This window comes from Streptomyces sp. NPDC057302 (assembly GCF_042667685.1).
In the GTDB taxonomy this organism is placed as follows: Bacteria; Actinomycetota; Actinomycetes; order Streptomycetales; family Streptomycetaceae; genus Streptomyces.
The window spans coordinates 111,837-222,570 of the sequence record NZ_JBHUZJ010000003.1; the positions used below are offsets into that span (position 1 = coordinate 111,837).

Annotated in this window: 115 protein-coding genes, 1 tRNA gene and 1 pseudogene; 35 read left to right on the forward strand and 82 right to left on the reverse strand. The window is 70.1% G+C overall.

The window, feature by feature from the left end; translation table 11 throughout:
- Positions 1 to 303 precede the first annotated feature (303 nt).
- From ACFUPX_RS03535 to ACFUPX_RS03545, 3 genes are read left to right on the forward strand one after another with little or no spacing between them, the layout of a single operon-like run.
- Complete coding sequence (locus ACFUPX_RS03535) at positions 304 to 1,131, forward strand: 3-hydroxybutyrate dehydrogenase (protein WP_383315186.1); 828 nt, start codon at positions 304 to 306, stop codon at positions 1,129 to 1,131.
- Between the two features lie 52 nt (positions 1,132 to 1,183).
- Positions 1,184 to 2,587: an MFS transporter gene (locus ACFUPX_RS03540; RefSeq protein ID WP_383315191.1), complete on the forward strand. Its 1,404-nt coding sequence runs from the start codon at positions 1,184 to 1,186 to the stop codon at positions 2,585 to 2,587.
- A gap of 57 nt (positions 2,588 to 2,644) precedes the next feature.
- Positions 2,645 to 4,600 (forward strand): helix-turn-helix domain-containing protein, encoded by a 1,956-nt coding sequence (locus ACFUPX_RS03545; RefSeq protein WP_383315194.1) that lies wholly within the window; start codon positions 2,645 to 2,647, stop codon positions 4,598 to 4,600.
- Here the strand turns inward: ACFUPX_RS03545 and ACFUPX_RS03550 are convergent.
- On the reverse strand, positions 4,573 to 6,240 hold the full coding sequence (locus tag ACFUPX_RS03550; protein ID WP_383315198.1) for a DHA2 family efflux MFS transporter permease subunit: 1,668 nt from the start codon (positions 6,238 to 6,240) through the stop codon (positions 4,573 to 4,575). The two genes, ACFUPX_RS03545 and ACFUPX_RS03550, sit on opposite strands and share 28 nt — an antisense overlap.
- Before the next feature lie 193 nt (positions 6,241 to 6,433).
- Here ACFUPX_RS03550 and ACFUPX_RS03555 point away from each other — a divergent pair, with 193 nt between their 5' ends.
- The 4 genes from ACFUPX_RS03555 (at position 6,434) to ACFUPX_RS03570 (ending at position 10,078) form a co-directional block, all read left to right on the forward strand.
- Entirely contained in the window at positions 6,434 to 6,883 is a 450-nt protein-coding gene (locus ACFUPX_RS03555) for a MarR family winged helix-turn-helix transcriptional regulator (protein WP_383315724.1), read from the forward strand.
- Positions 6,884 to 7,020: 137 nt separating this feature from the next.
- A complete protein-coding gene (locus tag ACFUPX_RS03560) occupies positions 7,021 to 9,144 on the forward strand; it encodes a pectinesterase family protein (protein ID WP_383315201.1) in 2,124 nt (707 codons plus the stop codon).
- A gap of 92 nt (positions 9,145 to 9,236) precedes the next feature.
- Positions 9,237 to 9,309 (forward strand) — tRNA-Arg (locus tag ACFUPX_RS03565).
- A 529-nt stretch (positions 9,310 to 9,838) separates the two neighbouring features.
- On the forward strand, positions 9,839 to 10,078 hold the full coding sequence (locus ACFUPX_RS03570; protein ID WP_383315204.1) for a helix-turn-helix domain-containing protein: 240 nt from the start codon (positions 9,839 to 9,841) through the stop codon (positions 10,076 to 10,078).
- 196 nt (positions 10,079 to 10,274) lie between these two features.
- Here the strand turns inward: ACFUPX_RS03570 and ACFUPX_RS03575 are convergent, their stop codons facing one another.
- From ACFUPX_RS03575 to ACFUPX_RS03850, 56 genes are all read right to left on the reverse strand, one after another.
- Positions 10,275 to 10,436, reverse strand: a complete 162-nt coding sequence (locus tag ACFUPX_RS03575) for a hypothetical protein (RefSeq protein WP_383315207.1) — start codon at positions 10,434 to 10,436, stop codon at positions 10,275 to 10,277.
- Positions 10,433 to 10,747 (reverse strand): hypothetical protein, encoded by a 315-nt coding sequence (locus ACFUPX_RS03580; protein ID WP_383315210.1) that lies wholly within the window; start codon positions 10,745 to 10,747, stop codon positions 10,433 to 10,435. Before ACFUPX_RS03580 ends, ACFUPX_RS03575 begins: the two co-directional genes overlap by 4 nt.
- Positions 10,744 to 11,208, reverse strand: coding sequence for a hypothetical protein (locus ACFUPX_RS03585; RefSeq protein ID WP_383315213.1), 465 nt, complete (start codon positions 11,206 to 11,208; stop codon positions 10,744 to 10,746). Before ACFUPX_RS03585 ends, ACFUPX_RS03580 begins: the two co-directional genes overlap by 4 nt.
- A gap of 87 nt (positions 11,209 to 11,295) precedes the next feature.
- Complete coding sequence (locus ACFUPX_RS03590) at positions 11,296 to 12,132, reverse strand: helix-turn-helix domain-containing protein (RefSeq protein WP_383315216.1); 837 nt, start codon at positions 12,130 to 12,132, stop codon at positions 11,296 to 11,298.
- Positions 12,133 to 12,148: 16 nt separating this feature from the next.
- Complete coding sequence (locus tag ACFUPX_RS03595) at positions 12,149 to 12,877, reverse strand: DUF6879 family protein (RefSeq protein ID WP_383315219.1); 729 nt, start codon at positions 12,875 to 12,877, stop codon at positions 12,149 to 12,151.
- A 123-nt stretch (positions 12,878 to 13,000) separates the two neighbouring features.
- On the reverse strand, positions 13,001 to 13,273 hold the full coding sequence (locus tag ACFUPX_RS03600) for a hypothetical protein (protein WP_383315222.1): 273 nt from the start codon (positions 13,271 to 13,273) through the stop codon (positions 13,001 to 13,003).
- Positions 13,273 to 13,692 (reverse strand): hypothetical protein, encoded by a 420-nt coding sequence (locus ACFUPX_RS03605; protein ID WP_383315225.1) that lies wholly within the window; start codon positions 13,690 to 13,692, stop codon positions 13,273 to 13,275. The genes ACFUPX_RS03600 and ACFUPX_RS03605 overlap by 1 nt, the downstream gene beginning before the upstream one ends.
- Before the next feature lie 8 nt (positions 13,693 to 13,700).
- Positions 13,701 to 13,955, reverse strand: coding sequence for a holin (locus ACFUPX_RS03610; RefSeq protein ID WP_383315228.1), 255 nt, complete (start codon positions 13,953 to 13,955; stop codon positions 13,701 to 13,703).
- A gap of 9 nt (positions 13,956 to 13,964) precedes the next feature.
- A complete protein-coding gene (locus ACFUPX_RS03615) occupies positions 13,965 to 14,729 on the reverse strand; it encodes an N-acetylmuramoyl-L-alanine amidase (RefSeq protein ID WP_383315231.1) in 765 nt (254 codons plus the stop codon).
- A complete protein-coding gene (locus ACFUPX_RS03620; protein ID WP_383315235.1) occupies positions 14,729 to 14,944 on the reverse strand; it encodes a hypothetical protein in 216 nt (71 codons plus the stop codon). The genes ACFUPX_RS03615 and ACFUPX_RS03620 overlap by 1 nt, the downstream gene beginning before the upstream one ends.
- Before the next feature lie 63 nt (positions 14,945 to 15,007).
- Positions 15,008 to 16,624: a right-handed parallel beta-helix repeat-containing protein gene (locus ACFUPX_RS03625; RefSeq protein WP_383315239.1), complete on the reverse strand. Its 1,617-nt coding sequence runs from the start codon at positions 16,622 to 16,624 to the stop codon at positions 15,008 to 15,010.
- A 12-nt stretch (positions 16,625 to 16,636) separates the two neighbouring features.
- The gene (locus ACFUPX_RS03630; protein ID WP_383315242.1) at positions 16,637 to 19,957 is read right to left on the reverse strand and encodes a hypothetical protein; all 3,321 of its coding nucleotides are present in this window, start codon (positions 19,955 to 19,957) and stop codon (positions 16,637 to 16,639) included.
- 10 nt (positions 19,958 to 19,967) lie between these two features.
- The gene (locus ACFUPX_RS03635; protein ID WP_383315245.1) at positions 19,968 to 22,085 is read right to left on the reverse strand and encodes a hypothetical protein; all 2,118 of its coding nucleotides are present in this window, start codon (positions 22,083 to 22,085) and stop codon (positions 19,968 to 19,970) included.
- Positions 22,086 to 22,126: 41 nt separating this feature from the next.
- A complete protein-coding gene (locus tag ACFUPX_RS03640; protein ID WP_383315248.1) occupies positions 22,127 to 22,414 on the reverse strand; it encodes a DUF4035 domain-containing protein in 288 nt (95 codons plus the stop codon).
- 59 nt (positions 22,415 to 22,473) lie between these two features.
- A complete protein-coding gene (locus ACFUPX_RS03645) occupies positions 22,474 to 22,839 on the reverse strand; it encodes a hypothetical protein (RefSeq protein ID WP_383315251.1) in 366 nt (121 codons plus the stop codon).
- Positions 22,839 to 23,147 carry a hypothetical protein gene (locus ACFUPX_RS03650; protein WP_383315254.1) on the reverse strand — a complete coding sequence of 103 codons (309 nt, stop codon included), beginning with the start codon at positions 23,145 to 23,147 and terminating at the stop codon, positions 22,839 to 22,841. The genes ACFUPX_RS03645 and ACFUPX_RS03650 overlap by 1 nt, the downstream gene beginning before the upstream one ends.
- Positions 23,147 to 23,569, reverse strand: coding sequence for a phage tail tube protein (locus tag ACFUPX_RS03655; protein ID WP_383315257.1), 423 nt, complete (start codon positions 23,567 to 23,569; stop codon positions 23,147 to 23,149). The genes ACFUPX_RS03650 and ACFUPX_RS03655 overlap by 1 nt, the downstream gene beginning before the upstream one ends.
- A gap of 12 nt (positions 23,570 to 23,581) precedes the next feature.
- Entirely contained in the window at positions 23,582 to 23,983 is a 402-nt protein-coding gene (locus ACFUPX_RS03660) for a DUF3168 domain-containing protein (protein ID WP_383315262.1), read from the reverse strand.
- Positions 23,980 to 24,192: a hypothetical protein gene (locus tag ACFUPX_RS03665; RefSeq protein ID WP_383315266.1), complete on the reverse strand. Its 213-nt coding sequence runs from the start codon at positions 24,190 to 24,192 to the stop codon at positions 23,980 to 23,982. Before ACFUPX_RS03665 ends, ACFUPX_RS03660 begins: the two co-directional genes overlap by 4 nt.
- Positions 24,193 to 24,197: 5 nt before the next feature.
- A complete protein-coding gene (locus ACFUPX_RS03670) occupies positions 24,198 to 24,572 on the reverse strand; it encodes an HK97-gp10 family putative phage morphogenesis protein (RefSeq protein WP_383315270.1) in 375 nt (124 codons plus the stop codon).
- A 2-nt stretch (positions 24,573 to 24,574) separates the two neighbouring features.
- Positions 24,575 to 24,904: a hypothetical protein gene (locus ACFUPX_RS03675; RefSeq protein ID WP_383315273.1), complete on the reverse strand. Its 330-nt coding sequence runs from the start codon at positions 24,902 to 24,904 to the stop codon at positions 24,575 to 24,577.
- Positions 24,905 to 24,910: 6 nt separating this feature from the next.
- Positions 24,911 to 25,249 (reverse strand): phage head closure protein, encoded by a 339-nt coding sequence (locus tag ACFUPX_RS03680; protein WP_383315276.1) that lies wholly within the window; start codon positions 25,247 to 25,249, stop codon positions 24,911 to 24,913.
- Entirely contained in the window at positions 25,246 to 25,839 is a 594-nt protein-coding gene (locus ACFUPX_RS03685) for a hypothetical protein (protein WP_383315279.1), read from the reverse strand. The genes ACFUPX_RS03680 and ACFUPX_RS03685 overlap by 4 nt, the downstream gene beginning before the upstream one ends.
- A 13-nt stretch (positions 25,840 to 25,852) precedes the next feature.
- Positions 25,853 to 26,326, reverse strand: coding sequence for a hypothetical protein (locus ACFUPX_RS03690; RefSeq protein WP_383315282.1), 474 nt, complete (start codon positions 26,324 to 26,326; stop codon positions 25,853 to 25,855).
- 1 nt (position 26,327) lies between these two features.
- Complete coding sequence (locus tag ACFUPX_RS03695) at positions 26,328 to 26,696, reverse strand: hypothetical protein (RefSeq protein WP_383315285.1); 369 nt, start codon at positions 26,694 to 26,696, stop codon at positions 26,328 to 26,330.
- Positions 26,697 to 26,711: 15 nt separating this feature from the next.
- Positions 26,712 to 27,578: a P22 coat protein - protein 5 domain protein gene (locus ACFUPX_RS03700; protein WP_383315288.1), complete on the reverse strand. Its 867-nt coding sequence runs from the start codon at positions 27,576 to 27,578 to the stop codon at positions 26,712 to 26,714.
- 16 nt (positions 27,579 to 27,594) lie between these two features.
- Positions 27,595 to 28,353, reverse strand: a complete 759-nt coding sequence (locus tag ACFUPX_RS03705; RefSeq protein ID WP_383315291.1) for a hypothetical protein — start codon at positions 28,351 to 28,353, stop codon at positions 27,595 to 27,597.
- A 47-nt stretch (positions 28,354 to 28,400) separates the two neighbouring features.
- Positions 28,401 to 29,366, reverse strand: coding sequence for a hypothetical protein (locus ACFUPX_RS03710; protein ID WP_383315294.1), 966 nt, complete (start codon positions 29,364 to 29,366; stop codon positions 28,401 to 28,403).
- The gene (locus ACFUPX_RS03715; RefSeq protein WP_383315298.1) at positions 29,363 to 30,877 is read right to left on the reverse strand and encodes a phage portal protein; all 1,515 of its coding nucleotides are present in this window, start codon (positions 30,875 to 30,877) and stop codon (positions 29,363 to 29,365) included. The genes ACFUPX_RS03710 and ACFUPX_RS03715 overlap by 4 nt, the downstream gene beginning before the upstream one ends.
- A gap of 9 nt (positions 30,878 to 30,886) precedes the next feature.
- Complete coding sequence (locus ACFUPX_RS03720) at positions 30,887 to 32,527, reverse strand: hypothetical protein (protein WP_383315301.1); 1,641 nt, start codon at positions 32,525 to 32,527, stop codon at positions 30,887 to 30,889.
- Positions 32,511 to 32,987, reverse strand: coding sequence for a hypothetical protein (locus ACFUPX_RS03725; protein WP_383315304.1), 477 nt, complete (start codon positions 32,985 to 32,987; stop codon positions 32,511 to 32,513). The genes ACFUPX_RS03720 and ACFUPX_RS03725 overlap by 17 nt, the downstream gene beginning before the upstream one ends.
- Before the next feature lie 785 nt (positions 32,988 to 33,772).
- The gene (locus tag ACFUPX_RS03730) at positions 33,773 to 34,174 is read right to left on the reverse strand and encodes a PASTA domain-containing protein (protein WP_383315307.1); all 402 of its coding nucleotides are present in this window, start codon (positions 34,172 to 34,174) and stop codon (positions 33,773 to 33,775) included.
- Between the two features lie 166 nt (positions 34,175 to 34,340).
- Positions 34,341 to 34,517: a hypothetical protein gene (locus ACFUPX_RS03735; protein ID WP_383315310.1), complete on the reverse strand. Its 177-nt coding sequence runs from the start codon at positions 34,515 to 34,517 to the stop codon at positions 34,341 to 34,343.
- Between the two features lie 301 nt (positions 34,518 to 34,818).
- Positions 34,819 to 35,157: a DUF6233 domain-containing protein gene (locus ACFUPX_RS03740; protein WP_383315314.1), complete on the reverse strand. Its 339-nt coding sequence runs from the start codon at positions 35,155 to 35,157 to the stop codon at positions 34,819 to 34,821.
- 69 nt (positions 35,158 to 35,226) lie between these two features.
- On the reverse strand, positions 35,227 to 35,349 hold the full coding sequence (locus ACFUPX_RS03745; RefSeq protein WP_383315317.1) for a hypothetical protein: 123 nt from the start codon (positions 35,347 to 35,349) through the stop codon (positions 35,227 to 35,229).
- A gap of 79 nt (positions 35,350 to 35,428) precedes the next feature.
- Positions 35,429 to 35,860 (reverse strand): hypothetical protein, encoded by a 432-nt coding sequence (locus ACFUPX_RS03750; RefSeq protein ID WP_383315320.1) that lies wholly within the window; start codon positions 35,858 to 35,860, stop codon positions 35,429 to 35,431.
- Positions 35,857 to 36,378, reverse strand: a complete 522-nt coding sequence (locus ACFUPX_RS03755) for a hypothetical protein (RefSeq protein WP_383315323.1) — start codon at positions 36,376 to 36,378, stop codon at positions 35,857 to 35,859. Before ACFUPX_RS03755 ends, ACFUPX_RS03750 begins: the two co-directional genes overlap by 4 nt.
- Positions 36,379 to 36,386: 8 nt before the next feature.
- The gene (locus tag ACFUPX_RS03760) at positions 36,387 to 36,530 is read right to left on the reverse strand and encodes a hypothetical protein (protein ID WP_383315327.1); all 144 of its coding nucleotides are present in this window, start codon (positions 36,528 to 36,530) and stop codon (positions 36,387 to 36,389) included.
- 5 nt (positions 36,531 to 36,535) lie between these two features.
- Positions 36,536 to 36,739 (reverse strand): hypothetical protein, encoded by a 204-nt coding sequence (locus ACFUPX_RS03765; RefSeq protein WP_383315331.1) that lies wholly within the window; start codon positions 36,737 to 36,739, stop codon positions 36,536 to 36,538.
- Positions 36,736 to 37,578 (reverse strand): helix-turn-helix domain-containing protein, encoded by an 843-nt coding sequence (locus tag ACFUPX_RS03770; RefSeq protein WP_383315335.1) that lies wholly within the window; start codon positions 37,576 to 37,578, stop codon positions 36,736 to 36,738. Before ACFUPX_RS03770 ends, ACFUPX_RS03765 begins: the two co-directional genes overlap by 4 nt.
- Positions 37,579 to 37,725: 147 nt before the next feature.
- Positions 37,726 to 38,379: a hypothetical protein gene (locus tag ACFUPX_RS03775; RefSeq protein WP_383315338.1), complete on the reverse strand. Its 654-nt coding sequence runs from the start codon at positions 38,377 to 38,379 to the stop codon at positions 37,726 to 37,728.
- A gap of 2 nt (positions 38,380 to 38,381) precedes the next feature.
- Positions 38,382 to 38,696, reverse strand: a complete 315-nt coding sequence (locus tag ACFUPX_RS03780) for a hypothetical protein (RefSeq protein ID WP_383315343.1) — start codon at positions 38,694 to 38,696, stop codon at positions 38,382 to 38,384.
- Positions 38,693 to 39,493, reverse strand: a complete 801-nt coding sequence (locus tag ACFUPX_RS03785) for a hypothetical protein (RefSeq protein WP_383315346.1) — start codon at positions 39,491 to 39,493, stop codon at positions 38,693 to 38,695. The genes ACFUPX_RS03780 and ACFUPX_RS03785 overlap by 4 nt, the downstream gene beginning before the upstream one ends.
- Positions 39,490 to 39,831: a hypothetical protein gene (locus ACFUPX_RS03790; RefSeq protein WP_383315349.1), complete on the reverse strand. Its 342-nt coding sequence runs from the start codon at positions 39,829 to 39,831 to the stop codon at positions 39,490 to 39,492. The genes ACFUPX_RS03785 and ACFUPX_RS03790 overlap by 4 nt, the downstream gene beginning before the upstream one ends.
- Positions 39,828 to 40,016 (reverse strand): hypothetical protein, encoded by a 189-nt coding sequence (locus ACFUPX_RS03795; protein WP_383315352.1) that lies wholly within the window; start codon positions 40,014 to 40,016, stop codon positions 39,828 to 39,830. The genes ACFUPX_RS03790 and ACFUPX_RS03795 overlap by 4 nt, the downstream gene beginning before the upstream one ends.
- Positions 40,013 to 40,378: a hypothetical protein gene (locus ACFUPX_RS03800; RefSeq protein WP_383315355.1), complete on the reverse strand. Its 366-nt coding sequence runs from the start codon at positions 40,376 to 40,378 to the stop codon at positions 40,013 to 40,015. The genes ACFUPX_RS03795 and ACFUPX_RS03800 overlap by 4 nt, the downstream gene beginning before the upstream one ends.
- Complete coding sequence (locus tag ACFUPX_RS03805; RefSeq protein WP_383315358.1) at positions 40,375 to 41,091, reverse strand: hypothetical protein; 717 nt, start codon at positions 41,089 to 41,091, stop codon at positions 40,375 to 40,377. Before ACFUPX_RS03805 ends, ACFUPX_RS03800 begins: the two co-directional genes overlap by 4 nt.
- Positions 41,092 to 41,150: 59 nt before the next feature.
- A complete protein-coding gene (locus ACFUPX_RS03810) occupies positions 41,151 to 42,782 on the reverse strand; it encodes a DEAD/DEAH box helicase (RefSeq protein ID WP_383315361.1) in 1,632 nt (543 codons plus the stop codon).
- A 358-nt stretch (positions 42,783 to 43,140) separates the two neighbouring features.
- Entirely contained in the window at positions 43,141 to 45,786 is a 2,646-nt protein-coding gene (locus ACFUPX_RS03815) for a bifunctional DNA primase/polymerase (protein ID WP_383315364.1), read from the reverse strand.
- Entirely contained in the window at positions 45,783 to 46,076 is a 294-nt protein-coding gene (locus ACFUPX_RS03820; protein WP_383315367.1) for a hypothetical protein, read from the reverse strand. The genes ACFUPX_RS03815 and ACFUPX_RS03820 overlap by 4 nt, the downstream gene beginning before the upstream one ends.
- A gap of 83 nt (positions 46,077 to 46,159) precedes the next feature.
- Complete coding sequence (locus tag ACFUPX_RS03825) at positions 46,160 to 46,528, reverse strand: hypothetical protein (protein ID WP_383315370.1); 369 nt, start codon at positions 46,526 to 46,528, stop codon at positions 46,160 to 46,162.
- Positions 46,528 to 46,659, reverse strand: coding sequence for a hypothetical protein (locus ACFUPX_RS03830; protein ID WP_383315373.1), 132 nt, complete (start codon positions 46,657 to 46,659; stop codon positions 46,528 to 46,530). Before ACFUPX_RS03830 ends, ACFUPX_RS03825 begins: the two co-directional genes overlap by 1 nt.
- Before the next feature lie 97 nt (positions 46,660 to 46,756).
- Positions 46,757 to 47,227: a hypothetical protein gene (locus ACFUPX_RS03835; RefSeq protein WP_383315376.1), complete on the reverse strand. Its 471-nt coding sequence runs from the start codon at positions 47,225 to 47,227 to the stop codon at positions 46,757 to 46,759.
- Positions 47,224 to 47,832: a hypothetical protein gene (locus tag ACFUPX_RS03840; RefSeq protein ID WP_383315379.1), complete on the reverse strand. Its 609-nt coding sequence runs from the start codon at positions 47,830 to 47,832 to the stop codon at positions 47,224 to 47,226. Before ACFUPX_RS03840 ends, ACFUPX_RS03835 begins: the two co-directional genes overlap by 4 nt.
- Positions 47,829 to 48,209: a hypothetical protein gene (locus tag ACFUPX_RS03845; RefSeq protein ID WP_383315382.1), complete on the reverse strand. Its 381-nt coding sequence runs from the start codon at positions 48,207 to 48,209 to the stop codon at positions 47,829 to 47,831. The genes ACFUPX_RS03840 and ACFUPX_RS03845 overlap by 4 nt, the downstream gene beginning before the upstream one ends.
- A gap of 91 nt (positions 48,210 to 48,300) precedes the next feature.
- On the reverse strand, positions 48,301 to 48,738 hold the full coding sequence (locus ACFUPX_RS03850; protein WP_383315385.1) for a helix-turn-helix domain-containing protein: 438 nt from the start codon (positions 48,736 to 48,738) through the stop codon (positions 48,301 to 48,303).
- Between the two features lie 214 nt (positions 48,739 to 48,952).
- On the opposite strand from ACFUPX_RS03850, the gene ACFUPX_RS03855 reads away from it, so the two are divergent.
- The 3 genes from ACFUPX_RS03855 (at position 48,953) to ACFUPX_RS03865 (ending at position 51,170) form a co-directional block, all read left to right on the forward strand.
- A complete protein-coding gene (locus tag ACFUPX_RS03855) occupies positions 48,953 to 49,486 on the forward strand; it encodes a helix-turn-helix domain-containing protein (RefSeq protein ID WP_383315388.1) in 534 nt (177 codons plus the stop codon).
- A 148-nt stretch (positions 49,487 to 49,634) separates the two neighbouring features.
- A complete protein-coding gene (locus ACFUPX_RS03860; RefSeq protein WP_383315391.1) occupies positions 49,635 to 49,835 on the forward strand; it encodes a hypothetical protein in 201 nt (66 codons plus the stop codon).
- A gap of 39 nt (positions 49,836 to 49,874) precedes the next feature.
- Positions 49,875 to 51,170 (forward strand): hypothetical protein, encoded by a 1,296-nt coding sequence (locus ACFUPX_RS03865; protein ID WP_383315394.1) that lies wholly within the window; start codon positions 49,875 to 49,877, stop codon positions 51,168 to 51,170.
- Positions 51,171 to 51,248: 78 nt separating this feature from the next.
- Here the strand turns inward: ACFUPX_RS03865 and ACFUPX_RS03870 are convergent, their stop codons facing one another.
- Positions 51,249 to 51,617 (reverse strand): hypothetical protein, encoded by a 369-nt coding sequence (locus ACFUPX_RS03870; protein WP_383315398.1) that lies wholly within the window; start codon positions 51,615 to 51,617, stop codon positions 51,249 to 51,251.
- Positions 51,614 to 52,762, reverse strand: coding sequence for a hypothetical protein (locus ACFUPX_RS03875; protein WP_383315401.1), 1,149 nt, complete (start codon positions 52,760 to 52,762; stop codon positions 51,614 to 51,616). Before ACFUPX_RS03875 ends, ACFUPX_RS03870 begins: the two co-directional genes overlap by 4 nt.
- 538 nt (positions 52,763 to 53,300) lie before the next feature.
- On the opposite strand from ACFUPX_RS03875, the gene ACFUPX_RS03880 reads away from it, so the two are divergent.
- Together ACFUPX_RS03880 and ACFUPX_RS03885 are read left to right on the forward strand one after the other, a co-directional pair.
- Positions 53,301 to 55,292 (forward strand): transglycosylase domain-containing protein, encoded by a 1,992-nt coding sequence (locus tag ACFUPX_RS03880; RefSeq protein WP_383315403.1) that lies wholly within the window; start codon positions 53,301 to 53,303, stop codon positions 55,290 to 55,292.
- A gap of 109 nt (positions 55,293 to 55,401) precedes the next feature.
- Positions 55,402 to 56,061, forward strand: a complete 660-nt coding sequence (locus tag ACFUPX_RS03885) for a hypothetical protein (RefSeq protein ID WP_383315406.1) — start codon at positions 55,402 to 55,404, stop codon at positions 56,059 to 56,061.
- On the opposite strand, the gene ACFUPX_RS03890 is transcribed toward ACFUPX_RS03885, so the two are convergent.
- Both ACFUPX_RS03890 and ACFUPX_RS03895 read right to left on the reverse strand, forming a co-directional pair.
- On the reverse strand, positions 56,058 to 57,920 hold the full coding sequence (locus tag ACFUPX_RS03890) for an MFS transporter (protein WP_383315409.1): 1,863 nt from the start codon (positions 57,918 to 57,920) through the stop codon (positions 56,058 to 56,060). The genes ACFUPX_RS03885 and ACFUPX_RS03890 overlap by 4 nt on opposite strands.
- A gap of 205 nt (positions 57,921 to 58,125) precedes the next feature.
- Positions 58,126 to 60,912 (reverse strand): D-alanyl-D-alanine carboxypeptidase, encoded by a 2,787-nt coding sequence (locus tag ACFUPX_RS03895; protein ID WP_383315412.1) that lies wholly within the window; start codon positions 60,910 to 60,912, stop codon positions 58,126 to 58,128.
- Positions 60,913 to 61,056: 144 nt separating this feature from the next.
- On the opposite strand from ACFUPX_RS03895, the gene ACFUPX_RS03900 reads away from it, so the two are divergent.
- From ACFUPX_RS03900 to ACFUPX_RS03910, 3 genes are all read left to right on the forward strand, one after another.
- Positions 61,057 to 61,839, forward strand: a complete 783-nt coding sequence (locus ACFUPX_RS03900) for a GPP34 family phosphoprotein (RefSeq protein ID WP_383315415.1) — start codon at positions 61,057 to 61,059, stop codon at positions 61,837 to 61,839.
- 401 nt (positions 61,840 to 62,240) lie between these two features.
- Positions 62,241 to 63,098, forward strand: coding sequence for a helix-turn-helix transcriptional regulator (locus tag ACFUPX_RS03905; RefSeq protein ID WP_249589348.1), 858 nt, complete (start codon positions 62,241 to 62,243; stop codon positions 63,096 to 63,098).
- 228 nt (positions 63,099 to 63,326) lie between these two features.
- On the forward strand, positions 63,327 to 63,536 hold the full coding sequence (locus tag ACFUPX_RS03910; protein WP_383315419.1) for a DUF397 domain-containing protein: 210 nt from the start codon (positions 63,327 to 63,329) through the stop codon (positions 63,534 to 63,536).
- A gap of 151 nt (positions 63,537 to 63,687) precedes the next feature.
- Here the strand turns inward: ACFUPX_RS03910 and ACFUPX_RS03915 are convergent, their stop codons facing one another.
- A complete protein-coding gene (locus ACFUPX_RS03915) occupies positions 63,688 to 64,527 on the reverse strand; it encodes a hypothetical protein (protein ID WP_383315422.1) in 840 nt (279 codons plus the stop codon).
- Between the two features lie 89 nt (positions 64,528 to 64,616).
- Between ACFUPX_RS03915 and ACFUPX_RS03920 the strand changes: the two genes are divergently transcribed.
- Together ACFUPX_RS03920 and ACFUPX_RS03925 are read left to right on the forward strand one after the other, a co-directional pair.
- Positions 64,617 to 65,405: an SDR family oxidoreductase gene (locus tag ACFUPX_RS03920; RefSeq protein ID WP_383315426.1), complete on the forward strand. Its 789-nt coding sequence runs from the start codon at positions 64,617 to 64,619 to the stop codon at positions 65,403 to 65,405.
- Between the two features lie 304 nt (positions 65,406 to 65,709).
- Positions 65,710 to 67,287 carry a sodium:solute symporter family protein gene (locus ACFUPX_RS03925; protein ID WP_383315429.1) on the forward strand — a complete coding sequence of 526 codons (1,578 nt, stop codon included), beginning with the start codon at positions 65,710 to 65,712 and terminating at the stop codon, positions 67,285 to 67,287.
- Between the two features lie 100 nt (positions 67,288 to 67,387).
- Here ACFUPX_RS03925 and ACFUPX_RS03930 read toward each other — a convergent pair whose 3' ends face one another.
- Positions 67,388 to 68,506: an ADP-ribosylglycohydrolase family protein gene (locus tag ACFUPX_RS03930; RefSeq protein WP_383315432.1), complete on the reverse strand. Its 1,119-nt coding sequence runs from the start codon at positions 68,504 to 68,506 to the stop codon at positions 67,388 to 67,390.
- A gap of 195 nt (positions 68,507 to 68,701) precedes the next feature.
- On the opposite strand from ACFUPX_RS03930, the gene ACFUPX_RS03935 reads away from it, so the two are divergent.
- Together ACFUPX_RS03935 and ACFUPX_RS03940 are read left to right on the forward strand one after the other, a co-directional pair.
- Entirely contained in the window at positions 68,702 to 69,175 is a 474-nt protein-coding gene (locus tag ACFUPX_RS03935; protein ID WP_383315435.1) for a hypothetical protein, read from the forward strand.
- A gap of 145 nt (positions 69,176 to 69,320) precedes the next feature.
- Positions 69,321 to 70,727, forward strand: a complete 1,407-nt coding sequence (locus ACFUPX_RS03940; RefSeq protein ID WP_383315439.1) for an FG-GAP-like repeat-containing protein — start codon at positions 69,321 to 69,323, stop codon at positions 70,725 to 70,727.
- 49 nt (positions 70,728 to 70,776) lie between these two features.
- Here the strand turns inward: ACFUPX_RS03940 and ACFUPX_RS03945 are convergent, their stop codons facing one another.
- The 3 genes from ACFUPX_RS03945 to ACFUPX_RS03955 form a co-directional block, all read right to left on the reverse strand.
- On the reverse strand, positions 70,777 to 73,389 hold the full coding sequence (locus ACFUPX_RS03945; protein ID WP_383315442.1) for a bifunctional FO biosynthesis protein CofGH: 2,613 nt from the start codon (positions 73,387 to 73,389) through the stop codon (positions 70,777 to 70,779).
- A 36-nt stretch (positions 73,390 to 73,425) separates the two neighbouring features.
- Positions 73,426 to 74,328 carry an LLM class F420-dependent oxidoreductase gene (locus ACFUPX_RS03950; RefSeq protein WP_383315445.1) on the reverse strand — a complete coding sequence of 301 codons (903 nt, stop codon included), beginning with the start codon at positions 74,326 to 74,328 and terminating at the stop codon, positions 73,426 to 73,428.
- Positions 74,329 to 74,411: 83 nt separating this feature from the next.
- Positions 74,412 to 74,951: a hypothetical protein gene (locus ACFUPX_RS03955; RefSeq protein WP_383315448.1), complete on the reverse strand. Its 540-nt coding sequence runs from the start codon at positions 74,949 to 74,951 to the stop codon at positions 74,412 to 74,414.
- 132 nt (positions 74,952 to 75,083) lie between these two features.
- On the opposite strand from ACFUPX_RS03955, the gene ACFUPX_RS03960 reads away from it, so the two are divergent.
- From ACFUPX_RS03960 to ACFUPX_RS03970, 3 genes are all read left to right on the forward strand, one after another.
- Positions 75,084 to 75,500 (forward strand): ankyrin repeat domain-containing protein, encoded by a 417-nt coding sequence (locus ACFUPX_RS03960; protein WP_383315451.1) that lies wholly within the window; start codon positions 75,084 to 75,086, stop codon positions 75,498 to 75,500.
- Positions 75,501 to 75,586: 86 nt separating this feature from the next.
- A complete protein-coding gene (locus ACFUPX_RS03965; RefSeq protein ID WP_383315455.1) occupies positions 75,587 to 75,916 on the forward strand; it encodes a hypothetical protein in 330 nt (109 codons plus the stop codon).
- 90 nt (positions 75,917 to 76,006) lie between these two features.
- A complete protein-coding gene (locus ACFUPX_RS03970) occupies positions 76,007 to 77,548 on the forward strand; it encodes a CehA/McbA family metallohydrolase (RefSeq protein WP_383315458.1) in 1,542 nt (513 codons plus the stop codon).
- Positions 77,549 to 77,560: 12 nt separating this feature from the next.
- On the opposite strand, the gene ACFUPX_RS03975 is transcribed toward ACFUPX_RS03970, so the two are convergent.
- The 7 genes from ACFUPX_RS03975 to ACFUPX_RS04005 all read right to left on the reverse strand — a co-directional run bounded on the left by ACFUPX_RS03975 (position 77,561) and on the right by ACFUPX_RS04005 (position 87,267).
- Positions 77,561 to 79,120 carry an APC family permease gene (locus tag ACFUPX_RS03975; protein WP_383315461.1) on the reverse strand — a complete coding sequence of 520 codons (1,560 nt, stop codon included), beginning with the start codon at positions 79,118 to 79,120 and terminating at the stop codon, positions 77,561 to 77,563.
- A gap of 252 nt (positions 79,121 to 79,372) precedes the next feature.
- A complete protein-coding gene (locus ACFUPX_RS03980) occupies positions 79,373 to 80,851 on the reverse strand; it encodes an aldehyde dehydrogenase family protein (RefSeq protein ID WP_383315465.1) in 1,479 nt (492 codons plus the stop codon).
- Positions 80,848 to 82,587, reverse strand: a complete 1,740-nt coding sequence (locus ACFUPX_RS03985; protein ID WP_383315468.1) for an amidohydrolase family protein — start codon at positions 82,585 to 82,587, stop codon at positions 80,848 to 80,850. Before ACFUPX_RS03985 ends, ACFUPX_RS03980 begins: the two co-directional genes overlap by 4 nt.
- Positions 82,588 to 82,714: 127 nt before the next feature.
- Complete coding sequence (locus tag ACFUPX_RS03990; protein ID WP_383315471.1) at positions 82,715 to 83,842, reverse strand: LLM class flavin-dependent oxidoreductase; 1,128 nt, start codon at positions 83,840 to 83,842, stop codon at positions 82,715 to 82,717.
- A gap of 135 nt (positions 83,843 to 83,977) precedes the next feature.
- Positions 83,978 to 84,763 (reverse strand): SDR family NAD(P)-dependent oxidoreductase, encoded by a 786-nt coding sequence (locus ACFUPX_RS03995; RefSeq protein WP_383315474.1) that lies wholly within the window; start codon positions 84,761 to 84,763, stop codon positions 83,978 to 83,980.
- Positions 84,764 to 84,858: 95 nt separating this feature from the next.
- Entirely contained in the window at positions 84,859 to 85,818 is a 960-nt protein-coding gene (locus ACFUPX_RS04000) for an LLM class F420-dependent oxidoreductase (protein WP_383315477.1), read from the reverse strand.
- Between the two features lie 219 nt (positions 85,819 to 86,037).
- Positions 86,038 to 87,267, reverse strand: a complete 1,230-nt coding sequence (locus ACFUPX_RS04005) for an amidohydrolase family protein (protein ID WP_383315729.1) — start codon at positions 87,265 to 87,267, stop codon at positions 86,038 to 86,040.
- Positions 87,268 to 87,552: 285 nt separating this feature from the next.
- Between ACFUPX_RS04005 and ACFUPX_RS04010 the strand changes: the two genes are divergently transcribed.
- From ACFUPX_RS04010 to ACFUPX_RS04025, 4 genes are all read left to right on the forward strand, one after another.
- Positions 87,553 to 90,501, forward strand: a complete 2,949-nt coding sequence (locus ACFUPX_RS04010; protein WP_383315480.1) for a BTAD domain-containing putative transcriptional regulator — start codon at positions 87,553 to 87,555, stop codon at positions 90,499 to 90,501.
- 203 nt (positions 90,502 to 90,704) lie between these two features.
- The gene (locus tag ACFUPX_RS04015; RefSeq protein WP_383315483.1) at positions 90,705 to 90,881 is read left to right on the forward strand and encodes a sigma-like protein; all 177 of its coding nucleotides are present in this window, start codon (positions 90,705 to 90,707) and stop codon (positions 90,879 to 90,881) included.
- A gap of 242 nt (positions 90,882 to 91,123) precedes the next feature.
- Positions 91,124 to 91,336: a hypothetical protein gene (locus tag ACFUPX_RS04020; protein WP_383315486.1), complete on the forward strand. Its 213-nt coding sequence runs from the start codon at positions 91,124 to 91,126 to the stop codon at positions 91,334 to 91,336.
- A gap of 232 nt (positions 91,337 to 91,568) precedes the next feature.
- Positions 91,569 to 92,183 carry a DJ-1/PfpI family protein gene (locus ACFUPX_RS04025; RefSeq protein WP_383315489.1) on the forward strand — a complete coding sequence of 205 codons (615 nt, stop codon included), beginning with the start codon at positions 91,569 to 91,571 and terminating at the stop codon, positions 92,181 to 92,183.
- Here the strand turns inward: ACFUPX_RS04025 and ACFUPX_RS04030 are convergent.
- Positions 92,180 to 92,518, reverse strand: coding sequence for an ATP-binding protein (locus tag ACFUPX_RS04030; protein ID WP_383315492.1), 339 nt, complete (start codon positions 92,516 to 92,518; stop codon positions 92,180 to 92,182). The genes ACFUPX_RS04025 and ACFUPX_RS04030 overlap by 4 nt on opposite strands.
- On the opposite strand from ACFUPX_RS04030, the pseudogene ACFUPX_RS04035 reads away from it, so the two are divergent.
- The 4 genes and pseudogenes from ACFUPX_RS04035 to ACFUPX_RS04050 all read left to right on the forward strand — a co-directional run.
- Positions 92,454 to 92,600: pseudogene (locus ACFUPX_RS04035) on the forward strand (hypothetical protein); the annotation flags it as partial. The gene ACFUPX_RS04030 and the pseudogene ACFUPX_RS04035 sit on opposite strands and share 65 nt — an antisense overlap.
- Before the next feature lie 31 nt (positions 92,601 to 92,631).
- Positions 92,632 to 92,964 (forward strand): Scr1 family TA system antitoxin-like transcriptional regulator, encoded by a 333-nt coding sequence (locus ACFUPX_RS04040; protein ID WP_383315495.1) that lies wholly within the window; start codon positions 92,632 to 92,634, stop codon positions 92,962 to 92,964.
- A 10-nt stretch (positions 92,965 to 92,974) separates the two neighbouring features.
- Entirely contained in the window at positions 92,975 to 93,163 is a 189-nt protein-coding gene (locus ACFUPX_RS04045; RefSeq protein WP_383315498.1) for a DUF397 domain-containing protein, read from the forward strand.
- 55 nt (positions 93,164 to 93,218) lie between these two features.
- Positions 93,219 to 93,848 (forward strand): hypothetical protein, encoded by a 630-nt coding sequence (locus tag ACFUPX_RS04050; RefSeq protein WP_383315501.1) that lies wholly within the window; start codon positions 93,219 to 93,221, stop codon positions 93,846 to 93,848.
- 86 nt (positions 93,849 to 93,934) lie between these two features.
- On the opposite strand, the gene ACFUPX_RS04055 is transcribed toward ACFUPX_RS04050, so the two are convergent.
- The 4 genes from ACFUPX_RS04055 to ACFUPX_RS04070 all read right to left on the reverse strand — a co-directional run bounded on the left by ACFUPX_RS04055 (position 93,935) and on the right by ACFUPX_RS04070 (position 100,369).
- On the reverse strand, positions 93,935 to 94,849 hold the full coding sequence (locus ACFUPX_RS04055; RefSeq protein ID WP_383315504.1) for an endonuclease domain-containing protein: 915 nt from the start codon (positions 94,847 to 94,849) through the stop codon (positions 93,935 to 93,937).
- Positions 94,850 to 94,999: 150 nt separating this feature from the next.
- Complete coding sequence (locus ACFUPX_RS04060; protein ID WP_383315507.1) at positions 95,000 to 95,980, reverse strand: alpha/beta fold hydrolase; 981 nt, start codon at positions 95,978 to 95,980, stop codon at positions 95,000 to 95,002.
- A 187-nt stretch (positions 95,981 to 96,167) separates the two neighbouring features.
- Positions 96,168 to 99,731, reverse strand: coding sequence for a DNA polymerase III subunit alpha (gene dnaE, locus ACFUPX_RS04065; protein ID WP_383315509.1), 3,564 nt, complete (start codon positions 99,729 to 99,731; stop codon positions 96,168 to 96,170).
- A gap of 29 nt (positions 99,732 to 99,760) precedes the next feature.
- A complete protein-coding gene (locus ACFUPX_RS04070) occupies positions 99,761 to 100,369 on the reverse strand; it encodes a TetR/AcrR family transcriptional regulator (RefSeq protein WP_383315512.1) in 609 nt (202 codons plus the stop codon).
- A 138-nt stretch (positions 100,370 to 100,507) separates the two neighbouring features.
- On the opposite strand from ACFUPX_RS04070, the gene ACFUPX_RS04075 reads away from it, so the two are divergent.
- The gene (locus ACFUPX_RS04075) at positions 100,508 to 100,891 is read left to right on the forward strand and encodes a VOC family protein (protein WP_383315515.1); all 384 of its coding nucleotides are present in this window, start codon (positions 100,508 to 100,510) and stop codon (positions 100,889 to 100,891) included.
- On the opposite strand, the gene ACFUPX_RS04080 is transcribed toward ACFUPX_RS04075, so the two are convergent.
- On the reverse strand, positions 100,888 to 102,492 hold the full coding sequence (locus tag ACFUPX_RS04080) for a FadD3 family acyl-CoA ligase (RefSeq protein WP_383315518.1): 1,605 nt from the start codon (positions 102,490 to 102,492) through the stop codon (positions 100,888 to 100,890). The two genes, ACFUPX_RS04075 and ACFUPX_RS04080, sit on opposite strands and share 4 nt — an antisense overlap.
- A 126-nt stretch (positions 102,493 to 102,618) precedes the next feature.
- Between ACFUPX_RS04080 and ACFUPX_RS04085 the strand changes: the two genes are divergently transcribed.
- From ACFUPX_RS04085 to ACFUPX_RS04095, 3 genes are read left to right on the forward strand one after another with little or no spacing between them, the layout of a single operon-like run.
- Complete coding sequence (locus ACFUPX_RS04085; protein ID WP_383315521.1) at positions 102,619 to 103,770, forward strand: lipid-transfer protein; 1,152 nt, start codon at positions 102,619 to 102,621, stop codon at positions 103,768 to 103,770.
- Positions 103,771 to 103,827: 57 nt separating this feature from the next.
- Positions 103,828 to 104,277 carry a Zn-ribbon domain-containing OB-fold protein gene (locus ACFUPX_RS04090; RefSeq protein ID WP_383315524.1) on the forward strand — a complete coding sequence of 150 codons (450 nt, stop codon included), beginning with the start codon at positions 103,828 to 103,830 and terminating at the stop codon, positions 104,275 to 104,277.
- Positions 104,274 to 105,050: an enoyl-CoA hydratase/isomerase family protein gene (locus ACFUPX_RS04095; RefSeq protein WP_383315527.1), complete on the forward strand. Its 777-nt coding sequence runs from the start codon at positions 104,274 to 104,276 to the stop codon at positions 105,048 to 105,050. Before ACFUPX_RS04090 ends, ACFUPX_RS04095 begins: the two co-directional genes overlap by 4 nt.
- Before the next feature lie 301 nt (positions 105,051 to 105,351).
- Here ACFUPX_RS04095 and ACFUPX_RS04100 read toward each other — a convergent pair whose 3' ends face one another.
- Positions 105,352 to 107,712 (reverse strand): PQQ-binding-like beta-propeller repeat protein, encoded by a 2,361-nt coding sequence (locus tag ACFUPX_RS04100; RefSeq protein WP_383315529.1) that lies wholly within the window; start codon positions 107,710 to 107,712, stop codon positions 105,352 to 105,354.
- Positions 107,713 to 108,039: 327 nt separating this feature from the next.
- On the opposite strand from ACFUPX_RS04100, the gene ACFUPX_RS04105 reads away from it, so the two are divergent.
- Positions 108,040 to 108,687, forward strand: coding sequence for a TetR family transcriptional regulator (locus ACFUPX_RS04105; protein WP_383315532.1), 648 nt, complete (start codon positions 108,040 to 108,042; stop codon positions 108,685 to 108,687).
- Between the two features lie 117 nt (positions 108,688 to 108,804).
- Here ACFUPX_RS04105 and ACFUPX_RS04110 read toward each other — a convergent pair whose 3' ends face one another.
- Entirely contained in the window at positions 108,805 to 109,326 is a 522-nt protein-coding gene (locus tag ACFUPX_RS04110; RefSeq protein ID WP_383315536.1) for a nitroreductase/quinone reductase family protein, read from the reverse strand.
- On the reverse strand, positions 109,326 to 110,624 hold the full coding sequence (locus ACFUPX_RS04115) for an acyl-CoA dehydrogenase family protein (RefSeq protein WP_383315539.1): 1,299 nt from the start codon (positions 110,622 to 110,624) through the stop codon (positions 109,326 to 109,328). Before ACFUPX_RS04115 ends, ACFUPX_RS04110 begins: the two co-directional genes overlap by 1 nt.
- Positions 110,625 to 110,734: the final 110 nt, after the last annotated feature.

The window sequence follows — 110,734 nt, forward strand, 5'->3', positions numbered from 1 at the left end:
TCGGGCGGAGGGAAGAACTGCAGCAAAGGGCTTCGCGGAAATACGGAAATGCGGAAGCTTCGGAGCTGCGGGGGCCTCGGTGAGGCGGAAGAAAAGAAGATCGGCACCGGCGCCGCAGAAGGCGGCGTACACACGTGCTGTTCGCAAGGTAGCACAGCTTCAGGGCCTTCGAGCGTGACCTGGGTCACCAGGACGGCACCCCGGCCCGCACTCCCACCCGCGTACGTCCCACACAACAGGCGCCCCGGTTATGTGGGCCCCGCACATGGGATCCCCACCCGGCGCGCCCTTACGTTTCCGGCCATGACGAGCCCCACTCCCGGCCTCACACCCGGTTCCCCCCTCGGCCCCACTCCCCGCGGTGACGCCCTCGCAGGAACCTCCGGGCCCGACCTCACCGGCCGCACCGCCCTGGTCACCGGCGGCGCGAGCGGCATCGGGCGGGCGTGTGCCGTGGCCCTGGCCGAAGCCGGCGCCTTCGTCCATGTGGTGGATCTGCACGCCGACGCGGCCAAGGATGTCGCCGACGGGATCGACGGCGAGGCGCACGCGGTGGACCTCGCCGACCCGGCGGCCGTGCACACCCTGCCCACCCGCGTCGACATCCTCGTCAACAGCGCGGGACTCCAACACGTCGCCGCCATCGAGGAGTTCCCCCCGGAGCGGTTCACCCTGATCCAGCAGGTCATGGTCACCGCGCCGTTCCTGCTGCTCCGCCGGACCCTGCCCCACATGTACGCGAACGGCTGGGGCCGCGTCGTGAACATCTCCAGCGTGCACGGCCTGCGGGCCAGCTCCTTCAAGTCCGCCTACGTCACCGCCAAGCACGCCCTGGAGGGCCTGAGCAAGGTCACCGCCCTGGAGGGCGCCCCGCACGGCGTCACCAGCAACTGCCTCTGCCCCGGTTACACCCGTACGCCCCTGGTCGAGGACCAGATCAGCGCCCAGGCCGCCGCCCACGGCATCCCGCCCGAGCAGGTCCTCACCGACGTACTCCTGCGCCGTTCCGCGGCCAAGCGCCTCATCGAGCCCGAGGAGATCGCCGCCGCCGCGCTCTGGCTCTGCGGCCCGCACAGCGGCTTCGTGACCGGGGCCTCCCTGCCCCTGGACGGCGGCTGGACCGCCAGCTGAACTCCCCTTCCCCCAGCTTCACTCCACGTCCCCATCGAGAACGGATCACGCCATGGCAGCCGCAACGCCGCGTGCCCAGGGCAAGACCCCGGGCACGCCAGGTATCGCCCGCATCATCAGCGCAAGCCTCATCGGCACCACCATCGAGTGGTACGACTTCTTCCTCTACGGCTCTGCCGCCGCCCTGGTCTTCAACACCCTCTTCTTCCCCGACAGCGACCCCCTGGTCGGCACCCTCCTCTCCTTCCTCACGTACGCCGTCGGCTTCGCCGCGCGCCCCATCGGCGGTGTCGTGTTCGGCCACTTCGGCGACAAGATCGGCCGCAAGAAGCTGCTGGTGCTCAGCCTGATGATGATGGGCGGCGCCACCTTCGCGATGGGCCTGCTGCCCACCCACGCCACGCTCGGCGTCGGCGCCCCGATCCTGCTCACGGTGTTGCGCCTGATCCAGGGCTTCGCGCTCGGCGGCGAGTGGGGCGGCGCCGTCCTGATCGTCTCCGAGCACGGCGACGACAAGAACCGCGGCTTCTGGGCCTCCTGGCCGCAGGCCGGCGCCCCCGGCGGCAACCTCCTGGCCACCGGCGTCCTCGCGCTCCTGGCCGCGGTCCAGTCCGACGAGGCGTTCCTCGCCTGGGGCTGGCGCATCCCGTTCCTGCTCTCGGGCGTGCTCGTCATCATCGGCCTGTGGATACGCGTCTCGGTCTCGGAGTCCCCGCTGTTCCTTCAGGCACAGGCGCGGGCGGAGGCGGAGGCCGCCAAGGGCGGCGCGGCGGCCCAGAAGCAGGACGCGCCGGTCGTCGAGGTCTTCCGGCACAACTGGCGCGGCGTCCTCACCGCGATCGGCACCCGGCTCGGCGAGAACGTCTCGTACTACATCCTCACGGCCTTCGTCCTGGTCTACGTCACCGTGCACCTGGAACTGCCCAAGAGCACCGCCCTGAACGCCGTACTCATCGGCTCCGCCGTGCACTTCGTGACCATCCCGCTGTGGGGCGCGCTCTCGGACCGCATCGGCCGCAGGCCCGTCACCCTGATCGGGTCGATCGGCATGGCGGCGTGGGCGTTCGCGTTCTTCGCGCTCGTCGACAGCGAGTCCTTCACGGTGATCACCCTCGCCGTCACGGTCGGGCTGCTCTTCCACGGCGCGATGTACGGGCCGCAGGCCGCCTTCATCTCCGAGATGTTCGACACGAAGGTCCGCTACTCCGGCGCCTCGATGGGCTCCCAGCTCGCGTCCATCATCGGCGGCGCCCTCGCGCCGATCATCGCGGTCGAGCTGCTCAAGGACTTCGACTCCGCGACGCCGGTGGCGCTGTACGTCTGCGTGACCGTGGTGATCACGACGCTCACCGTCCTGGTGGCGAAGGAGACCCGGGGCCGCTCACTCGCCCAGGAGCGGCATTCCGCTCCCGAGGATTCCCCGGCCACCACCGCCTCGGCGACAATCTCCCCCTGAACCGCAGCGCACCGCACCACCAGCACGCGCACCCCGCTCCCGGAGGCGACCCGTCGTATGACCAGCTCCTCAGACGCCGCCGCCCACCGGGAGCAGGCGTGCACCGCTGCCGCTCTGCGCGAACTGCTCGACCTGCTCGCGAAGGACGCGCCCGCCGAGCAGTTCGCCCGCCCCGCCGCGGCGGCCCGCGCGGCCGGGGCGAGCGGCGCCGAGCTCACCGCGATCGACGAAGCCACCCAGACCGCGCTGCGCGTGCGCCGCACCCTGAACCAGCACCAGCGCAGGGAGGCCGAGCTCACCGCCCTGTTCGACACCGCGGGCGACCTCGCGGCCCTGCGTGACCTGGACGCGGTCCTGCGCGCCATCGTGCACCGGGCCAAGCTGCTGCTGCGTACGGACGTCGCGTACCTCTCCCTCAACGACCCGGCCGCGGGCGACACCTACATGCGGGTGACGGACGGCTCGGTCTCCGCCGCGTTCCAGAATCTGCGCCTGGGCATGGGCGAGGGGCTCGGCGGCCTCGTCGCCCAGACCGCCCGTCCGTACGCCACCGGGGACTACGAGGTCGACCCCCGCTTCCAGCACACCACCCCCATCGACAGCGCCGTACTGGAGGAGGGCCTGCACGCCATCCTCGGCGTGCCGCTGCGCCAGGGCACCCACGTCATCGGTGTCCTGTACGCCGCCGACCGCACCGCCCGCGCCTTCACCCCGGACGAGGGCGCGCTGCTCTCCTCGCTGGCCGACCACGCGGCGATCGCCATCGACAGCGCCCGCCGCATGGAGGAGACCAGGGCCGCGCTCGTCGACCTGAACGCGGCCTCGCAGACCATCCGCGCACACAGCGAGGCGATGCTGCGGGCCGAGGACGCGCACGACCGCCTGACCGATCTCGTGCTGCGCGGCGGGGACTTCACCGAGGTCGCCACCGCCATCGGCGCGCTCCTGAGCGGCGGGACCCTCATCCACGACGCGGACGGCACGGAGCTGGCCCGCGTGGATGCCGCCCCCCGCACGCCCCAGGCCGACTTCTGCGCACCGCCCCCGGCCAAGGCGGTCGCCGCCTCGCGCGCCAGCGGCCGGGCCGTGCCCCTCGACGGCACCTGGGTGTGCGCGGTCCTGGCGGGCCCGGAGCTCCTCGGCAGCATCGCCCTCACCGGCAGGCCCGACCTCGGCGAGGCCGACCGCCGCCTCTTCGAACGCGCCGGGGTCGTCACCGCGCTGCTCCTGCTCCTGCGCCGCTCGGCCGCCGAGGCCGAGGACCGCGTGCGCGGCGAACTCCTCGGCGATCTGCTCTCCCTCTCCGGCACCCCGGGCCGCCTCGCCTCGCGCGCCCGCCGCCTGGACGTCGACCTGGCGCTGCCCCACGCGGTCTTCGTCGCCCACGGCGACACGGCGTCCCGCAGGCTGCTGCTCTCGTCGGCCGCCCGCGCCGCCCGCACCCGCTGCGGGCTCTCGGGCCTGCACCACGACCACGTGGTCCTGGTGCTCCCGGCCGACGACACCGGCGTACGCGCCCGCGCGCTGGCCGCCGAGCTCACCCAGGCCGCCGGGGCCCCGGTCACGGTCGGCGCGGCGGGCCCCGCCACCGGCCCCGAGGCCCTCTCCCAGGCGCACGCGGAAGCCCTGCGCTGCCTGTCCGCCCTGCGCGCGCTCGGCCACACCGGCCAGGGCGCGGACCTGCCCGACCTCGGCTTCCTCGGCGTACTGCTCGGCGACGACACGAACGACACGAACCTCGACTCGTACGTACGCCGCACGCTGGGCCCCGTCCTGGACTACGACACGAAGCGCGGCACCGAACTCATCCACACCCTGCGGGCCTACTACGCCTGCGGGATGAGCCAGTCCAAGGCCAAGGAGTCCCTCCACGTCCATGTGAACACCGTGGTCCAACGCCTGGACCGGATCGGCCACTTGCTGGGCGCCGACTGGCAGTCCCCCGAGCGCTCCCTGGAGATCCAGCTCGCCCTGCGCCTGCACGCCTACACCTGGGCGGCCACGTCTCCCTGATCTCCGGCGGCTTCCGCGTCCGTCGCGTCCTTCGCGGGTGCCGCGGCCGGTACGAGGAAGGTGGCGACGAGCCCGAGGACGACGAAACCGGCGGCGACATAGCCGCCGATGGCGACCCCGTCGGTCATCGCCGAGCGCGCCGCGTCGGCGAAGGACGCGGTCTCCGGGCGATCGGCGAGCGGCCCGATGGCGGCTCCCGCACTGTCGGTGACGGCGCCGGTCAGCCGGTCGGCCTGCGTCCCGGACAGCCCGGCATCGCTCAGCCGATCGCGCAGATTCGTACTCAGCGTGGTGAAGAAGACGGTGGTCAGGGCGGCGATCCCGAGCGCGGAACCGAGCTGGCGGAAGGCGCTCTGAATCCCGGATCCCTGCCCCGCACTCTCCTGCGGCACCTCGGCGAGGACCACATTGGTGACCTGGGCGGTGGCGAACCCGATGCCGATCCCGTACGCGAAGAGCATCAGCGCGACCGCCCACCAGGAACTGTCCGGAGCCGCGACGACCCCGACCCCCGCGAGCCCCACCACCTCCAGGGCGAGCCCGATCCGCACCTGCCCCAGCGCCGGGACCTTGGCGGCCAGCGGAAAACTGGCGCCGGTCGCGACGAAGCTGCCGATGGCGATGGGCACGAGCGCGAGCCCGGCCTGCAAGGCGCTGTAGCCGAGGGTGAACTGGAGCCACAGCGGGAGCACCGCGACGATGCCGAACTCGCCGAGGCCGATGATCAGGGTCGCGATGTTGCCGTTGCGGAAGGAGGCGATGGAGAACAGCCGTACGTCCATCAGGACGCGCGCGACCTGTGCCGGGTCACCGCTCCGGCTGAGCGCGATCTGCCGCCGTACGAAGGCGAACAGCGTGCCGGCGGAGAGCACGAGCGCGACAAGAACGGGCGAGGGCCCGCTCCCCCACCGCACCCCGAGAACCTCCAGCGGCTCGATGCCGACGATCCACCCGTACGTACGCCCTTCGACGAGCCCGAAGGCGAGCAGCCCGAGCCCGACGGCGGAGAGCACCGCACCGGCCACGTCGACCCGCCCCTTGGTGCGCGGCGAGGGCGCCATGTAGAGCAGCACGCCGACGGTGACGAGGACGGACAACGGCACGTTGATGCCGAACGCCCAGCGCCACGAGACGTGTTCGGCCAGCCAGCCGCCGAGCAGCGGACCGAGCGCCGCGGCGCCGCCGATGGTCGAGCCCCAGATGGCGAAGGCCTGGCCGCGCGCCTTGCCGGTGAAGGTCGCGTTGAGGAGGGAGAGCGAGGTCGGCAGGATCATCGCGGCGCCCGCGCCCTGCAGGAAGCGGGCCAGGATCAGCAGCCCGCTGCCGGGCGCGAGCCCCGCGAGCACGCTGGTCGCGCCGAAGACCACGACACCCGCGACGAAGATCCGCCGGGCGCCGAAGATGTCCGCGAGGCGCCCGGTCAGCAGGAGCAGCGCGGCGAAGACGATCGCGTACGACTCCTGGATCCACTGCGCCTGGCCGGAGCTGGCGTCCAGGTCCCCGATGACCGAGGGGACGATCACGTTGACGATCGTGGTGTCGACGACGATCAGGGCGACGCCGAGGGCGATGGCGACGAGGCCGAGCCAGCGGTGGGCGGATGGCGTTGCGGACGGCCTTGCGGGGGACGGGTCACGCATTGCAGATACCTCCACAGTGAAGTAATTCCACGGTGAAGGTAATATCGGCCCGGTAAGTTGTCAAAGCACGAACGCGGCACGAGTACGGTCGGCAGAGAGGGCGGGCGCAGTGACGGAGGCGGGCGCAGTGACGACGGAGGAACCGACCCCCGGTCCGACACCCGGCGAGGTGACGGAGCAGCGCGAGCGCCTGATGGAAGGCCTGCGGGGCTACGGCGAGCGCTACAACGAGCTCAGCCGCCGCTTCGCCGTCTGGCTCGGCCTGCACTCCACGGACGCGGACGCCCTCCTGGAGATCGTCATCGCCGAGGACCGCGGCACCCCGCTCTCCCCGGCCCGCCTCAGCGAACGCATCATGCTCTCCTCGGGCGCCACGACCGCGCTCCTCAACCGCCTCGAAGGCGCGGGCCACATCGTCCGCACCCGCGAGCACACGGACCGCCGCGTCGTCACGCTGCACAGCCTCCCGGGCATCCGGGAACGCGCCGACGAGTTCTTCACGCCGCTGGCCGTCCGCATGGACGCGACGATGGCTCATTACCCGCCCGAACTCCTCGAACGCTTCGAGGCGTTGCTGGCGGACCTGCGGACGGCGATCGACGCGGATCTGGCGGAGCGGGACGGGACGCCGGGGCCGAGCTGATCCGGTAGCCCCCGCCCGACCGCTGCCGCCCGGCGGCTGCGACGGCAACCATTCCTCCCCCTGGCGGCGACTGCCCTGCGCAACGCACAACGCGCACCGCGCACCGCGCACCGACTATCGCCAGGGCGGATGAGGCAATGAGAGCGATCAACGACGACCGCGATGACCGTGATGACCGCGACGACGGCAGGGCGCGGCACCGCAGGCGCCACCGACTGAGCCTGACGGTCGGCATCCCGGTGGCCATGGCGGCCGCGGCGGGCCTGACGTACGGCACGGCGTTCGGAATCTTCGGCGAGGACGCGCAGCCAAGCGCATCGGCGGCGAGCACCCAGGCACCCGCCCCCGCCCCCGCCCTCCGGTCCGACGAGACCGCCGACGGCTTCGCTTCCGTCAACGCCATGGGCCAGAACGGCACGTACGGCGGACGCGACGGAGAGACGGTGACGGTAAAAACCCTCGCGGACCTGGAGAGATACGCGACGTCCTCCGACCCCTACGTGATCATCGTGGCCGCGACGATCACGATGGACCCGAAGGGCAAGGAGATCAAGGTCGCATCGGACAAGACGATCATGGGTTCAGGCGCCTCGGGTACCTCGGGCGCCTCGGGCCAGATCGTCGGGGGCGGCTTCTTCCTGGGCCAGGGCGTGCACAACGTCATCATCCGGAACCTCACGATCCGGGACTCGTACGCGGGCACGTGGAACGACAAGGAGCATGACTTCGACGCCGTACAGATGGACGGCGCGCACCACGTCTGGATCGACCACAACGACCTTCGCCACATGGCGGACGGCTTGATCGACAGTCGCAAGGACACGACGTACCTGACGGTGTCCTGGAACAAGCTGAGCGACAACAACAAGACATTCGGCATCGGCTGGACGGAGAACACGACGGCCGACATCACGATCCACCACAACTGGCTGCGCGAGACGGAGCAGCGCAACCCGTCCACCGACAACGTGGCCCACGCGCACCTCTACAACAACTACCTCCAGGACGTGGCAGGCACCGACATCACGTCCTCCTACGGCAACTACGCGCGCGGCAAGACAAGAATGCTCCTGGAGAACAGCTACTTCGAGGACATCAAGAACCCCGTGACGAGGGACAGTTCGGCGGCGATCGTGCAGCGCGGAAACGTCTTCGCGGGAACGAGCGGGCGCAACGAGAGCGGCGGCAAGGCGTTCGACCCTACGAGCTTCTACGCCTACAAACTCGACAAAGGTACGGAGGTCCCGTCGAAGGTGAAGGCGGGCGCGGGTCCGCGCGAGAGCCTCGCGACCACGACCGCGACGGCATCCACCCTCACGGTGGCAAAGGACGGCAGCGCCCGGTACAGGACAATCCAGTCCGCGGTGAACGCGATCCCGGCGAACAACCCCTCACGGGTGGTCGTGTCCATAGCCCCGGGAACGTACCGCGAGACGGTAAAAATCCCGCCCACCAAGCCGCACGTCACGCTCCAGGGCACGGGCGGCAGCCGCAAGGACACGGTGATCGTGTACGACAACGCGGCGGGCACCCCGAAGCCGGACGGCTCCGGCACGTACGGCACCTCGGGCAGCGCGACGGTCGCGGCGGAGGCGGACGACTTCCAGGCCCGCAACGTGACGATCGCCAACGACTTCGACGAAAAGGCGAACCAGAACATCGCGGGCCACCAGGCGGTGGCGCTGCGCACGGCGGCGGACAAGGCGTACCTGGACAACGTGATCGTCGAGGGCGACCAGGACACGCTGCTCCTGGACACGGCGGCGAAGGAGAAACTGGGCCGCGCGTACATCAGGAACTCCTACGTCATCGGCAACACGGACTTCATCTTCGGCCGCGCGACGGCGGTGGTGGACCGCTCGGTGATCACCCTCAAGAAACGCTGGGACGGCACGTCACAGGGCTACGTGACAGCACCGAGCACGCCGGCGGGCCGCAACGGCTTCCTGATCACGAACACGACGGTGACCGGCGACGTATCGCCCCGCAGCTTCCACCTGGGCCGCAACTGGCACGCGGGCGGCGACGCGACCCTGTCCCCCCAGACGACGTTCCGCGACTCCACCCTGAGCGCCGCCATCAGGACGACGCCCTGGACGGACATGGGCGGCTTCCCCTGGAAGGCGGACCGCTTCGCGGAGTACAAGAACAAGGGCCCAGGCGCAGGCCCGGCAAGCGAAGACCGCCCACAACTGACCGAGCCCCAGGCAGCGACCCAGGAAAAGGCGGACTGGCTGGGCAACTGGACCCCAGCTCCCTAAACGAACCGGGGGGGGCGGCCCTGCCCCCACACCGCCCCGCCACCCCGATCCGCTACCCTGTCTGGAACCGCCATCCGTGGCGGCACCAGTACGCCTTCGTAGCTCAGGGGATAGAGCACCGCTCTCCTAAAGCGGGTGTCGCAGGTTCGAATCCTGCCGGGGGCACGCAGTAGACCAGGGAAGAGACCCCGGAAACCGCAGGTCAAGCGGGGTCCGGGGTCTCTTTGTCTCAGCTCTGGGTACAGTCTCGATACAGGGTTGCACACCCTGAACGCACCCCTAGTACGGGGGCGCGGCTCCTAAATATCCCCTAAATGATCAAGTCGTCGCCGCAGGTGGCGATACACATGCGTCCGCCCCCCTCGCGCATCGAGGGGGGCGGACTTGTGGTGCGCCGTCGAGGGAACCAGAGGGCCACCAATGGGCCCGACAGCGCACGATCTTGGGTTGTTCATCAGCTACGACTTCTCACCCTGTCTAACGGATGCGCTGCTTCCACGTCATTCGCCCGTTCGAGTGAACACGTGTTCGATTACTTCAGACTACAGCTAGCTCTGCGGCGCCAGGCATATGCCGCAGAGCTCTAGTCACGCATCTTCACGTTTTCCGCCACGTTCGGCCTTGATCAGCCAACTGATCAAGAAGCGACCACTTGGGTACTGACACGCACCTTGACTGCACATTGTGTGTGCAGGTGCCCGCCCGACGTAACCCCCGACCCGACTGGGTCCTGCAACGACGCGTCACCCTGGGGCACCGCATCGCGCAGCTACGGCACGCCGCTGACCTATCCCAGGAACAGCTCGGCGACCAGGCAGGGATCGAGCGGCGCAGCATCCAGAGGTATGAGGCGGGCACACGCGACCCTCAGTACTCGGACCTGCTTCTGATTGCCCACGCCCTGCGGGTACACCTCGCCGACCTCCTCGACTAGACGACTGCCGGGCGGGGGCTGGGCTCGACTGCCGCTTCATACCCTCCCATCGCATGGCATATGCAGGGAGTGTGTATACGGCACGCACGGCTGCATTCCGTTCGTGCCCCGTGTGAATGAGCGGCCCGCCCCCATGCTCACCGTCGGGCGGGCCGCTCTCCCTCGCCGTGGGTCCGACGCACCACGGCAAGGGGGTCTAGGGGTGGCGCCGGACGAACGTCCGGCGGTCCGCGCAGGCTTCGTGCAGGCGGACCGTGATGCCGCCGGCCGAGATGGAGACCTTCGCGAAAGTCCTGAACTTCTGGCCCCGGGTGATCGGCTTGTCGCAGTACCCGCAGAACCACGTGCCCTCGCTCATCGCCGTGCCTCCCTCAACTCCTGCCGCAGCGCTCTGCCTTCGGTGCAGCGGGCGGGCTCGTCGGCGCACTGCTCGCAGCTCTGTATGTGGGCGAGGAGCGCCAGGTATGCGGGCCGTGAGGCGCAGAGTCGGCAGGAGCGGGGGAACCAGGTGAAGCCGCCTTCGCCCCTGTGCTCGCCGAGCTCTACGGCCGTCGCCGTACAGAGGGTGACAGCGCACCGTACGCAGGCACGGCCGCACGTCTGCGCCACGGACAAGGAGTCGAGCTCAGGCAGGGCGGCTTCCAGCGCGATCTCTCTGAGTTGGGTCATCGGAACGCCTCCGCGGGAAGTCTTGGGCCGCCGCCTGGGCCGAGTGCGGCGGCGAGATACACGGGATCCGTGACGCGGCCGGAGCCGTCGGGTGCGACGAGCCAGAAGCGGCCAGCGGCAGGACGGTGTGCGGGCGGGCAGTGCATCGGCCAGCCGAAGGGTTGCAATGAGATATGCCGGACGTCCGCGAGTTCCTCGGCAGCCTCAAGCGGGACGAGCCACCAGGCGGTGTCGAGGCCGGGGTCCAAGAGGAGCGGGCCTCTGGCATGTGGCGGTATCCGCTTCACAGCCTGGAGGGCAGTGCCGAGTTGGGCCTCTGCGGCGAGCCAGCGGGCGCAGTGGATCGGTGCGAGGCCGTCCATCTCCCACACCTCGTGGGCGAGCTCGGGGCGACGGGCGCAGTTCGCGAGCCAGGTATCCCCTGCGTCTCGCTCTGGTGTGGTGCGCGTCTTTGCAGCCATGACCAGCACCGTAGGAGTGGCCGAGAATCACGACGCGGTCCGATTCTCGAATATTCGACGCTCTCCCGTGGCGATTCGCTGTGATGCTCAGGGAGTCTCAAGGTAGGCCCGCGCGCGTGCCAAGACGCGGTGAGCTTGCGAGCCGTAGACGGCGGCTCCGGAGAGAGCGTTCCACACACGACGGTAGAGGTGCACGCTGTCGGCGTCGTCCAGCCACAGCTCGGCATGCCAGTCCTCGACGATGGCGAGCCGATCGTCATACAGCCAGAAGCCGTTCGCCGGCGGGATGGCGACACCCGCCCCTAAGGGCACGATGCCGAGCTTCACAGTATCCAGGCCGATAGCGCCGACGAGGCGGTCGAGTTGAGCGGCCAGGACGTGCGCGGGCGCTACGCCAGCGTGCAGGGCGGCCTCCCACATGACGATATGGAACGTCCTGCCGGACCGGTACAGCAGCTCCTGACGCTTCACGCGCGCCCGTACCGCGTCGTCGAGATCTCGCGGTGACTGGTGGAGCTCGGCGTATCGGGCGAACACGTGACGGGCGTAGTCGGGCGTCTGGAGAATGCCGACGATCATGGCGCCCTCCCACGCGCGGAGCACCGTGGACCGCTCATACTCGACCGTCAGCGCATCCTGAACCGGTCGGTGCCCGGCACGCAGTTGACGACGCCACGACCGGACGTGCGACTCAATGCCTTGAAGACGTGCTCCAAGTTCCTCGGCCGCAGCGGGCTGTCCCACCGCGCGGGCCCACGATGCGAGATCCTCCATCGTCGGAGTCTGGCGGCCCGCTTCGATCTTGCTGATCTTCGACTGTGGCCAGCCCAGGCGTTCCGCGAGGATCCGCTGGGAGACACCGGCGCGCAGCTCACGGAGCCGCGCGCCAAGAGCCGTCCGTCCTTGCTGATAGTCGGTGCTCACATGGCGAACGTACCCGCTACGCCTGGTCGTACGGGATGGCGTGGTGCCAGGCAGCTTCACGGGCCTGCGCGTACCGGAGCACCTCGACAGGGTTCGTAATCAGCTCGACGCCGGTCATCATGTCGGCCTCATCGTGATGGAGCAGGGCCACTACTCGGGAGTCGAACAGCCAGAAGTCCTCACGGGGAAGCCGGAGTTCGTCAGCCCGGCTGCGAGGCAGAACCCGGATGTCCTCGCCCGCGGCGCTGTTGCGGCGGGCGTTGTCGAGGAGGTACCGCTGACCATCGGTCGGCGGCTCATCCAGGATCCGCACACGCTCGAAGCGCTTCCCGAGCGCGGACTGTTCGCGACGCTCCACGCACCACGGGTCCTCGAGGTCCCAGTCGACGCGTCCCTCCTCGAGGAACTGGCGATACGTGTCCTGCTCCTCGTCGAACGCGTACCGGCGGCGGGTCTCCAGCCGCCATGCGGAGTGCTTGAAGCTGGTGAACATGCCGTCGAACTCGTCGAAGGTGATGAACTGCGGCACGTGCGCGGGCTCCTTGGGGCTGAAGTTGGCGAGCAGCTCGCGGGGCACCGTGACAGCGTCCTCGTCAGCCGTCAGGTTATCGAGCTGGCCGAGCTCGCCCGCATCGGTCAGTCGGTCGCCTTGGACGACGTACCGATCAGTGCCGGGGATTTCGTACAGGGTGGGACATCCGTTGTTGCCGCTGTTGGTGCCGACTTTCCACAGGCGTCGCGTCATGGCGTTCCCCTTCGTGGTGGGTGGACGCTCGCACCGTAGCCCCCGACGGACTACACGCAAGAGGGCATCTGGGCATGACGAAAGGCCCCCTGCGCTGCCGTGTGGGCAGCGCAGGGGGCCAGGTCATGGACGCCAGGGTGTGAGGTCGAGGTCTGCCGGTGGCTCGGGCGCGGGGCCAGCGGGAGTATCAGGACCCACGCGCTTGGCCCATCGCCAGATCTCGATTACGTAGCTGGTCAGGAGCTTGCGCTGCGTGCGCTCGTCCACGAGATCCTTACGCAGTTCGTTCGCGATCGTCGTGAAGTCCGAGCGCCGGTTCGTGGCGCGCGACTGCGTCCACGTCAGCAGCCCCACCAGCAAGGCCACACCAGCCGCGGCCATCGCCCCCACGTCCATCAGCGGCCTCTCTTTCTGAACGGGATCGGCAGCGGGTCATCCATCCCCGAGACGAGGACGACGCCGATCGTGAACGCCCCCCAGCCGCAGGCCGATCCGACTGCTTCCGGGTACGTGGTCGCCGCCGAGACGGTGAACGCGCCGGACCACAGGCCAGCGGGGAAACCGAGCGCCGTGTACCCCGCAGCCTGCAGCCGGGGGCAGTTCACGACAAGGCCCGCGAGGGCAGCGGCGATCCCGCAGGCGACCCACATCCACCCGAGGACGTCGAGAGGCACGTACCGCGTGACATCGACGAGGCCGCGCGCGGTGCCGTAACGCGGGTTGTCGACGATGCCCAGCCCGCCGTAGAGAGCCCAGCCGACGCCGACGGTGACGAGAAAGGCGCGGCGGCGCGAGAACGCCGGCCGCGCCGCCACGCGCCACATCAGAGGCTCGTCGGGCCGCGCGGGGTGCTCGGCGCGGCGACGGTCTCGGTGATGCCGGGGCCAGTGGTGCCGCCGCTCGTCGCAATCGCGGTGAGCAGCGCCAAGGCCGCGGCGAGGCCACCCACCGAGAACGCCTCGGCCCAGTCGACATCCACGATGCCCAGCCCGTCAGCACTCACGGCGCCGAGGGTGGCCTGGGCCATCGTGCGCACCATGCGCTCGAACGTCGCCTTCCAAAAGGCTGCAGTCGTCATCGAGTTACCTCACTTCTTGGGGAGCTTGAGCTTCTGGCCGACCTTGAGCTCGTCGGGGTCCGGGAGGTTGTTCAGCTTGGCGATCTCGCGCCAGCGCGCGGCGTCGCCGAGCTTGGCCCTGGCGATCGTCGAGAGGGTGTCGCCCTTGCGGACGGTGTACGTGCTGGTGCCCGTGCCCGGCTTGGACTTCAGGCGCTTGGTGATGCGGGCCTGCATCGCCGCCCAGTCGACCCCCCTGGGGTCGACCTTGCCGGGCTGCCAGTCGAGGTGACGGAGCACGGAGCGGACCGTCCATCCGTGCTTGCGGCAGATCGCCGTGGCGACCAGCTCGATGGCGAGCAGCTGCGCGGCGGGCCACGGGTCCTCGCCGTCGCCGAGGTTCTCGCACTCGAAGCCGTAGAAGTGCCGGTTCCCGTCGGTGTTCGCCTCGTTGTCCGGCGGCAGCGCACGCTCGGCGATGACGGCCTGCAGCACGTCGTCGTCGCCCAGGCCCGCGTGGTTGGCGCGGCCGTAGCCGACGAGGTGGACGCGGCCGTCCTTGGTGATGACGCCGTGGCAGAGCGGGCCGGGCAGGGTGGGGTGTCCGTCGCGGCAGATGGCGACGGTGCGCGCCGAGCCAGACGTGACGGTGTGGTGGATCATCACGCCGTGCACGGGCCCCCAGGCGCCCTTGTGGTTGCGGTTGTGGTCGCGCCAGTCACCGACCTCGACGACGGTCACGCCCTCGTCGCGCAGCGCGTCGAGGAACGATCCTGCGGACAGCGGCGGGGCCATCAGCGGCCGCCCTGCGAGTCGAGCCCGGCACGCACGGCGGCGTCCTTGGACTCCAGCAACTTGCGGAGTGCCACAGAGAGCTCGGGTCCGGGCGGCAGCGCCTCCACCAGTTGGTTCGCGAGATCGGCGAACGGGGCGGATACCGCCCTCAAGTGTTCGGGTAGATGCCCGAACGTGAAGTAGCGGAGGATCGGCGGGACGGAAGGATCGGCCATGGGAACTCCAGACATGAGGAAAGCCCCGGCCAGGCGGCGCGGGGCGTGCAGAGGTGCAGGGGGTTACTGAATGTCGGTCGCTGTCGTGTTCGGGGACGTCGAGGCGTCCTCGATGCCGGTTCCGCCGGCGCCGGACCAGGTGCCGCGCATGTCGTTGCCGAAGCGGTGGATGCCGGTGCCGCTGGAGATGGACAGGCCGCGCACGGCCTTCGTGGCGCTCGCTCCGGGGCGGCTCTTGTTGCCGCTGATGGCGATGGCCACCGGGTTGGTGGAGACGCGGATGCCGTAGGCGCTTGAGGCGACGCGGTTGGCGCCGTCCACGAAGTTCGTGCGGATCTGGATGTCCGTGCCGCCCTGGACGAGGATCCCGGAGTTCGCAGGGTCCCGGATGTGGTTGCCGATGATCTCGGAGTTGTCGGTGGTGACCATCGTGATTCCGTGCGCCCCAGAGGTCCACACGATGTTGCTGCTGATCAGCAGGTTGTTGCCGTCCTCCGTGCTGATACCGGTGCCCGCGGTGTTGGCGATGACGTTGTCGCCGACCGCCGCCCGGGACACGTATTGCAGCCGGATTCCAGCCTGTGACGAGGTGCTGCCGTCGATCGTGTTGCCGGTGATCGCCAAGTTCAGGATGGTGCCCGACACCTCGCCGAGCGCGATGATCGGCTCGTCGTAGGCCAGCCCGCCCCGGAAGCTGTTGCCGGACACCGTGAGGTTGCGCATGTTCTGGGAGGCGCCGGTCGGGTTGCCGTTGACGTCCTTCGTGTCCTCCGGGTCCGAAAGGATCACCGTGCGCAGCCGCACCCCGGAGCCGCAAGCGACGAAGGTGTTCCCGACGATCGTGCAGTCCTCGTAGTTGTACGCACTGACCGCGTACTGAAGGACCCCCTCGAAGCTGTTGTCCGAGATCCTGATCCGGCGGTGCCAGCGGCCGATCGTCGCCGAGTGCGAGCCGATCCCACGCGGCCACGCCGTCGTGCCTGCGGTCCCCGAAGCGCCGAAGTGGCAGCCCGTGATCAGGATGTCCTCGCACGGCGTGTGGTCGTAGGGGCCGAAGCCGCCGAACACGTCCACGCTCTTGGCGAGGTCGAGTTGCACGGCCTCGGAGAAATCTCTCCCACCCGGATCGACATAGCCCCTGAACTGGCATCCGCTGATCGTGCCGTGGGTCGTCGAGTTGAGCTCGATACCGTGGAAACCCGGAAGGTCGCGGATCTCCAGGTCCCGGACGACGATGTCCTTGGCGTGCCCGATCGAGATGCACATGGCCGAGCCGGTGAGCCCGACCGTGGTGCCGCGCATGTTCCACAGGCCGCCCTCGATGATGATCCGAGAGTGCCCCGTGTACCCGCCGAACGCTTGGCCCGAATCACCGTTGATCAGCATGGTTCCGGCGACGTTCCGCCGGAACTCCGCGCCCGCCATCAACGTGAGCCGGGTGTTCCCGTAGATCCGCAGGGTCTGCCCGATCAGGTACACGCCGGGCGGGACCAGGACCCAGGCGCCGCCCACATCCCGAGCGGCGTTCAGTGCAAGCTGGATGGCGGCTGCCGCGTCGATATTCCCGGACGCGTCCGCGCCGTAGTTGGTGACCATCAGCCAACTGCGCTGATTCATGGCCTCCAGGCGGCCCGCGGTGATGTCGTCACCGGGGAACCATTGCTCGATCGGGGTAGCCAAGGCGGGCCCTCCTTACAGGGATGCGATCGCCGGACGGGCGAGCCGAACGGCGGTCCCGATCAGATGCGGCTTGGTCACGCCGTTCACGTGCCGCACGACCGTGAGCCGCTGCCCGCCGACCACCTCGAAGTTGTCGAAGCGCAGAACGGGGCTGACGTTGGTGTTGCCTGCGAATCCGGAGGCCGTCAGGCCCACGGCGCCCTCGGCGATGAGGTTGGCGGTGATCGTGACGTCGAGCTGCCAGGTGGCGGGCTCGGCCGTGGCGACCTTCCATGCGCGCAGGCGGATGCGGTGGCCGTCGATACGGGCACGGAACTCGTACTCGTCCCCCGTCACGTAGGTCCCGGCCAGTTGCGGTGTCCCGCCCACCTGCGTCGTGTCACGGGTGACCGACAGGTACAGCTCGCCGCCCGTGGCGAAGTGCAGCCGAGCCCGGTAGTACGTGCTGGCGTTGACGTAGCGCAGCAGCACCGAGGGCACGAGGCTGGCCCCGGTGGACACCTGCCCGGCCTGGAACCGGCACCGGACCTCGCAGTCCTGCACCCCGGCCACCAGGGTCTGAAAGCGCACCGTGGAGACGGCTGTTGGGATCGTCACCACGCCGCGGGCCCCGTCCACCGAGCGATCCGACGCCGATCCGCCGGCCGTTGCCCACACCTGCCCGCCCGACGCGGTGCCCCAGCCGGACGCCACGGAGCGCGTGAAGGTGTCGGCCAGAGGCGCGATGGCCGTGGCCGACACCTCCTCGCCGCCGAGCTTCAGCGGGATGGGCAGCGCGGCCGGGCTCGTGGTCCAAGGCAGGCCCGCGCTGACCACGTCCAGAGCGGTGGCCGTATCGGTCGCTGCCGCGGCCAGCACGCACCCATCGGTGTCGGCCTTCGCGTACACCGCGTGGTCGGCCTTGGCGGTCATCCACGGCCCACCCGCCGAGCAGTTGAAATCGATGTCCCACTTCTGCAGGTCGAGGACGTCGTGCCAGCCCTGCACGATCAGGTCGACGTCGTCGTGGGAGACCCACGGGGGCAGCCCGGTCAGGCGGATGAGGTCGCCCTCGCGCAGCGCGAGGACGGCGGGGATCAGCTGCGGGGCCTTGTGGAGCATGACGGACACCGTCGGGTAGCGGGCCCCGTCGTAGGTCCCCAGGTGCAGACGCCAATACGCGTGCGGCTCGGCCTGGACGTCGTCGGCCAGCGACAGCGTGAGGGCCTCGTCGTACAAGCCGATCCCGTCGGGCGGGTCCTGCACCGACAGTGGGCCTTCCTCGAGGACGGCGCGCGCCGAGCTGCCGCCGGTGCGGGTGACGGTGATGTCGTTGCGGGTGGCCTCGTCGTCGTCGACCGGCTCCAGTGGGGCGGCCAGGCCGGGGGCGTCGTAGGCGAGGGTGAGGGCGGGTTCCTGGGTGTAGAGGGTGGAGCGGTCGCGGTAGATGAGGCCCAGGCGGGTGCGGGATTCGATCAGCAGGCCGCCGTCGACCTCGGCCGCCGACTGCAGCAGGTCGACGAGGGTCTCGGGGCGCTGCGGGCCCACGCGTTCGGGGGGAAGCGGTCCGGCGATGCGGGCCATCGGGATGGTCTCCTCGGTGGCCAGGCGCAGCATGCGCGCCCACGCAGTCTCACCGGAGTACGCGTTGTCGGATCCGGTGTACAGCGGCGACTCGGCGACGGGCAGCACGCTGAGGTGTCCGATCGCCCAGCCCTCGGTGGCCGCACCCCAGTTGCCGGTGACGGCGGTGACGCGTCCCGTGGTGCCGGTGACGGTGCGGCTGATGCCGCCCGCGTCGCCTCCGGGGTCCTGGAAGAACAGGCCCCAGGTGACGGTCCCGGCAGCCTCGCGCGCCCAGAAACGCAGGCGTACCCAGCCGTGGAAGACGTCGGAGCCCAGGCCGACGAGCTGGTCGACGATGGCCGTCCCGGACGAGTCGTAGCCGTACACGCGCCCGGACCCGTTGCGCATGCCTACCGACCAGCGGCGCACCGTGCCGGTGGCCGAGATGGAGACGATTTCCGGGTGAGGCTCGGCTGCCGCGGGGGCCTTGTCGTCGGCGGTGTAGACGAACTCGACCTGCCACTGCGTGGGGGTGGGGTGGCTGGGCACGATCGCGGACAGGGTGGCGGCCGCGCCGAGCTGGGGCAGTGCGCGCGAGCTGGGGAGCGTGTCGGCGCCGGCGAACTCCAGGCCGGTGACCGCTGCGGGCTGAACGCCCTTGATCGGCGAGTAGGCGCGGGTGGCCTCGCGCTCCTCTTCCATCGGCCAGTACGCGAGCGGGTTGCCGGAGGGGATGCGGCGGCGCAGCGTCGAGTCCAGCGGCTTGGCGCCCTGCCCGTAGCGGCGCAGGATGCCCGCCGCGTCCACGGGTGTCCACACGTCGGAGCCGTCGGGCTGCCACTTCTGTGGCCAGGCCGCGATCTCGCCGACGAAGCGTTCCGCGCGGTCTGAGATCCTCGCGGTCCCGGCGAGCGTCCAAGCCCGTCCGGCCGCGTCCGTGAAGCCGGTCGCGCCGGTCGCCTGCGCCGCAAAGTCCGGTGCGGCGACGAGGGTTCCGCCGATCCCGGAGCGCACCTCTGCGGCGTACACGCGGCCCTCGATCGGCGGCCGAGGAAGCGACGCGGTCAGATCGGCCGGCGCCACGGACAGGGCGGCCGTGCTGACGTAGATGGGGGCGGTGCCCGCCAGGGTCATCGGGTCCGCGAACTCCACCCAGGGGCCTGCCAGCGAGGGCGCCCAGTAGAAGCGGACGGTGTGGCCGCCCGCTCCGTCGTCGGCGTCCAGTGTGGTGCGCAGGGCCGCACGCTCGGGGAGCGCGGGCAGGGGCCGGGAGTGGAAGAAGCTTCCGGCGGCGGTGCCGTCGGTGGAGTAGGTCAGGTACAGGGCGCCGTCCTGCAGCCGCATCAGGTAGGAGCGCTGCCCGGCCGCCGCGTCCCATTTGCCGAGCAGCGTGCGGGCGCCGGGCCCGTACCAGTTGGCCTCGGCCTCGATGCGCAGGTCGAGGTCGCCGGTGATGTCCAGTGCGGCCGTATCCGGCGTCGTAGCGAAGGCGTCCGCGCTGCCGGGCAGTTCGAGGTAGCGGGTGGTGCCGGGCACCGAGAGGCGCACGCGGGTGTTGCGGCCGATGAGCCCGTACAGCGGGCTCATGGCGTTGCGCGGGCAGTACTTGCCGGACCTGTTGTTGATGGTCAGGGACAGCTTTCCGGGGTCGGTGCGGGCGCCCTGGTCGCGCCGCCCCACGTCGATGACCTTCACGTCGCGCACGTACACGTCGGCGCTGATGTTGGTCCACACGCCGCCCAGGTACAGCTCGGTGCGAATGTCGAGGGGGGTGCTGGGGAACGCCACGGGTGCCTCCTTATCGGCCGAAGGCGGTCTGTACGTCGCCGCGGCCGTCCACGGTGACGATGGAGCGGATGAGGCGCTTGACGGCTTCGGGCCCGTCCACGGTGATCCGCACGTCCACCCGCTGGCCCGCGGCGCCCGCTGAACTGCGGCGGTTCATGCCGGTCAGGCCGGGCACGTCGACCAGGTCGCTCAGGGAGCGCTGCATGGCGGGCTGCGCGTCCTCGGCGCCCTGGACGATGCCGGGCGGTACCCAGCGGCCGACTTCCTTGGCCATGACCTTGGAGGGGGATCCGATCCCGAGGGCGTCGGCGATCGGTCCGGGGATCATCGACTTCGCGAAGTTGATCAGCTGGTTCTTCAGCCAGGAGCCCATGCCCTTGATGCCGTTCCACAGGCCGCGGATCACGTCACGCCCCTTGGAGACGAGCAGCCCGGACAGGGAGCCGATGGCGCTGGAAATCCGTTTCGGCATGCCGCGTACCCAGGAGATGAACGCGGAGGCCCGCGAGGACGCTGCGGAGCGGAAGGCGTTGAAGGCGTTTGTCGCCGAGCTGCGCAGGATGCCGAGCAGGCTGGCCAGGGCCGAGCGGATCCGGCCCGGCAGGCCGCGCACCCAGCCGACCAGTGCCATGGCCTGGGCCACGGCGCGGGTCTTCATGTCGCCGAACCAGCCCGCCACCAGGCCGGGAATCTGGGCGAGTAGCCGCACCCCGGTCAGGACCCAGTTCACGGCGGCCTGCACGGCGGCCCACACGGCGTTCCAGGCGGCGACTGTTGCCGCCTTGATCCTGTCCCAGTTTGCGATGACCAGGATGGCCAGGCCGATGATTGCGGCGATGATCAGCGCGATGGGCCAGAAAGCCACCAGCCACTGTGCGGCCATGATCGCGGCCCAGGCGATGGCTCGTGCGGCCATCATCACGAACTGCGCGATGGTCACCGCGGCCACCCGGATGATCTGCACCAGCCAGGTGGCGGCCATCCGCGCCGCGGCCATCGCCCACGCGGCGGCAGTACGTGCGGCGTTGGCGACGGCTGCCACCGCGATCCGTGCGGCGGCCTTCACGCTGGTCGCCGCGGTGGCCAGGTAGCGGCGGGCCAGCATCCCGAGCCGGGAGTTCATCAGAGCCGAGGCTGTATCGACGGCGTTGGAGGCGGCCTTGAACGTCTTGAACGCGACGACCGCGACCAGGATCGAGGTGGCCAGGGCCTGCACCACCGACGGGGGCAGGGCGTTGATGATGCGCGCGAGTGTCAGTGCGACCGTGGCGGCCACCCCGATCAGCGGTGCCAGCGCCACGAGCAGCTTGATCGTGGCCTGCGCGAGGGTGCCCAGTGTCTGCGCGCCCTGCTTGGCCAGGGCGATGAACTGCGCGAACCCCTCGCTCTTGCCGAGGCCTTGGCCCCATCTGGCGAACGCGGCGGTGGACTCCTCAAAGCCACCGGACATCGTCGTCGACAGCGGCAGGAATGCCTTGATGATCCCGCCGATGCCGACCGCAATGTTCTTCAGGCCGAACAGGAGCGACTTCAGGTTGCGTCCGGCGACCTTGGCCATGGACTCGGCGAACTTGTCCAGGCCCTTGCCCTTGGTGCTGCGGTCGATCTCGTCGACGAACGCGCCGAACGCCTTGGAGGCTTCCTTGACGAACGGGGTGAGCAGCGGCAGCAGCCGCCGCGCGACCTGCAAGCCTTTGGTGAAGACGGGCATGGTCGAGGACGACAGCGAGTCGGACCAGGCGCTGTAGTCCTTCTTGAGGCCGATGAACTCCTTGGCCATCGCCCGCGTGTGCGGGGGCATCGCGGCCAGCGCGTCGGTATAGGCCTTCTGCTTCTCCGCAGCGTCCTCGGCCCCGGCGGCGGCGGCCTTCTCTGCCTCCTCGGCGAGAGAGGCCGCCTCGGCGACGGACTCCATCTGCGGGCCCACCGCAAGCTGGAAGGCCTTCGCGGCCAGACCGGCCGAGGCGAAAGCGGCGGCCATGCCGCCCACCCCGGCGACAACTGCAGCCGCCGCCGGTACGCCGACACCGAGCCCGGCCACCATCTTGCCCAGTCCGGCCAGCGTGGACTTGGCGCGTTCGGCGCCGGCGCGCAGCTGGTCGGTGTCGATGCCCAGCCGCACCGTCATGCTCGCGAGGGTGGCCACAGGCCATCACCCCCTCGCGATATTTAGTTGTCCCGGACGTTCACCTCGCCGCCGAGCGCGGTGTGGGCGGCCATGGCGGCCTTGAACAGCTCTTCAGGGGTCTTGCGCACGCGCACGCGATCCCAGCGCGGAATGAAGTCCGACAGGGGCGGCATGCGCTGGTTCTTGCCGCGGTTGGCCGCAGCGATCGCGGAGGCGATGACGGCCGCCTGGATGTCCCCGCGGGCGCCGCCGAGGGGTCCGGTGATCTGCTCAAACGCGCGCCATTCGGCGAGCTCGGCCGCGCCCATGTCGGCGAGCAGGTGACGCACGGAGCGGGCGCCGAGGTGCCCGGCCAGGCGGAAGTAGAACTGCCGCTGTGGCCGGGCCCTCAGTTTCCCGCGAGCTCCTTGACGTCGTCCTCGCTCATCTTGGACAGCCGCATCGCCACGTCACAGACACGCTGCAGGGCTGTCGCGCTCTTCTCTCCCAGTCGCTTCGCCTCGGCCGCCGAGCGGAACACCTGCTTCCCGTGCTCGTCGACGATGGTGGCGGCGGCCAGCCGGGCGCGGAACCCGTCCAGGCCCTCCATGCGCACCGAGGCGCCGTCCTTGCCGATGAACTGGGCCTCGAACTTGTCGCGTTCAGTGCCAGGCATCTCGCGCACGCGCACGGTGCCGCCCCACTCGGGCACCTCGACGTCCTCGTATACGAGATCGTTGGCGCCGAGGATCTGCTCTGCGGACAGGTACGTCATCAGCTGCTCTCCTTGCCCAGCCAGTGCGGCGGGGGTTGGGCGACGAGCGGCACCATGCAAGCGGCCTGTGCGGCCCCGTCGGTGTCCTCGTCGCGGTAGAAGTGCCCCTCTGCGTTGCGCAGCAGGACGGTGTAATGAATGGCCCGCTCGCCGCCGAGCGTGAGCGGCTCGATGGTGACGTCCTCGCCCACGGGAACGGCCGTGGGGTCGACGCCGTTGGCGCGCAGCCAGTCGCAGAGCTCCGAACGGCGTTCGCTGCAGGCGACGACCGGCCACGTATCGGCGTCGTAGACGGTCTCCTCGTCCATCAGGCCCCGACGGTCATGACCGGCTTGCCCGACACCTTGAACGTGAGGCTGGCGGCGAGCTTGTCGTCGTGCGGGGCCTCGGGCTCGAAGTTCGTCAAGAGGGCCTTGAACGCCCATTCGCCGAGCGTGCCCGGCCACACGACCTTGTAGGAGCGGGGCAGCGCGTCGGCGAAATCGGAAATCAAGCCGTCGTGTTCGCGGGGGTCGTAGTTCACCTCGATCTCGACCTCGCCGCCGTCCTTCAGGCCGCCGATGAACTCCCGCCAGGCGTCCTCGCTGTCGTGCGCGGTGACGTCGTAGGTCTCCCGCTCGATGCCCGGCGGGGTGATCTCGGTGACGTTCGCGATGGGCGCGAACGCCTCGGTGGGAGTGGCGCCGTCGCCGCGCTGCAGCTGGGTGCCGAAAGCGTCCAGACCAGCCATGGCCTGTTCTCCTTACGCTTTGGTCAGCCACACGCGGAAGCTGACGTTGATGTGTCTGATCTGGGGGTCTGGGTCGCGCAGTTCCTGGTGCTGCTCGTGCGCGATCGACACGTCACGGAATCCGGCGACGGCCAGCGGCTGGCGATCGAGGGCGGCGTCGAGGGCGGCCAGGATCTGCGCGGCCTGCTTGAAGCCGCGGTACTTGGACCACACGTGCAGCACCACCAGGACGTCGAGGCCGCGCTGGTTATGGGCGTCGGCCACGTTCTCGGTGATGGAACCGAGCGACACGTAGGGGTGGGCGACATCCTCGGGGACCTCGTCGTACACCCCCGATACGAGCGCCATCAGGGGCGCGTGGCCGATGGCCTTGGCGTACACGGCCTGCTGCAGCGGCCACAGAGCGGCCGTCACGAGGGGCGTTCCTCGCGCACGACGCCCAGGGCCTGCAGCTCAGGGCTCTCGTCCATCATCTGCGGATAGGCCGTCTCCAGGCGGGCCAGATCCGAGGACCCCTCACCCTTCACCAGGTCCCAGGTCATGTAACCCACCAGCTGCTCGCGGCCCTCGTCGCCGAGCCGCATGTAGACGGGCAGGCGTATCTGAGTAGGGGTATCAGCCATGTTGTTCACCCCCCGCCCAGGCGCCGGCGGACCGCGGCCCGGTAGGTACGCGTCACCTGGCGGCGGTGCTCGTTGAACGCCGGGACGAGGTAGGGCTGATCGGCCATCGAGCTGGTGCCCTTCTCGACATACAGGGCGTACTCCAGCTGGTCGGGATCCCACACGCCGACCTCGGCCCGCCCGTACTGCTCGGTGACCCGGTGGTCCAGGGCGCCCCACAGGTTCCCGGTGCGCTGAGGCACCTTCTCCTCGGCGGCGCCTTGCACGTCCTCGGCCCACTCGTGCAGCGTCTCGGTGCGGGCCTCGCGCATCGCCTCGGGTACGCGCTCAATGGCGCGCAGGGCGCGGCCCAGGCCCTCCAGGCGGGAGCGGCGGGCCACGGTCAGGGCAGCTGCACCACGGCCACGGTGACCGAGGTGACAGCCGAGTAGGTGATGGCCGCGCGCCCGGTCACCGGGTCACGGAACGCGGAGGCCTTCAGGGCGAACATTGCAGTCCCGGATGCGGGGATGGCCTGCACTGCGTCGGCGACGGCGAGGTCACCGACGGTGCCGGGCGTGGCCAGGGTGACGGTCTTGGAGGTGGCGTCACCGTTGCGGACGATGAGGAGCAGCTTCTCGCCGACCGGGGCCTGGTCGCCGCCTCCTGCGGCGGCGGCGTAGGTGGGCTGCAGGCCGCCGATGACGACCTTCTGTGCGTTCAGGATGGCCATGATCTCTCAGCTTTCGACGGTGGGCTGGCGGGCAGTGCAGTCCGCCCGCAGGTAGGTGCCGGATACGGAGGGTTGGAAGACGGCGTTGACCTCGTAGACCACGCCGTCGCGGCGCAGCTCGTCCCCGCGCAGGACGCCGGCGGACGGCTTGAGGTAGACGACGTGGGTCAGGGAGGCCTGCGACTGGTCGGCGGCCTGCCGCTCGCGCGCCGAGGGCTGCGAGAGGCGGGCGCGGACAGTGGCCTGCAGCTGCCAGGTGGTCTCTTGGCCGCCGCCTCCGTCGTCGGCGGTGACGGCCCGCCACAGCTGTACGGACGTGTTGAGCAGGTGCCCGGTGCGGCTCACCGCGACCTCACCAGGGAGGCGCCGCCGCCGAATCGGGCCGCAAGGCGTTCGCGGAGGTAGCCGGGCAGCTCCATTTCGGTGATCAGCCCGTCGTCTCCGTAGGTGACGGAGTAGTCCCCGATCCGTTCCTGGCGTACATCCCGGGCGGCCAGGCCGGTCCCGTCGTCCTCGGCCCGGTAGGCGACCAGGGCGGCCGCGGCGATGCGGCACACCAGGTCGACGATGTCCGCGGGAACGGTCGGCAGGCCGTGCGTGTAGGTCACCTCGACCTCGGAGGGACCGTCGGCGGCCGTCCACCCCGCGGCCCGCCACAGAGTTCCCGAGCGCAGCCGCCAGTCGGTGACGGCGATCCCGTCGAGCTCGACCAGGGCGACAGCGGTGATGGGCGGGCCCGGTAGCCGCAGCCGCAGGTCGGCCTCGCCCTCCAGGGTGAGTGTCGAGGTGGTTTGGCTGATCGGGCAGCCCGCCGCGTCCCGCACGGCGGTGGAGGCGACGTCCAGGTAGACGCCGACGATGGCCGTCTCGGCCTCGTCCACGCTCAGGCCGCGGGCCTCCAGGTCGGCCACCGTCGCCAGCGTTGTCAGTGCCACGGTGGCCTCCCGTTCAGTTCGCCATCTCGATCAGGTCGGCCTTGGTGTAGTTCTCGGCGTCTTCCGCGGAGAGCTTGCCGAGGCGCACCACGTAGGCGATCCACTCCGGCTTGTCGGCGTCCTCGTCCGGCCGACCCGTGCCGGGCTGCGGCTGCTGCTCGGGGAGGTCGGGAAGCTCCTGCAGCGCGGCCTTGCTGAGCGCGTCGGCGTCCTGCGTGCTGTAGCCGTGGACGGCGGCCGCCCAGGCGACCCATTCGGACTTGGGCGCGCTCTTGGCCGGACGCGGGCTGACGCCCTGAGTCAGGGCGCTGCCGCTTCCGCCGGACTCGCCGCGCGTACTTCCGCCGGCGGCGGTGTGCGGGGATCCGTCGGCGTTCACGCGGCGGATCAGCCCCGCCTCGACGCGCTGCTCGATGCCCTCGGGCAGGGGCAGGTCCATCGCCAGGATGGCCCCGCCCTCGCCCCGTACATAGATCGTCTCGGCCATGTCAGGTGTTCCTCGGGATCTTGAAGGCGGTGATCGTGGCGTCGACCGTCGCGGCCTCGATCAGCAGGCTCCCGTCGGCCTGGACGAACCGGCCGGACTCGAACGGGCCGATGAACTGCACGCCGGTGGTCGCGGCGACCGTGACGGACAGGTCGCCCTGCCCGCTCGCGATCGCCTGCGCCCCGGTGCCCGCCTTGACCTTGATGACCTGCTGGACGCCGGTGTTCACCACGCGCAGCACGGTGAGCTCCGGGAACGCGTCCACAACGCGCATGTTGTTCGTCGGCGCCACGACCGTGGTCGTGCCCGCAGGCTGCGCCAGGTTCCCGTTCGGGACCAGGCTGGAATACGGGATGTTGGTGGTAGCCATGGATCAGCTCTCCGATCAGGCAGCGGTGGGGTTGATGAACGCGGCGGCCAGGTGGTCGGGGCGCACGACCTTCGCGCCGTACAGGGCCAGGCCCTTGACCGCGTCCGAGAACGAGCTCTCGGGGCGGTAGGCCTCGGTCTTGTTGATCTGCTCGGCGAAGGTGATGGCCGCGTTCGTGCCCGCGGTGATGACCTGGGTGTCGCCGGACGGGTTGGGCACGTTGTTCGACTCGTAGATGTCGAACCCAGCAGCGCGGCCGACGAACCCGTTGCGCAGGCCCTGGTCAGTGCCCGCCTCGTCCGCCTTGATGAACCGGGAGTCCAGCAGCAGCGAGGCGTAGAACTCGGCCGAGACGACCACGTAGCGGCCCGCCTTGGGGACGTTCGCCTTCGTCAGGCGGGTACGCAGCGGCACCAGCACCTTGTCGTAGGCGTCGGTCGGCGCCGTGTACGTGTCGATCGGCGAGCCCACCAGGTTGAGGAAGTTGCCCGCCGCGATCTGCGTGTAGAGCCCGGCCACGTACTGGTCGACGGTGTCGGCCAGCCCGTAGGCGGCCTCGCTCATCGCCTGCGGGATCAGCGCCGACTTGGCCTGGCGCTTGTCGACGTCGTCGATGGAGAACGCCCAGTACTTGGACTGGTCGACGACCAGCGTGCGCTGTCCGGTGGTCAGCTTCTCCGGGGTGATGACGGTCGTGCCCGGCACGTAGTTGCCGATCGCCGGACGGGAGACGGACGTGATGCGGACGGTGTCGCCCGCCTCGCTGATCTCGCCCTCGTAGTCGCGGTTGACCACGCGCGGGCCCGCGTAGACGAGCTCCTTGCGGGTCGCGACCAGCAGGCGCGAGCTCCAGATTTCGGGAACGAAGTTCCGCACGGTCATTGGGGGTTCCTCCTGGTTACTTGCCGCCCATGACGTCGTCGAGGCGCCCGTCGAGGCGTGCCTTTTCGATGGCGTCGGGGCTCATGGATTTGAGGTCTTGCCGAGAGAGCTGCTTCGGCCGGCCCGCCTTGCGCGCTGCGCCGCCGTCGCCAGTGCCCTGGAACCTCTTCGCCGGTGCGGCTGCCAGGTAGGGCTTGGACTTGATGAGCTCGTCGATCGCTTCGGTGACCTCGTCGCTGTCGAGGTCACCGTTCTCGTCGACCTCGAACTGGTCGAGGTCGAGGAACTTGTAGGCGTCCGCCGGATCGGCCAGGACGCCCTTGGCCGCGGCCTTCACCTCAGCGCGCACGATCCGCGCGTTGGCCTTGGACAGGGCCGCCTGCTCCACCTCCTGGCGGGCGGCGGCCTCCTCGTCCCCGGCACTCTTCTGGGCCATCTCCTGTTCGAGCTGGCGGCGCTTGTCCCGCTCGGAGCGCCATTTGCCCTTCATGGAGGCCAGGGCCCGCTTGCCCTTGTCGCCGAGCTCCTCGGCGCCCTCGGGGTCGGCCTCGGGGTCGTGGTCGGGGTCGCCCTCGCCCTCGGGATCGCCTTCGGGGTCGCCCTCGCCTTCCGGGTCCTCGTCGCCCTCGGCACCCTCGGGGTTCTCGTCGTCCTCGGCGGCGCCGAGGATCGGCCAGATCGGGTACGGGACGCTGTCGTCTTCGCCGGTGCGGGCCTTGCGCCAGCCCAGCGCGCGGGCGCCGGTCAGCGGGTGTACGGGCAGGGGTGCAGGCATGGTGAACTCCCGTTGCGGGGTGAAGGGGTGCCGCGCGTTGCGCGCGGTCAGACGATGTAGCCGTTCTTCTTCAGCAGCCGGATCGCGTGCGCCCGGTCGCCGTCGGCCAGCCGGTAAATCTCCTCAGGCATCAGCCGCGGGGAGACGGCGCGCGCACGCCCTGTGGTGGCCTCACCGAAGCGAACCCCGGCGGCCTTGGCGTACTTGGTGCGCTGGCGCCCGTACAGGCCGCGCCGGGTGGTGCCCTCGGACGTGGTCTGCACGCGCCGCCCGTAGTACGTGCCGCTGCTCATCCCGCGGCGGGCGTTGACCAGCTGCATGATGTCCGCACCATCGGCGATCGCGGCCGCGGCGTCCTTGCCGAACGCGCGCTGCTGCTGGGCCTGGGTCATCTGCGCGGCCAGGTCCTTGGGCAGGTCGGGCACCCAGCCATCCCCGGGCCGCTTGGCGGCCATCGTGCAGTCACAGCGCGGATGACGCAGGAACCCTTCGCTGAACGTGTACTCGCGTCCGGCGAGCACGATGCACCGGGCGCAGGCCGGCGCCTCCACCACGCGCACGTAGGACACCACGCGCGGGCGGGCGATCATCCCGGCCATGTCGGCGATGCGTCCCGCGTCCGCGATCAGCGTGCGGGTGACCATCTCCAGCAGCGCGGCGCCCGACAGGATCGACAGACCGAGCGCGAAGCCGCGGCGAATGCGGTTCAGGGCGACCAGCAGCGGCGACAGCAGCACCGGGGCCAGGTCGCCGGTCGCGGCCGCGCACGCCTCGGCCTGCAAGGCGCCCTCGCCGTGCCCGACTTCGCCGACCAGCCAGGGCTCAGCCGAGGCCGCGGCCGCCAGTTGCCCGCGTCCGATCAGCTCGGCAGCCAGCGGGGCCCGCGCAACCCAGGACGCTTCCAGGTTCTCCGTGTCGACGCCCTGCCAGACCGCGCGCACGGCCAGAGACGTCGCCGCCGCCAGCTGCGCGCGCTCGACCTGGTGCGTCTGCGCGGAGGGCGGCACGCTCACGGCCGCGCCCCCGCGAGATCCACGGCATCCGGCTCGTCTTCGGGCTCCTCGCCGGGCGGGCCCTGCTGCCCCAGCATCCGCGAGGCTGCGGCCACCGGGTCGAGTTCGGCCTCTCGTTCGCGCATCGCGACGACGTCGGCGACCTCGGTGGGAGTGAGCCCGTAGCGCAGAGCGAGCCACTTGAAGGGGAACCCGATGTCCTTCAGCTTGACCAACGCGTCCGCGAGCTGCGCGTGCGAGCGGGACTCGGAGTCGGCCCACAGCACCATGCCCGCGCGCATCGCCTTGGCCTTCGCGTCCTCGCCGCGGGCCAGCGCGATCAGCCGGGCGACCTCCCGCAGGCCCTGGCCCGTCCACAGCTTCTTCTCGTCGCAGCGCTTGACCAGGCCCGTCTCGGCGGCCAGCAGAGCACCCTCGGCGAGGTTGGCCATCTTCCCGATCAGGTAGTGCTGGGGGGTGCGTGTCTGGGCGGCGAGGTGGCCCACGGCGACCTCGATGATGCCCGTGTACATGGCCAGGTTGGCGGCCGCCCACTCGGCGATCCGCGCGTCTTTGCCGGTGATCCACGCGACGCGGTCGACCTGGAACTTGTCGAGGTCGACGGGCTGTTTGCCCACGATCTCCCCAGCAGTGTTCAGCTTGGGGATCATCGGCCGCTCGGCGCCCATGATCACGCGCTGTGGAAAGGACGCGTAGTCGGAGGCCGTGAACAGCTGCGCCCACAGCAGGTTGATCGCGTCCTGCATGGCGACGACACCGGCGACGTCGCTGATGGGCTCATCCACCAGCATCGGCTTGTTCGGCAGCTCCACCATGGGCACCACGCCCATCGGGTTGGGCTGCGGGTTCGGCTCGGTCACCATCTCCCGCGGCTCCCAGACGCTGCGCCGCCGCTCCTCGCCGGGCGGCACCCACAGCCGCATCGACTCGTCCACGTCCGCCATCTGCGGCGACTTGTCCTGACGGGACAGCGGGCGGGAGAACTTCCACACCTCGTGGGGCAGGTAGAGGGTGGCGAAGTCGGCGTTGCCGTCCTGCCAGCGCTTCAGCGCGGCCCTGCGGTGGCGGCGCGAGCCGGGCTCGTAGGCGACGATGCACTGCCCGGCGTCCTCGAAGGTGACCACCGGCATGTCCGGGTCGTCGGGGTCGCCCCACACGAGGACGAAGGAGCGGGCGGCCAGGACCGAGCCGAGGAATCCCAGCTGCGAGTCGGCGTCCAGGCCGTTGACCTGCCATACCTCCCACAGCTCTTTGTCCGCCTCCTCCTCGCCGGAGGCCTTGAAGCCGGTCACCGCCAGACGCTCGATGGGGCTGTCTCCCACGATCTGCACCCAGTTGTCGCTGAAGTCGCGGTAGCGCTCGCCGTGAAACTTGGCGAACTCCGCTGAGGCGAACTTCAGCGGGTGCTTGCCGCGGTAGTAGTCGTTGTGCCGGTCGATGTCCCCGCGGCGGCGGATCAACTCGTTCTCCAGCAGCCCGACCAGTTCCAGCGCTTGGGCCAAGGTCGCCATGAGACCTCCTCATCCGCCGTAGTAGTAGGACACTTCCTGCTCGGCCAGGCCCGCCGCGATGACGTCGCCGAGGGCCTCGTGCGCGAGCACGGACGCCACCGCGGCGTCGATCTTCTGGGCGGGGCTGGCCTTGCGCAGCACGTACAAGCCGCTCGGCCGCTCGGCCATGCGCGTGTTGGCCACGTGCGACTCGGTCAGCGGGCAGCCGTCGTGCGTGAAGGCGGCCGCGCGCTGCCCGCCCGCGGTGTTGCGCTTGACCACGTCCGTCTTCAGCCGTTCCGCCGCCGCGTGCATCTGCACCATGCGGCGCGTGTACCAGCGGATGACGCGCTCCTCGCCGTACTGATCGACCCACTCATCGACCTCGGTGTCCCAGTACGGCGGATCCGCGTACAGGCGCACCACGTCGTAGCGGTTCATCAGCTGGTCCATGGCCGCGCGCACCTCCGCGCGCGGGACCTGCCCGCCGTAGTCGGCCGGATTCCAGATGGTCGGCTCGTCGTTCGCCCCGTACAGCGGAGTGAACTGGTGGCCGTCCATCGTCTCGGCGCGGATCGCCGTCCAGTCGTCCATGTCCGAGCCGTCGAAGCCGAGCACGATGCGCGTGAACGGGCGCACCCTGCGCGCCTTGGCCTTGGCCGCCCACTTCTGCCCGTCCAGCCATCCCGCCGACCCGGCCACGCACCGGTTGCCGAAGAACCGTTCGGCCTGCGCCGGGTCCTTCTCCATGATCTCGGCGGCCTCGGCCTCGATCGCGTCGAGGTCGACGTGCGCCGAGCCCGCGTAGACGATGGTGTGGATCTTCCGGCGGTCCCGCTTGTTGCCATACGACAGCGTCTTGGGCGCCTGCGGGTGGTAGCGGAAGATGTCGCGCGCCCTGGACTCGCTGGTGCGCTGCGCCACCGAATCCTCGGACGGATCCCAGCCGTTCGTGGTCTCCATCGAGCGGCCGCCCATACCGGCCGCACCGCGGCGCTGGGTCTCGGCGACCCGACGCAGCTTGTTCGCCGTCGTGTACAGGCCCGTCTCGTCCTGCATCGCGAAGTTGATGGGGTTGCCCAGGCGGGACAGCGCCGAGGACGTCACGACGTCGATCCGGCCGTCCGCGCCCACACGGGTGAACTCCTCACCCACCCGCATCAGATCGCCCAGGGGGCCCTTCTTCACCATGTTCTGCAGCGGCCGGTAGACGTTGGCCACCTGGTCCTCGGACGTCGCCGTCAGCTGAATCAGCGGAGTAGGCCAGGACGTGCCCATGGGCTCGCCCGGCTCGTACTCATACCACCAGCCGCACGGGCAGCCGTGGTCCTTGCACCGGTAGCGTTCGCCGCCGCGAGCCCAGCCGTTGAACACAACGGGGCCCGCGGCTTCGGCCAGGACGATGGTCGCCGACCACGGGCCCTTGCCGGTCTTCTGCGGCGCCACCACCTGCGAGCGCCGGTAGTGGAACGCGGGCGCCAGCTGGCCGAGCGTCGCCGTCGGCTTCACGCGGTAGTGGTTGACCGTGCACCACAACTGCCACGGATAAAGCTCCATCCGCCCCCCGGCCTGAAAGCCGTCGGGGATAGGACAGTGCTCCTCAATCCAGTCTGGGACCGCCCACAGCGTGGGGAAGTCGACGACGAACCCGGTGTCAGGCGCCTTCGTCACGGGGCACAACCGTGAGCCGGTCGCGCGCGCTACGGCGGCGGGGAGCCTCCGGTGTTGGTGCGGGCGTCTCCTCGGCCTCGTCGGCCGGCGCCACCTTCCACCGGTTGCGCAGCATGCCCTGCACGGACAGACCGAGGCTGTCGAGGTAGCCGCGCACGACGCGCTGCAGGTCCGTCTTGGCGTCGGGCTGCTCGACCAAGGCCAGCGTGCGCACGAACAGCGCCACCTCGTACTCCTGGTTCAGCGCCTCCCACGCGACGGCCTGCGGCCGCGACCACAGATCCACCCACAGCTCATCCTCCCGAGGCGTCATCATCTGCAGCGGGAAGGCCGGCGCATCGCCCTCGCGCCCCTCAGCGGGCAGCGTCGTCCATCCCGCCTTGTCTGTCGGCCGGTTGCGGCGCAGCGCGTTGGGGTCGGGCGGCGGACCGGAGACAACACGAGCTCCCCCACGGGGCATAACGATCACTCCTCGTCGCTGCGTTGCGCAGCACCGATCGCCGTCACCTTGCGTGACGGTCAAGATCCTTTGAACCTGACGGACTCCCCGGAGCCCTCCCCGGCGTTCGGGGCCCCCTACTCGGAAGGGGTCACCCCCCACCCCGATCAAGCCTCTGACCTGCACGTTTGCATCACATAGGCATCATGTAGGTCTCTGACCTGCATCGATGCCTCTGTGTCACTGCATGCGGTCGTTCCATCCCCCTGGCTGATGCCTCGCTGTCTCACGTGAGTGATGAGCCTTCGTCATGGCTTGCAGGTTGGACCAGTCACGACCCCTTGGCCCCAAGGGTCCGAGGCCATCACGGTGGTTGACCTCGGTAGCTCTGGGCCTGAGCAGTACGGGCATGGCCTCGCACTCCTCGCACTGACAGTAGGGATGTGCACGCAGGTAGGCGATGGCCAGGCCTCGCCAACGCCCGTTATAGCCCTTGCTGGTGGGGCTGGGACGGGCGGCCCTGGCCTTGCCCTGGCATCGCTCGCAGCGCCCTTGCGCGGTGAGAGTGGGGCATCCAGGGGTGGGGCAGACCTGCATGGCCTTCCGTGGCATGTCTGCCTCCTGGGATCACCGCAGACGTGGTCCGGGGTGGGAGCGTCCACAGCGGCATACAGGCTCTTTGCGCCTTGCACGATCTGAGCGGTGGTGCACGCGTAGCCGGTGAAATAGGCGCGAGAGCATGCGTCTCCTCGGCATGCGAAGGCCCGGCCGCTCACGGAGAGGCCGGGCCGGTGAACGGTTGCCGGTCAGCACTCCTCGTCGATTTTCACCGTGGCGAACTCGACCTCGGTCTCTACAGGGTGCTCGCCAGCCTTGGGGGTCTGTGAGCAGACCTTCCAGTTCCGGTCAAAGGCCTGCATCCGGCCGGCGCCCGTGGCGTCGGACGATGTCAGGAGGAAGAACCCTGCGCCCTGCGCCTCGTCTTGGGCGGCCTGGAGGCCCTTACCCGTCATGTCTGGCAGGGTCGCCGTCTCCGCTTCGGCCGCTGCGGCGCCGTCGTCTTTCGTGGCGCCGTCGTCCTTTTCGGTGTCGGTGACCTGGCTCGCCTCGGGCTTAGCGGACTCAGGATCGGTGTCCTCGGCGGCGCATCCGGTGAGTGCGAGTAATCCGGCGGCGGCGAGTGCGGCGATGGTGGTGCGTGTGCGCATGGTCCCCCCTGGGATGTTGTGCGTGAGGGGCATCCTGCGGCATGTGAAGGCAGAGTGAAGGGCGAGTAGCCGTCCTGTGACACAAGTAAGCCCCGCGCTCTGGCGGGGCTTGTGCGTCTGGGCACGCTGGACGTGCCTTGAGTGTTACAGCCTGCGGTGTAATGGGTCAAGCAGCGTTAGCCGTTACCTTCGCTTGGAGTTCGTGCAGGTCGACGAGGGCGCGGCCCTGCCGGTCGTGGCCGTGGTGGGTGAGCTTGCCTCGGTGCAGCCACACACGGATGGTGCCGGGTGGGACACCGGTGGCAGCGTGGGCGGCGTAGGCGTCGACGAGGATGGGCTCCATAGAGCCATAGTCCGCCTTCCACGAGGTTGGCGAGGCCGATGACGGCGCCGACGACGTCGACACCAACGACGAGGATGATCACGGTGGCGAGCGCGACGAGCGCCCAGATGGGTGTCTGCATGCTGTTACACCACCCGCCACGCGACAGTGATCCACATGTGCGGCAGCCCCTGCGTGCGGTCCAGTGCTCCCAGGGGACAAGCGGGCGGGTGCTTGTGCGAGTCGGCATGGTTCGACTCTGGCGGGCCCCCGCACAGCTGTTGGATCTTGCTGGACAAGCCTCAGGCTATGGATAACTCCGTCACTCCAGCACGCCGAGCTCGGTGTCGGGTCGGCAGTGCGGGCACGCATCCACACCCTCGTATAGGGCTCGGCGCGCCTGGTCCTGTGTGACGCCTCGCGACCGCTTGCCCGCCATGTGGCACCCACCGACGTGGACGTACACCGGGGCGCGCCCGTCGAGGCCCTGCTCAATGAGCCAGTCGGGGGCGGGCGGCCTGGCTTGCTCGCCCCGGATCCGTTCGGCCTCGCGCCGCTCCGCATCTGTGATCCACCTGCGTGTGCGTGCGAGGTCGCGTTCCTGCACGCGCTCCAGGAAGCGCAGCGCGGCGAGCTCGTCAAGCGGAAGCGGATCGTTCACATGTTCGAGTCTAACGGGATACCGACGGGCCCCGCCGAGTAGATTGCGGCGGGGCCCGGGGGGGGTGATTCAGGCGCAGGGGAAGTGGCTGGGCGGGAACCAGCCCATGCAGTTGGTGCACAGTTCCATGTCCGGCTGCTCGTAGCGGAGTACGGCGATCCAGTAGGCGGCAGCGCGGAGTCGAGAGATCATGGCGGTTCCTGTCTCGTGTGATCGGGATGGGTGAGCCGGGGCGGCCGGGTCGCCTGGCAGCAGTCGGCCGCCCCGGGGACTAAGTGGTCTGCGAGTCGGGAGTCTTGGTCTCCTCGACAGGCGCGTGGTAGACGCACATAACCCCGTTCGGGTCGTAAGCCCCTCTCGCCCTCGCGCGCCTGCGAGCTGCATCAACGTCGGAATCGGGGGCCGCCCCTCTCGGTGGGGGAGTGGCGGACCAATCGGACATGTGCCACGCGTTGTACGCCCACGCGGGAGGCAGCGCGTAGATCAGGTACGGGGCTCGCTGGACCACAGAGCCGTAGAAGACGAGGGCGAACAGCGAGGCCGCCAGGCGCAGGACGACGACGCCCAACCAGCGGGCACCCGCCCGGAATCCGGGCGAGGCCGGGTGATGCGATTCGCCGCTGAGCCAGTGCGCGTACGCCTCGAGCAGGCGCCACGTGCCGCGTGCGAGGCGGCGGCCCGCGGCGGCCGTGCGGGCGCTCATGACAGCCCCGGAATGAAGTCGCCGAGGAACGACACGGCAGGCGCGAGGATGTACCCGGCGGCGCCCGCGACGCTGGACGCCAGGCCCAGGCTGATGCCGCACAGGACGCCGCGTAGGAAGTCCCATCGCAGGCCCCGGACGCTGGTGACGGCGGCCACGATGACGGTGGCGATGATGATGAACGCGTGTCCGCCTGGGGAGAGGGCGAGGGCCGAGCCGCGGGTGACGTTCGGTGAGGTGCCACCGACGCCGTAGACGAGGGCGAACTCTCCGACCGTGTTGGTGCCCCACAGGCTCCAGTCGGCGAGGCCGCCGATGATCCCTCCTGCGGAGAGGATCAGCAGGGTGCCGTAGGCCATGCACAGCAGGAACGGGACCAGGCGGCGCAGGGCCTTGGGGGTAAAGCGCTTCTTGTTGCTGGCCCACCAGCGGGTGAAGTCCCAGGCGAACAGGGACAGTCCGACGGTCACGCCTCCGAGGGAGACGAGGCCGTACGTAGGGATGTCGAGCGGGGTCATGCGGGGTCCTATCGGAGGACGGCCACGCCGAGCGCGGCGAAGGTGACGATCAGGGCGACGGTCCCGGTGATGCGGGGTACGTCGGTGAGCGCGACGGCGCAGAGGCCGAGGAACGCGACCAGGACGGCGACGAGGAAGAACGCCGTGAGCACTGGGCCTACTCGGTGAGCGGGAGGCCGGCGAAATAGTCGTCCCACGACCAAGGGGCCTCGTCCCACGACCAAGGGGCCGGGGCAGGCTCGTATCCGGTCGGCAGTCCGCCGGGCGGGAGCGCGGGCAGCAGCTGCTCGGCATCGGGGCCGACGCCGCTTGTGACGAGCAGGTGGCGGGCGCGGCGCTCGTCGGGCGCGGGGTGCGTCATGACGACACCGCCGCAGGCTCCACGGGCAGGGTGTCCCGGTCATACCAGTTGCGTCCGCGGCCGTCCTTGGTGTGGACCTTGATGCGTTCCGCGGCGACCCAGCCACGCACGGTGGACGGCTTGACGCCATACCAGGCGGCGACCTCGTCGGACGACAGCAGGACGGGGGGCGGGGCGGGGCGTCCGTCCGCGTCCTGCCCGTCCTCGGTGACGTCTGGGGCGTCCTGCTCGACGGGCGCGGTGCGTGCGACGAGGGGCAGCAGTCGGGCGTCGTCTGGGACGACTGCCGGGCGCTGCGGGACGCTCGGGACCGCGGGGGCCTGTGCGGCGTCCTCGGTGTCTTGGTGCGTGCCGGGCGGAGTCGCGGCGAGGTGCAAGAGGTGCCCGACCACTGCCGGGGGCACGAGCGACGTCACGGCGATCAGCCACGGCTGGGAGGCGGGGACGTGGCCGGTGCCGATGAGGTGCGAGACGACCTGTGCGGCCATGGCGAGGCTGAGCGCGAGGCAGGCGCCGATGATCGCGGACCAGAGGCCTCGGTCGCCCTTGCGGCGGGTTGAGGCTACGGCGGCGGCGATGCCCGCGTAGGCCGACAGGACTACCGGCATGCCGTAGGCGAACTCCCGTGACCAGCCTGCGGCGCGGGCGAGGTGGTACTCACCGGGGGCGCACATCAGGAGCGCGACGCCGAGGACGACGGGGCGGCCACCGGCGGTGAGGCCGCGGACCCAGAGGGGCGCCTGCGTGCGGGCGGTGGTCGTGCGGGGGTGTCTTGGGGTGGGCCGGAAGATCCGGCCAAGGGCGCGGCGGGCGCGCTGGCGCATGGCAAGATTTGCCATAGCCGTCCTCCTGGTTACGTCAGGGGTGGCGGTCAGGCCCTCGTTCGGTGCTCCAACACCGGGCGGGGGCCGTTCTGTTTGTGGTTGTACGGGTCAGCTTGCCACAAGATCAGCCCTTACATAAGGCTTTGTTGCGATTCTCGCGCCTCAACTGACCAACGTCCTGGGCGCGTTGGCGGCGTCTTGCTGCGCGCGGGCGAGGGCGAGCGCACGGGACGGTGGCCACGTCGAGCCGCACCACCGGCAGGAGACGGTGCCCTCGCCAGGACGCCGGGTCAGGACGGCACCGCATCGGGCGTCCTCGGCCAGGACGGTCGGGCAGGCGCCCATGCGGACGAGGCGCTTGGCGGGGTCGGTGGGGGCGACGATGGAGCGGACGGAGCGCTCGAGGTCGCGGATCTCCTCGGCGAAGATGCCGGCCGTTGGCCAGCTGCTCGCGATCCACTCGACGTTGAGGGAGAGGGCGCGGGCGGCGACGAGGACGCGGCGGGCGGTGTCGCCTGCGATGACGGGTTGCCCCCATCGACGGTCGTGCTGCATGGCGGTGCGCCAGTCCTCCAAGACGCTGACGATGCCACCGGGGCCGCGGAGGTTGAACGGGCCCTCGGCGAGGGGCAGGGATGCCTCGACGCGCGAGCGGGAGCCGATCGCGGGGCCGGTGGCGGCGGGCTGCAGGAACGCAGCGAGGGCCGAGTACCAGGATGGTGCGCGGTCGAGGCGGCGGGCGGTGGCCAGGGTGCAGCCGGGGCACAGGTAGCCGTGCTCCAGGTAGTGATCGCACAGGCCGCAGGTGTGGGGCATGGTCAGTGCCTCCTCTTCGGTGGCCCGTACGGCGACTGCCAGGCAGGCCGGTCCGGGCGGCGGGTGGGCTTGCCGTCGTCATCGACGAGCCCCGCATCGCGCATCGTCTGGAACGCGCGCCCGACCTCTTTCAGGAGCGGGCGGACGGCCTCCGCGTAGGCGCGCATGAACGCGGTCATGGCGTCCTGGACTTCGCGGATCCGCTCTGCGGCGGCGCGGGCCATCTCCGGCTCGTTGTAGACCACGACGTTCGTAATGCCGTGGAGCGGCTGCCATTCGCCGGCGTCGCCCAGGAGCTCGACGCGGGTGGGCTTCATCGGTTCCTCGCGATCTCGCAGCGTCCGGTTTCGGTGTGCATCTCGGAGCACTCGGGCCCGCAGCGCTGCATCAACCCGGCTGTGTGCACGGCGATGTGTTCGTATTTGGCGTCGGTGGTGTGGCCGTCCCACTGCGCGCGCGGGTCGCGTTCGCCGACGTAGGTCACGTGCTGGAAGAGTTCGACGTCCCGCGGCGCGATGTGCCAGGACGCCTGTCGACCACCGATGGTGAGGAAGACGATTAGCCATCCCGGCTCGTCCACGTCCGCCGCAGGTGCGATGACGGCGCCGTCGGTCATGGCGGCGATGAGCGCGACGAGGTGGGCGCGCTCCCGGTACGCGGCATCCCTCTCGGCCTCGGCGCGTTGGCGAGCCTGGTGCGGGGTGAGCGCTCCTGGAGCGACGCGCTGCAGCACGAACGCGAACCGCTCGGGCGACTCCCCTACCTTCACCTCCATCTCGATGGGCGTCTCGGTGTAGTTCGGGGCGTCGCCGAGCATGGCTCGCGCGGCGCCGACCCAGTGCGCGACGATCTCGCGGGCGGGCTCGATCTCCATGGCCATGCCGTTGCGGAAGTCAGCTGCGCGCAGGCCGGTCTCGTCGAGCTGCTTCTGAATCCAGCGCTCGCGGGCCTCGTCGTCGCGGCTGCCGAGCTCGGCGAGCAGCTGCTCGTGCTCCTTCTCGGCCTCCACGGCGCGCTTCTTCCATCGGTCGCCGCGACGCCAGGCCTTGGACGCGTTCTCGTACAGGGCGTCGAGGGCGTCGTCGTCGATGTTGCTGGCGGTGTAGCGCGTCATGCCGTCTGGTCCTTCCTGGTGCAGTGCTCGGTGTCGTGTTCGGCGCCGGCTGACGTCCACCAGCGTTCGCAGCAGGCGGCGGCGAGCGCCACGCGGGCAACGCCCTTGGCCGAGTCGTACTTATGGGCTCGGGCGCGTTCGGCATTGATCGTGGCGAGGCTGCGTTCACCGGCGGCCAGCAGCTCCCGGACTGTTGCGGTGACGAGCAGGGCGGCCACCGTGCCGAGGCCGGCCGCGTAGCCGGGGGCCGAGTGCTGGGCGCTGGTGGTGGCGCAGTACGTGGCGAGGGTGGCGCCGAGCAGGTAGGCCCAGCACAGGATGCGAGCGGTGCGGCTCATAGGTAGCTCCCGGTGAGGGGGATGGTGTGGATGCGGGCCTTCTTGCGGTTGGCGAGGCCTTGGCCCCAGAGGTCGGAGCCCAGCTGGTGCCTGCGGTAGCGGCGGCGGGGTGTGAGCGTGCAGTGGCAGATGTGCGTTGGGGCGTTGGCGGGGATGAAGTGCCCGCGCGTGCAGCGGCGGGTCACACGGCACCTCCGAAGAGGTCGAGCTGGTCGGCGCGCGCAGTAGTGAGCTGCGGCGTGGCCTCGGTCGGCTCCTGGTGGCCGTCGGGCGCGTCGTCGAGAGCGCTCTGTTCGGTGATCCACGCCTGCCCCTTGGGGCTGGCCTTCCAGTCGGCGAGCATGCGCTGGCCGAGGTCGGTGAGCACCAGGCCGTCTCTGTCGTCGGCGAGGAGGTCGCACCAGACGCAGGCGACGGCGTTGTTCGACACGCCGCTGACCCGGTACCGCTCCTGGTCGTACTTCAGGGTTCCGGCCTCGGCGTCGAGGAGCGGGCCGAGGTGGTACCAGGTCAACTCAGCAGGGGGCTGCTCGAACTTGAAGGTCACGGCTGGCCGCCGTTCTGCTGCGCTTCGTCGGCCATGCGGCGCAGCCTCTCCAGCGCCGCCTCGTCGTCGCTGGAGAACTCGTCGCCGCGCGACGCCATGCGGTCGGCTGCAAGGCCGAGAGCGAAGGCCAGGAACTGCCTCTCTGCTCCGCTCAGCAAGGCGACCTGCTCGGCGGGTGCGTACTGCGAGACGTCCGGCTCGGCGTCCCGGAGCGCGCGGGTCGTGGCGCACGGCCACTTCGCGGCCTCGCTGTTCTCGTCGGCGCACACTGTGCAGCCGTCGCCCCACCGCTGGTGCAGGGCGCGGGCGGCCTCGACACGGGCCCGGTATCGGTTGGCCCGGTCGCGGTGCTGCTCGCCCCACGCCTGCGTGCGCTTGGCGAGGGAGGCGAATGCACGGCCTGCGTCGAGGTGCTCGTCGCATTCGCGGTCGGCCTTCTCGGTGACTTCCTTGTCGGCGGCCAGGAGTTCGGCCTGTTCGGCGTCGGCGACCGCGATGACGGCGTCGGCCCTGTCGTGTTCGGCTTCGACGTCGACCGTGATGAACGCGGTATGGCCGACGGTGATGGTGGCCAGGGCCTTCGCGTACCGGGTCCGGCGCTCGGCTCGTGCGGTGAGGTAGGCGCCGAACTCGGCGACGGCCTGGTGGTCGCCGGGGGTGAGCTGGAAGTGAGGGTTGTTCCCGCAGGCGGGGCCGATCGGTTGCTGATCCATGAGGTCCTCCGTGGTGTGATGGGCGGAGGTCCGGGCCTGTTAAGGGCAGGCCCGGACCATTACGCGGCGGCGGGAAGGATGAGCTGGCCGAGGACGCGGCCGACGCGGTCCTGGTCGATGAGGTCGGCGACGTCGCCCGCCGTGCTCGCCCGCGGCACCTTGATGCCGAGGCGACGGCACAGGCCGATCTGCTTGCTGCTGGGCTGACTGCGGCGCCACCGGGCCTCGCGCGCGACGAACGCCCCGGGCGCCAGCACCTTCGCCTGCTGCTCCAGCCAGGCCAGCGCCTCGGGCAGTGGGCGGGCGACGTCGTCTTTCGGCGGGTGCACACCGTCGGCCTGCGTCCAGCGGCGCATCCGGTACATCCGGGTGCCGGGGTCGCGGACGAGGAACAGGAACATGACGCCGGTCAGGCGGATGAACCAGACGCCATCAGCCGTGCGCAGCCAGCGGATCGCCGATGACCCAAAGAGGTTGATCTCCTCGGCGGTCACCTGCGCGGTGAGCGCGCGGCGCTTCTCGCTGGCCATGTGCTCCTCGGCGACCTGGCGGAGGCTCTTGCCTTCCTCAGCCTCGCCGACCTCCCGCGCGGTGAGGTCGACCATGGACGCGAGCTTGTGCCGAGTCGCGGCGCCCATGACGTCGAGCAGCAGGGCGTCCCGCTTCCCGGGTGAGGGGCGTAGGCCGCGTCCGACCATCTGCACGTACAGGCCGGCGCTCTTGGTGGGGCGGGCGACCACGATGCACGAGGTGTGCGGGGCGTCGAACCCCTCTGTCAGCACCATGCAGTTGGTGAGCACCTGCACGTCGCCCTCCGTGTACCGGGCAAGGGCCGAGCGGCGCTCTTCCTTGCCCATGTCGCCCCACACCGGGGCTGCCTTGATGCCCACCGCGGTGAGTGCCGCGGCGGCGGCCTGGGCGGTCGCCACAGTCGGGGTGAAGACGACGCCAGCCCGGTCGCCCGCGTGCTCGGCGTACGCCTTGGCGATGGCGTCGATGGCACCGGAGTCCTCCAGCGCCTTGCCGAGCTGGCCGTCGACCAGATCGCCGCCCCTGGTCTTCACCTTGTTGAGGTCGAGGGTGTCGACCGTGATGCTCTTCCCGCGGACGTCGCACAGGTAGCCGTCACTGATCATGTCGAGGATGTCGAGGCGGAAGACGACGTCCTGCCAAACCTCGGCCAGGCCGCCGTCAGTGCGCGTCATCGTCGCCGTGAACCCAGCTGTGGGGACGCCGTCCCAGGCGCCGAAGTGCTTGAGCACGTCCATGTAGGTGCGGGCCGCGGCGTGGTGGCACTCGTCCACGATGATCAGGCCGATGTCCTTGATGGCCTCGCGCCGCCTGGCCACCGCGAGAGTCTGCACACTGGCCACGATCACGTCGGCGTCGGCGTGGTCGTCGCGCTGCGCCTTGACGATGCCGACCCGCAGCATCGGGTCGACCGCGAGCAACTTGGCCGCCGCCTGCTCGATCAGCTCCTCTCGGTGGGCGATCACCAGGGCGCGACGGCCACCGAGGCTGTCAAGCATCTGGTGGGCCAGGTGCGAGAAAACGACGGTCTTTCCCGCGCCAGTCGGCAAAACGACGGCCAGCCGGTTGAAGCCGGTTGCCCACCCCTGCCGGAGCGCCTCGATGGCGTCGACCTGGTACGGCCGTGGGGTGAATGTCTGTTGTGCGGTGGTGATGGTCATGGTTCACCTCGTTCGGTTGCTGGGTCTTTGCGGGGAGTGCGGGGAGTGCGGGGAGTCTTTGCGGGGACCTCTGAGCGGCCTCGCACCGGGTCTGGTCAGGGGTTTTGCGGGGATGCGGGGACTTGCGGGGACTTGAGAAATCCCTTGATGCCGGAAGCCGTCAGAACTGACCGGTGATGACGTGCGACATGTGTGATGCGCGATGCATGTGGGACCTGCGCGCTATAAGGGGGGATGGGGCAGGTCCCCGCAGGTCCCCGCCTCCCCGCGTCAGCGCAGGTGGAGCCGAGTGCGGGCGGTCCCGCAACTCCCCGCAGAGGTCCCCGCAGGGTCCCCGCAGTCCCCGCATAACGCCGGGTCATGATTCGTGCCCGCCGTTGCCGCGGTCGGCGTGGACCTCGACTCGCCACAGGTTCTGCTTCCGGTGGCTGTCGACGACCATCACGACCTTGTGGGTACCGAAGTAGCGCCCCTGGCGGGCCTTCAGCCAGATACCGAGTTGGTTCGCGCTCGGCGGCTCGTCGCCCTTGCGCGGCACGTGGGCGGGCAAGCCCGTGATGAGGGCTCCCGTAGCCAGGGGCTCGGCGCCGTAGGTCTCGTGCCACATTTCCAGGAAGAGAGCCCACTCCTGCAGCTCGTCATCCTGGTCACGGGCCTCGTTGCGGTCGGCCAGCCAGCCCTCTACGCCGAGGAAGTCGAGGAGTCCGGCCACCATGGACGCCCAGCCGCTGTAGTCGCCCTTGCGGACCCGAACGAGAGGGGCGCCGGCGGCCATCCAGGCGCGGACGAGGGTGACCAGGGCGGCGACGAGTGTGGAGGCGTTGGCGCGCAGCCACGGCCGCAAATCGCCCAGGGTGAAGTTGTCGCGCTGGTCCGGGTCGGGGCAGTCGGGATCGAGCCGGACCCAGAGGACGCGTCGGCCGTTGTCCCCGCCGGTGCGCAGTGCGTTGCCCGTTACGATCCACAGTCGGTCGTTGGGCATGGTCACCTTGGATGTGGCGCCCAGGACCCGGTCGCCCCACACCTCGGATGTCAGCAGGGCCGACAGGACGGGCGACTTGATGACGTAGCCGTTCGGCAGGTTGTCGAGGACGACGACCGGCTGCCCGGTGCCGTACAGCTGCGTCGTGATGCTCTTCCGCAACTCGGTGTCGTTCTCAGGCCAGGCCGTGTCAGCGATGCCGTAGCAGTGCCGAAAGATGTCCTTGAGCAAGCTCTTTCCGGACCCTGCGGCCGTCGCGGTGAGCACGAACATTGGAGTCGCGCCATGGAAGTAGGGGCGCAGGATCGGGGTCAGCAGCGCGCCGAGGAAGTGCGCACGGTCGCTGGCTGCGACCCAGGGGAAGTCTGCGAGGACCTGATCGAGGACGATGCTCCTGGCCTTGTCGAGACTGTCCCGCGTCACCTGGGGGGCAAGGCGGCGCAGTGGTACGCGAGGCTCCAGGAACAGACCCGTTGCCCGGTCGTAGCCGAGGGAATCGAGCAGCGTTCCGTCGGGTCGGATCACGGGCGAGGTGACGACCCCGCGCAGGACGGGCAGCGGCCAGGTCTTACGGCCGAGGATCGTCGAGCAGCTCTTGGGCATGAGCAGCTCACGTTCTTCCTGCAGCTGTTCGGTCAGCGGGTTTCGCTTCACGATGAAGCTGGAGACGTGGTCGGCGAGGTACGCCCGGAGGTTGTCGCTACCGAGCTGCTGGACGATCGGATCGTCATTGTCGTCCCGGTAGACCCAGCAGGGACCGCCGGACCGGGTGTACAGGTCGGGAAGGCGGCCGTCCTTCATGAGCTGGAGAACGCCGTCGATGCCGTCGGCCTCGTTGGTGATGTCCAGCTCGGGGCGGGAGGGGACGGAGCGCAGTTGCGGGCCACCCTCGAACCCCTCTTGGGCGTCCGGTGCGTGGTCGAGCGCGGATGAGCCGTCGGCGAAGTGCTGCGCGGGTACGGAGGACAGGCGCCGGCGGGTTGGCTCGGCGCCGTAGCCCTCGCGGCGGAGGGCTGCGGCGGCGGCCTTGAAGTTGCTGTTGTGCTCGAGGAGCGCGTAGGCGCCGAACTTGGTGTAGGGCACCTCGGAGGTGAACTCTGTGGACGTAGTGAACACGAACAGCCGGTCCCGGTCGGGCGCGTGGCCGGTGGTCGCGGAGACGCCCCGGTCCTTGGACGGGCGACGCCAGTAGCGCGTGTTACCGCGCTGCGTGATGAACGTCCATCCCGCCGGGCCGAGGATGTCCGCCCAGTCCGTGCGTGCCTCGTAGTCCTCGCCTGGGCGCAATCCGCCGTCCGGCAGGGGCTGCTGCTCCCGGGGCGCGCTCTTGGGCGTCTCGACCTTGGGCAGGGAGTCGAGCATGCGGCAGACGTCACGAATCGCGTCCATGGTGTCGCCGCCGAGGACGGGGATCGTTGCGGGCGATCCGGCACTGCGGATGTAGGGGCGCCCGGACGCGTGCACGGTGCCGCTGGAGGGTTCGACCAGTCCGTACCCGCCCTCACCGCGCGTCTCGATGAGCACCCGCACGACCTTCGCGCCAGGCCTCTCGGCGACGCGCTGCCGCTCCTCGGGGGTGTACTCGTCCTCGGTGGCCGGGCGTGAGGCCAGCTTGCGATTCGGCGGCACCGGGATGCCGTCGAGCCGGACGCGGAAGTGGAGGCCGCCGCTGGGCGACTCGGTGACCCAGCCGTTCCGGATCGCCGCCCAGGGCTCGCCGAGGCCGGAGGCGTCCATGATCTCGGTGACCTCGTCGAGCAGGCCCTCACGGATGGCGAGGCCCTCGAACTCCAGCATCTCGACGCAGCCGCTGACCGCGCCGTAGACAACAGCGATGCCTGCGTGGCGGGCCCCGCCGAACCACGCATCGTGCTCGGCGGGGGTGCTGGCGGTGACCTTGTACGGGGTCCACTTCAGGGCGGGGGCCTTGGTCCCGTCGGGCTTGATGGGCAGGACGCACAGGCCAGCGTCGTGCAACTCGCGGGCGGCGGCCCGGAGATCGGTGGTCTGTGTGTCGGTCAACGCGTGCTCCCGTGATACCTGGCCAGGTGCTGGGCCTTGACGCCGTCGATGAAGGCCTTCACGCCGCCCGAGCCGATTTGCCGCCCCTTCACGCCACCGGGGAGGGGGTCGGTGCTGTGGACCGGTCCCTCCAGGCGGCGCGGACAACTGGGCCGCAAGCACTCGTACTTGGCGCGCACACCCTCCATGTCGACGAACAGCACGCCGTCGAACAGGACGGACGGGGTGTCGCGGGCACGCGGAGCGGCGACGCGCCCGGTGCTCGGGCTGTTGCCGGTGGTCTGCGCCACGGTGGTGCCCTCTCTGGTTGAACGGGGTGGTGGGGGTGGCCGAGCCCGCCGGGGGGAAGTAGCGGGCTCGGCCGGTCAGGTGGTCAGTTGCGGGCAGGCGGGGGCTCCTTGGTCCAGGCGTCGCGGCGGGCCTGGTGCATGTCGTACTTGCGTACGCGGGTGCCGCTGTGGCTGGTGCACAGGGCGCCCGCATCAGCACCACAGGCCGGGCAGTCGACGGCGATCTGCGGCAGGGCCAGCGCGGGCGCATCGACGTTGGTCATGCCGTCGTTGTCGGACACGGGGCTCGTTTCCTTGGGGTTGTTGAGGCCGAGTGCGGCGAGGAGTTGCTGCAGGTCGTCGCGGTCGCGGGCGTACCGGAGGACCGTGCGGGAGGCGTCGCGGCGCTCCACCGCCGTGTTCTGTCCGGCGGTGACGCTGCGCGTCTCGGGCATAGCGAGCTCGGAACCCATCACGCACCGCCCTCGCGGTTGATGCGGCGGACCAGTGCGAGGAGTGCGTTCACGGCGGCGAGCCGGGCCTTGTCCAGCGCGTTGAGCGTGGTGAGCCAGGCGCACGCGGCGATGTCGTCGCGGGCGCTCACCGGCTTGCTTCCATGGGGAAGTCGCGGTCGACGGCCCACATGACGAGCAGGCTGCCGAGCCCGTAGAGGGCGATGCACGCGAGGATCAGGGGCATGGTCAGCACGGGGCGCCGCCCGTCTGCTCGCGCTGTCCGGCGAGGAGCGCGCGCAGCTTGCGCACCTGCGGCGTGACGTTGCGGACGGCATCGGCCTTGGGCGTGAGGGCGTAGGCGATGGGGTCCTCGTCGACGGAGTGGGACTCGGCCCGCTCGCCCTCGAGGGCGGCGACGCGGTCGCGCAGCTTCTTGTTGGCACGCGCGAGGGTGCGGGCCTCGTTCTCTGCGGTGATCCGGGCTAGTCCCGCTTCCTCGACGCGCGTCTGCAGCTGCTCGTTGGTGCCGAGTACCGCGTTGCGCTGGGCGAGTGCGGTCTCTCGCTCCTTGCGAAGCTGCTCCAGCTCAGCGGCGTGCTCAGGGGAGTTGAGGTGTCCGGCGGCGTCGAGGGCGAGGGCGATCCCGGCGGCGGTGCGGTCTCGTTGCTGCGCGGCACAGATGACGCCGGCCGCGCTGTTGATGGCGCGCGTGTTCATTCGTCGGCCTCCTCGTCATACTCGGAGGCCAGCTCCAGGCCGGTGACGATGTAGCCGGTCGACCGCTCGTCCTCGCCGAATGCGGCGACCAGCTCGGCCACGCGGTCCTCGTCGTCCTCGATCCAGTCGAGGGTGGCGCCGGGGATCTCGCGGTGGGCGAGGGTCTCGCAGTGCTTGCGCGCCTCGGCGGCCGTGGTGTAGAGGCCCATCACGATCGACTCGTGCGACGCGCGGTAGACGGTGAGCGCGGTCTCGCCCGACTGCATCGACGTGCCGACGGTCGCCTGCTGCAACAGATACAGGGCGCCGAGAGCGGCTGTGCCGGGGTCGTCGAGGTCGAAGCAGAGGGCGGCGAGTGCCGACCTTGCCTCGACGGCTGCGGGTTCCAGCTCGGCGATCCGGGCCTCGGCGTCGAGCAAGCGGCGCAGCACGGGGGCCATCCGCTCGCCCATGTACCAGAGCAGGTTGTGGCAGTAGATGTCCTCGTGCTTCGGGTGCTCGTGCTCGCGGACCTGTTCCGTGGCCTTGGCGAGGGTGGCGATCAGGCCGTTCGTCGCGGGCTTGGCGTCACCGAGGTGTGCGGCGATGTCGAGGGGGGCGCTCACGCGGTCACCTGCTCGGCGTCGGCGGTCCTCTGCTCGGCGTCGTCGGTCGGCGGGTCGCTGAGAGTCCAGGCGTTGACGCGCACGCCGTCCATGTCGCGGGTCGCCTCGCAGTGAACCGAGCCGTCCGCCCGGGTCTCCATCGTCTCGGTGAGCATCTGGTCGTCGCGGAACTGCCGCATGCCGGGGACGTCGCGGTGGAAGTAGAAGCGGAGTTCCGGTGCGTCATCGGTCCACGCGGACGCCCTGACCGTGAAGCTGGTCGGCAGCGTGGCCGTCTGGCTGATGAGGGTCTCGGCCAGGGAGAGTGCTGCCATGTAGCGGTTGCGCTGCGTGCTGTCGGCGTCCTGCGTGGCGGGTTCGGTATTCTCTGCGGTCACGGTGACCTCGTTTCTCTGGTGTTGGGGTTGCCGGTCGTGGTCGCTCGGGCCTGCCAGCAGCGAGCGGCCATCGGCGTTTGTGGGGCCTGTGTCAGGCGGCGACGGGCGCGACCTGCGCCGCCTCGTTGTTGCGCCGGATGTCCTCGGCCGTGAAGCTGATCCGCCCGCCGTCCTGGTGGTGCCAGACCTCTCGGCGGTGGCACTTCTGCTTCAGGACGCGGGCGCTCTTGTACGGCAGCAGCTGCGCGGCGACCACTTCCTCGGGCGTCCAGCGGCGGAGCTCGGTCTCGTCCTTGGCACGCGTCGTGTCCTTGGTGGGCACGTCGTCTCCTTGGTGGGTGATGGCGTCGGTGTCGACGCCGAGGGCGAGGGCTACCGCGCGGAGACGCTCCGGGTTCGGGGTCTTGATCTGGTCGGTTTCCAGCCGCGACAGGTAGCTGCGGTGGATACCGGTCTGCGCTTCGAGAGCACGAAGACTCAGTTCCTGCTCGCTTCTGAGTGCCCGGATGCGGCTTCCGTTCGGCGTCACGCTCAGAAACTAAGTGCAATCTGAGTACCGAGTCAAGCACTCTGACGACGAAGCCTCAGAAAACGAGGCCTCACCTGTCTCACTAGGGGGCGCCAAAGTGCATATGCAGCGCACAATGTGCAACCCTGGTCTCAGAAAAGCGCCGTTAATGCGCAGGTCAAAGGCTCAGAACCGCCGTACCTCAAGGCTTAGGTATGAGGCATGATGGGGAACCATGGATCGTGACCGTGATTGGGTACACCTCGGCCGGGCGCTGAAGACCGACCGCAAGCGGCAAGGGCTGACGCAGGAGGAAGTCGCGGACCGCCTGACCGCCGGCCTGTCGTCGGTCCAGGCCATCGAGCGCGGCCAGGAGTACACCAAGCCGACCCGCACGATCCGCGCGTACGCCTCGCTACTGCACTGGACAGAGGACTCCGTCGACCAGGTGCTGGCGGGCGGCGACCCGAACCACGTTCACCACGTGTCGGCGCACATGACCGCAGCTAAGCAGGGGCGGGCGGACGTCGACCTTGAGGATCAGCGTCTGCCGCTGCGCATCGTGCATGAGCTGTCGGATGACGGCGAGCTGCTGGATACGACCGTGATCAAGATCGGCGAGAGAGGGCGCGCCGTCATCGTCGTCAAGGGCGAACCCGGCGTGTCTCCGGACGAGTTGGTCGAGGAGTTGCAGGCATGGGCTCGCGCGCGGGCACGCCTGGAATCGGGCGACGCCACAGAGCCACCTGCCGCCACTGACGGCTCATAGCAGGACGAGCACCCCCATAGGCCAAAGGGATCACAACTGACCCGAAAGTGTGGAACCATGACCAGACGCTGACCAGGGGGCCACCAATCGGACAGGGGTGGTGCTGGTGTGCGTGGAATTTTGTGTACGTCTGATCTCTGTGACGGGTATGCCCCGCCGGACGCTCGTGTGGATCGACCGCGAGCGCACCCCCGATCATCCCGCCGTCTACGTTGACGCCTCGCTGTGTACCCGCGGAGCGCTGACGAGCAGCGGCGCACAGGCAGTGGACGAGGCGCTGGCCCAGGTGCATCCCCGCCTGAACCTGCGCACCGCGCGGACCTGTTCCGCCCACGCCATGACGGTCTGAACCCACCAGGTATTGCGCGGAGTTCGAGGGGGCGGCGCGATGGCGTACGCAGAGAAGGTCTACAAGGTCCGCAACGGGAAGACGACGAAGCAGTTCACGTGGCGGGCCTGCTACAAACTGCCGAGCGGCGGCAAGGGAACTGAGCCCGGGTTCCAGACGAAGAACTTGGCCGTCGAGTGGGGGCAGGAACAGGAGAGGCTCATCAAGGCCGGCGTCTGGATCGACCCGGCGAAGCGGGCAACCACGTTCGGCGAGTTCGCCACGATCTACATGGCGTCACGGCGGAAGCGGGGCAGGACAGGCGGCACCCGGTGGGACCGGCTGGACAACCACATCCTGCCGCGGTGGAAGGACGTCCCGATGCCAGCCATCAACTGGTTCGACGTCGACACCTGGCAGCAGACCATGAGCCTCGAGGACGTCAGCCGCGGGCACTGCGTCAGCCTGATGTCCACCATCATGACCGCGGCCGTCGACGCCGGGTACATCAACGTCAACCCCCTGTTCGGCCGCCGCCGCACCCGGGACACCTCGGGCGAGGCATCCCGACCGAAGGCGCCCAAGATCAAGCGAGACGGCGGGGTGCGGCCCGAGGACGCTGTGCTCATCGCCGAGCGGCTCGGCCCAGCTCGAGGTATCCACGTCCTCGCCACCGCCTTCACCGGCATGAACTGGGGTGAGAGCCTCGGCCTGCACCGCGACAACGCGCTGCTGTGGCGGCGCGAGCAGTGGGGCGCCGGCACCTTCGCCTGCCCGGTCGTGCGCGTGGCCGAGGAGTACGCCGAGTACCAGCTGCGCGACGAGCACGGCGTGAAGCAGGGATACGTCGTGAAGTTGGAGCCGACCAAGAACGAGTGGCGCACGCGCGACGTCGACGTCCCGACGTTCCTGGCCCGGCTCCTTGGCTGGCACATGCAGGACTGGCCGCACGAGCGGCTGTTTGCCACGACGAGCGGGAAGCCGTGGCGGCGCGGGAACTGGGCAAAGACTTTCCGGCCGGCGTGCGACGGGCGCGACGAGCGGAAGCAGCGCCGCGGCGTCTCGTACCGCGCGGCGTGGGAGCCGATCTGTGAGGGCCTCGACATGCGGTCACTGCGCGCACTGCACGACACCCTGCAGTCGGAACTCGGGGTCAAGGAACCGTTGGCGTTCGAGGCAGCCGGGCACAAGCGGCCGGGGATCAAGGCCCACTACCAGAAGCCGACCCCCGCGATGCGGGCTGAGCGCCTGGAAGGGCTCGAAGCCGTATTCTGGGAGGCGATGGCAAACGTGGGCCTGCGGTCTCTCTGGGGTCGTGTGGACCTGGTGAAGCACCCCACAAAGTTGATCTCCTAAACCGCTCCTAAACGATCTACGCCAGAGGGCGGACATGGAGGGTGGCCAGCAGCGTTCCCGCCCCGGAGCGCCATTCTCCTAAAGCGGGTGTCGCAGGTTCGAATCCTGCCGGGGGCACAGCGAGAAGGGCCAGCTCAAGGGATGTTCTCCCCGGGGCTGGCCCTTCTGCATGATCCGGCCCGTGCCACTTACGTGCCATTCACCGGAGAGATCGTCACCGCTGTTGCTGGTCTCCCGGTCCTTGCGGATCATCTCGCCGAGTCGGTTCGCGATCTCCCGGTCACGGCCGTTGACCACGTGCTGATAGATCAATGCCGCCCTCGCAGTGCTGTGCCCCATCCTGGCCATCAGCTCACGAAGGCTCGCGCCGGTGCTCCGCACGACGGGTGATGCCCCCGCGGCAGCGCCGTCCGGCCAGCCACGGTTCGCGCGACGCGCGACGCTCAAGCCGCGGAGCCCCCGCTCGGGTCGTCGCTCTCGGATTCGTCCGCCGCGTACGGGTGGACGTAGCCGTCCTTGTTGAAGGGGGTGAACCAGCTTGAGATGCCCATGGGGGAGATGCCCAGCGCCTCGCCCACCTCGCTCTCGTCGATGCCGTCCATCGCGTCGTCGTAGAGCAGCTCGTGGTCCATGTCCTCGTAGACCTGATCGGCGAAGCACTCCAGCGCCGCGGAGACGCCCTCGGCCAGGAGGCCGAAGGTGTCGAGGGTTACCTCCGCGTCGCGGAGCAGGAGCTTGAGGGCCAGTTCTTCCGCCACGCAGCTCAGCTCCTTGAAGCTTCCCTCCGTCAACCGTGTTGTCAGCGCGATTGCCGTTACCAGGAATCTGCGGGCGAAGCGTGCGTCGTACTCGAGGGCGTAGCGCGGAGGTAGTTCGTCCAGGAGCCACAGGGGGCCGTCGCATTCGGCGACGTTCGTGTTCTCGCGGTCCAGCGCGTGCGCGTCCTGGAACAGTTCGTCCAGGAGGACATCCGTGCCCCAGACCAGGGCCCCGGCAGCGAGTGAGGCGTCCTCCGGGGAGATGCCGCTCTCGTTCTCTTTCTCACTCTCGTTCTCGCCCTCGTTGTTCTCGTTCGTCACTCCGAACATTTCCTTGCCGACCGCGGCCAGCCTCGGCGCCATGTTGCGGATCTTGGTGCGGATGGCCTCTGTCTCGGCCGGTGTGCCGGGCGCGTCCGTGGATGCCGCTCCGCCGGCCAGGCCCATCAGCCGTGCCCGGCGGGACTCGACGTCGTCCGGTGGGGCGTCCGGGCCGTCGGCCGCTTCCAGGCTCTCCTTCGCCAGGTCCGCGTGCAGCTCCACCTGGCACCGCTCGACCGTCCAGTCCGACAACGGATCCGTGCGTTCGAGGAGTTCCTCCACCAGCTCTCGTACGGCCTCCTCGGCGAACTCCAGCGCCGGGGCGTCCACGAAGACCTTGAGCAGTGCCCCGCCGGGGTGTACTCCCACAAAGGTGTCGAGGAGCTTCACCTCCATGCCGTCGGGGCCCGCGATCTCCTCCACGGACGCGAAGCCGTCCTCGATAAGGGCGCCGGCGCCGACCCGTTGCAGCTCGTCCATTTCCGAGGTGCCGTTGGCGATCCGGGTATCCACACTCACTGCATAGGTCACACACCACAGCCTCGCAGGCGGGGGCGCCGATTGCGCCCGCAATCCCGACTTCCCGTCCGTTGGCGACGGGCCGCTGGGTGAGCGCTCCTGGGGCCATAGCGATTTCAACCTGTGTTGGGGCCCCCGCCTCGGGCAGACGTGAGGTGAGCCAGTGGCGCGGATCTCGGCGGTCCGTGCCGCCGCGTCACGGCTCTTTAACTCCCATGGCGGCCAGCACACTCCCGTATGGCGGGCCCCATGGTGGAGGCGGGCCGGCCGCGGCCTTGGGGAGCCGCCGCGGCCGGGCCCCGCCAGGCGAGGGGGAATCCCATCGCCGATGCGTGGGCGCCCAAGGCCCCAAGGTCCCAGGGCTCCAGGGCTCCCCCGGTCTTGTTACGTCCCCCTAATACCCTCCCGGCCAACCCCCCGCCCCCTTCCCCACCTCTCCCCCAGCATGGGGACACACACACAGGTGAAACCGCCGCGCAAACCCAAACGCCCCCGCGTACGGGCCCGGGCAAGGGCAAGGGCAAGGGTTCGAGTGGGAGCACTCGCTCGGATACGGGCTCGGGCACGCCGCCGGCCCGTAGTCACCCTCGACTATCCCCGCCGCGGCAGACGCGGGATCCGGCGGTGGATACCCTCCTGGCGGCAAGGACTCGGCTCCCTCACCCTCGGTCTCACCGCCCTCGGCATCCTCTTCGCCCTCGTGTACGCCTCCGTCGACATCCCCGACGAGAACGCGACCGCCCAGCGCGAGGCCAACGTCTACTACTGGGCCGACGGCACCCAGATGGTCAGCACCGGCGAGGTCAACCGGCAGAACGTACGCCTCTCGGAGATTCCCGATGCCGTCGAGAACGCCGTCATCTCCGCCGAGAACGACACCTTCTACAGCGACTCCGGAGTCTCGCCCAAGGGCCTGGCCCGCGCCGCCGTCAACATGGTCCGCGGGCAGGAGACGCAGGGCGGGTCCACCATCACCCAGCAGTACGTGAAGAACACCTACCTCTCCCAGGACCAGACGGTGACGCGGAAGGTCAAGGAGTTCGTCATCGCGCTGAAGGTGGACCGCAAGAAGAGCAAGCGGGAGATCCTTCAGGGGTATCTCAACACCAGTTGGTTCGGGCGTGGCGCCTACGGGATCGAGGCCGCGGCCCATGCCTACTACGGCATCCCCGCCCGGCAGTTGGACCCCAGCCAAGGCGCCGCCCTCGCCGCCCTCCTGAAAGGCGCCGAACAGTACGATCCGTCCGCCAGTGCCGCCAACCACCGGCGTTCCGTGGCCCGTTGGAAGTGGATCCTGGACCGGCAGGTCAAGGCCGGGCTCATGGAGCAGAGCGTGCGGGCGAAGTTCAGCACCTTTCCCGAGCCCCACAAAGAGTCCCGGGCCACCAGTCTCGGCGGGCAGACCGGCTACCTCGTCGACGTCGCGAACAAGTACGTCCGCCAGCACACCGGGCTCACCGCCAAGGATCTCGCCCGCGGCGGATATCAGATCCACACCACCTTCGACCGGGACAAGGTGCGGAGCCTGAAGCGTTCGGTCGAGCGCGTCGTCGACCGCGACATCGATCCGAAGAAGCGCGCCACCGACAAGGGCGTGCAGGTGGGCGCCGCGTCCGTGCGTCCGGCCGACGGCGCCATCGTCGCCCTGTACGGAGGCGCCGACGCCACCAAGCACTTCACCAACAACGCCGACACGTCCGGCGTCCCCGTCGGATCCGCCTTCAAGCCCTTCGTGCTCGCCTCCGCACTCGAGCATGGGATCCGTACGTCGAAGGGGCGCAACGCGGCATGGCAGCCCGCCTCGGCCGACAGCTTCTACGGTGACGGTAGTGGTGATGGCCTCCTGCGCGGCCCCTCCGCACCCGCCGTCGGCTCCCGCGCCCACGCCGACATCGGCACCAGCACCCCGGACGCCGTCCAGCCCGACTCCTCTCACCCCACCCTGCGCCAGGCCCTCGCGAAGGGCGGCAACGCCACCTACGTACGTCTCGGCAAGGACGTCGGCCTGGAGCGGGTGCGGAGCACCGCCATCGCCTCCGGGCTGCTCGACGGGAGCATGGCGCGCCTGGACAAGACCTTTCCCGTCGGTACGTCGACCCCCAGCGCGATCCGCATGGCCGGCGCCTACAGCACCTTCGTCAACCGTGGCCTGCAGCACGATCCCTACTCGGTGACCAAGGTCGTCAAGGACGACGTGACCGTCGACGGGCTCGCGCGGCCCGGTGCCCGGCGCGCGCTGGATCCGGACGTGGCCGACGAAGCCGCCGACGCGATGCGGGGCGTCGGCGCCTCGGCCGTCCGCCGGCCGGTCGCCGCCGGGCGCACCGGCGACCAGGACCGCCTCCGGTCGGCCTGGTTCACCGCCACCACCGAGGAGTTGTCGACCGCCGTGACGATGTTCCGCACCAGTCCGGGCCAGGCGCAGCTCATGCCCATGTCGGGGGTCGGCGGGGCGCGTTCGCAGCACGGGAACGTCTTCCCCGTCCGCATCTGGCGCGATTACGTGGACGGGACTACTACGTGAACGGGGCTACGTGAAGTCCCAGCCCCGGGACGGCAGTTCTCGGTAGCCCGCTCCCGCTCCCGCCCATGGCGCCCTTCCCCAACCCCCCACCGACTGTCATCGTTCCGATATGTATCCCTATGGGCCACCGCCCGGGCCGCCGCCCCGCATCGACGCGCGGCAACTGCGGCCCCGGCCACGGTGGTTCGTCGTCGCGGGAGTGATCGCCGCGATCTGCGTGGGCATCGGCATCGCGAGCTTCGTGCTGACGCTGACCTCGACGGTGGACTCCGTCGACGACGGCGAGGCGTTCACGAGCGGGCGGTCCGTCACGCTGCGGATCGGGCCCGATGACGACGCCGCCATCTACGTACGCAGCCCCTTCGACTCGCGTGCGCACTGCAAAATCGTCTCCGGCCCGTCCGGCTCCGTACCGCGCGTGACCACGCCGGAAAGCACCTTCACGGTGACCAAGGGCAGCGTCGAGTGGCAGCGGGTCTTCGTGCTCAAGGCGGACACGGACGGGGACTACCGCGTGCTCTGCGACGACCCGCGCGGCGCCCTCACCTTCGCACCCGGCGACGACGCCGACTTCGCGTCCTTCGTCGGCGGCATCGTCGTCACCGTCGTCGTGCCGCTGCTCGGCCTCCTGGCGGGCGCCGGCATCGCGATCATCGTCGGCGTACGACGCGGCAGGCACCGCAGGTGGCTGGAGGCCCAGGCGTACTACGGCCGCCGGGACGCACCATCCGACCGGCCACGCACAGGCCCCGGCCCGGACCCCCGCTAGCGTGCGCTGTCGCGCATTTCCTCCGGGCAGGCTGTGCCGCGCGGCAGTTGGTAGGGGGCGCCCAGGCGGTAGACGCCGGGGCCGGGGGCCAGGAGTTCGGTCCACTTGTCGCCCTCGGCGTCCTCCTTGGCCTCCATCAGGCAGCCGTTGAGGTTGTCGAACTCCTTGGGGGCGTCCTCGTCCGTCTCGCGCAGCCGCTTGGATTCCTCGGTCTCCTTGGGAGCCTCGACCCCCTTGCCGTCGGCGTCGACGATGCTGAGCCACGGCGAGTACGGGACGCGGATCAGGACCCGGCCCGCCGCCTTCACCTCGATCGTCATGCCGCCGGCCTCGGCGCGGTCGACGATCGCGGGCGGATCGGCGAGCGGGGTCGCGTCGGTGACCTCGTACAGCTGCCAGTTCGAGTCCACCCACACCTGCTTCAGATACGGCAGGCCCTTCTCGACCAGCGCGGCCTCGCGCTTGCCGCCGTCGCCGTCGGGCTCGCCCTTGGGGAGCACGACGAAGTGCACGGACCAGCGCTGGAGCCACTCGTGGTAGTTCGCGGAGTTGAGGGTGTCGTCGTAGAAGAGGGGGTTGCGCTCCATGTCCGCCTGGCGGTTCCAGCCGCGGGCCAGGTTCACGTACGGCGCGAGCGCGGACGCCTCGCGGTGGCTGCGCGCGGGCACGACCTCGACGCGGCCCTTCTCGGCGCCGACCTCCTGCAATTCGTTGACCAGCGGCGCGAGCTCACGCGTCCAGGAGGCCTGGGGCGTCGTGTGCACTATGTCGTCGACCGCCTTGAACCCGACCCAGCCGGTGAAGGCGACCAGCGCCATGACGATCGTGTACCACTTGCGGGACTTCTTCACCGTGAACGGCAGCGCGGCAAGCAGCGCGACGCCCCCGAAGGACATCGCGAGGCGGGTGATGTTGGAGCCGATCTGCGAGCTGATCAGCCAGACGCCGAGCACGAAGGCCGCGTACACCGCGGTGGTGATCCGCACGGTCTTCCACTGCTTCGGTACGAGGAAGAAGACGAGCCCGGAGCAGATCAGGGGCAGTGACGCGGACCCGAACGACATCGGCTGCGTGCCGGAGAACGGGAAGAGCCACGCGGAGAGGCCCACGACGACCGCGGGCGCGAGCCCGAGCGCGTACGCGCCGGGGTAGCGCTTGCTGAGGAACAGCGCGACGGCGACCAGGCCCACGAAGAGTCCGGCCACCGGGCTCCCCATGGTGGCGAGCGCGGCGAACGGCGCGGCGACCAGCGCCTTCGCCCACCGCTTGTAGCGCCAGCGGTAGGGCCAGCAGAAGACGGCGGCGACCGCCATCAGCGCGAACATCTGGCCGAGGCCGTACGTCACGCGGCCCGACACCGCGTTGCAGAACAGCGCGAAGACGCCCGCGAACGCGGGCCACAGGGGCTGCTTCACCGCACGGCTGCGGATCAGGATCATGGTGAGCAGCGCGGCGGAGACCGTACCGGCGATCATCATCGTGGTCCGGACGCCGAGCACCGACATCAGATACGGCGACACGACGCTGTACGACACCGGGTGCATCCCGCCGTACCAGGCGAGGTTGTACGCGGAGTCGGGGTGCCGTCCGACGAACTCGGCCCAGGCGTCCTGCGCCGCGAGGTCGCCGCCGCTGTTGGCGAAGGTGAAGAACCACAGGACGTGCAGGAGGGCCGCGGCGAGGGTCGTGACGGTCACCGGGTGCCGCAGGAACCGGACCCACCCGGGGGCCTTCTCGGGCGCTACGGGGTGGGCGCTGCGCTGCGCGGGCAGCTGTATTCGCGCCCCGGTGCGGGTGCCGCCACCGGTGCCGGAATCAGGATCGGCGTCGTCGGCTCGCGTCGGCTCCGCTGTGGCCACTTGCGGCACTCCCCGTGTCGTTCTCTGTCCGGCCGGGGGCGTGGCAGGGGCCCGTCCCGGAAACCCCGTCACCCAGCCCCGGCATACTTCCCCCGAGCTTGCGACGCTAGCACGCACGGCCCGGGGAGAGCAGGCGCGGGCGGCGGCTCGCGCCTGCGCCCACGCCTGCTGCTTCGTACTGCTGTCGCTTCGTGCCGCCTACACCTCAGCCGACGCGCTTGAGCTTGGCCGCGAAGCCCGGCTCGGCGAGGTCCTCCTGGAGCGCGACGGGCACCTCGACGGCGCCCTCCTTGCCGTCGCCGACGCTCAGCACGCCCACTTCGGTGCCGGCCTTCGCCGAGTGCGGAATCGTCTTGCCCGCCTCCTCGCCCAGCTTCAGCTTCACGGTCAGGCCCGACCAGCCCGCCGCCGCGACGTCCTTGGTGGCGACGACCGGGGTCGTGCCGCCCAGACCGTCGTCGACCTGGCCGACGACATCGCCCTTCTTCACGATCTTCTTGGCGGTCAGCGCGCCCTGGCCCGCCTCGATGAGCTTGCGGGTGACCCCGGTGACCGCGTCGATGTTGGCCACGCCGTTCTCCCCGTACTGGCCGAGAGCGGCACCGATGATCGTCCGGGTCTGGCCGCCGATCTTCTTCTCCGCGGCGAAGAGGATGTTGCCTCCCGCAGCGGTGGTGGTGCCGGTCTTGATGCCGATGGCCACCGTCGGGACGAGCCCGAAGAAGTTGTTCTGCTTGTCGCCGTTGAGGTCCTTGTAGCTGGGCTGGCGGGAGATCTCGTTGAAGACCGGGTCCTCCATCGCGGCCCGGCCCAGCTTCACGAGGTCCTCGGCGGTCGAGACGGTCGTCTTGTCCAGGCCGCTCGGGTCCGTGTAGTGGGTGTTCTTCATGCCGAGTTCCTTGGCGGTCTTGTTCATCTTCGCGACGAACTCGTCCTCGGAATCGCTCCCGGTGTCCCAACGGGCGAGCAGCTTGGCGATGTTGTTCGCGGACGGCAGCATGACCGCCTGCAGCGCCTCGTACTCCCTGATCTTCTGGCCCTCGGTGACCTTGACGACCGACTCGTTCCCGGCCTTGCCCGTCTCGTAGTGCTTCGCCGCGGCGGCGTCGACCGGGATGTTCGGGCCGGGGTTGCCGCCCTTCTTCAGCGGGTGGTCACGCAGGACGAGATAGACCGTCATGACCTTGGCGATGCTCGCGATCGGCACGGGCTTCTGGTCGCCGGACGTGCCGAACGACCCGATGCCGTTGACGTCCATCGCGGCCTGGCCCTTGCCCGGCCACGGCATGGACGGCTTGCCGCCCTCGAAGGTGACGGTCTCCTTCGCGGTGAGCGCGAGGGTAGGCGTCGGCAGCGGACGCACTGCCTGCACGACCGCAAAGACGACCACCATGAGCAGCACCAGCGGCGTCCAGATCTTGACCCTCCGCACGGTGGTGCGGACCCGGGTCTCGGGCGGCGGCGGAGTGTTGGTCAGCTCGGCGAGGAGGTCGAGCGGCGGCCTCGGAGGGAGCGGCTGCTGGGTGGTGCGCTCGGGGCCTACGTTGCCCTTCTCGGGCTTGGGCGCCTTGGCCGCGGGGGCTGCGGGGGGCCCGGGGGGCGCCTTGGCCGCGGGGGTCTCCTTCGCCGGGGGCAGCGCGCCGCTGGGGGCGGCGGTGGCGTCCAGGGGCTTGAGCGCGACGAACTTACTGGTGCGCTCGGCCTCGTTTTCCGGCTTTACGGAGGGCTTTGCTGCGGACTTTGCTTCGGGGTTTGCAGAGGTTTTGTCGGTGGGCTCGGCAGAGGGCGTGGTGGTGGGCTTGGTGGCGGGCTTTGCTTCCGCCGTGCCGTCGGCCTTGCTCTCGGATTTGTCCTGGGGCTTTGCCTGGGGCTTTGCCTGGGACTTGTCTTCAGCCTTGTCGGCGACCTTGTCCTGGGGCTCGTCCTCGGGCCCGGTGGTTCCCTTGCCCTTGCCCTTGCCCTTGCCCTTGGGCTGATGGTCGCTCAGCTTGAGCATCGTGGTCGGCTGGTCGACGGCCTTCGGGGGCAACGCCTTGAAGACGGCGGTGGCCTGGTCGACTCCGCCGGAGGGGGTCGAGGGCTCGGGGGCCTCTGCTTCGGGCTCGGGCTCGGGCTCCGCCTCGGTTTCGGCTTCGGCTTCGGCCGCGGCCTCGGTTTCGGCTTCCGCCTCTGCCTCTGCCTCTGCCTCTGCCTCTGCCTCTGCCTCTGCCTCGGTCTCCGCCTCGGTCTCGTCGTCGCCGGAGTCACCGTCAGCGTCAGCGTCAGCGTCAGCGTCCGCGACCGCAGGCTCGTCGGCTACGTCGGTGACGTCGGCCTCCTCGGCAGCCGGAGCCTCGTCGTCAGCCGCGCCCTGCTCAGCCTCGGAGGAACGTTCCTCGTCGGCGGCAGCGCTCTCCTCAGCCGAAGCCGAAGCCACATCCGGCTCCGCATCCGCATCCGCATCCACAGACGCAGCCCCGGAGCCGTCCGAGGAGCTCTCCTCAGCGTCAGAGCCGACGTCAGAGGCAGCCTCCTCGCCGGGCTCAGCCGCCTCCTCCGCGGACTTCCCGCCCTCCGCGGCCTTGGAGTCCTCCTCGTCCGCCGAGGCCACCCACGCCGCCACAGCGGCCCGCAGCCGCGCGTCGCCCTTGGGTTCGGCCCCAGCGGGGCCCTCAGGCTCCTCGGAGCCCTCAGCGCCCTCTGAATCCGCCGCGGAGACCTCGGAGGTCACCGCCTTCGTCGAGAAGACCGCCGTCGCCGTGTCCTGCCGCGGCTCGTCCCGCCGCTCGTCCCGAGTCTCCTCGCGCGCCGCGGGGACCTCGCGGGCCACCGCCAGGCGCGGGTCGCGTTCCTCGGGTGCCGGTACGGACGGTTCTGCCCCAGTCGGTTTCCCCGACGACTTCCGCTGCTTCGACCTGTCGGGGGTCTCGCCCGCCACCGATGCCTCCTCGTACGCCATGCCGCTCGCGTTGCCGTTGCGCCAAAACATGGCCGGACCCGCTGTCCGAACCATGTACCAGTGTCCTGTGTGGGGGCTTAACCCCCGTGGTAGACGAGAACGACATACCTACTGGTTCCCGTACTTACCGGTCACGCACTCTCGACAGACCAATGTGAGAGGGGTCACCCTGTCATTCATCCACGCGGGGAGGCATGGATGGGCAAGAGCCGCAGAACGATTCCGGAGGAGCTTCTGCTGCTCGCTTTGGACCCGGCCACGGGTACCACAGCGCAGCCGCAGTCGCTCGACCTCGGTCTGGCCGGAGCACAGCTAGTGGAGCTGGCGCTGGCCGGACGGATAGCCCCAGACGGGGATCGTATCGCCGTGGTGATGCCACGGCCGACCGGAGATCCGACTCTGGACTCCGCACTGGAACTGCTGCGCAGGCGCGGCAGCCCGGTTCGGGCAGTCCACTGGATTGGCGGGCCCCGACTGGGGCTGCGCCAGATTTACCTCGCGCACCTGGAGCGGTGCGGCATGGTGCATGCCGTATCGGGCCAGATGTGCGGAGTGCTGCCGACGACTCGCTACCAAGCGACGGACACGGCAATCAGCCGGGACATCAGGTCCCGGCTGGACAGTGCGATCCGCACCGGCGTACCGCCGGACCCGCGGACCGCGGCGCTCGCCGCGCTCGCTCACGCAGTGGGGCTCGGCAAGCACCTGTACCCCGGCAACGAGGGGCGTTCATCGCGCTCCCGTCTCCGGGACCTGATCAGGCACGACCCGATGGGCGGCCTCGTGGCGCACGCCGTGATGGACGTCCAGAACGGTGTGGCCGCTCAGCCACGCCGCAGCCCGGCCCCAGCGGGACCGGGTGGACCGGGCGGGCCTGGCGGACCGGGCGGTGGCCGACAGCCGGCCAGGACCGCGCCGGAACCCGGCGGGGTTCCGATGCAGCCGCGCCGCGGATCCATGGCACGTGCCGTGGCCCACTGAGCCGGTCCGGATCGACGCACGCACCGCAGTAAAGGACTCACCGCAGCAGAGACTCAACCTTCAGTACCGCAGTGCAGACTCACCGCAGCATCGGTAACAGCAACGCCGCACCGCAGTCCCCCAGACCCGGTTCGGGAGCCGCTGGGCCGCGCGGGGCAACGGCACCGGACCGTCCGGACGACGACACCGGTACCACCGCCCCGCGCGGCCGCACATCTTGGCGCCGCGCAGTCGGGCCGCACCCCTCGCACCACCAGTCCTCACGGAAAACGTCCGCCCTCGCGTCGCATTGCACTTCGCACTTCACATCGGCTGTTTCCCAGCGGTGCGCGACGCGTTGGTGGCACTCTGCTGAACAGCAGATACGTAAAGTAGAGGCATGTAGTCGGAGGTGCACGTCCGTGGCGTCCAGTGTCAATCCCACCGTCAGGCGACGCCGGTTGGGCCAGGAGCTCCGCAGGCTCCGCGAGCTCAAGGGCATGACGGCCGAGGAGGTCGCCGAGCGCCTGCTGGTCTCGCAGTCGAAGATCAGCCGCCTCGAGAACGGCCGCCGTTCGATCAGCCAGCGCGATGTGCGCGATCTCTGCGGGGTCTACGAGGTCGAGGACCACCGCATCGTCGACTCGCTCATGCAAATGGCCAAGGACTCGCGCCAGCAGGGCTGGTGGCACTCCTTCGGCGACATCCCGTACAGCGTCTACATCGGTCTGGAGACGGATGCCGCGTCCCTGCGCGTGTACGACCCGCAGGTCGTCCCCGGCCTGCTCCAGACCCGTCCGTACGCGGAAGCACTCATCACCGGCGCCCTGCCGGAGACCACGCCGACGGACATCGAGAAGCGCGTCCAGGTCCGCGTCCGCCGCCAGGAGCGCATCAGCGCGCCGGAGAATCCGCTGCGCCTGTGGACCGTCCTCGACGAGTCCGCGCTGCGCCGCGTGGTCGGCTCCCGGCATCTCATGCGCGACCAGCTGGAGCACCTCGTGGAGCAGTCCCAACTGCCGCACGTGACCGTCCAGGTGATTCCCTTCGAGATGGGCGCGCACCCCGGTCTCAACGGTCAGTACGCGATCCTCGAATTCCCGGACGCCGCGGATTCCAGCGTCGTCTACATCGAGGGCGTCACGAGCGATCTCTATCTGGAGAAAGCGAACGACGTCCAGCAGTACAGCGTGATGTACGAGCATTTGCGGGCACAGGCCCTGAACGTGGACCAATCACGCCAACTCATCGCAGACATCGCGAAAGAGTACGCACGCTAGATCACATATCGCGTATACGACCGCCCTCGCGAGCAAGAGCGCCGCACGGTACACCTTGGCATCGGCGAGGCGGAAGACCCCCATGGAATATGCCATCCGGTCGAGTGAACGCTCCCTTCACTCGACGATGTTGGCGAGTAGCGTCATTCACGCCAACGAGCAACATCCGTTGGCGCAACCGCACTTAGCGGTGACCGCAACTCAACAACTGGGCAAACCGGAGTAACCATGGCAATTCTTCAGGGCGCTACGACTACGTGGGTCAAGTCCTCGTATTCCACGGGAAACGGCGCGTGTGTCGAGGTCAAGTCCCCTCTCTCCAGCGCGATCGCGGTGCGGGACTCGAAGGTCACCGAGGGCCCCGTCCTCGCCTTCCCCTCGGACTCATGGCGCGCGTTCGTCTCCGAGGTCGGCCGGGAGACTTCACACCTCGGCTGATAGTCGTCCGCTCACGCATCAGTGTCACCACAGGATCAGCGAGAGATCAACAACCGCATAAGCAGAACCGATTGAGCCCTCTCGACTGGCCCGCCGTCCCGGCCGAGGGGGCTCGGCCTTTATCGCGGTTGATCGCTCTTTTTTCTGCGCTCTATCGCAGTTGATCCACGTACTGGTCCGTTCCCGGCACTGTGGGAAGGAACGGCGCCACCAGCTCCACCCGCCCCAGGCCCGACTCCGCCACCGCGTCTCCCCGCCCGGCGAAGTGCTCCTGCCAGCACTCCCGCGGATCGGCCTGGAGGAACCAGAGCAGCGTCAGCCGCGTATCGACTCCCTCGACCTGCTTCACGTACGTCATCTTGTCCCCCGGCAGCGGAGTCGGCCGGAAGATGGTGACCATCGCGGCGGGCGAACCGGCGAGCGCGCGCGGCAGCTGCTTGGCCCGCAGCCACTCGAGGAGTTCCTCCCGCTGCCCGGCCGACTCGGCGTCGATGACCTCCAGGACGAGACCCTGGTAGGGGTGGTCGAGCGCGTGGAAGTCGCGGGGTCCCGCCGCCCCGTCCCGGTAGACGGTCGCCTCGTGGTCCTGGAAGGCGGTGAACACGTGCGTGCGGTCCTGGTAGACGCGGCCGTCGCGGTTGAGGCGCTTGTTGATGCCGACGGTCCACTTCATGTGCTCGTCGTAGCGGCCCTCGGTGACCCAGTACGTGGAGAGGTAGCAGCCCGCGGTCACGGGCTGGGCGACGGCCGACTTCTCCGGCAGCCGCAGGAGTTGCAGCTCCCGGGGAGCGACCCAGCGGCGGCCCGCGTACATCCAGGGCATGGCCATCGCGCCGGCGTAGTAGTGGTCGTCCTCGTACCAGCGGTTGTACGCGTACTCATGGCCCGGGTGCGGCTCGACCATGGTGATCAGGGCGTGGCCGGGCCGCACGCCGTAGGGCCCGACGGCCGCCAGCTCGCCGTAGGCCTCGCTGCGGGTGTCGTCACTCATACCTCTCCCCTTCCCCCTCTTCCTTCCTCCGGTGGACGCCCATACTCTGACGCCCCGTCAGCAAAACTGCCAGAGCCGGGAGGCGCCCCATGCGCTCGCTCCTCGAAGGAAAGACCGTCGTCGTCTCGGGGGTCGGTGCCGGTCTCGGCCACCAGGTGGCGGCCGCCGTGGTGCGCGACGGCGGCCACGCCGTCCTCGGGGCGCGTACGGAGGCGAACCTCGCCAAGTCGGCCGCGGAGATCGACCCCGAGGGCGAGCGGACCGCGTACCGCGCGACCGACATCACCGACGAGACCCAGTGCGAGGCCCTGGCCGGTCTGGCGCGCGAGCGCTTCGGCGGGATCGACGCGGTGGTCCATGTGGCCGCCTGGGACAGCTACTTCGGGGGCGTGCAGGACGCGGACTTCGCGACGTGGGCGCAGGTGATCGACGTGAATCTGCTCGGCACGCTGCGGATGACGCGGGCCTGCCTGCCCGCGCTCAAGGAGCGGGGCGGCTCGGTGGTCTTCATCGGGACGCAGTCGGCCGTCGCCTCGCCCTCGCAGGTGCGGCAGGCGGCGTACGCGGCGTCGAAGGGCGCGCTGACGTCGGCGATGTACTCGCTCGCGCACGAGGTGGGACCGGACCGGATCCGGGTCAACACCGTCCTCCCCGGCTGGATGTGGGGTCCGCCGGTCGAGGCGTACGTCCAGTTCACCGCGCACACCGAAGGGGTGCCGGAGGACGAGGTGCGGGGGCGCCTCGCGGACCGGATGGCGCTGCCCGACCTGGCGACGGACGGGGACGTGGCCGACGCGGCGGTGTTCCTGGCGTCGGACCGGGCGCGGGCGATCACGGGACAGTCGCTTCTGGTGAACGCGGGTGAGCTGATGCGGTAGGCACGCCGCCGCAGCAGCACGAAGAGGAACAGCCGGCGGCTGTACAGGACTTGGGTCCTGTACAGCCGCTTTTGTGTGCTTCCGACACCTCGTCGACCTGCCGCCCATAATCAAGGATGTGAACACAGGTCAGCAAACAGAACGATTTTACTCGCTCTTGACCTCACGGGCGGTTGTCCGCAGCGTCCGCCCGAACCCACCATGAGCGGGCACTTCAAGGCCGCCCACGTCCCTTATGACACGAAACTGGCGAAGTGCACGGCATTTCAGCGCAGTTCACAAGGCGGACCCCTGGAGGGGGCACATGAACAGTCTCGACTGGGCCGTGCTCATCGGCTACTTCGGCATCATGGTCGCGATCGGCGTCTGGTCCCACAAGCGCGTGGACAACGTGAGCGACTTCTTCACCGCGGGCGGCAAGATGCCCTGGTGGCTGTCCGGCATCTCGCACCACATGTCCGGCTACAGCGCGGTGATGTTCACCGGGTACGCGGGCATCGCGTACACCTACGGCGTCACGTCCTTCATCACCTGGTCGTTCCCGATCGCCCTCGGCATCGCGATCGGCTCGAAGCTCTTCGCGCCCCGCATCAACCGGCTGCGCTCACGGCTGCACGTGGCGTCGCCGCTCGAATACCTCAAGAACCGCTACAACCTGAAGACCCAGCAGGCGCTCGCCTGGTCCGGAATGCTCCTGAAGATCGTGGACGTGGCCGCCAAGTGGGCCGCCATCTCCACGCTCCTGTCCGTCTTCACCGGCATCTCGATCAACCAGGGCATCCTGATCACCGGCGTGATCACCGCCGTCTACTGCACCATCGGCGGCCTGTGGGCCGACGCGCTCACCGAGCTCGGCCAGTTCATCATCCAGCTCCTGGCCGGTGTCGCGATGTTCGTGGCGGTGGTCTCCAAGCTCGGCGACCACGGCGGCTTCTTCGGCGTCTGGGACGAGCCCGCACTCGCGGGGCACGGAAAGCCGCTCGTCGGCCCGTACGGAACGATCTTCCTGCTGGCGTTCCTCTTCATCAAGCTCTTCGAGTACAACGGCGGCATGCTCAACCAGGCCCAGCGCTACATGGCCACGTCGAGCCCCCGCGAGGCCGCGCGCTCGGCCCGGCTCTCGGCGATCCTGTGGCTGGTGTGGCCGGTCGTCCTCTTCTTCCCGATGTGGATGTCCCCGCTCCTGGTGGACGCACAGAAGCCCGACGGCTCGGACTCGTACGCCCTGATGACCGAACAGCTCCTCCCGCACGGCCTGCTGGGGCTCGTCATCGTCGGCTTCTTCTCCCACACGATGGCCATGTGCTCCTCGGACGCGAACGCGATCGCCGCGGTCTTCACCCGGGACGTGGCGCCGGTGATGTCCAAGGCGGCCAGGGGCTGGAACGACCGCAAGGGCCTGATCGCGGCACGGCTGACGACGGTGATCTTCCTCGGCCTCTCCATGGCGGTGGCCACGCAGGTCAACTCCCCCGCGTTCAAGGACATCATCACGGTCGTCATCAAGTGGGTGGCCGGTCTGATGGGCCCGATCGCGATCCCGATGATGCTGGGTCTGCTGCGCACGTTCCGCAAGTCGGGTCCGACCGCGGCGCTGACCAGCTGGTCGATGGGTCTGCTGGCCTTCTGGCTCGTCAACTACCCGATCAACTGGAACGTCGAGGGCGGAGTGCCCCTGGAGTACCAGGTCTCGATCCCGCTGGCGGTCTCGCTCATCCTCTACATCCTGGTCGGCTACCTGAAGCCGGAGGACACCCCGGAGCGGGACGCGATCATCGAGAAGATCAACACCGACGACGACGGCTCCGCCGGTGCGGCGGTCGTCCCGCCCCAGGCGGAGGAGACCGACGGAGTGGTCACCCCCCAGGGCCGGTTGCCGTAGCTCACCGGTTCCGCGGAGTCCGTACGCGAGCGCCGGGCAGGCTGTCGCACACAGCCTGCCCGGCGTTCCTGTTCACGCGTTCCTGTTCACGCGTTCCTGTTCACGCCCGTGGGTAACGCGCCAGCCACCCCGGCGAGGAGACGGCGGGCCCGTGCAGCGCGGGCCCCTGCGTCATCTCCATGGCGAAGTCGTCCGCCAGCTCCAGGATCGTCGGCCGCCCCTCCAGCTCGGTGAGCCAGCCCGGCGGCAGCGCGGTCTCGCCGTGCAGCGCGCCGAGCAGCGCCCCGCACAGGCCGCCCGCGGCGGACGACGCTCCCCCGTGATTGACGGCGAGGCGCAGGCCGTGGCGGATGTCCTCGCCCACGAGAGCGCAGTACACGGCGGCGGCAAGCGCGCCGTCGGCTCCCCCGTCCGCCACCAGCTCCTCCACCCGGGAGGGCGTGGGCATCCCCTGCCGTACGGCCCCCAGGGCGTGCTTCAGCGCATCGGTGACCGGCTGGTGGCCGGGCCGGGAGGCGAGGAGCGCCAGCGCCCGCTGGATGGCCCCGTCCAGGGACTCCCCGCGGGCGAGGCCGTGCACGAGGATGGTGTGCGCGCCGGCCGCGAGATAGGCGGTGGGGTGGCCGTGCGTCTGCACGGCGCACTCCACGGCCAGTTGGAGCACCAGCTGCGGCTCCCACCCGACCAGGAGCCCGAAGGGTGCGGACCGGGTGACGGCCTCGGCCCCCTTGGCTTCGGGGTTCTTGGGGGTTTCGAGCGTCCCCATGTTGTCGTCCCCGAGCCCGACCAGGCAGGCGCGGGCGGGCGAGCGACGCGAGTAGAGCCACTCCTCGCGGGCCAGCCAACCGTCTTCCTTGCGCCGCTCGTCGGGGCCCCAGTCGCTCTGGGTGGCCGCCCAGCGGCGGTAGGCGCGGTGCAGATCGGTGGGCGGGTGCCAGGCGCCGGTGTCGCGGCGCACCTGGGCGCGTATGAGTCCGTCGACGGTGAAGAGGGTGAGCTGGGTGGCGGCGGTGACGGCTCCGCGTCTGCCGTGGGCGGGGGCGGGGTCGGTCAGCCCTTCGGCGCCGTGGGCCTCGCGTATCTCGTCCAGGCTCAGCCCGTCGACGGGCGCCCCGAGCGCGTCCCCGACGGCGGCTCCGAGCAGCGTGCCGCGAACCCGGCTGCGGAAGTCCTGCTGCTCGACGCGCCCCCAGACTCCGGTGGCTGCTGCGGTGCTCACGGCACCTCCTCTCCTGGCCCGCCCGCGCACCCGCTGCGCACGTTCTGCGCAGCACTGTAATCGACCAGGAACGGTCGGTTCAGGGGCGATGCGATATCTAAGGAGTCGCCCTTCAGATCACTTTTGACCGGCCTTCACCAGGGCTTTTCATCCGACCCTCGCTGGTGGGGCGGCCTGCTGTGGAAGGCTGTCACGATGCCCAAGCCCAAGCTCAAGCCCCGCGTCGCGCTGCTGGCCCTGGCCGCCGCCGTCACCGTCTCGGCCGGCGCCACGATCGTCCTGCGGTCCGCGGCCTTCCCCGCCCGGGACGACCCGAAGGCGACGGAGGCGTATGACCAGGGCTATGCGTGGGTGAAGGACCGTACGGAGGCAGCTCCCGACCCGGCGACGACGCCCTCCCCCACGCCCACGCCGACCGCGGAACCCACGCCGTCACCGTCGACGCCGACGAAACAGCCCCACCCGTCCGGCATCCAGAGTTTCGGGGCCGAGATACCGACGGACACACTCACCATCACCGCCCGCACGGTGGGTAAGCCCGGTGAAGTGGACTACTTGGAGATGTGCGGCAGCTACGCCTCCACGCCCCAGTACACCGGCAGCCTTCCCCCGAAGTACCGGAGCGACTGGATACGCGGCTGCCAGGCGGGCCTGAAGGACGGGCGCTAACTTCCGTAACTGGAACAAGAGTTGAACGCCGGTATCTGTAACGGAAATGTCCGGGCGTCGTAACGATGAACCTGCGGCCTACAACCACTTGCCCAAGGCCACTGTCTCCTCTGGTGTCACACGCAGTTTCCCCACAGGAGGACCAGTGCGCCGTTCACTCATTGCCGCCGTCGCCGTCGCCACACTCGCGACCCCGTTCGCCGTCGTGGCCACCGCGGGTTCCGCCGCCGCCGCGCCCGCCGCGGCCGCCGCGAGCAAGCCGGTGACCGACTTCAACCACGACGGCTACGCCGACCTCGCCGTCTCCGCGCCCGGCGGCACCGTCGACGGCGCGAAGGGCGCGGGCTACGTCTCGGTCGTGTACGGCTCGGCGTCCGGCGCCGACACCACGCACGCCAAGCAGATCGACCGCACCACCCCCGGCGTACCCGCCGACCCCGAGGACAACGGCGGCTTCGGCTCGTCCACCACCGGTGACCTCGACGGCGACGGATACACCGACCTCGTCGTGCACAACGGCAAGGTCGACGGCGTGGTCTGGGGTTCCGCGGACGGCCTGACCAAGGGCGGCCCGCTGGTGGGCGATTACACGGACCAGCTGAAGGCCGGCGACTTCAACGGCGACGGCAAGACCGACCTCGTCACCAGCGCCCAGGACAAGATGGAGGTGCGCTACGGCCCCTTCACCCGCGACGGGAAGCCCGCCTCCACCTCGTCCGTCGAGAACGGCGACGACGGCCCGCAGGATCTGATCGTGGGCGACGTCACCGGCGACGGCGCCGACGACCTCGTCACCGGCCACGCCATGGAGGAGATGCAGCACTCCTCGCGCCTGTGGAAGGGCAGCAAGGACGGCCTCTCCAAGACGTCGACGCCGACCAAGAAGTTCACGACGAACGGCGTCATCGCCGACGTCGACAAGGACGGGTACGGCGACCTGGTGGCCCACGAGGTCGACGAGGTCTCCGAGACCCAGGTCTACGACGCGGGCGCGATCCGGGTCATATACGGCTCCAAGTCCGGCTTCTCCACCCGCACCGCGAAGATCGACCAGGACACCGCGGGCGTCCCCGGTGCCAGTGAGGCCGCGGAGATCAACGGTCCCGAGTACGGCGACCAGTTCGGCTACTCCCTGGCCTCGGGCGACGTCACCGGCGACGGCTACGCGGACATCGTTGTCGGCGTGCCCGGCGAGAACCTCGGCAACGTCGCCGACGCCGGCGCGGTCGTCCTGCTCAAGGGCGGCGCGAACGGCCTGACCGGCACCGGCGCCCAGGCCTTCAACCAGGACACGGCAGCCGTCCCCGGCGTCTCGGAGAAGGGCGACTACTTCGGCGAGGAGGTCCAGCTCAACGACGTGAACAAGGACGGCCTCGCCGACCTGAGCGTGGGCGTGCCGCAGGAAGACGGCACGACCAAGGACTCCGGCGCCGCCTGGCTGTTCCGCGGCGCCAAGACGGGCCTGACGACGACCGGCATCACGTCGTTCAGCCCGTCCTCGCTGGGCACCCCGGAGGCCGGGGCCCGCTTCGGCTCCGGGATCACCGGCTGACCCCTGCCCGTGCGGACTCCGACCAGGGGCTCCTGACCCCCGAGAGCCCCTAGTCGAGCACCGGCAGCAGTTCCGGGAGGTGGCCGTCCGAAGCGGCGGCCGCCTCCTGGCGCTCCAGCGGCACCTCTCCGTACAGCGTCGTCCGTGGTTTCGCCGGACGCCCGGCCTCCTCCGCGATCGCGACGAGGTCCTTGACCGAGCGGTACGAGCCGTAACTGGAGCCCGCCATCCGGGAGATGGTCTCCTCCATCAGCGTCCCGCCCAGGTCGTTCGCGCCCGAGCGCAGCATCTCCGCCGCCCCCTCCGTGCCCAGCTTCACCCAGCTGGTCTGGATGTTCGGGATGTGCGGGTGCAGCAGGAGCCTGGCCATGGCCACCACCGCGCGGTTGTCGCGGGTCGTCGGGCCCGGACGGGCGATGCCCGCCAGATACACCGGCGCGTTCGTGTGGATGAAGGGCAGCGTCACGAACTCCGTGAAGCCCTCCACCCCCTTGGCCAGCGCGTCCTGCTGCATGGCGGCAAGGGTGCGGAAGTGGCCGAGCCAGTGCCTGGGCTGGTCCACGTGCCCGTACATCATCGTGGACGAGGAGCGGATGCCCAGCTCGTGGGCCGTCTTCACGACCTCGATCCAGGTCGCCGTCGGCAGCTTGCCCTTGGTCAGGATCCAGCGCACCTCGTCGTCGAGGATCTCCGCCGCCGTGCCGGGGATCGAGTCCAGGCCCGCGTCCTTGGCCGCGCTGAGCCAGTCCCGTATCGACATGGCGGTCCGCGTCGCGCCGTTCACGACCTCCATCGGCGAGAAGGCGTGCACGTGCATGCCCGGCACGCGCTCCTTCACCGCCCGCGCGATGTCGAAGTACGCGCTGCCGGGCAGGTCCGGGTGGATGCCGCCCTGCATGCACACCTCGGTCGCGCCGACCTCCCACGCCTGTGCGGCCCGGTCCGCGACCTGGTCCAGGGAGAGCGTGTACGCGTCGGCGTCGGTGCGGCGCTGGGCGAAGGCGCAGAAGCGGCAGCCGGTGTAGCAGACGTTCGTGAAGTTGATGTTCCGCGTGACGATGTACGTGACGTCGTCGCCGACCATGGACTTGCGGACGTCGTCGGCGATGGAGCACAGCGCGTCGAGCGCGGGCCCGTCCGCGTGGAGGAGGGCGAGCGCCTGCTCGTCCGTCAGGCGCGTCGGGTCGTCGGCGGCCGTCGCGAGGGCCGAGCGGACGTCCCCGTCGATCCGGGACGGCACCATGCCGGGCGCCGCCTGCTCGCGCAGGGCCTCCCAGTCGCCGTACACCTCGTCGAAGTCCTCGCGGCGGTCGGACGTGCGTCCCGTCGTGTCGATCGTGCGGTGCAGGTCCGTGCGGCCCGAGGAGGCGACGTACCCCTCGTCGGGCTCCTGCCAGGGCAGGCCGCTCGGCCGGGCGTCGGGGTTCGCGAGGCCCGTCTCCGGGTCGACCAGTGCGCGCACGTGCGGCAGGAGGCGCGGGTCGAGCCAGGGCTCGCCGCGCTGTACGAACTCCGGGTAGACACAGAGCCGTTCCTCCAGGCGGAAGCCCGCCGCCGCCGACTGCTCGGCGAGCTCGCTCAGCTGCGGCCAGGGCTTCTCCGGGTTCACGTGGTCGATCGTGACCGGGGATACGCCGCCCCAGTCGTCGATGCCCGCGCCGATCAGGCGCGTGTACTCCCCGTCGACCAGGTTCGGCGGGGCCTGGATGCAGCCCGAAGGACCCATGATGTGCCGGGCCACGGCCACCGTCGCGACCAGGTCGTCCAGCTGGGCGTCGGGCATGCCGCGCATCGCCGTGTCCGGCTTGGCGCGGAAGTTCTGGATGATCAGTTCCTGGATGCCGTGGTAAGAACGCGAGACGCGACGCAGCGCGAACAGCGAGTCGGCCCGCTCCTCGTACGTCTCACCGATCCCGATGAGCAGCCCGCTGGTGAAGGGCACGGACGAGCGGCCCGCGTCCTCCAACACCCGCAGCCGCACGGCCGGTTCCTTGTCCGGGGAGCCGTAGTGCGGCATGCCCGGCTCGCTCCACAGCCGCTCGGCGGTGGTCTCCAGCATCATGCCCATGGACGGCGCGACCGGCTTGAGCCGCTGGAAGTCGGTCCAGGTCATCACGCCGGGGTTGAGGTGCGGGAGCAGGCCCGTCTCCTCCAGGATGCGGATCGAGATGGCACGCACGTAGGCGATCGTGTCGTCGTACCCCTCCGCCTCCAGCCACTCGCGCGCCTCCGGCCAGCGGTCCTCGGGCTTGTCCCCGAGGGTGATCAGGGCTTCCTTGCAGCCGAGTTCGGCGCCGCGCCGCGCGATGTCCAGGACCTCGTCCGGGGACATGAACATCCCGTGCCCCTCGCGCCGCAGCTTGCCGGGGACGGTCACGAACGTGCAGTAGTGGCACTTGTCCCGGCACAGGCGGGTCAGCGGGATGAAGACGCTCTTCGAGTACGTGATGACGCCGGGCCGCCCCGCCGCCGCGAGCCCCGCGTCACGCACCCGCGCGGCCGACGCGGCGAGGTCCGTCAGGTCCTCGCCCCGCGCCTGGAGCAGCACGGCGGCCTCGGCGGTGTCGAGTGCGACGCCGTCCCTGGCCCGTTTGAGGGCGCGGCGCATGGCATTGGCGGTGGGCCCCTGGGGTGCTTTGTCCTGCGGCGCGCTGTTGGTCATGCGTCCGAGCATACGAGCGACCTCCCACAGAAACAGCTACAGGTCAGTGCTGCTTCGGTCCTCTCCACCGGCGGCGGGTGTGCGGGGCACGTACCGCTGGAACCCGTCGAGCACCCGGAGCACCTCCGTCTCCCCGCCCGCGGGAAGCTGTACGACGACCTCGTCCACGCCGAGGTCTTCGTAGTGGGCGAGCTTGCCCTCGGTCGGCTCGACGGCGGAGAGCGCCACGTACGGGCCCGCCGGGTCGCGTCCCGCCTCCGCCCAGGCGGCGCGCAGGGCGGGCAGCGTCTCCCGCAGCCCGCCGCCGCCGATGGGCAGCCAGCCGTCGGCGTACTCCGCGATGTGCGCGAACAGCTTGGGGCCCGCGCCGCCGCCGACGAGGGTGCGGGGCCCGTACAGCGGGCCCTCCTTGCGCGGGCGCGGCGCACGCGCCGGCTTCGGGTGGACGTCGCTGGCGCGTACGCTCCCGAACTCGCCCTCGTACGCGGTCGGCCGCTCGGCCCACAGCGCCCGCATGACCGCCATCCGGTCCCGCACCAGCGCGCGCCGTGTCCGCCACGCGACGCCGTGGTCGGCGGCCTCCTCCTTGTTCCAGCCGTAGCCGATGCCCAGGGTGAGACGGCCGCCGCAGAGGTGGTCCAGGGTCGCGATCTGCTTGGCCAGGTCGATGGGGTCGTGCTGCCCGACGAGCGTGATGTTCGTGCCGAGCCCGAGCCGGTCGGTGACGGCGGCGGCCTGGGCGAGGGCGACGAAGGGGCTGAGCATGCGGGCGCACTCGGGCGGGAGTTCGCCGCCGGGGTAGGGGGTCTCGCGGGAGACGGGGATGTGGGTGTGCTCGGGGAGGTAGAGCGCCGCGAAGCCTCGCTGCTCCAGCTCACGGGCCAGCCGGGTCGGGGTGATGGTCTCGTCGGTGAGGTAGAGGGTGGCGGCAACTCGCATGTGGTGGCCTCCGGTCACGTCGTCGTAGGTCGTCGTGCGTCGCCGGGCCGCTCCCGTGGGTCCTCCCCGTACGGGAGCGGGGATCACTTACTAGCCGTCAGCGGCGCAGGAGTCCATGCCGCGCCCGTGTGTCCCTTGCGCCGGCGGTGATAGGCGAGCGCCACCGCGACGAGCAGCGGGGCCCACAGGAGGAGCGGCACGTAACAGGCCACCAGGACGGCCTGCTTGACGGGATCGTCCGTGACGCCGGACCCCAGGCCCGCGTAGTGCGCGTACGCGGACCACCCCATGAGCCCGAAGAGGCCCAGCGCGCCGAGCAGCGCGGGCACCACGGCGGCGAGGGGCCGCACCCGGCGCCCGCCGAGCAGCGGTATCCACCCCGGGACGACTTCGCCCCAGCCCCGCACCAGGCCCAGCGTCAGCAGGGCGAGGCACTCGGAGACGACGCTGAGCCCCAGGACGTAGACCATCTCGCCCCAGCCTTTGACGGACTCGTCCGCCACCGGGAGCCCGGCGACCAGGGCGACGCGCCACAGGCCCGAGGGAAGCGTGGCCAGGGGAACGGCGTGGGCGGCGATCACGGCCCAGCGGGGGACGTCCGGCAGTGCGCTCATCTTCAACATGGCAGCCATGCTGGCCGCGGGGCCGGGCCCGTCACATCGGCGCGGGGGCCGATCAGTCCGCGCACGCCTCCGCCGCACGGGGGAGCCGAAAATCCGACCACCCCGCGCTCCCGCCGAACTACCCTGCCGTCCATGAGCAGACGTCGCCGCAAGAAGCAGAAGCAACGCCTGGTCCAGGCGGCGGGGCTGGGCCTGACCACCGAGGTGAGGGCGCTGCTGCGGGCGGGCGCGGACCCGCGGACCCCTGATCCCGACGGCACGACCCCGCTGTACGGCGCTTCCGTCCACGGCACGGCCCCCGCCGTCAGGGCCCTCCTGGAGGCGGGCGCCGATCCCGACAGGGAGAGCGGCCACGGCGACCAGGGCACGCCCCTGTGCGGGGCCGCGTGCTGGGGCCACACCGACGCCGTGCGCGAACTCCTCGCCCACGGCGCGGACCCCAACCTCCGCGAGGACCACGGCACGGGCAACTCCCCGCTGAGCTGGGCGACGCAGGGGGGCCACACGGAGACCGCCGCCACGCTTCGTGCGGCGGGGGCGAGCGCCTAGGCGCGGGGCCCGCCTTGCCCTAGGATCCGCCATGCCCGGCGGAATCGGGGAAATCCGGGGAAACAGGGGAATCGGGGGATTTCATCATGCGGCTTCGTTTCGCGACCGTACTGCTGCTGCTCGGGGCGCTGCTGGGGGGCACGGCCTCCGCGGGGGCGTACGCGGCCACCGCGCGGACCTCGGCGGTTTCGGCGTCGGCGTCGACCTCGACAGCGGCTGCTTCGGCGGCGCAGCTGACGGGAGCCACTGCCGCCAGGACGGACACCAAGGCGGCCGACGAGGCGCAGTCCAAGCCCAAGAAGAAAAAGAAGAAGAAGTCCAAGGGCGGAGCCGGGCTGATCATCGGGATCATCGCCGTCATCGCGATCATCATCATCGCCCTGCGCCGCGTGCGCAAAGCCCGTCACCGCCCGTAAGTCTGTCAATTGCCTTCCCTTGCCGCGGAGTTCACGGCTCAATACCAGGGTTGCCCTGCAGTCCCTTCCGACACCCTGGGGAGCCGACACATGTGCGAGGACGAACACCACCGGGCCAGAGCGGTCGACACGCCCCTGAACCGGCGCGGTCTGCTCGTGACGGGAGCCGCCGCCGCGCTTACGTTGAACAGCGTGAGCTTCGCGAGCGCCGCAGGGCGCGCACCCGGAAGTGGCGACGAGACCAAGGTGGTGCGCGGGACGCTGCCCACCGGGTCACCCGACTTCGTGTACCTGCCGGTCGAAGTGCCCGACGGCGTACGGGAGATCCACGTCTCGTACACCTACGAGAAGGTCACGGTCCCGGCGGGCACGCAGGGCAACGCGCTCGACATCGGCGTCTTCGACCAGCGCGGCACCGCTCTCGGCGGCAAGGGCTTCCGGGGCTGGTCGGGCGGCGCGCGCACGGAGTTCTTCATCCGCGCCGACGAGGCGACCCCCGGCTACATCCCCGGACCGGTCAAGGCGGGCACCTGGAACATCGCGCTCGGCCCGTACACGGTCGCCCCGGAGGGCCTCCCCTACGAGGTGACGATCACCCTCAAGTACGGGGCGCCCGGCAGGACACCCCGGCCCGCATACCCGCCGGAGCGCACGAAGGGGCGGGGCCGCTCCTGGTACCGCGGCGACTGCCACCTGCACTCCTGGCACTCGGACGGCAGGCGCACCCCGGCCGAGATCGCGGCCCTCGCACGCGCGGCGGGGCTGGACTTCATCAACTCCTCCGACCACAACACGCACTCCTCGCACCCCCATTGGGCCGACCAGGCCGGTGACGACCTGCTGATCATGCTGGGCGAGGAGATCACCACACGCAACGGCCACGTGGTCGCGCTCGGCACGGACCCGGGCACGTTCATCGACTGGCGCTACCGCGCCCGCGACAACCGCTTCGGCAAGTACGCCCGCGAGGTCCGCGACGCCGGCGGGCTCGTCGTCCCCGCCCATCCGCACGCCACCTGCATCGGCTGCAACTGGAAGTTCGGCTTCGGTGAGGCGGACGCCGTGGAGGTGTGGAACGGCGCGTACACCCCGGACGACGAGGTCTCCCTCGCCGACTGGGACGGCATGCTCGTCGCCTCCGTGCGGGGCCGCAGGCCCTGGATCCCCGCCATGGGCAACAGCGACGCCCACCGCGATCCCGACCCCATCGGCACCCCGCAGACGGTGGTCCTCGCCGACGACCTCTCCCGCGAGGCCATCCAGGCGGGCATCCGCGCGGGCCACAGCTACGTCGCCGAGAACAAGGACGTCACGCTGAAGTTCACGGCCACCGGCGGCAAGGGCAAGCAGGCGGGCATCGGCGAGCGTCTCTACGTCGAGCAGGACGCCCCGGTGACGGTGCGCCTGGACGTCACGGGCGCCCCCGGCTGCACGATCCGCTTCGTGACGGACCAGGGCGTCCTGTTCACCGCGCCGGTGCTGCCCGACTCCGGGTCCGGGACGGCCCAGTGGCGTACGACGCCTTCGTACGCGGCCTATGTACGGGCCGAGGTCCGCCACCCGGCGGTGACGCCCGGACTTCCGGGCCCGCTGGCGGCCTTCACGAACCCGGTGTTCCTGGGCCGGAGCTGAGCCGGGAGCGGTTCAGTCCGCGACGATGAGCGCGGGCGTGTCCCGCTTCAGGACCTCGCCCCGGAAGAACGCCGGGCTCCTGCGGCTCATCACCAGCATGATCACCACGCCGAGCAGCAGCAGGCCCACGCCGATCACGAAGACCGAGCCGACGCCGAAGACGGAGGAGCCGCTGCCGTAGGCGGGGTTCCACATGTCGATCAGGGTCTTGGCGAAGACACCGGTCAGCAGGACGCCGCCGAGGACCGGGAGCAGGGCCTTGAAGACGAAGTCCCGGACGGAGGCGAAGAGCTCCCGGCGGAAGTACCAGGTGCAGGCGAAGGCCGTCAGCGCGTAGTAGAAGCAGATCATGAGGCCGAGCGCGTAGATCGTGTCGACCAGGACGTGCTCGGAGACCAGCGTCATGACCGTGTAGAAGACGGCGGTCGCGACGCCCGCGGTGACGGTCGCGCGGCCCGGGGTCTTGAAGCGCGGGTGGACGCGTGCGAAGGAGGGCGGCAGAGCCTCGTAGGACGACATGGCCAGGACCGTGCGGGCCACCGGGATGAACGTCGTCTGGAGGCTCGCGGCCGCCGAGGCGAGGACCGCGACGAAGAGCAGGATGCCCAGGGTCGGGCCCATCACGGGGCCGGCCAGGACGGCGAAGACGTTGTCGGAGGTGTCGGGGTTGGCGAGGCCAAGGCCCTTGGTGCCCGCGCCCACCACCATCTGCGCGGCGACGGCCGTGGCGAGGTAGGAGCCGACGAGCACGACCATCGCGATGAGCGCGGCGCGGCCGGGCGTCTTGTCGCTGCCGGTCGTCTCCTCGTTGGCCGCCAGGCAGGCGTCCCAGCCCCAGTAGATGAAGATCGCGAGCGAGAGGCCCGCGGTGAAGGACGAGAACGACTTCACGGCGAACGGGTTCAGCCACGACCAGGAGAAGTCCTGCGACAGGGGGAACTCCGCGCTGCCCGCCTTCTGGAAGGCCATCACCACGAAGACCGCGAGGACCACGAGCTGGAGCCCCACCAGGGCGTACTGCACGCCCTTGGTGGCCGTCATGCCCCGGTAGCTGATCGCCGTCGCGGCGGCGATCAAGGCGAGGCAGGTGAGGATGTGGACGGCCTTGTCGTCGTCGAGGGCCGCCACCGATGCGTTGCCCGTGATCTCTCCGGCCAGGAGCCAGAAGTACGAGGTCGCGACGCCCGCCAGGTTCGACAGGACGATGATCGTGGCGATGACCAGGCCCCAGCCGCACATCCAGCCGATCCGGGGCCCGAAGGCCTTGACCGTCCAGGTGAACGAGGTGCCGCAGTCCGGCATGGCCTTGTTGAGCTCGCGGTAGGCGAAGGCCACCAGGAGCATCGGCAGGAAGCCCGCGAGGAAGACCGCGGGCATGGCGAGGCCGACCTCGCCGGCCGTGGAGCCGAGGGTCGACGTCAGGCAGTAGACGGGGGCGACGGTGGAGATGCCGATGACCGCGCTGCCCATGAGCCCGACGGAGTTCCCACCGAGGCCTTTGGCGCGCACGCCCCCGTCGGGGGCGCCGCTTACCGTGTCTCCGGCCTGCGGCCGTACGTCCAACTGGGTCATGAACAGGACGTTAAGGGCTGCGGTTTCCACATGCGGAGGCCAAAGATCCGGATCTAACAGCTTGCAATCGATGGGCGAATCGGGGCAGGCACCATCGATTACTTGCCTGCCCAACCGACCCGCTTACCCATTGCCAGGCAAAAGCCAGACCGTCCGGTATGCGAGAACCGCAGCACTGTCCGCTTTGCCCCACTTCTAAATTTTCCCGAGCGTCCCTCCCGGGTCCACATACCGGACATCAGCCCGACCGCGTCACCCGGGCCACACGATCGACTGGAGCTCGCTGTACGCGTGCAGCGCGTACGACCCCACGTCCCGCCCCACCCCGCTCTTCTTGAACCCTCCGAACGGCGCCTCCATGTTCCGGCCGATCGTGTTCACGCCGACCCCGCCCGCCCGCAGCCGCCGCGCGACCCGGAAGGCGCGGGACACGTCGCCCGACCACACGTAGTCCAGGAGGCCGTAGTCGCTGTCGTTGGCGAGCGCGATGCCCTCCTCCTCGTCGTCGAAGGGGACGACCACCACGACCGGGCCGAAGATCTCTTCCCGGACCACCCGCATGTCGTTCGTGCAGTCCGCGAGCAGCGTCGGGGCCACGTAGAAGCCGCGGTCCAGGCCGGGACCCGCCGGGCGCTCGCCGCCCGCGACGACCCGTGCGCCTTCCTTGCGCCCCAGCTCCACGTACGACTCGATGCGGTCCCGGTGCGCGGCCGAGATCACCGGGCCGACGATCGTGCCCTTCTCCAGCGGGTCCCCGACCTTCATGAAGCCGATGTAGCCGGCCAGCTTCCCGATCAGCTCGTCGTAGATCGCGCGGTGGGCGATCACCCGCGTCGGGGCGGTGCAGATCTGGCCGCTGTAGAAGGAGAACGTCGTCCCGATCCCCGCCACCGCCGAGTCCAGGTCCGCGTCGTCGAGGACGAGCGCCGCGCCCTTGCCGCCCAGCTCCATCAGCTGCCGCTTCATGTCACGGCCGCACACCTCGGCGATCCGCTGGCCCACCGACGTCGATCCGGTGAAGCTCACCATGTCGACGTCCGGCGCGTCCACGGCCGCCTCGCCCACCCCGGGGCGCGCACCGCTCACCACGTTCACCACGCCCGGCGGCGCCCCGGCCTCCTCAAGGGCCGCCGCCATCCGGTACACCGACAGCGGGTCCTGCGGGGCGGGCTTCACGACGACCGTGTTGCCCATGGCCAGGGCGGGCGCCACCTTGCCCGCCGGGTTCGCCCATGGGTTGTTGTACGAGGTGATGCAGGTGACGACACCCACCGGCTGGCGGACGGTGAGCGCACCAAGGACGCCCGCCTTGCCCATCGGGCCCGCCTCGCTGATCTGCGGCGGCAGCCCGGCCTCGACCGGTTCGAGCGCGCCCTTCGCGTACCGCTTGAAACGCGCCACCGACACCGCGACCTGCATGCCGCGTGCCGTGCCGGTCGTCGCGCCGCTCTCCGCCTGGGCCAGTTCCGCGTACGCGGCGAAGTCGCGCCGCATGATCTCCGCCGCCCGGTCCAGGACGGCGGCCCGCTCCTCGGGTGCCGTGCGCGACCAGGTGCCGAAGGCCTCGCGGGCCGCTCCCGCCGCCGCGTGCACCTGCTCGCGGCTCGCCTCGGGGGCCAGGCCCACGACCCCCTCGGTCGCCGGGTTGATCACTTCGTAGTGGCCGCCGTCGGGCTCGACCCACTCGCCGCCGATGAACAGCCGCTGCTCTCCGTCGCGTTCGGCGCTCACTTCGTGCTCACCGTCCTGGTGTCCCGGCCCGACCGCAGGACCGTACCGGGCGTCGCGCCCGTCACGTGGTCCTCGCGGATCGCCTCGACCCCGTTCACCCACACGGCGTTGACGCCGATCGCCTTGGAATCCAGCCGCGGGCTGTCGCCCGGCAGATCGTGCACCAGCGTGGCCTTGCCCGCGTCGATGCGCTCGGGGTCGAAGAGGACGAGGTCGGCGTGGAAGCCCTCCTCGATACGGCCACGCTCCCGCAGCCCGAAGAGCTGCGCCGGGTCGTCGGTGAGCATCTTCACCGCCTGCTCCAGACCGACCAGCTTCCGCCCCCGCAGGCAGTCACCGATGAACCGGGTCGTGTACGGGGCGCCGCACATCCGGTCCAGGTGCGCGCCCGCGTCGGAGCCGCCCAGCATGACGTCCTCGTGCTGCCAGGTCTCCTGGCGCAGGGCCCACGAGTCGGGGTCGTTGTCGGAGGGCATGGGCCACAGGACCGTACGCAGTTCGTCGTTGGCGCAGATCTCGACGAGGCACTGGAAGGCCTCCTGGCCGCGCTCGGCCGCGATGTCACCGACGACCCGCCCGGTGAGGCCTTCGTTCTCCTTGGAGTACGTGTCCCCGATGACGTACCGGTCGAAGTGCGAGAGGCGCCGGAAGACCCCGGCCTCCTTGCTGGCCGCGTGCCGCAGCATCTCGCCGCGGACCGCCGGGTCGCGCAGCTTGTCGATGCGCTCGGGCACGGGCAGGCCGAGCACCTCTCCCCACCCGGGGATCAGGTTCAGGGCGCAGAAGGTGCCGAGCGACATGTTCATGGGGGTGAGGATCGGCATCGTCAGGGCCACGATCCGGCCGCCGGACTCGCGGGCGCGCTCGCTGGCGCTGAGCTGGCGCGGGACGCGCTCGGGCACGGCGGAGTCGATGGTCAGGACGTTCCAGTTGAGCGGCCGTCCGGCGGCGGCGCTCATCTCCACGAACAGATCGATCTCGTCGTCGCTGAACTGATCCAGACACCCCGCGACGATGGCTTCGAGCTGGGTGCCCTCGTGCTCGGCGACGGCCCGGCTGAGCGCGAGCAGCTCCTCGGGCTTCGCGTGCCGCGAGGCCACCGGCTGCCCGTCGCCGTCCGAGTGCGTGGACGACTGCGTGGTGGAGAGCCCCCAGGCACCGGCATCCATGGCGTCGTGGAAGAGCCGCAGCATCTCGTCGAGCTGCTCGGGGGTCGGCTGCCCGCCGACCGCGTCCGCGCCCATGACGTACCGCCGCAGTGCGCAATGCCCCACCATGAAGCCCGCGTTGACGGCGACGCGCCCGTCCAGGGCGTCCAGATACTCGCCGAAGGAGTTCCACGACCAGGGCGCGCCCTCTTCGAGCGCCACCAGGGACATGCCCTCGACCTTGGACATCATCCGCCGCGTGTAGTCGGCGTCATCGGGCCGCGCGGGGTTCAACGGGGCCAGCGTGAAGCCGCAGTTGCCGCCCGCGACGGTGGTGACGCCGTGGTTGAGGGAGGGGGTCGCGTAGGGGTCCCAGAAGAGCTGGGCGTCGTAGTGCGTGTGCGGGTCGACGAATCCGGGGGCCAGGACGCGTCCCGCGGCGTCCTCGCTGGTCCGGGCCTCTTCGCTGACGGCGCCCGGCTCGGCGACGACGGCTATGCGCCCGTCCCGTATGCCGACGTCGGCGGTGAACGCGGGGGCGCCGGTCCCGTCTACTACGGTCGCGCCCTTGATCAGGTGGTCGAGCATGGCGAGGTCGTCCCCCTCGGGGCAATCGGGTGGGTGGGCGGGCGGGAGAAACACGCCCGAAGGGCGATAGGAGGGTGCCCCGGCCTCCGTCCGGGAAGGGAAGGCCGGGGCAGCGAGTGGTGGCGGCTCAACCGCCGGAGGAACCCCGCATACGGGTGGTGCGGTGCACGGGATCCGTGTCGATCTTCGGGATCACGTGCTCACCGATCAGCTTGATCGTGTTCTTCGTGTCCTCGGGCGAGATCCCGATCGGAAGGCCGAAGCTGAGCTGGTCCGCCCCCGCCTGCTCCCACCGCTTGCACTGCGTGAGCACCTCGTCCGGGTCGCCGCAGATCATCAGCTCCTCGGCGATGAGCAGCTCGATGATCTCCTCGCTGTACTCGGGCAGCAGCTCGGGCCACTCGGGGATGCCCTCGGGCCGCGGGAAGGTGTCGTGGTAGCGGAAGAGCAGAGACTGGAGGTAGTTCAGCCCGCCGCCGACCGCGATCTCGACGGCCTTCTTATGCGTCTCCGCGCAGATCGCGGTCGAGGTCACCATGACGTTGTCGTTGACGAAGGCGCCGACCGGTTCGGCGTCCTTGATCGCCGTCTTGTACGACTCAAGGACCCACTCCATGTCGGAGACCTTCTGCACGCTGAAGCCCAGGACCCCGAGCCCCTTCTTGCCGGCCATCGCGTACGAGGGCGGGGACCCGGCGGCGTACCACATGGCCGGGTGCGCCTTCCCGTACGGCTTGGGCAGGATCTTGCGGGGCGGCAGCGACCAGTGTTTGCCCTGGAAGCCGACGTACTCGTCCTGGAGCCACATCTTGGGGAACTCGGCGATGGTCTCTTCCCAGAGTTCCTTGGTGTGGTTCATGTCGGTGACGCCCGGCATGAAGCCCAGGATCTCGTGCGAACCGGCGCCGCGCCCCGACCCGAACTCGAAGCGACCTTCGGAGAGATGGTCGAGCATGGCGACCTTCTCGGCGACCTTGACCGGGTGGTTCACCGGGGCGAGCGGGTTGAAGATGCCGGAACCCAGGTGGATGCGGTCGGTGGCGTGGGCGAGATAGCCGAGGAAGACGTCATTGGCGGAGAGGTGCGAGTACTCCTCCAGGAAGTGGTGCTCGGAGGCCCAGGCGTACTTGAAGCCGGACTTGTCCGCCTGGATGACGTACTCGGTCTCCTCGATGAGCGCCTTGTGCTCTGCTTCGGGGTCGACCTTGGCCCGCTTGGCGGGCACGTATCCCTGTACAAAGAGGCCGAATTCCAAGGAGGTTCACCATCCTCGTGAGTATCTGCGAGTTTCTGACGAACCGTCAGATTGCGATGCGTCGACTGTTCCACCGGCCGCGAGGACCGTCAATACCCGGGAGTGCGCTGACTGACGTTCCGTCAGGCAGGACCGTCAGACGATGCTGACCCCCGCGAGCCAGCCCCCGTCGATGACGAAGGGCTGCCCGGTGATGTACGCCGAGTCGTCCCCGGTCAGGAAGAGCGCGAGGGCGGCGACCTCCTCCGGCTTACCTATCCGCCCCAGCGGCACGAGCTTCTTGTAGAGCTCGGCGACGGCCTCCCGCGCCTCGGTGGGGTCGGCGGTCGGGTCGAGCTGCGCGGGGTTGGTCATCGGGGTGTCGACGGCCCCGGGGCAGACGGCGTTGACGCGGATGTTGCGGGCCGCGAGCTCAAGGGCGGCGACACGGGTGAGGCCGAGGATGGCGTGCTTGGTCGCCGCGTACGCCCCGACGAACGCCATGCCCGTCATCGCCGTGTACGAGGCGGTGTTCACGATGGTCCCGCCGCCCGCGGCCCCGATCTCGGGCGCGACGGTGCGGATGCCGAGGAAGCAGCCGATCTGGTTGACCTGGATGATCTGCTGGAACTCTTCGAGCGGGGTGCTGACGAGTTCGTTGAAGCGCAGGATCCCGGCGTTGTTGACCAGGCCGTCGACCTTCCCGAAGGCGTCCTTGGCGGCGCCGACCGCCGCCTGCCAGTCCGCTTCCCGGCCGACGTCGAGGTGCACGTACTTGGCCACGTCACCGCCGAGCTCCTTGGCCAGGGCCTCGCCCTGGTCGTCGAGCACGTCGCCCACGACGACCCGCGCCCCCTCGGCGGCGAAGAGCCGCGCCTCCTGCTCGCCCTGCCCGCGCGCCCCGCCGGTGACGATGACGACGCGGCCGTCCAGCTTGCCCATGCTTGTCTCCTTGAGTGAGGCCCGGAACACGCCCGAGGTCCGTGCGGTCTCCGGTCCGTGCGGTCGTCCGGTCCATGCGGTCGTCCGGGTGGGGCTCAGTTGAGGTGCGGGGCGACCTCGGCCGCGAACGCGGCTATCTGGTCGGTGAGTTCGGTGCGGCCACGGCTGCGGAACCGCACCTGGATCTGCTGCACCCCCATCGCCCCGTACGCGCGCAGGGACTCGGCGAGGGCGTCCGGCTTCCCGCTCAGCGTGCGCCGCCCCACGTGCCACTCGGGCTGCCCCACGTACAGCGGCTCGGCGATCGCCCCCACGACGACCGGCTCCGCCACCCCCGCCTCTTCGCGCAGCCGCTTCAACCGGGCGATCTGCGCGGGCAGTTCGTCACGGGGATCACCCTGCGGCAGCCACCCGTCGCCGCGGACCGCGGCCCTGCGGACGGCGGCGGGCGAGGAGCCGCCCACCCAGATGGGCACACGCTCCTGAGCGGGGCGCGGCTGCTGGCCGAGGCCGCTGAAGTCGAAGCGCTCGCCGTGGTGCTCGGGGTACTCCTCAGGGCCGAGCGCGGCCCGCAGCGCGTCGATGCTCTCGTCGAGCACGGGCCCGCGCCGCTCGAAGTCGGCCCCGACGGCGTCGAACTCCTCCTGTACGTGGCCTGCCCCCACCCCCAGGATCAGCCGCCCGCCGCTGAGCCGGTCCAGGGTGGCGTACTGCTTGGCGCCGACGAGCGGATGCCGGAGGCCGACGACGGCGACATGACTCATCAGCCGTACGTTCTCGGTGATCCCGGCGAGGAAGGAGAGGGTGGCCACCGGGTCGTACCAGACGGTGCTCATGGTGTCGGCGAGCCGCCGCGGAATGGCCACGTGGTCACAGCCGGCGATGTACGCGAAGCCGCCCCGGTCGGCGGTGCGGGCGATCTCGGCGAGGTCGTCGACCGTGGCCTGCGCCTCCCACGCCTCCGCGTACATGACGCTCTGGGACTGGATCGGGAGCTGCATCCCGTAGACCAGTCGCCCTTGCGGGAAGATGTGCGCCAGCGCGTTGGCAGCCATGGGAACCCGACCCCTCACCTTGATCTGACGGTCTGTCATATACGGCGACGGGACTCATCGTCGTAGCTGACGGTTCGTCAGGCAAGGGGTGGGGGCGGGTCAAGTCGGCGGCTGCCGGGCTCCGGTGCGGGTCATGCCCGTGGCCCGGCCGGCCGAGGGGGGTCGGCCGGCCGGGCGAGGGCGTCCGCGCGGGCTACGTCGCGGTGTGTGCGTGAGCGCCTACGACCCCCCGGGGCCCGCCCACAGCCCCTCCCCCGTCAGCCCCAGCAGATCGATCGCGTTGCCGCGCACGATCCGGTCGACCACGTCCGGTGCCAGGTGCCCCATCTGGTCCTCGCCGACCTCCCTGGACTTGGGCCAGGTCGAGTCGGAGTGCGGATAGTCGGTCTCGTACAAGACGTTGCCGACGCCGATCGAGTCGAGGTTCTTCAGCCCGAAGGCATCATCGAAGAAGCACCCGTAGACATGCTCGGTGAAGAGCTCGGACGGCGGCCGGTGCACCTTGTCGGCCACCCCGCCCCATCCGCGGTTCTCCTCCCACACGACGTCCGCGCGCTCCAGGATGTACGGGATCCACCCGATCTGCCCTTCGGCGTACATGATCTTCAGGTTCGGGAAGCGCTCGAACTTGCCGCTCATCAGCCAGTCGACCATCGAGAAGCAGCAGTTGGCGAAGGTGATGGTGGACCCGACGGCGGGCGGCGCGTCGGCCGAGGTCGACGGCATCTTGCTGCTCGATCCGATGTGCATGGCGATGACGGTGCCGGTCTCGTCGCAGGCCCGCAGGAAGGGGTCCCACTCGTCCGTGTGGATGGAGGGGAGGCCCAGATGCGGCGGTATCTCGGAGAAGGCGACGGCCCGCACGCCGCGTGCGGCGTTGCGCCGGACCTCGGCGGCGGCGAGCTCGGCGTCCCAGAGCGGAATGAGGGTGAGGGGGATGAGACGGCCCTGCGCCTGCGGCCCGCACCACTCGTCCACCATCCAGTCGTTGTACGCGCGCACGCCGAGCAGGCCCAGTTCGCGGTCCTTGGCCTCGGTGAACGTCTGCCCGCAGAAGCGGGGGAAGGTGGGGAAACAGAGGGCGGACTGGACGTGGTTGACGTCCATGTCGGCGAGGCGGTCCGGCACGCTGAACGACCCCGGGCGCATCTGCTCGTACGTGATGACTTCGAGCTTGATCTCGTCCCTGTCGTACCCGACGGAGGTGTCGAGGCGGGTGAGGGGCCGGTGCAGGTCCTCGTAGATCCACCAGTCCCCTATGGGGCCATCGTCCCCCTTCGCCCCCATCACGGGGGCGAACTTCCCGCCCAGGAAGCTCATCGACTTCAGAGGTGCCCGGACGACGCGCGGCCCGCTGTCGCGGTACCGGGCCGGGAGCCGGTCCTGCCAGACATGGGCGGGCTCGACGGTGTGGTCGTCCACCGAGATGATCCTCGGGAACGTCGGCAAGGTCTCAGTGGTCTCCATGCGGTCCACGGTAGCGCTGATCTGACGACCCGTCAGCTCCTCGTCGGCTATCCGTACGCGACTATCGCGGACCCCCCGTGTGCGTGGACCCTGTGAGAGCCGTCTCGCACGGCTGACGTATCCGCCATGAACAAGGCAAACTGGCGGGGAGCAAGAGGCAGGCAAAGAACGGAATCAGGCAAAGAGCGACAATCGCGGGCAGGGCAGACCCGCGGCGCACGACCAGGCACGGTGACGACCGGGCACGGCAGGGCAGCAGGGGGAGCGATGGACGGTGTACCGCGAGTACCGGACCAGCGGCGTCCGGCCCCGGGGAACGCCCCCGAGGAACTGAGACCGCACTTCAGCGTGCTCGGCCCCGTACGCGCATGGCACGGCGCCGAGCAGCTGTCCATGGGCTCTCCGCAGCAGCGCGCCCTGCTCGCGGCGCTCCTGCTGCGCGACGGCCGCACGGCGACGGCGCACGAGCTGATCGACGCCCTCTGGGGCGAGGAACCGCCCTCGCAGGCGCTGGCCGCGGTCCGTACGTACGCGTCGCGCCTGCGCAAGGTGCTGCCCGCAGGCGTCCTGGTCAGCGAGTCCGGCGGGTACGCGATCGCGGTGGCCGACGGCGCTCTCGACCTGGCCCTCGCGGAGGACCTGTGGGCGGAGGCGGAGAAGGCGCGCGGCGTGGCCGACCTCTGCCAGGCGCGCTCGCTGGTCAACAAGGCGCTGAGCCTCTGGGACGGCGAACCCCTGGCGAACGTCCCCGGTCCGTACGCGGAGACGGAGCGCACCCGCCTGGAGGAGTGGCGCCTCCAGCTCCTGGAGTCCCGCCTGGACATGGACCTGGAGGTCGGCTGCCACGCGGAGGCGGTCTCGGAACTGACGGCGCTCACGGCGGCCCACCCCCTGCGCGAACGCCTGCGGGAGCTCCTGATGCTGGCGCTGTACCGCAGCGGACGCCAGGCGGAGGCTCTCGCCGTCTACGCGGACACGCGGCGGCTGCTCGCGGACGAACTGGGCGTGGACCCGCGCACGGGCCTGAAGGAACTCCAGCAGCGGATACTCCAGGCGGATCCGGCGCTCGCGGAACCCTCGGCGGCGGCCCCGGAACCGCCGACGGCAGCGGTGCGCCCCGCCCAACTACCGGCCACCGTCCCGGACTTCACGGGCCGGGCGTCCTTCGTCTCCGAACTGAGCGAGATCCTCTCCGCGGCGGAGGGCCGCGTCATGGCGGTCTCGGCGCTGGCGGGCATCGGCGGCGTGGGCAAGACGACGCTCGCCGTCCACGTGGCGCATGTGGCGCGGACGTACTTCCCCGACGGGCAGTTGTACGTGGACCTGCAAGGGGCGGGTGCGCGGGCGGCGGAACCGGAGACGGTGCTCGGCGCGTTCCTGCGGGCCCTGGGGACGGCCGACTCGGCGATCCCGGACTCCCTGGAGGAGCGGGCGGCGCTGTACCGGTCGGTGCTCGACGGCCGCAGGGTCCTGGTGGTCCTGGACAACGCACGCGACGCGGCGCAGGTACGCCCCCTGCTCCCCGGCATGGAGGGCTGCGCGGCGCTGGTGACGAGCCGGATCCGGATGGTGGACCTGGCCGGGGCGCACCTGGTGGACCTGGACGTCATGTCCCCCGAGGAGGCACTCCTCCTCTTCACCCGGATCGTCGGCGAGGAGCGGGTCACCTCGGAGCGCAAGGCCGCCCTTGACGTGGTGGCGGCGTGCGGCTTCCTGCCCCTGGCGATCCGCATCGCGGCTTCGCGCCTCGCGGCCCGCCGTACGTGGACGGTCTCGACCCTGGCGGCGAAGCTGGCGGACGAGCGGCGGCGCCTGGACGAGCTCCAGGCGGGCGACCTGGCGGTCAAGGCCACCTTCGAGCTGGGCTACGGCCAGCTGGAGCCCGCGCAGGCACGGGCGTTCCGCCTGCTGGGCCTCGCGGACGGCCCGGACCTCTCGCTGGCAGCGGCGGCGGCCGTCCTCGACCTCCCGACCGAGGAGACGGAAGACCTCCTGGAGTCCCTGGTCGACACGTCCCTGGTGGAGTCGGCGGCGCCCGGCCGCTACCGCTACCACGACCTGGTCCGGCTCTACGCGCGTGCGTGCGCGGAGCGGGAACTGCCGTCGGCCGAGCGGGAATCAGCGGTGTCGCGTCTCCTTGACTTCTACCTGGCGTCGGCGGCGCGGGTCTACGCGATAGAGCGCCCCGGCGACCGTACGGTGGACCACCTGGAGGTGACCGAGCACCTGGGCCAGGACTTCAGCGACGACGCGAAGGCACTGGACTGGCTGCACTCGGAGGCCGCCTGCATCCTGGCCTGCGTACAGCAGTCACTGGGACCGAGCACGCTGCGGCGGGCGGTCGATCTGCTGCTGGCTTCCAAGGACTTGGCGGAGTCGGGGGCGAGTTCGCTGCGCTACGAGCTGGCGACGTCCGCGGCGCGGGACGCGGCGGCGGCGGTCGGGGATGCGCATGCCGAGGGGCGGGCTCGGGTGACGCTTGCGCAGGTGCTGAGCAAGGTGGGGCACTTCGAGAAGGCTTCGGCCGAGCTGGAGCGGGCCTCTGAGCTCGGGGACATCTCCAAGGACCCCTGGACCTGCGGAAACGGCACCAACGAGCGGGGGATCACCGCCTACTGCGTCAACCAGTACGCCGCGAGCGAGACGTACTTCGTCAAGGCGATCGAGGAGTTCCGCGCCGACACCAACCGGGCCGGCGAGGCGAGCGCTCTCTGCAACCTGTCCCGCGCGCTGGACGCGATGGGTCGCACGTCCAAGGCGATCGAGCTCGCCCAGCAGGGGATCGCGATCTACGACGACCTCGGGCTGACCTTCCGTCTCGCCAACGCGAAGAGTGCTCTCGGTATCGCCCTCGGACATGCCGGGCGCCACTCACAGGCCCTCGATCAACTGACCGACGCGCTGGGAGTGTTCGTCGAGAACCGGCAGCGCTTGTGGGAAGGCACCACCCAGTTCCGCATCGCCCAGGTCTACCTGTCGGCCCTCCAACCCGCGCAGGCGGCACAACATGCCGAGCAGGCCCTCAGCACCGGCTGCGTCGGCGGCGACTGGATGCGCGCCAACGTTCTGACGCTCCTGGGCAGGGCTCTCCACAGCATCGCTCAGGTGGACCGTGCTCGGGCCTGCTGGCGTGAGGCACTGACCATCCACGAGAGCTCGAACGCTCCGGAGGCCGACGAAGTACGTCGGCTCATCTCGCCGGTGCCGGCCGCCTGAACACTCTCCCGAGGCGTTCATCGAACGTTTATGGGCCGCTGCCACTCTCTAGGCATCGACCCGTCGCGTCGGGGGGCAGACGGATCGCATGGGCCCCACCGTTAAAGTGATCGGCCCTGAAGCGCCCGTTCGGCGATCCTCGGGGGAGTTGCCGAACGGGCGCTTCTACTCAGCGCACCGCCCGACCCAAAGGAGTTCTCACTATGAGCGACGCCAAGAAGGACCAGGACATGACGCCCCTGGGCGACGGTCACGTGCCCGCCCCGCCGAAGGACGGCAAGATCACCACGCTGGGCGACGGCCACGTGCCCGCCCCGCCGAAGGACGGCACGGCCACCACGCTGGGCGACGGCCATGTGCCCGCCCCGCCGAAGGACTAAAGACTTACATCCTGCACGGGGGAGTCGGCCGCGGCGGCGCGGAGGGGGAGCCGTCGCGGCCGACGCATGTCCGGGGGCCGGGGGCTGGGAGCCAGGGGGGCCGGGGGTGCCGGGGGTGCCGGGGGTGCCGGGAACAGGCCAGCCGATGGCCTGTTCCCACCACACCACTCGAACACGTGCACCCTCGCCGCTAGCGTCACTCACGTTCGAAGGCCGTCTCGCGTTTCGCCCAAGGAGCTGGAATGACCCGCACCAAGAAGATCCTCGTCACCTTCGCGATAGCCGCTGCCGCCGCGGGCGGTGCGTCCGCCCCGGCATTCGCCGACAGCCACTCCCCGGTCGCCCCGCGGGACAGCCACTCCCCGGTCGCTCCCCTGGACAGCCACTCCCCGGTGGCCCCGCTGGGCGACGGCCACACGCCGACCGCGCCGCTGGGCGACGGCCACACGCCGTAAGCAGCACAGGCAAGTCACACCACAAGCCATAGGCCATAGCCATAGGCCATAAGTCCGCCAGCGTGCGGGCGGCACGGCAGACCGGGGCCGAGCAGTCGCTCGGCCCCGCTCCCTTTCCTGCCCGCCCACCGCGTCGAGGGCGGCGCACCCGTCGTTGCGGCCACCGGACCGCACCTGAAGACTTGAGCCCACGGCACGCCACCACCTCCCCCTCCCGGGAAGGGCCCGCCCCATGCAGATAGCGATCCTGCTCTACGACAAGTTCACCGCCCTCGACGCGGTGGGCCCCTTCCAGACCCTCTCCGGGCTCCCCGGCGCCGAAATCGTCTTCGTCGCCGAGAAGGCGGGCCCCGTACTCGACGACACCCGCGCCCTCTCCCTGGTAGCCACCAAGTCCCTGGCCGAGGTCAGCGGCCCGGACATCGTCGTCGTACCGGGCAGCCCGGAGCCCGACCTGGCCAACGACACGGTGCTGAACTGGCTCCGCGGCATCGACGCCACCACCACGTGGACCACCTCCGTCTGCACCGGATCGCTCATCCTCGCGGCGGCCGGTCTCCTCAAGGGCCGCCGGGCGACATCCCATTGGCTGGCGCTGGAGCAGATCAAGCAGTTCGGGGTCGAGCCGACCGGGCAGCGCGTGGTCTTCGACGGGAAGTACGTCACCGCGGCCGGCGTCTCCGCCGGGATCGACATGGGCCTCACCCTCACCGGAAGGATCGCGGGCACCGAGCACGCGCAGACCGTACAACTCCTCATCGAGTACGACCCCCAGCCCCCGTACGACGCGGGCTCCCCGGAGAAGGCCCCGGCGGCGCTGGTGGAGAGGCTGCGGGCGCGGGTCTAGCGGGCGAGGACCGTAGCGGCCAGTTCGCACCAGACGTATTTGCCGGTGTCACCGCTCTTGGCGAGCGGGTACCAGCCCCACCCATCGGAGCATGACTCGATGAGAGCCAAGCCTCGCCCTTCCTCCGCTTCCGGGTCGGCGATACGCAGGGACGGCACCGGCGGTCTGGGGTCGGCGTCCCATACGCCGATCCGGAGGACACGGCCATCCCATCGGAGGCGCAGGGCGGCGGGGCCTTTCGTGTGGCGTAAGGCGTTGCTGACCAGCTCGGTGGCCAAAAGCTCGGCGGCTTCCGCGAGATGGGGCAGGCCGGCCCATGTCAGGGCGCTCCTCACGCCCTCGGTCCCCGGGCTGTCCGACGAGGAACTTGAGCGGCGCGTACGGTTCCGGATCGCGCGCCAGCAGCTCTTCGGCGGCGAGCCGCCCGCTCCGTACGAGGCAGTGATCCATGAAGCGGCATTGCGCACCAGAGCGGCTGAGGCAGGTGGCCCGCGACCAGTTGCTCCACATCCTGGATCGCTCAGAACTCCCTCACGTGACCGTTCGCGTGGTGCCCTTCGACGTGGACGGCTTTGCGGGGATCAACCATCCGATGCTGTACGCGGGCGGCGCTCACCCTCAACTCGACACCGCCTACCTGGACACCCCGCACGGCGGCGAGTTCGTGCATGCGGAAGCCCAGTTGAGCCGCTGCCGAGGAGTACTCGGCAGGCTGGAGCGCGCCGCGCTGGGGGTCATAGAGTCGAGGGACTTCATCCATGGCCTCGTACAGAGCATGTGAAAGGTCCCCCATGACACAGGACATCGCGTGGCAGAAGTCCTCATTCTCAGGTGGTCAGGACTCGTCGGACTGCGTTGAACTCGCCACAGCCGAGGGAAGTGTCCACCTACGCGAAAGCGACGAGCCCTCTCGATTCCTCTCCACCACCCCCAAGAGCCTCGCCGCACTCATACGTCACGTACGGACGAAGCAGGTCTGACCCCACCCCACGGGATCGCCCCGCACGACCGGGCAACCATGGCAGAGTCACCGGCATGGTCCGCATGGTCACCTCAACGCAGCGGCGGCGCCTCGGCGCGGTGTCCGCTCTCCTCATGGGCGCCGCCCTGATATCCGGCTGCGGCGAAAAGCCGCACGGCTCGGCCGCAGCCCCGGCCACCGCCCCCGAGCCGAGCCAGGCCTCCAGCACGGCCCCCACCAACTCCCCCTCCCCCGGCGCCTCCCCCTACGTGGAGCCCGGCGTCGTGGACGGCGCACCCCACAACGGCGACAACAACGCCTACCGCCGCCCCGCCGACATGTCCCCCGCGAGCGAGGAAGCCGCGCAGGCCGAGGCCGCCCGCATCGAGCCCGTACTCAAGCGGCTGCACGCGAAGGGGAAATGGGACCCGGAGAGCGTGCGGTCCGCGCTCACCGGTGAACTCGGCTACAAGATCGAGAAGTACGGCAGCAAGGGCAAGATCCTCAGCGGCGAACTCACCGTCCGCGACATGTACGCGAGCTACGAGAACGACGAGTACGTCACCCCCGAGGGCACCATGATCGGACTCCGCGTGAACGCTGACGCCTGCGTCACCGCGCTCGTGCAACCCACCAACTACGAGGCAAAGGCGAACGGCCCCTTCATGGAAACCGGCTGCATGACACCCCCCACAGGCCACTGACCACCCGCGGATTGCAGGAAAGTCCCACCAACCCGCCCTATAAGTCCCGTTCCGGTGGGACTTTCCTGCAATCCCCCCCCACACGCTCAGCGGGTGGTGGGCGTGCCTCGTATCTGGGTCAGGGTTTGCTTGATCTTCGTGATGAATGCGGCGGGGGTCCCGAAGACCTCCTCCGCGCCGAAACGCAGCACCACCCTCACCTCCGGACATGCCGCGAGGTCGTTGTAGCGGGCCAGGTCGCGGCGGTGGGCCTCGCGTGAGCCGTGGTACGCGTAGCCCTCGATCTCGACGACCACGCCCTCCTCCCGGAAGAGGAAATCGGGGCGGCAGCGGCGGCCGGCCGGCGTCAGCAGGTCCACCTGGGTCGAGGGGCGCAGGCCCGCGTCGTGCATCCGTAGCCGCGCCACCGTCTCCGCCGGTGAACCGGCGAGCGGATCGGCCAGCGCCAGCCAGTGGCGCGCCCGGGTGGCGCCCGGCAGGGGGGCGTCCAGGGCCGAGGCGAGCGCGGCCGTACCGGTCAGCGCAGGGCGCCGGGTACGGCCGACCGTCCGCCGGGTCAGCGCCGAGTCGACCGCCACGAGCGCCTCGTCCCTCGTCCCGCCTCGCAGCAGGTCGGCCAGCGTGCGCGCGACCGTCGTCACCCTTAGCTCCCGCGTCACGGTGACGTCCTGAGGCGGCAGCTCAAGCCAGTGCGTACGCGCCCCTGCCCGGCGTCGCGACCGGCGCGGGTCGGTGAACTCCACCTCCTCGCGCAGCACCTCGATGCCCCAGAGCACCGCCGCTGCCCTGTGGCTCGCCACCAGGCCCGGCATGGCCAGTTGCCCGGCCCAGAGGCGCAGTTTCAGGTCCACCGCGCGACCCGGCTCCGCCCAGGCTCCGCCCGGGATCCGCGTCCACCCCTCGGCGGCCAGCGTCCGGAACAGCTTGCTCCGGGGCCACCCCGCCTCCCTGGCCCAGCGGGCCAGCAGCACCCCCTCGACGACCAGCTCCCGCAGTCCCAACGGTTGCGGATCCCCCGATTTCACCGATTTTCCCGATTCCCCCATCCCGCAAGGCTCCCGCAACGGGCCCCGCCCCGTGCCCCCCTGTGGACAACCATGCGCCGATCACCCTCACAAGCCACTCAAGCCACTCAATCCGCGTGGGACTCCTCACGCCGCGTGGAACTCCCTCAACCACTCCACCAAGAGCCGGTTCACCTCGTACGCCCGCTCCTGCTGCACCCAGTGCCCGCACCCATCGAGGATGTGCGAGGACAGCAGGCCGGGCAGGGTCTGCGGGTACGCCTTGATCGCGTCGGCCAGCCATGTCGTCGACGCGTCCTGGTCGCCGCCGATGAACAGGGACGGCTGTGTGAGGGGGGCGCCGTCCCAGGGGGCCAGGTCCTCCCAGTCGCGGTCGACGTTGCGGTAGCGGTTGAGGCCGCCCGTCAGGCCCGTGCGTTCGAAGTCGGACGCGTAGACGTCGAGGTCCTCCTCCGTCAGCCAGGAGGGCAGGGCCGGCCCTGTCGGGAAGCGGTCCGACATTCGTCCGCCTCGGGGGACGAAGTGGAGGCTCGGGCTGTCGGGCGACGGCATCGTGTCGGCGGACAGGCTTGCGTAGAAGCCCGCCAGCCACCCCCGCACGTCCGGCTCGATCTCGGCCTCCGCCCTCCCCTCCTCCTGGAAGTAGCTGACGTAGAACTCCTCGTCCCCGCCGATACGGGCGAACGCGTCCGTCGGCCGGAAGCCGTTCCGCGGCGCGTACGGGACGCTCAGCAGCCCCACCGCCGTGAAGACGTCCGGCCTCAGCAGCGCCGAGTTGGCCGCGATGGCCGAGCCCCAGTCGTGGCCCACGATCGTCGCGGTCTCCGCGTCGAGGGCCCGTACGACACCGACGTTGTCGGCGACGTGCGCCAGCATCCGGTACGCCTCCACCTCACGCGGCTTCGACGAACGCCCGTAGCCCCGCACGTCGATCGCCACCGCACGGAAGCCCGCCTCGGCGAGCACCGGTAGCTGGTGGCGCCAGGAGTACCAGGACTCGGGGAAGCCGTGGACGAGGAGGACGAGCGGCCCCGTTCCCTGCTCCACGAGGTGGATCCGGCCGCCGGGGACGTCCACCAGTCGGTGGTGCTGGGTGGGGTGCGGCATGTTTCCTCCCGGGTCGGTGGAGACAGTGGAGACGGTGGGTGGGTGGGTGCGTATGCGTATGCGGATGCGTATGCGGATGCGTACGCGGATGAGTGCCTACCTCATGATCCTGGGCCACCACTCACATCGCCCGCGAGAAACTTTGCCGACTCGGCAAATGGCTCAGCCCTGGTTCCTCCTGGACCCCCTACGCCCCCCGCTCCACCACCACCGCCGCCTTCAGGTCCGCCCAGAACTCCGGGCTGACCGCGATCCGGAACCCGAGGCGGTACACCGTCGTGCGTTCCCTCCCCCGCACCCGCAGCCGCACCTCCGTGGGGCCCGGGTGCGAGCGGAGGATCTCCTTCAGCTGGGCCACCGAGCGCGGGGTCACCTGGGGCTCGTGCAGGTCGAGTACGACGGGGGCGTCCGCCGCCGCGCGCGAGAGGTCGGGGACCGAGAGTTCCATCGCCACCAGGCGCGGCACGTCCTCCCGCTTGTCGAGGCGGCCCTTCACGAACACCACGGTGTCCTCGACCAGTTGGGTGGACAGCAACTGGTACGTCGCCGGGAAGAACATGCACTCCAGCGACCCCGCCAAATCCTCCACCGTGGCGACCGCCCACGCGTTGCCCTGCTTCGTCACCTTCCGCTGGAGCCCTGAGATGATGCCCCCGATCGTCACCACCGCACCATCCGCGTGCTCGCCCCCGGTCAGGCTCGCGATCGCCGCGTCGGCCTTGGCGGACAGGACGTGCTCGATGCCGAACAGGGGGTGGTCGGATACGTAGAGGCCGAGCATCTCGCGCTCCTGGGCCAGGAGATGGCTCTTCTCCCACTCGTCGGACGGGAACTCGACGTCGAGCGCGAGCACCGTCGCCCCCGCGGCACCATCCCCGTCACCACCTCCGCCTCCACCTCCGTCGCCGCCACCGTCGCCGAACAAGTCGAACTGGCCCTCCGCCTCCCTCCTCTTCACCTGTACGACGTTGTCGATCAGAGGTTCATAGCAGGCCGTAAGGCCTTTGCGCGTATGTCCCATCTCGTCGAAAGCCCCCGCCTTGATGAGGGATTCGGTCGTCCGTTTGTTGCAGGCGGTGGCGTCCACCTTCTTCAAGTAGTCCGGGAAGGATGCGTACTTACCCTTCCGCTCGCGGGACTTGATGATCGAGTCGACCACGTTCGCGCCGACGTTCCGTACCGCCGTCAGGCCGAAGAGAATGACGTCGTCACCCTGCGCCGCGAAGTTCGCCACCGACGCGTTCACGTTCGGCGGCAGGACCTTGATCCCCATCCGGCGGCACTCGTTGAGATAGACCGCCGACTTGTCCTTGTCGTCCCGGACGGAAGTCAGCACCGCGGCCATGTACTCGGCCGGGTAATTCGCCTTCAGGTACGCCGTCCAGTACGAGACAAGTGCGTACGCCGCCGCATGCGCCTTGTTGAACGCATAGCCCGCGAACGGCACCAGGACGTCCCACACCGCCTGGATCGCCTCGTCCCCGTAACCCCGCTCCCGGCAGCCGTCGCGGAACGGGACGAATTCCTTGTCCAGGACCTCCTTTTTCTTCTTCCCCATCGCGCGCCGCAGCAGATCCGCCTGGCCCAGCGTGTATCCCGCGAGCACCTGCGCCGCCTTCTGCACCTGCTCCTGGTAGACGACCAGGCCGTACGTCAGGCCGAGCACGTCCCGCAGGGGTTCCTCCACCTCCGGGTGGATCGGGGTGATCTCCTGTTGGGCGTTCTTGCGGAGGGCGTAATTGGTGTGGGTGTTCATCCCCATCGGGCCGGGGCGGTACAGCGCCGTGACCGCCGTGATGTCCTCGAACTCGTCCGGTTTCATCAGCCGCATCAGCGAGCGCATGGGGCCGCCGTCGAATTGGAAGACCCCCAACGTGTCACCACGCCCGAAGAGTTCAAAGGTGCGGGAATCCGCAAGGGGGAGGGAGAGGAGGTCCAGTGCCACGCCCTTGTTCGCCGCCACCATCTTGACCGCGTCGTCCATGATGGTCAGATTCCGCAGGCCGAGGAAGTCCATCTTGAGCAGGCCGAGCGATTCGCACTGCGGGTAGTCCCACTGCGTGATCGTCACGCCGTCGCTGTGCCGCACCCACACCGGTACGTGGTCGGTGATCGGCTCGCTGGACATGATGACGCCGGCCGCGTGCACACCCATCTGCCGGACCAGGCCCTCGACGCCCTTTGCGGTGTCGATGACCTTCCGTACGTCGGGTTCGCCCTCGTACATTCCACGGATCTCACCCGCCTCGCCGTGGCGGGGGTGGGACGGGTCCGTGATGCCGGCGAGATCGATTCCCTTTCCGCCCGCGTCCGGTGGCATCGCTTTCGTCAGGCGGTCGCCCATCGCGTACGGATATCCGAGGATCCGAGCGGAGTCCTTGATGGCGTTCTTCGCCTTGATCTTTCCGTATGTGCCGATCATGGCAACCTTGTCGGCGCCGTACTTCTCCGTCACATAGCGGATGACCTCCACGCGCCTGCGCTCGTCGAAGTCGATGTCGACGTCCGGCATCGACACGCGCTCGGGGTTCAGGAAGCGCTCGAAGATCAGGCCGTGCGTGATCGGGTCCAGGTCCGTGATGCCCATCGCGTACGAGACCAGGGAGCCGGCCGCCGAGCCGCGTCCCGGGCCTACCGCGATGCCGATCTTCTTGGCCAACATGATGAAGTCGGCGACCACGAGGAAGTAGCCGGGGAACCCCATCTGGATGATGATGTCCATCTCGTACTCGGCCTGCCGCGCATACGCGTCCCCCACCCCCTCGGGAAACCGGCGCCGCATTCCGGTGGCCACCTCCTCCCGGAACCAGCTGATCTCCGAATAGCCGTCCGGAACAGCGAACTTGGGCATCAGGTCGCGCTTCTCGAACATTGCGGTCGTATCGATCTGCTCGGCCACCAGCAGCGTGTTCCGGCAGCCCTCCTGCCAGGCGTCCGAGGAGTCGACGGCGTACATCTCGTCCGCCGACTTCAGGTGATAGCCGGTGCCGTCGAAACGGAAGCGGTCGGGATCGGAGAGGTTCTTGCCCGTCTGGATGCAGAGCAGGGCGTCGTGCGCGGCGGATTCACGGGCGTAGGTGTAGTGCGAGTCATTGGTGACGAGCGGGGGAATCCCCAGGCTTCTGCCGATCTCCGACAAGCCGTCCCTGACCCGGCGTTCGATCTCAATGCCGTGGTCCATCAGCTCCAGGAAATAGCGGTCCTTGCCGAAGATGTCCTGGTACTCGCCCGCCGCCCTGCGGGCCTCCTCGTACTGGCCCAGACGTAGGCGGGTCTGGAGCTCACCGGAAGGACACCCGGTGGACGCGATCAGACCCTCCGACCACTGGGAGATCGTCCCCTTGTCCATGCGCGGCCACTTCTGCAGCCAGCCCTCCGCGTACGCGTCCGAGGAGAGCCGGAAGAGATTGTGCAGGCCCGTGCTGTTCGCCGCCCAGATCGTCTTGTGCGTGTAACCACCCGAACCGGACACGTCGTCACGCTTCTGATGCGGCTGGCCCCACCGCACCTTGCGCTTGTCGCGGCGGGACTCCGGGGCGACGTACGCCTCGATGCCGATGATCGGCGTGACGCCTGCGCCCTGGGCCTGGTGGAAGAAGTCGTACGCCCCGTGCAGATTGCCGTGGTCCGTCATCGCGATGTGGGACATGCCCATGTCGGTGCAGGCCTGGAACATGTCGCCGAGCCGCGCGGCGCCGTCGAGGAGCGAGTACTGGGTGTGAACGTGCAGGTGGGTGAAGGGCTTCGGCACTTCCGCTCCCGCTTCCCGTGGTCGTTCGGTCAGTCGGCGGTCGAGCCGGACCCTGCCCCGGCTTCCTCTTCGAGCCGCCGGGCGATGACGCGCAGGCCGACCGCCACGTCGTGGGCCGACGGGGCGTGGTCCGGGTCGATGAGCCACTGCTGGGTCAGGCCCGCGACCAGGGCCATGTGGACCGAGCCGACCGCGCGGGCCGTGTCCGGGTCGTCGGCGGCGTCGATGCCGTGCAGGTGGGCGGCCATCTCGGGGCGCGCGCGCTCGTACGCGGCGGCGATCTGTTCGCGGATCTCGGGGGCGCGCTCAGCCTGCGCGAAGGCCTCGGTGCTCGCGACGAGCATGGGCCGGTCCGTGGCCTCGGAGCCGATGATGCGGGCCCACATCCGCTCCAGGGGCTCGGGCGCACCGCCGCCCTCCGCCTCGGACGGACGGTCGACGATCGCCGTGCCCCACTCCATGAGGGTCTCCAGGAGGGCGGCGTTGAGCAGGGCCTCCTTGGAGCCGTAGTGGTAGTTGATCGTCCCTACGGGGGCGTTGTTCGCGGCGGCCGCGATGTCCCGCGATGTCGTGCGGGCGTATCCCCGCTCCTGGAGGCATCGCTTGGCGCCGGTCATCAGCTGTTCTCGGTGTCCCATGGATCCACCGTACAACAGTCTTGAACGTCCGTTCAGAACAGAGGTTCAGAACGCGCGTTCAAGTAGAGTCGGGCTCCGGCATCACCGCGCCGGAAACTCGTTGGACACCCCCCGCGCCCCTCCCCGATAGTGCGGCGCATGACCTCACTTGTGCGCCACCTCACGTTCGACTGTTCCGACGCCTACCGTCAGGGCACCTTCTGGGCCGAAGTGCTCGGTGGGAAAATCTCCGACGACGACTTTCCCGGTGATCCGGAAGCCCTCGTCGAGGCCGACGGCATCACTCTGCTCTTCGTGACCGTGCCCGAGGGCAAGGCCCTGAAGAACCGGCTGCACGTCGACCTTCAGCCGCAGGACCGCACCCGTGACGAGGAGGTCGAGCGGCTCGTGGAGCTCGGGGCCAAGGTGGTGGGCGACCATCGGGTGGCCGACGGGCGTGGCTGGGTCACGCTCAGCGATCTGGAGGGCAACGAGTTCTGCGTGGAGCGCAGTGCCGGGGAGCGGGCCGCGACCAGCAACTAGGCTCTGGTGCCTCGCAGTTCACGCTTGACGACCTTGCCGCTCGCGTTCCTCGGCAGCTCCGTCACGAACTCGATCTCCCTGGGGACCTTGTAGTTCGCCATTTCGCGGCGCGACCACGCGATCAGGTCGTCGGAGGTGAGGACCGCCCCCGAACGCCGCACCACGTACGCCTTGCCCACCTCGCCGAGGCGCGGATCCGGGACACCGATGACCGCCACGTCCGCCACCTGCGGGTGCACTCCGATGAGTTGCTCTATCTCGGCGGGATAGGCGTTGAAGCCGCCGACGATGAACATGTCTTTGATCCGGTCCGTGATCCGGAGATTGCCCGCCTCGTCCAGGACCCCGACATCACCCGTCCGCAGCCAGCCGTCCGGCGTGACCGCTTTCTTCGTCTCCGCCGGATCCTCGAAGTAGCCCTGCATGACGTTGTGTCCGCGTACCAGCACCTCTCCGGGATGGCCTGGGGAGAGCTCCTCGCCTCCCGGGCTGACCACCCGCACCTCCGTGTCCGGTATCGCCCGGCCCGAGGTCGACGCGATCACCTTCGCGGCGTCCCCCTGGCGGCACATCGTCACGATGCCGCTGGCCTCCGAGAGGCCGTAAGCCGTCAGGACCGTGGCGATGTGCAGCTCGGCGCGCAGGCGCTCGACCAGTTGCAGGGGGACCACCGCCGCCCCCGTCACCACCAGGCGCAGAGCCGACAGGTCGTACTGGTCGCGGGCGGGGTGGTCGAGGAGGGACTGGTGCAGGGTCGGCGGGCCCGGCAGGACCGAGATCCTCTCCGCGGCCACGTTCGCCAGGACCGTGTCCACGTTGAAGACCGGCTGCGGGATCATCGTCGCGCCGCGCATCAGGCAGGCGATGATCCCGGCCTTGTAGCCGAAGGTGTGGAAGAACGGGTTCACGATCAGATAGCGGTCGCCTTCGCGCAGGCCCGCGAGCTCGCTCCACACGTCGTAGCAGCGCAGGGACTGGGCGTGGGTGATGACCGCGCCCTTGGGGCGTCCTGTCGTGCCCGAGGTGTAGATGATGTCCGAGGGCGCCGCCGCGTCGATGCCGTCCGCGCGCGCCCGTACGTCCTGGGCGCTCACCCCGTCGCCGCCGGCCAGGAAGTCCTTCCAGGTCCGGAAGTCCTCCGGGGCGTCGTCGGACAGGACGACCACCTGCTCCAGGTGCGGGAGGCCGGGGAGGGGACCTTCCCCCTTGCCCTCCACGGCCGCGCGGCGCAGCGAGGCCACGTACGACGTGCCGAGGAAGGTGCCCGTCACGAAGAGCAGCTTCGCGCGGCTGCGCTGCAGTACGTAGGACGCCTCCGCGCCCTTGAAGCGGGTGTTGAGGGGGACCAGGACCGCGCCCGCGGTCACCGCGCCGAGCGCCGAGACGATCCAGTCGAGGGTGTTGGGTGCCCAGACGGCCACTCTGTCCCCGGAGTCGACTCCACTGGCCATGCACGCGGCGGCTGCCCGCTCCACGCGCCGGCCGAGCTCCGCGTACGAGACGCGGGCGCGGCCGTCGACGACCGCTTCCCGGTCGCCGTACCGCTCGGCCGCGGCCCGGACCAGTCCCGGGATGCTGCCCCACTCCAGGTCGCCGCGCATCGCAAGCCCCTCCGCCGCAGTAGCTGACTATCCGTCAGATTAGCTGTAACCTGACGCGCTGTCAGCAGTCGGGACGACGTATGGCGAAGCCCTGGAGCCTCGCCACTCGCGGAGGTGCCGTGGCCCATGGCTTCACTCAAAGACGCTACAGCGATAGTCGGAATCGGGCAGACCGCGTTCGCCAAACAACTGCCCGAGGACGAGGAGACGTTGGCCTGCCGGGCGATCGTCGCCGCGCTCGACGACGCGGGCATCGCGCCGTCCGAGGTCGACGCGTTCGCCTCGTACACGATGGAGGAGACGGACGAGGTCGAGGTCGCCAAGGCCATCGGCGCGGGCGACGTGACCTTCTTCAGCAAGGTCGGCTACGGGGGCGGCGGTTCCTGCGCGACCATCGCGCACCTCGCGTCCGCCGTCGCCACCGGACAGGCGAACGTCGGCATCGCCTGGCGCTCCCGCAAACGCGGCAGCGGCCCGCGCCCCTGGAAGAACACCGCGGTCCAACTCCCCACCCCCGGCCAGTGGACGCGCCCCTTCGGGCTGCTCCGCCCGGCGGACGAGATCGGGATGCTGGCCCGCCGCTACATGCACGAGTACGGGGCCACCCGCGACCACCTGTTCAATGTCGCCCTCGCGTGCAGGAACCGGGCGAACCAGAACCCGGCCGCGATGATGTACGAACGGCCACTGACCCGAGAGATGTACATGTCGTCGAGATGGATCAGCGAGCCGCTGTGTCTGTTCGACAACTGCCTTGAGACGGATGGCGCGTTGGCGTGCGTCATCGTGTCGGCCGAGCGCGCGCGGGACTGCCGGCAGAAGCCCGTGTACGTCCACTCCGTCGCCCAGGGGCTGCCCGCGCAGCACCACGGAATGGTCAACTACTGGAACGACGACCCGCTGACGGGCCCGGCCTGGACGGCGGCCCGCCACCTCTGGAAGCAGGCGGACTTCGCCCCGGAGGACGTGGACGTCGCCCAGATCTACGACGCGTTCACCCCGCTGATCCCGCTGTCCCTGGAGGGGTACGGCTTCTGCGGCCGGGGCGAGGGCGGCGCGTTCACGGAAGGCGGCGCACTGGAGAGCGGCGGGCGCCTGCCGATCAACACCGGGGGCGGCGGCCTGAGCGAGGCGTACGTCCACGGCTTCAACCTCATCAACGAGGGCGTGAAGCAGCTGCGGGGCACGAGCACGGCCCAGGTGCCCAACGCGGCCACGTGTCTGGTGACCGCAGGTGAGGGAGTCCCGACGTCGGCGGTACTGCTGCGGGCCCCTTAGGGGCGCGGGCAACTGCGCGAGCAACTACGACGGCCCGCACCCGGAAGAGGCGAGAACATGGCAGACGCGACCACCGAGCCCCTGCTGTCCCCCACCATCGACAAGGACGGCGCCCCCTTCTGGGAGTACGCCGCCCAGGGCGAACTCCGGATACAAGCCTGCACCGCCTGCGGCGAGCTCCGGTTCCCGCCCAGGCCCTGCTGCCCCCACTGCCAGTCCTTCGACGGCGAGTGGCGCAGGATGAGCGGACGGGGCCGCATCTGGTCCTACGTCCGCCCACACCCGCCCCTGCTCCCCGCCTACGCCGAGCAGGCCCCGTACAACGCGATCATCGTCGAGCTGGCCGACGCCCCCCGCATCCGCCTGGTCGGCAACCTCGTCGCCGCCCCGGACGCCCCGCTGGACTCCGTCGACCCCGAGCGCCTGCGCATCGGCGCGAAGGTGCAGGTGGCGTTCACCGACGTGGGCGGGATCGCGATGCCCCGCTGGCTCCTGGAGCGGCCATGAGCCTGCGCACGGCGTTCGACAAGGAGGCGGGCGTGGCGGTCGTCACCCTCGACCGTCCTGCCCGCCACAACGCCATCGACACCGAGACCGCCGCTCAACTCGCCACTGCCTGGAGGGAGTTCCGGTTCGACGACACCGTGCGGGCGATCGTGCTCACCGGCGCCGGGGACAAGGCGTTCTGTACGGGCATCGACCGTGACACGGACGTACCGCAGCCCGACTCCCCCTACTCGATGGATGATCCGCTCCTCTCCATCGGCCCCAAGGCCAACGACCTGTGGAAGCCGGTCATCGCCGCCGTCAACGGCATGGCGTGCGGGGGCGCCTTCTACCTGCTGGGCGAGGCGGAGTTCGTCGTCGCCGCCGAGCACGCCACGTTCTTCGACCCGCACACGACGTACGGAATGGTCAGCGCGTACGAGGCGATCCTCATGGCGCAGCGCATGCCGCTCGGCGAGGTCGCCAGGATGTCGCTGATGGGGACGGCCGAGCGGGTCTCCGCGCGGCGGGCGTACGAGACGGGCCTGGTCTCTGAAGTGACGTCGTCCGAAGACCTGTTGGCGGCGGCGACGAGCGCGGCCGAAGCCATCGCGTCCTACCCGACCGAGCCGGTCCAAGGCACCGTACGCGCGCTGTGGGCGGCGAAGGAGGCGGCCCGCACCCAGGCCCTGGCCCAGGCGCCGCACCTCATCGCGCTCGGCAACCTGCCGCCGGAGCGGCAGGCGGGGCTTTTCACGGGGCGGGGGCGCGGCAGCGGCTTCCGCATCAGGTGAGCGAGGACAGTAGCGAGGGCAGTAAGGGCTCGGGGCTTCGCGGCTGCCATGTTCCTGGCCCCTTCCGGGTGCGGAACCGTCGTGGCCAGTCGCGCAGTTCCCCGCGCCCCTTACGGGTCCCGGAGTCCCGGACCGCCCGCATGGCAGGGTTCACGCACTCGGCGTAACGTCACCAGTGGACGGCCGCCGTCCGGAGCCCCTTCCAACGCTGGCACGACGGCCGTCACGAGTGGGGCGGGGCTCGACCCGGGGTGAACGGGTGGGAAAGATCCGCACCCGAGAGCAGAGGCACCCAGGTCCGCTAGGACCGAGCGGTGCCGGTCCCCCGCTCCGCGTCCAGCGCGTACACGCACCGGTCCTTGCTGCACGCGTACACCACGCCGTCCCGCACCACCGGCGCCCCGGTGATCTCGCCGCCCGTGGCCAGCTTCCAGCGCAGGCGGCCGTCGTCCGCCTTGAGCGTGTACAGCAGGTGGTCCGTCGAACCGAAGTGGATCCGCCGGTCGGCCACGACGGGTGTGCCGACGACCTCGCCGCCCGCCTGGAAGCGCCACTTCGGCGTCCCCGTCACCGCGTCCAGGGTGTAGAGCCCCTTGCCGCTGCCCACGTGGACGTGGCCGTCGGCGACCAGGACGGGCTCGATCGACGCCCGGGACTCCGTGGCGATGCGCCAGCGGTCCCGGCCGTCCGTGGCGTCCAGGGCGTACACCGTGCCCAGGTAGTCCGCCAGGTACACGCCACCGCCGGTGACCGCGGGCCCCGGCGCGAACGTGGGCGGACACAGGAAGGCGGCGGGCGCCTCGAAGTGCCACCGGACGTGTCCTGCGGCGACGTCGATCGCCAGGACCCGGGACCCCGCGGACACGTACACGTACCCGTCCTGCGCGGGTGCGAGCCGCACCGGGACGCCGCCGCAGGAGGCCGCGTCACCGATGGGGTACGACCACCGCTCGTCGCCCGTGCGGGCCTCCAGGGCACGCAGGCGCGCGCCCTTCCACACGTAGACCGTGCCGTCGTGGACGACGGGCCCGGCCTCCGGGGTCTCGAAGTCGGTCTGGGCCCCGGTGATCTCCCAGAGCTTCTGGCCGTTCGCGGCCTCCCAGGCCTGTACGCCGCCGCCGCGCGTCCCGGTGACGACGGTGCCGCGGTCGGCCTGGAGGGAGTACACCCAGGCGTCGGTGTTCAGGCGCCACAGGTCGGTGCCCTCGGCGCCGTCGAGGGCGTAGAGCGTGGGTCCGTCGGAGGCGTGGATACGTCCGTCGGCGACCGCCATGGACCAGGCGACGTCCCGTGTCTTGAAGCTGCGGCGGCCCGTGCCGACGTCCAGGGCGTGCACCTCGAAGGAGGTGACGTACACGAGGTTCCCCGCGACGGCGGGCGTCCCCCAGACGTCGTTGGACATCCGGAACCGCCACGGCCGCCACGCGGCGCCCGCGTCCGGCGCGACGGTGGGTCCGGGCACCACGGGGTCCACGCCGTTCGCCGCGGCCTTGGACCGCGACCACGACGCGGCGATCCCGGTGTCGGCGGGCACCGCGCCCACGGCTACGGCCCGCGCGTCGGCCACCCGCGGCCCCGGACCGATCGGCACCTTCGCCCCGGCCAGATGCACGGGCCCGGCGTCCGGCACGCCCCCGAAGGGCGGCGGCTGCGTCGGCGGCACCGGCGGCGCGTGCCGCGGCGGGGGCGGCGCGACGGCGGGGGCGCCACCGCGTCCGCCGCTGCGCCCGGAGGCGGCGACGGCGGCCCGCGCGGGCGCACGCCCGCCCCTGCGGGCCTCGATCAGCGCGACGGCCCGCTCCGGCAGCCACGCGGAGGCCGTGCCGCTGTCGCCGTCCTCGCTCTCCGAGGCGAAGAGGTGCGGTGCGAGCTGGGCCTGGAGGTCGTTGGGGCTGGGCCGCAGCGGAGCCTCCATCTGCATGCACGTCTCGATGAGCGGGCGCAGCTCGTCCGGGAGTCCCTCCAGGTCGGGGCCTTCCCGGAGCAGCATGAAGACGGTCTCCACGGGGTTCGCCCCGTGGAAGGGCGCATGCCCGGTGGCGGCGAAGACGAGCATCGAGCCGAGCGAGAAGACGTCGCTCGCGCCGGTCACGCTGCGTGAGTCCTTCGCCTGCTCGGGCGACATGTACGCCGGCGTGCCCACGGCGACGTTGGTCATGGTCAGGCGGGTGTTCGAGACGCCGGACGCGATGCCGAAGTCGATGACGCGCGGGCCGTCCTCCACCACGAGGACGTTCGAGGGCTTGAGGTCACGGTGGACGAGGCCCGCGCCGTGGATGGACTCCAGGGCCTCGGCGACGCCCGCCGCGAGCCAGCGCACGGCCTGCGTGGGCAGCGGCCCGTGTTCATTCACTATTTCTTCGAGCGAGGGAGCGGGCACGTAGGCGGTGGCCAGCCACGGCACCGCCGCACGCGGATCGGCGTCCACGACAGCTGCCGTATAGAAACCGGACACGGCGCGCGCGGCCTCGACCTCGCGCGTGAAGCGGACACGGAACAGCTGGTCCTCGGCGAGCTCGGTCCGCACCGTCTTGATCGCCACACGCCGTCCTGACGCGGAGCGCGCGAGGTAGACGAGCCCCATGCCACCGGCTCCGAGCCGGCCGAGCACCTCGAACGGGCCGATCCGCCTCGGATCGTGCTGCGTCAGCTGATCCACCACTTGCCCTGCCACCTCCCCGTACGCGGGCGCCGTATGAGCGGCCCCGTGCAGCGTCTCACCACCGAGCCGCTCCGGCGGCACGCACCCTGATTCTTCCTGTCCGGGGCGGCGGTTGCGAACCCGGGGCGGGATCGGGGTGTTGTGGGACAAAGAAGGCGTGAGAAGAGGGAGATATGTGAGCGAAATTTGATTCGAACATTTGAACCATTCACATATGGCGCCGGATCGGCGTGCGAAACCGAGAAGAATGCCCCCCGCAATACGGCTTCCAACCCCATTTGCACTCGGCCGAATCGCGCTCCGATCACCCCTCGGTAAGCTGACGGCATGACAGGACAGGTACGTACCGTCGACGGCCGCGTGGCCGGTCGGCGCGGTCAGGCGACGCGTCAGAAGCTGCTCGACTGCCTCAGCGAGATGCTCAGCTCCTCGCCCTACCGGGACGTCAAAGTCATCGACGTCGCCCGGAAGGCGGGGACTTCACCCGCGACCTTCTATCAGTACTTCCCGGACGTCGAAGGCGCCGTCCTGGAGATCGCCGAGCAAATGGCCGCGGAGGGCGCTGAGTTGACCCAGCTCCTCGACGGCCGTTCATGGGTCGGCAAGGCGGGATGGCAGACCTCGCAGGAGCTGGTCGAGGGCTTCCTCGACTTCTGGCGCAAGAACGACGCGATCCTCCGGGTGGTCGATCTGGGCGCCGCGGAAGGTGACAAACGCTTCTACAAGCTCCGCATGAAGATCCTGAACTCGGTCAACAACTCCCTTACGGAAACGGTCAAGGAGCTCCAGGCCAAGGGCAAGGTCGACAAGGACGTCAACCCTGCCGCCATGGCCGGCTCCCTGGTGGCGATGCTCGCGGCGGTCGCCTCGCACCAGCGGGGTTTCCAGACGCGGGGCGTCAAGCAGGCCGAACTCAAGCCGAACCTCGCACTGTTGGTGCATCTGGGCGTAACAGGCAAGAAGCCGACGAAGTAGGGCATCTCATACGTCTCTTCTGACGCTTCCCAAGTCCTGTCACCACAGCGGCGGATCACGGCACCACCGTGATCCGCCGCCGTGTTCCCCGATCAGTCCGTGCCCGCACTCCCCCGATCAGTCCGTGCGCCGCTCCAGGCGGAACAGCCGGATCTCCCGGTCCACACGGGACTGGTACGTCGCGTAGGGCGGCCAGAACTTCAGCGCCGCCTCCCACACCTCCGCCCGCTCGTCCCCAGCCAAGAGCCGCGCCCTGACCGGAATGTCCACGCCTTGCCAGTTGACGTCGGCGTCCGGATGGGCGATGAGGTTGCCGGTCCAGGCCGGGTGCCCAGGGCGCCCGAAGTTCGAGCCGACGAGGATCCAAGTCCCCTTTTCCTGCGCCCCTTCCGGGCCCTGTGGCCCCTGCGGTCCTTCCGCCCCCTCCGGCATGCAGGCCAGCGGAGTGCGCCGGGGAAGGCCGCTCTTGGCGCCGCGCACCGTCAGGATCAGCCCCGGCAGCATCTTCGCGCTGAGCAGCACTTTGCCGCGCGTGAGGCGGTGCACCGTGCGGTCCATCGCGGGGATGAAGTGCGGGGCGACCTTCGCGAAGGCCCGGGTGGACGACATCTTCTGTATGAGGCGGACACCGGGCGGCATCAGACGGCCGCCTTCGGCTGTGCTTCCGGGGTCGGCGAAGGCGCCGGGGCCGAGGCCGGGGACGGGGACGGGGACGAGGACGGGGGCGCGTCCGGGGCCGAGCCTGAGCCCGAGGCCTTCACCGCGCCGGTGAACAGCTCGGCCCGTTCCGCCGCCCGCGCCCGCAGCCGGTGCACGGGCCCGAAGAGCAGCTCGTCGCTCGACGCCCGCTTGAAGTACAGATGCGCCTCGTGCTCCCAGGTGAACCCGATGCCGCCGTGCAGTTGCACGGCTTCCGACGCGGCGGTCCGCAGCGCGTCGAGCGACTGCGCGAGCGCGAGCCCCCCGACCTGTTCGGACCCGGCGCCCGCGGCCCATGCCGCGTAGTACGCCGCCGACCGCGCGGCCTGCACCTGTACGTACACGTCCGCGAGCCGGTGCTTGACGGCCTGGAAGGACCCGATCGCCCGCCCGAACTGCTCGCGCTGCTTGACGTACTCGACGGTCCGCTCGAGCGCCCGGTCCGCGGCGCCCACGGCTTCGGCGGCGAGCACGGTGGCGGCCTCGTCACCGGCCGCGGCGAGCGCGCCCGGCACATCGGCGTCGTCAGTGGCCCCGAGCAACTCGGCCGCCACGTCCCGCAGTTCGACGCGGGCCTGCGGCCGGGTCTCGTCGAGGGAGGTCTGCCGGGTCCGTACGAGCCCGGCGGCGCCCTCGCGCACGAGATAGAGGAGCGTACGGGAGCGCGCGAAGCCCCCCGTGTGCGCGGCCACGACGAGCAGCCCGGCGCTGTGCCCGTCCAGCACCTGCTCGGCCTGGCCGTAGAGCTTCCAGACGCCGTCCGACAGCTTGGCCTGCACACCGCCCGCACGGCCGCCGCCCGACCAGTCGCCGAGGTTGTCCCCGACGAGGCCGAGCGCGGTGGCGAGCCCGGCGCCGGGCACGGCGAGCGCGGCGGTCAGGCCGCCCGCCGCGATGCGGGGCAGCAGCTCCGCCCGCTGCCCGTCGGTGCCGAGCCGCTCCAGGAGCGGGGCGACCAGCGCTGCGGTGGCGAAGAGGGGCGAGGGGGTGAGGGCGCGGCCCAGCTCCTCGCTGCTGAGGGCGAGCTCCGCCGAGCCGCACCCCACACCGCCGTACGCCTCGGGGACGGCGATGCCGGGCAGGCCGAGCTGGTCGGCGAGGGCGGACCAGAGGGCGGCGTCGTATCCGGCGGGGGTGCGGACCGCGGCCTTCACCTCGTCCGGGCCGCAGCGTTTGGTGACGAGCTCACGAAGGGTGCGGCGGATTTCTTCCTGCTCCGCGGTGAAGGCGGCGTCCATCGGCGAGCTCCTCCCCCGGGCCTCGGCCGTGCCCCTCGGCGCCGTGCACGAGGGGGGCCGACCCGGATCTGACGGGCCGTCATGCTAAGTCGGCGTCCGCCAGATGCACA

Excerpts from the sequence above, each read along its gene's own strand:
- ACFUPX_RS03535 (WP_383315186.1), top strand. The coding sequence starts at position 304 with ATGACGAGCCCCACTCCCGGCCTCACACCCGGTTCCCCCCTCGGCCCC.
- ACFUPX_RS03540 (WP_383315191.1), top strand. The coding sequence starts at position 1,184 with ATGGCAGCCGCAACGCCGCGTGCCCAGGGCAAGACCCCGGGCACGCCA.
- ACFUPX_RS03545 (WP_383315194.1), top strand. The coding sequence starts at position 2,645 with ATGACCAGCTCCTCAGACGCCGCCGCCCACCGGGAGCAGGCGTGCACC.
- ACFUPX_RS03550 (WP_383315198.1), bottom strand. The coding sequence starts at position 6,240 with ATGCGTGACCCGTCCCCCGCAAGGCCGTCCGCAACGCCATCCGCCCAC.
- ACFUPX_RS03555 (WP_383315724.1), top strand. The coding sequence starts at position 6,434 with ATGGAAGGCCTGCGGGGCTACGGCGAGCGCTACAACGAGCTCAGCCGC.
- ACFUPX_RS03560 (WP_383315201.1), top strand. The coding sequence starts at position 7,021 with ATGAGAGCGATCAACGACGACCGCGATGACCGTGATGACCGCGACGAC.
- ACFUPX_RS03575 (WP_383315207.1), bottom strand. The coding sequence starts at position 10,436 with ATGAGCGAGGGCACGTGGTTCTGCGGGTACTGCGACAAGCCGATCACC.
- ACFUPX_RS03580 (WP_383315210.1), bottom strand. The coding sequence starts at position 10,747 with ATGACCCAACTCAGAGAGATCGCGCTGGAAGCCGCCCTGCCTGAGCTC.
- ACFUPX_RS03585 (WP_383315213.1), bottom strand. The coding sequence starts at position 11,208 with ATGGCTGCAAAGACGCGCACCACACCAGAGCGAGACGCAGGGGATACC.
- ACFUPX_RS03595 (WP_383315219.1), bottom strand. The coding sequence starts at position 12,877 with ATGACGCGACGCCTGTGGAAAGTCGGCACCAACAGCGGCAACAACGGA.
- ACFUPX_RS03600 (WP_383315222.1), bottom strand. The coding sequence starts at position 13,273 with ATGGACGTGGGGGCGATGGCCGCGGCTGGTGTGGCCTTGCTGGTGGGG.
- ACFUPX_RS03610 (WP_383315228.1), bottom strand. The coding sequence starts at position 13,955 with ATGACGACTGCAGCCTTTTGGAAGGCGACGTTCGAGCGCATGGTGCGC.
- ACFUPX_RS03615 (WP_383315231.1), bottom strand. The coding sequence starts at position 14,729 with ATGGCCCCGCCGCTGTCCGCAGGATCGTTCCTCGACGCGCTGCGCGAC.
- ACFUPX_RS03620 (WP_383315235.1), bottom strand. The coding sequence starts at position 14,944 with ATGGCCGATCCTTCCGTCCCGCCGATCCTCCGCTACTTCACGTTCGGG.
- ACFUPX_RS03635 (WP_383315245.1), bottom strand. The coding sequence starts at position 22,085 with ATGACGGTGCGGCTGGGCATCGACACCGACCAGCTGCGCGCCGGCGCC.
- ACFUPX_RS03645 (WP_383315251.1), bottom strand. The coding sequence starts at position 22,839 with ATGACGTACCTGTCCGCAGAGCAGATCCTCGGCGCCAACGATCTCGTA.
- ACFUPX_RS03650 (WP_383315254.1), bottom strand. The coding sequence starts at position 23,147 with ATGGACGAGGAGACCGTCTACGACGCCGATACGTGGCCGGTCGTCGCC.
- ACFUPX_RS03655 (WP_383315257.1), bottom strand. The coding sequence starts at position 23,569 with ATGGCTGGTCTGGACGCTTTCGGCACCCAGCTGCAGCGCGGCGACGGC.
- ACFUPX_RS03665 (WP_383315266.1), bottom strand. The coding sequence starts at position 24,192 with ATGGCTGATACCCCTACTCAGATACGCCTGCCCGTCTACATGCGGCTC.
- ACFUPX_RS03675 (WP_383315273.1), bottom strand. The coding sequence starts at position 24,904 with ATGGCCATCCTGAACGCACAGAAGGTCGTCATCGGCGGCCTGCAGCCC.
- ACFUPX_RS03690 (WP_383315282.1), bottom strand. The coding sequence starts at position 26,326 with ATGGCCGAGACGATCTATGTACGGGGCGAGGGCGGGGCCATCCTGGCG.
- ACFUPX_RS03695 (WP_383315285.1), bottom strand. The coding sequence starts at position 26,696 with ATGGCTACCACCAACATCCCGTATTCCAGCCTGGTCCCGAACGGGAAC.
- ACFUPX_RS03700 (WP_383315288.1), bottom strand. The coding sequence starts at position 27,578 with ATGACCGTGCGGAACTTCGTTCCCGAAATCTGGAGCTCGCGCCTGCTG.
- ACFUPX_RS03705 (WP_383315291.1), bottom strand. The coding sequence starts at position 28,353 with ATGCCTGCACCCCTGCCCGTACACCCGCTGACCGGCGCCCGCGCGCTG.
- ACFUPX_RS03715 (WP_383315298.1), bottom strand. The coding sequence starts at position 30,877 with ATGGCGACCTTGGCCCAAGCGCTGGAACTGGTCGGGCTGCTGGAGAAC.
- ACFUPX_RS03725 (WP_383315304.1), bottom strand. The coding sequence starts at position 32,987 with ATGCCCCGTGGGGGAGCTCGTGTTGTCTCCGGTCCGCCGCCCGACCCC.
- ACFUPX_RS03730 (WP_383315307.1), bottom strand. The coding sequence starts at position 34,174 with ATGCGCACACGCACCACCATCGCCGCACTCGCCGCCGCCGGATTACTC.
- ACFUPX_RS03735 (WP_383315310.1), bottom strand. The coding sequence starts at position 34,517 with ATGGAGCCCATCCTCGTCGACGCCTACGCCGCCCACGCTGCCACCGGT.
- ACFUPX_RS03745 (WP_383315317.1), bottom strand. The coding sequence starts at position 35,349 with ATGATCTCTCGACTCCGCGCTGCCGCCTACTGGATCGCCGTACTCCGC.
- ACFUPX_RS03750 (WP_383315320.1), bottom strand. The coding sequence starts at position 35,860 with ATGAGCGCCCGCACGGCCGCCGCGGGCCGCCGCCTCGCACGCGGCACG.
- ACFUPX_RS03755 (WP_383315323.1), bottom strand. The coding sequence starts at position 36,378 with ATGACCCCGCTCGACATCCCTACGTACGGCCTCGTCTCCCTCGGAGGC.
- ACFUPX_RS03765 (WP_383315331.1), bottom strand. The coding sequence starts at position 36,739 with ATGACGCACCCCGCGCCCGACGAGCGCCGCGCCCGCCACCTGCTCGTC.
- ACFUPX_RS03770 (WP_383315335.1), bottom strand. The coding sequence starts at position 37,578 with ATGGCAAATCTTGCCATGCGCCAGCGCGCCCGCCGCGCCCTTGGCCGG.
- ACFUPX_RS03775 (WP_383315338.1), bottom strand. The coding sequence starts at position 38,379 with ATGCCCCACACCTGCGGCCTGTGCGATCACTACCTGGAGCACGGCTAC.
- ACFUPX_RS03780 (WP_383315343.1), bottom strand. The coding sequence starts at position 38,696 with ATGAAGCCCACCCGCGTCGAGCTCCTGGGCGACGCCGGCGAATGGCAG.
- ACFUPX_RS03785 (WP_383315346.1), bottom strand. The coding sequence starts at position 39,493 with ATGACGCGCTACACCGCCAGCAACATCGACGACGACGCCCTCGACGCC.
- ACFUPX_RS03790 (WP_383315349.1), bottom strand. The coding sequence starts at position 39,831 with ATGAGCCGCACCGCTCGCATCCTGTGCTGGGCCTACCTGCTCGGCGCC.
- ACFUPX_RS03805 (WP_383315358.1), bottom strand. The coding sequence starts at position 41,091 with ATGGATCAGCAACCGATCGGCCCCGCCTGCGGGAACAACCCTCACTTC.
- ACFUPX_RS03810 (WP_383315361.1), bottom strand. The coding sequence starts at position 42,782 with ATGACCATCACCACCGCACAACAGACATTCACCCCACGGCCGTACCAG.
- ACFUPX_RS03825 (WP_383315370.1), bottom strand. The coding sequence starts at position 46,528 with ATGGGTTCCGAGCTCGCTATGCCCGAGACGCGCAGCGTCACCGCCGGA.
- ACFUPX_RS03835 (WP_383315376.1), bottom strand. The coding sequence starts at position 47,227 with ATGAACACGCGCGCCATCAACAGCGCGGCCGGCGTCATCTGTGCCGCG.
- ACFUPX_RS03855 (WP_383315388.1), top strand. The coding sequence starts at position 48,953 with ATGGATCGTGACCGTGATTGGGTACACCTCGGCCGGGCGCTGAAGACC.
- ACFUPX_RS03860 (WP_383315391.1), top strand. The coding sequence starts at position 49,635 with ATGCCCCGCCGGACGCTCGTGTGGATCGACCGCGAGCGCACCCCCGAT.
- ACFUPX_RS03865 (WP_383315394.1), top strand. The coding sequence starts at position 49,875 with ATGGCGTACGCAGAGAAGGTCTACAAGGTCCGCAACGGGAAGACGACG.
- ACFUPX_RS03885 (WP_383315406.1), top strand. The coding sequence starts at position 55,402 with ATGTATCCCTATGGGCCACCGCCCGGGCCGCCGCCCCGCATCGACGCG.
- ACFUPX_RS03895 (WP_383315412.1), bottom strand. The coding sequence starts at position 60,912 with ATGGTTCGGACAGCGGGTCCGGCCATGTTTTGGCGCAACGGCAACGCG.
- ACFUPX_RS03900 (WP_383315415.1), top strand. The coding sequence starts at position 61,057 with ATGGGCAAGAGCCGCAGAACGATTCCGGAGGAGCTTCTGCTGCTCGCT.
- ACFUPX_RS03910 (WP_383315419.1), top strand. The coding sequence starts at position 63,327 with ATGGCAATTCTTCAGGGCGCTACGACTACGTGGGTCAAGTCCTCGTAT.
- ACFUPX_RS03915 (WP_383315422.1), bottom strand. The coding sequence starts at position 64,527 with ATGAGTGACGACACCCGCAGCGAGGCCTACGGCGAGCTGGCGGCCGTC.
- ACFUPX_RS03920 (WP_383315426.1), top strand. The coding sequence starts at position 64,617 with ATGCGCTCGCTCCTCGAAGGAAAGACCGTCGTCGTCTCGGGGGTCGGT.
- ACFUPX_RS03925 (WP_383315429.1), top strand. The coding sequence starts at position 65,710 with ATGAACAGTCTCGACTGGGCCGTGCTCATCGGCTACTTCGGCATCATG.
- ACFUPX_RS03935 (WP_383315435.1), top strand. The coding sequence starts at position 68,702 with ATGCCCAAGCCCAAGCTCAAGCCCCGCGTCGCGCTGCTGGCCCTGGCC.
- ACFUPX_RS03945 (WP_383315442.1), bottom strand. The coding sequence starts at position 73,389 with ATGACCAACAGCGCGCCGCAGGACAAAGCACCCCAGGGGCCCACCGCC.
- ACFUPX_RS03950 (WP_383315445.1), bottom strand. The coding sequence starts at position 74,328 with ATGCGAGTTGCCGCCACCCTCTACCTCACCGACGAGACCATCACCCCG.
- ACFUPX_RS03955 (WP_383315448.1), bottom strand. The coding sequence starts at position 74,951 with ATGTTGAAGATGAGCGCACTGCCGGACGTCCCCCGCTGGGCCGTGATC.
- ACFUPX_RS03960 (WP_383315451.1), top strand. The coding sequence starts at position 75,084 with ATGAGCAGACGTCGCCGCAAGAAGCAGAAGCAACGCCTGGTCCAGGCG.
- ACFUPX_RS03965 (WP_383315455.1), top strand. The coding sequence starts at position 75,587 with ATGCGGCTTCGTTTCGCGACCGTACTGCTGCTGCTCGGGGCGCTGCTG.
- ACFUPX_RS03970 (WP_383315458.1), top strand. The coding sequence starts at position 76,007 with ATGTGCGAGGACGAACACCACCGGGCCAGAGCGGTCGACACGCCCCTG.
- ACFUPX_RS03975 (WP_383315461.1), bottom strand. The coding sequence starts at position 79,120 with ATGACCCAGTTGGACGTACGGCCGCAGGCCGGAGACACGGTAAGCGGC.
- ACFUPX_RS03985 (WP_383315468.1), bottom strand. The coding sequence starts at position 82,587 with ATGCTCGACCACCTGATCAAGGGCGCGACCGTAGTAGACGGGACCGGC.
- ACFUPX_RS03995 (WP_383315474.1), bottom strand. The coding sequence starts at position 84,763 with ATGGGCAAGCTGGACGGCCGCGTCGTCATCGTCACCGGCGGGGCGCGC.
- ACFUPX_RS04000 (WP_383315477.1), bottom strand. The coding sequence starts at position 85,818 with ATGGCTGCCAACGCGCTGGCGCACATCTTCCCGCAAGGGCGACTGGTC.
- ACFUPX_RS04010 (WP_383315480.1), top strand. The coding sequence starts at position 87,553 with ATGGACGGTGTACCGCGAGTACCGGACCAGCGGCGTCCGGCCCCGGGG.
- ACFUPX_RS04015 (WP_383315483.1), top strand. The coding sequence starts at position 90,705 with ATGAGCGACGCCAAGAAGGACCAGGACATGACGCCCCTGGGCGACGGT.
- ACFUPX_RS04020 (WP_383315486.1), top strand. The coding sequence starts at position 91,124 with ATGACCCGCACCAAGAAGATCCTCGTCACCTTCGCGATAGCCGCTGCC.
- ACFUPX_RS04025 (WP_383315489.1), top strand. The coding sequence starts at position 91,569 with ATGCAGATAGCGATCCTGCTCTACGACAAGTTCACCGCCCTCGACGCG.
- ACFUPX_RS04040 (WP_383315495.1), top strand. The coding sequence starts at position 92,632 with ATGAAGCGGCATTGCGCACCAGAGCGGCTGAGGCAGGTGGCCCGCGAC.
- ACFUPX_RS04045 (WP_383315498.1), top strand. The coding sequence starts at position 92,975 with ATGACACAGGACATCGCGTGGCAGAAGTCCTCATTCTCAGGTGGTCAG.
- ACFUPX_RS04050 (WP_383315501.1), top strand. The coding sequence starts at position 93,219 with ATGGTCCGCATGGTCACCTCAACGCAGCGGCGGCGCCTCGGCGCGGTG.
- ACFUPX_RS04060 (WP_383315507.1), bottom strand. The coding sequence starts at position 95,980 with ATGCCGCACCCCACCCAGCACCACCGACTGGTGGACGTCCCCGGCGGC.
- ACFUPX_RS04070 (WP_383315512.1), bottom strand. The coding sequence starts at position 100,369 with ATGGGACACCGAGAACAGCTGATGACCGGCGCCAAGCGATGCCTCCAG.
- ACFUPX_RS04075 (WP_383315515.1), top strand. The coding sequence starts at position 100,508 with ATGACCTCACTTGTGCGCCACCTCACGTTCGACTGTTCCGACGCCTAC.
- ACFUPX_RS04080 (WP_383315518.1), bottom strand. The coding sequence starts at position 102,492 with ATGCGCGGCGACCTGGAGTGGGGCAGCATCCCGGGACTGGTCCGGGCC.
- ACFUPX_RS04085 (WP_383315521.1), top strand. The coding sequence starts at position 102,619 with ATGGCTTCACTCAAAGACGCTACAGCGATAGTCGGAATCGGGCAGACC.
- ACFUPX_RS04090 (WP_383315524.1), top strand. The coding sequence starts at position 103,828 with ATGGCAGACGCGACCACCGAGCCCCTGCTGTCCCCCACCATCGACAAG.
- ACFUPX_RS04095 (WP_383315527.1), top strand. The coding sequence starts at position 104,274 with ATGAGCCTGCGCACGGCGTTCGACAAGGAGGCGGGCGTGGCGGTCGTC.
- ACFUPX_RS04105 (WP_383315532.1), top strand. The coding sequence starts at position 108,040 with ATGACAGGACAGGTACGTACCGTCGACGGCCGCGTGGCCGGTCGGCGC.
- ACFUPX_RS04110 (WP_383315536.1), bottom strand. The coding sequence starts at position 109,326 with ATGCCGCCCGGTGTCCGCCTCATACAGAAGATGTCGTCCACCCGGGCC.
- ACFUPX_RS04115 (WP_383315539.1), bottom strand. The coding sequence starts at position 110,624 with ATGGACGCCGCCTTCACCGCGGAGCAGGAAGAAATCCGCCGCACCCTT.